97 protein-coding genes, 1 tRNA gene and 1 pseudogene are annotated in these 111,827 nt (G+C 42.6%); 71 read left to right on the top strand and 28 right to left on the bottom strand.

From position 1 onward, the window contains the following. The 4 genes from ACTWPM_RS11765 to ACTWPM_RS11750 form a co-directional block, all read left to right on the top strand. A partial coding sequence (locus ACTWPM_RS11765; protein WP_443133236.1) for a zinc ribbon domain-containing protein occupies positions 1 to 172 on the top strand: 172 nt, incomplete at its 5' end. 102 nt (positions 173 to 274) lie between these two features. Continuing rightward, positions 275 to 412, top strand: a complete 138-nt coding sequence (locus ACTWPM_RS11760) for a hypothetical protein (protein WP_443133230.1) — start codon at positions 275 to 277, stop codon at positions 410 to 412. Between the two features lie 123 nt (positions 413 to 535). Then, the gene (locus ACTWPM_RS11755; RefSeq protein WP_443133229.1) at positions 536 to 1,453 is read left to right on the top strand and encodes a DMT family transporter; all 918 of its coding nucleotides are present in this window, start codon (positions 536 to 538) and stop codon (positions 1,451 to 1,453) included. Positions 1,454 to 1,716: 263 nt separating this feature from the next. After that, a complete protein-coding gene (locus tag ACTWPM_RS11750) occupies positions 1,717 to 2,166 on the top strand; it encodes a hypothetical protein (protein ID WP_443133228.1) in 450 nt (149 codons plus the stop codon). Positions 2,167 to 3,147: 981 nt separating this feature from the next. On the opposite strand, the gene ACTWPM_RS11745 is transcribed toward ACTWPM_RS11750, so the two are convergent. Next, positions 3,148 to 3,336, bottom strand: a complete 189-nt coding sequence (locus ACTWPM_RS11745) for a hypothetical protein (protein WP_443133227.1) — start codon at positions 3,334 to 3,336, stop codon at positions 3,148 to 3,150. A gap of 270 nt (positions 3,337 to 3,606) precedes the next feature. On the opposite strand from ACTWPM_RS11745, the gene ACTWPM_RS11740 reads away from it, so the two are divergent. From ACTWPM_RS11740 to ACTWPM_RS11710, 7 genes are all read left to right on the top strand, one after another. Further along, positions 3,607 to 3,680 (top strand) — tRNA-Gly (locus ACTWPM_RS11740). Between the two features lie 153 nt (positions 3,681 to 3,833). Then, positions 3,834 to 5,543 carry an ABC-ATPase domain-containing protein gene (locus ACTWPM_RS11735; protein WP_443133226.1) on the top strand — a complete coding sequence of 570 codons (1,710 nt, stop codon included), beginning with the start codon at positions 3,834 to 3,836 and terminating at the stop codon, positions 5,541 to 5,543. A gap of 15 nt (positions 5,544 to 5,558) precedes the next feature. Then, entirely contained in the window at positions 5,559 to 6,692 is a 1,134-nt protein-coding gene (gene queG, locus ACTWPM_RS11730; RefSeq protein ID WP_443133225.1) for a tRNA epoxyqueuosine(34) reductase QueG, read from the top strand. Positions 6,693 to 6,762: 70 nt separating this feature from the next. After that, a complete protein-coding gene (locus tag ACTWPM_RS11725) occupies positions 6,763 to 7,311 on the top strand; it encodes a methylated-DNA--[protein]-cysteine S-methyltransferase (protein WP_443133224.1) in 549 nt (182 codons plus the stop codon). A gap of 76 nt (positions 7,312 to 7,387) precedes the next feature. Beyond that, a complete protein-coding gene (locus ACTWPM_RS11720) occupies positions 7,388 to 8,251 on the top strand; it encodes an amidase domain-containing protein (RefSeq protein WP_443133223.1) in 864 nt (287 codons plus the stop codon). A gap of 51 nt (positions 8,252 to 8,302) precedes the next feature. Continuing rightward, the gene (trmL, locus tag ACTWPM_RS11715; protein WP_443133222.1) at positions 8,303 to 8,779 is read left to right on the top strand and encodes a tRNA (uridine(34)/cytosine(34)/5-carboxymethylaminomethyluridine(34)-2'-O)-methyltransferase TrmL; all 477 of its coding nucleotides are present in this window, start codon (positions 8,303 to 8,305) and stop codon (positions 8,777 to 8,779) included. Between the two features lie 1,005 nt (positions 8,780 to 9,784). Further along, on the top strand, positions 9,785 to 10,042 hold the full coding sequence (locus ACTWPM_RS11710; protein ID WP_443133221.1) for a hypothetical protein: 258 nt from the start codon (positions 9,785 to 9,787) through the stop codon (positions 10,040 to 10,042). 63 nt (positions 10,043 to 10,105) lie between these two features. Here the strand turns inward: ACTWPM_RS11710 and lipA are convergent, their stop codons facing one another. Then, positions 10,106 to 11,050 carry a lipoyl synthase gene (gene lipA, locus ACTWPM_RS11705; RefSeq protein ID WP_443133220.1) on the bottom strand — a complete coding sequence of 315 codons (945 nt, stop codon included), beginning with the start codon at positions 11,048 to 11,050 and terminating at the stop codon, positions 10,106 to 10,108. Positions 11,051 to 11,068: 18 nt separating this feature from the next. Next, a complete protein-coding gene (locus ACTWPM_RS11700) occupies positions 11,069 to 11,884 on the bottom strand; it encodes a lipoate--protein ligase family protein (protein ID WP_443133219.1) in 816 nt (271 codons plus the stop codon). Between the two features lie 1,132 nt (positions 11,885 to 13,016). On the opposite strand from ACTWPM_RS11700, the gene ACTWPM_RS11695 reads away from it, so the two are divergent. From ACTWPM_RS11695 to ACTWPM_RS11590, 22 genes and pseudogenes are all read left to right on the top strand, one after another. Next, positions 13,017 to 13,196, top strand: coding sequence for a hypothetical protein (locus ACTWPM_RS11695; RefSeq protein ID WP_443133218.1), 180 nt, complete (start codon positions 13,017 to 13,019; stop codon positions 13,194 to 13,196). Positions 13,197 to 13,435: 239 nt separating this feature from the next. Then, a complete protein-coding gene (locus tag ACTWPM_RS11690; protein ID WP_443133217.1) occupies positions 13,436 to 15,331 on the top strand; it encodes a PrkA family serine protein kinase in 1,896 nt (631 codons plus the stop codon). An 88-nt stretch (positions 15,332 to 15,419) separates the two neighbouring features. Continuing rightward, positions 15,420 to 16,949, top strand: coding sequence for an exopolyphosphatase (gene ppx, locus ACTWPM_RS11685; RefSeq protein ID WP_443133216.1), 1,530 nt, complete (start codon positions 15,420 to 15,422; stop codon positions 16,947 to 16,949). 125 nt (positions 16,950 to 17,074) lie between these two features. Further along, positions 17,075 to 19,177 carry an RNA degradosome polyphosphate kinase gene (locus ACTWPM_RS11680; RefSeq protein WP_443133215.1) on the top strand — a complete coding sequence of 701 codons (2,103 nt, stop codon included), beginning with the start codon at positions 17,075 to 17,077 and terminating at the stop codon, positions 19,175 to 19,177. A gap of 258 nt (positions 19,178 to 19,435) precedes the next feature. After that, a complete protein-coding gene (locus tag ACTWPM_RS11675; RefSeq protein ID WP_443133235.1) occupies positions 19,436 to 22,255 on the top strand; it encodes a 2-oxoglutarate dehydrogenase E1 component in 2,820 nt (939 codons plus the stop codon). Beyond that, on the top strand, positions 22,242 to 23,588 hold the full coding sequence (gene odhB / locus ACTWPM_RS11670) for a 2-oxoglutarate dehydrogenase complex dihydrolipoyllysine-residue succinyltransferase (RefSeq protein WP_443133214.1): 1,347 nt from the start codon (positions 22,242 to 22,244) through the stop codon (positions 23,586 to 23,588). Before ACTWPM_RS11675 ends, odhB begins: the two co-directional genes overlap by 14 nt. A gap of 111 nt (positions 23,589 to 23,699) precedes the next feature. After that, on the top strand, positions 23,700 to 23,990 hold the full coding sequence (locus ACTWPM_RS11665) for a hypothetical protein (protein WP_443133213.1): 291 nt from the start codon (positions 23,700 to 23,702) through the stop codon (positions 23,988 to 23,990). Between the two features lie 27 nt (positions 23,991 to 24,017). Then, positions 24,018 to 24,761: a membrane protein insertase YidC gene (gene yidC, locus ACTWPM_RS11660; RefSeq protein WP_443133212.1), complete on the top strand. Its 744-nt coding sequence runs from the start codon at positions 24,018 to 24,020 to the stop codon at positions 24,759 to 24,761. Positions 24,762 to 24,924: 163 nt separating this feature from the next. Beyond that, the gene (gene yhbH, locus ACTWPM_RS11655; protein WP_443133211.1) at positions 24,925 to 26,088 is read left to right on the top strand and encodes a sporulation protein YhbH; all 1,164 of its coding nucleotides are present in this window, start codon (positions 24,925 to 24,927) and stop codon (positions 26,086 to 26,088) included. A gap of 877 nt (positions 26,089 to 26,965) precedes the next feature. Next, entirely contained in the window at positions 26,966 to 29,296 is a 2,331-nt protein-coding gene (helD, locus tag ACTWPM_RS11650; protein WP_443133210.1) for an RNA polymerase recycling motor HelD, read from the top strand. Between the two features lie 196 nt (positions 29,297 to 29,492). Next, a pseudogene (locus ACTWPM_RS11645) lies at positions 29,493 to 30,364 on the top strand (RNA-guided endonuclease TnpB family protein). A gap of 161 nt (positions 30,365 to 30,525) precedes the next feature. Continuing rightward, positions 30,526 to 32,037, top strand: a complete 1,512-nt coding sequence (locus ACTWPM_RS11640; RefSeq protein WP_443133209.1) for a potassium/proton antiporter — start codon at positions 30,526 to 30,528, stop codon at positions 32,035 to 32,037. A gap of 222 nt (positions 32,038 to 32,259) precedes the next feature. After that, the gene (gene proC / locus ACTWPM_RS11635; RefSeq protein ID WP_443133208.1) at positions 32,260 to 33,072 is read left to right on the top strand and encodes a pyrroline-5-carboxylate reductase; all 813 of its coding nucleotides are present in this window, start codon (positions 32,260 to 32,262) and stop codon (positions 33,070 to 33,072) included. A 113-nt stretch (positions 33,073 to 33,185) separates the two neighbouring features. Beyond that, positions 33,186 to 33,665, top strand: a complete 480-nt coding sequence (locus tag ACTWPM_RS11630) for a PH domain-containing protein (RefSeq protein ID WP_443133207.1) — start codon at positions 33,186 to 33,188, stop codon at positions 33,663 to 33,665. After that, positions 33,655 to 35,133 carry a PH domain-containing protein gene (locus ACTWPM_RS11625; protein ID WP_443133206.1) on the top strand — a complete coding sequence of 493 codons (1,479 nt, stop codon included), beginning with the start codon at positions 33,655 to 33,657 and terminating at the stop codon, positions 35,131 to 35,133. Before ACTWPM_RS11630 ends, ACTWPM_RS11625 begins: the two co-directional genes overlap by 11 nt. A gap of 130 nt (positions 35,134 to 35,263) precedes the next feature. Next, entirely contained in the window at positions 35,264 to 36,556 is a 1,293-nt protein-coding gene (locus tag ACTWPM_RS11620; protein ID WP_443133205.1) for an NCS2 family permease, read from the top strand. 711 nt (positions 36,557 to 37,267) lie between these two features. After that, entirely contained in the window at positions 37,268 to 38,803 is a 1,536-nt protein-coding gene (locus tag ACTWPM_RS11615; protein WP_443133204.1) for a spore germination protein, read from the top strand. Continuing rightward, positions 38,778 to 39,884, top strand: coding sequence for a GerAB/ArcD/ProY family transporter (locus ACTWPM_RS11610; protein WP_443133203.1), 1,107 nt, complete (start codon positions 38,778 to 38,780; stop codon positions 39,882 to 39,884). Before ACTWPM_RS11615 ends, ACTWPM_RS11610 begins: the two co-directional genes overlap by 26 nt. Further along, a complete protein-coding gene (locus ACTWPM_RS11605; protein ID WP_443133202.1) occupies positions 39,881 to 40,999 on the top strand; it encodes a Ger(x)C family spore germination protein in 1,119 nt (372 codons plus the stop codon). Before ACTWPM_RS11610 ends, ACTWPM_RS11605 begins: the two co-directional genes overlap by 4 nt. A gap of 172 nt (positions 41,000 to 41,171) precedes the next feature. Beyond that, the gene (gene safA, locus ACTWPM_RS11600) at positions 41,172 to 41,795 is read left to right on the top strand and encodes a SafA/ExsA family spore coat assembly protein (protein WP_443133201.1); all 624 of its coding nucleotides are present in this window, start codon (positions 41,172 to 41,174) and stop codon (positions 41,793 to 41,795) included. Positions 41,796 to 42,047: 252 nt separating this feature from the next. Beyond that, positions 42,048 to 43,235 (top strand): NupC/NupG family nucleoside CNT transporter, encoded by a 1,188-nt coding sequence (locus ACTWPM_RS11595; protein ID WP_443133234.1) that lies wholly within the window; start codon positions 42,048 to 42,050, stop codon positions 43,233 to 43,235. 268 nt (positions 43,236 to 43,503) lie between these two features. Then, entirely contained in the window at positions 43,504 to 44,934 is a 1,431-nt protein-coding gene (locus ACTWPM_RS11590; protein WP_443133200.1) for an aldehyde dehydrogenase family protein, read from the top strand. A 406-nt stretch (positions 44,935 to 45,340) separates the two neighbouring features. Here ACTWPM_RS11590 and ACTWPM_RS11585 read toward each other — a convergent pair whose 3' ends face one another. Beyond that, entirely contained in the window at positions 45,341 to 46,702 is a 1,362-nt protein-coding gene (locus tag ACTWPM_RS11585) for an MATE family efflux transporter (protein ID WP_443133199.1), read from the bottom strand. Positions 46,703 to 46,927: 225 nt separating this feature from the next. Here ACTWPM_RS11585 and ACTWPM_RS11580 point away from each other — a divergent pair, with 225 nt between their 5' ends. The 5 genes from ACTWPM_RS11580 (at position 46,928) to ACTWPM_RS11560 (ending at position 52,943) form a co-directional block, all read left to right on the top strand. Then, entirely contained in the window at positions 46,928 to 48,001 is a 1,074-nt protein-coding gene (locus tag ACTWPM_RS11580; RefSeq protein WP_443133198.1) for an undecaprenyldiphospho-muramoylpentapeptide beta-N-acetylglucosaminyltransferase, read from the top strand. 206 nt (positions 48,002 to 48,207) lie between these two features. After that, positions 48,208 to 48,630, top strand: a complete 423-nt coding sequence (locus ACTWPM_RS11575) for an ATP-binding protein (protein WP_443133197.1) — start codon at positions 48,208 to 48,210, stop codon at positions 48,628 to 48,630. Between the two features lie 4 nt (positions 48,631 to 48,634). Next, positions 48,635 to 48,988, top strand: coding sequence for a hypothetical protein (locus ACTWPM_RS11570; RefSeq protein ID WP_443133196.1), 354 nt, complete (start codon positions 48,635 to 48,637; stop codon positions 48,986 to 48,988). Between the two features lie 796 nt (positions 48,989 to 49,784). After that, positions 49,785 to 52,052 carry an RNA polymerase recycling motor HelD gene (gene helD / locus ACTWPM_RS11565; protein ID WP_443133195.1) on the top strand — a complete coding sequence of 756 codons (2,268 nt, stop codon included), beginning with the start codon at positions 49,785 to 49,787 and terminating at the stop codon, positions 52,050 to 52,052. A 60-nt stretch (positions 52,053 to 52,112) separates the two neighbouring features. Then, the gene (locus ACTWPM_RS11560) at positions 52,113 to 52,943 is read left to right on the top strand and encodes an aldo/keto reductase (RefSeq protein WP_443133194.1); all 831 of its coding nucleotides are present in this window, start codon (positions 52,113 to 52,115) and stop codon (positions 52,941 to 52,943) included. A gap of 26 nt (positions 52,944 to 52,969) precedes the next feature. On the opposite strand, the gene ACTWPM_RS11555 is transcribed toward ACTWPM_RS11560, so the two are convergent. The 3 genes from ACTWPM_RS11555 to ACTWPM_RS11545 are packed head-to-tail and all read right to left on the bottom strand — an operon-like array spanning position 52,970 to position 56,693. After that, entirely contained in the window at positions 52,970 to 54,109 is a 1,140-nt protein-coding gene (locus ACTWPM_RS11555) for a Ger(x)C family spore germination protein (RefSeq protein ID WP_443133193.1), read from the bottom strand. After that, on the bottom strand, positions 54,106 to 55,212 hold the full coding sequence (locus ACTWPM_RS11550; protein WP_443133192.1) for a GerAB/ArcD/ProY family transporter: 1,107 nt from the start codon (positions 55,210 to 55,212) through the stop codon (positions 54,106 to 54,108). Before ACTWPM_RS11550 ends, ACTWPM_RS11555 begins: the two co-directional genes overlap by 4 nt. Next, positions 55,209 to 56,693 carry a spore germination protein gene (locus ACTWPM_RS11545; protein WP_443133191.1) on the bottom strand — a complete coding sequence of 495 codons (1,485 nt, stop codon included), beginning with the start codon at positions 56,691 to 56,693 and terminating at the stop codon, positions 55,209 to 55,211. The genes ACTWPM_RS11550 and ACTWPM_RS11545 overlap by 4 nt, the downstream gene beginning before the upstream one ends. Before the next feature lie 99 nt (positions 56,694 to 56,792). Between ACTWPM_RS11545 and ACTWPM_RS11540 the strand changes: the two genes are divergently transcribed. From ACTWPM_RS11540 to ACTWPM_RS11525, 4 genes are all read left to right on the top strand, one after another. Then, a complete protein-coding gene (locus tag ACTWPM_RS11540) occupies positions 56,793 to 57,818 on the top strand; it encodes a TIGR00341 family protein (RefSeq protein WP_443133190.1) in 1,026 nt (341 codons plus the stop codon). Positions 57,819 to 58,252: 434 nt separating this feature from the next. Further along, positions 58,253 to 59,998 carry an ABC transporter ATP-binding protein gene (locus ACTWPM_RS11535; RefSeq protein ID WP_443133189.1) on the top strand — a complete coding sequence of 582 codons (1,746 nt, stop codon included), beginning with the start codon at positions 58,253 to 58,255 and terminating at the stop codon, positions 59,996 to 59,998. Next, complete coding sequence (locus ACTWPM_RS11530) at positions 59,995 to 62,031, top strand: ABC transporter ATP-binding protein (protein WP_443133188.1); 2,037 nt, start codon at positions 59,995 to 59,997, stop codon at positions 62,029 to 62,031. Before ACTWPM_RS11535 ends, ACTWPM_RS11530 begins: the two co-directional genes overlap by 4 nt. A 32-nt stretch (positions 62,032 to 62,063) precedes the next feature. Continuing rightward, positions 62,064 to 62,891 (top strand): S1C family serine protease, encoded by an 828-nt coding sequence (locus ACTWPM_RS11525; RefSeq protein ID WP_443133187.1) that lies wholly within the window; start codon positions 62,064 to 62,066, stop codon positions 62,889 to 62,891. On the opposite strand, the gene ACTWPM_RS11520 is transcribed toward ACTWPM_RS11525, so the two are convergent. Beyond that, the gene (locus ACTWPM_RS11520; protein WP_443133186.1) at positions 62,888 to 63,514 is read right to left on the bottom strand and encodes a flavodoxin family protein; all 627 of its coding nucleotides are present in this window, start codon (positions 63,512 to 63,514) and stop codon (positions 62,888 to 62,890) included. The genes ACTWPM_RS11525 and ACTWPM_RS11520 overlap by 4 nt on opposite strands. Positions 63,515 to 63,926: 412 nt before the next feature. Between ACTWPM_RS11520 and sigI the strand changes: the two genes are divergently transcribed. The 6 genes from sigI (at position 63,927) to ACTWPM_RS11490 (ending at position 70,803) form a co-directional block, all read left to right on the top strand. Next, positions 63,927 to 64,664: an RNA polymerase sigma-I factor gene (gene sigI, locus ACTWPM_RS11515; protein WP_443133185.1), complete on the top strand. Its 738-nt coding sequence runs from the start codon at positions 63,927 to 63,929 to the stop codon at positions 64,662 to 64,664. Continuing rightward, entirely contained in the window at positions 64,661 to 66,133 is a 1,473-nt protein-coding gene (locus ACTWPM_RS11510; RefSeq protein WP_443133184.1) for an anti-sigma factor domain-containing protein, read from the top strand. Before sigI ends, ACTWPM_RS11510 begins: the two co-directional genes overlap by 4 nt. 72 nt (positions 66,134 to 66,205) lie before the next feature. Beyond that, entirely contained in the window at positions 66,206 to 66,607 is a 402-nt protein-coding gene (locus tag ACTWPM_RS11505; RefSeq protein WP_443133183.1) for a DUF1499 domain-containing protein, read from the top strand. Beyond that, positions 66,604 to 68,025 (top strand): dihydrolipoyl dehydrogenase family protein, encoded by a 1,422-nt coding sequence (locus ACTWPM_RS11500; RefSeq protein ID WP_443133182.1) that lies wholly within the window; start codon positions 66,604 to 66,606, stop codon positions 68,023 to 68,025. The genes ACTWPM_RS11505 and ACTWPM_RS11500 overlap by 4 nt, the downstream gene beginning before the upstream one ends. A 474-nt stretch (positions 68,026 to 68,499) precedes the next feature. Next, the gene (locus ACTWPM_RS11495; RefSeq protein ID WP_443133181.1) at positions 68,500 to 70,062 is read left to right on the top strand and encodes a GNAT family N-acetyltransferase; all 1,563 of its coding nucleotides are present in this window, start codon (positions 68,500 to 68,502) and stop codon (positions 70,060 to 70,062) included. Between the two features lie 15 nt (positions 70,063 to 70,077). Then, the gene (locus tag ACTWPM_RS11490) at positions 70,078 to 70,803 is read left to right on the top strand and encodes an SDR family oxidoreductase (RefSeq protein WP_443133180.1); all 726 of its coding nucleotides are present in this window, start codon (positions 70,078 to 70,080) and stop codon (positions 70,801 to 70,803) included. A gap of 89 nt (positions 70,804 to 70,892) precedes the next feature. On the opposite strand, the gene ACTWPM_RS11485 is transcribed toward ACTWPM_RS11490, so the two are convergent. After that, positions 70,893 to 71,126 (bottom strand): YhdB family protein, encoded by a 234-nt coding sequence (locus ACTWPM_RS11485; RefSeq protein WP_089753888.1) that lies wholly within the window; start codon positions 71,124 to 71,126, stop codon positions 70,893 to 70,895. Between the two features lie 192 nt (positions 71,127 to 71,318). On the opposite strand from ACTWPM_RS11485, the gene ACTWPM_RS11480 reads away from it, so the two are divergent. The 8 genes from ACTWPM_RS11480 (at position 71,319) to ACTWPM_RS11445 (ending at position 78,128) form a co-directional block, all read left to right on the top strand. Beyond that, the gene (locus ACTWPM_RS11480; RefSeq protein ID WP_443133179.1) at positions 71,319 to 71,786 is read left to right on the top strand and encodes a hypothetical protein; all 468 of its coding nucleotides are present in this window, start codon (positions 71,319 to 71,321) and stop codon (positions 71,784 to 71,786) included. A 124-nt stretch (positions 71,787 to 71,910) separates the two neighbouring features. Then, positions 71,911 to 72,450, top strand: coding sequence for a YhcN/YlaJ family sporulation lipoprotein (locus ACTWPM_RS11475; RefSeq protein WP_443133178.1), 540 nt, complete (start codon positions 71,911 to 71,913; stop codon positions 72,448 to 72,450). Between the two features lie 519 nt (positions 72,451 to 72,969). Next, positions 72,970 to 73,467: a GNAT family N-acetyltransferase gene (locus ACTWPM_RS11470; RefSeq protein ID WP_443133177.1), complete on the top strand. Its 498-nt coding sequence runs from the start codon at positions 72,970 to 72,972 to the stop codon at positions 73,465 to 73,467. 113 nt (positions 73,468 to 73,580) lie between these two features. Continuing rightward, positions 73,581 to 74,969: a SpoVR family protein gene (locus ACTWPM_RS11465; protein ID WP_443133233.1), complete on the top strand. Its 1,389-nt coding sequence runs from the start codon at positions 73,581 to 73,583 to the stop codon at positions 74,967 to 74,969. Positions 74,970 to 75,113: 144 nt separating this feature from the next. After that, on the top strand, positions 75,114 to 75,647 hold the full coding sequence (locus ACTWPM_RS11460) for a hypothetical protein (protein ID WP_443133176.1): 534 nt from the start codon (positions 75,114 to 75,116) through the stop codon (positions 75,645 to 75,647). Positions 75,648 to 75,830: 183 nt separating this feature from the next. Next, positions 75,831 to 76,574, top strand: coding sequence for a UMP kinase (gene pyrH / locus ACTWPM_RS11455; protein WP_443133232.1), 744 nt, complete (start codon positions 75,831 to 75,833; stop codon positions 76,572 to 76,574). A gap of 94 nt (positions 76,575 to 76,668) precedes the next feature. Next, positions 76,669 to 77,571 (top strand): D-amino-acid transaminase, encoded by a 903-nt coding sequence (gene dat / locus ACTWPM_RS11450; RefSeq protein ID WP_443133175.1) that lies wholly within the window; start codon positions 76,669 to 76,671, stop codon positions 77,569 to 77,571. Positions 77,572 to 77,687: 116 nt separating this feature from the next. Further along, on the top strand, positions 77,688 to 78,128 hold the full coding sequence (locus tag ACTWPM_RS11445; RefSeq protein WP_443133174.1) for a hypothetical protein: 441 nt from the start codon (positions 77,688 to 77,690) through the stop codon (positions 78,126 to 78,128). A gap of 49 nt (positions 78,129 to 78,177) precedes the next feature. Here ACTWPM_RS11445 and ACTWPM_RS11440 read toward each other — a convergent pair whose 3' ends face one another. Continuing rightward, positions 78,178 to 78,813, bottom strand: coding sequence for a YczE/YyaS/YitT family protein (locus tag ACTWPM_RS11440; protein ID WP_443133173.1), 636 nt, complete (start codon positions 78,811 to 78,813; stop codon positions 78,178 to 78,180). A 150-nt stretch (positions 78,814 to 78,963) separates the two neighbouring features. Between ACTWPM_RS11440 and ACTWPM_RS11435 the strand changes: the two genes are divergently transcribed. Continuing rightward, a complete protein-coding gene (locus ACTWPM_RS11435) occupies positions 78,964 to 79,722 on the top strand; it encodes a (S)-benzoin forming benzil reductase (protein ID WP_443133172.1) in 759 nt (252 codons plus the stop codon). A 53-nt stretch (positions 79,723 to 79,775) separates the two neighbouring features. Here ACTWPM_RS11435 and ACTWPM_RS11430 read toward each other — a convergent pair whose 3' ends face one another. Further along, entirely contained in the window at positions 79,776 to 80,756 is a 981-nt protein-coding gene (locus ACTWPM_RS11430) for a S66 family peptidase (protein ID WP_443133171.1), read from the bottom strand. A gap of 683 nt (positions 80,757 to 81,439) precedes the next feature. Beyond that, positions 81,440 to 81,961: a dihydrofolate reductase family protein gene (locus ACTWPM_RS11425; protein WP_443133170.1), complete on the bottom strand. Its 522-nt coding sequence runs from the start codon at positions 81,959 to 81,961 to the stop codon at positions 81,440 to 81,442. A gap of 268 nt (positions 81,962 to 82,229) precedes the next feature. Between ACTWPM_RS11425 and abc-f the strand changes: the two genes are divergently transcribed. Continuing rightward, positions 82,230 to 83,813 (top strand): ribosomal protection-like ABC-F family protein, encoded by a 1,584-nt coding sequence (gene abc-f / locus ACTWPM_RS11420; protein ID WP_443133169.1) that lies wholly within the window; start codon positions 82,230 to 82,232, stop codon positions 83,811 to 83,813. A gap of 1,071 nt (positions 83,814 to 84,884) precedes the next feature. Here abc-f and ACTWPM_RS11415 read toward each other — a convergent pair. Beyond that, positions 84,885 to 86,072: a cation:proton antiporter gene (locus ACTWPM_RS11415; protein WP_443133168.1), complete on the bottom strand. Its 1,188-nt coding sequence runs from the start codon at positions 86,070 to 86,072 to the stop codon at positions 84,885 to 84,887. Positions 86,073 to 86,393: 321 nt separating this feature from the next. Then, positions 86,394 to 87,266 carry a DMT family transporter gene (locus tag ACTWPM_RS11410; protein ID WP_443133167.1) on the bottom strand — a complete coding sequence of 291 codons (873 nt, stop codon included), beginning with the start codon at positions 87,264 to 87,266 and terminating at the stop codon, positions 86,394 to 86,396. Positions 87,267 to 87,454: 188 nt separating this feature from the next. Between ACTWPM_RS11410 and ACTWPM_RS11405 the strand changes: the two genes are divergently transcribed. Then, positions 87,455 to 87,727 carry a hypothetical protein gene (locus ACTWPM_RS11405; RefSeq protein ID WP_443133166.1) on the top strand — a complete coding sequence of 91 codons (273 nt, stop codon included), beginning with the start codon at positions 87,455 to 87,457 and terminating at the stop codon, positions 87,725 to 87,727. A 31-nt stretch (positions 87,728 to 87,758) separates the two neighbouring features. Next, complete coding sequence (locus tag ACTWPM_RS11400; protein WP_443133165.1) at positions 87,759 to 88,316, top strand: GNAT family N-acetyltransferase; 558 nt, start codon at positions 87,759 to 87,761, stop codon at positions 88,314 to 88,316. A gap of 415 nt (positions 88,317 to 88,731) precedes the next feature. On the opposite strand, the gene ACTWPM_RS11395 is transcribed toward ACTWPM_RS11400, so the two are convergent. Continuing rightward, complete coding sequence (locus ACTWPM_RS11395) at positions 88,732 to 90,027, bottom strand: MFS transporter (protein WP_443133164.1); 1,296 nt, start codon at positions 90,025 to 90,027, stop codon at positions 88,732 to 88,734. Positions 90,028 to 90,129: 102 nt separating this feature from the next. Here ACTWPM_RS11395 and ACTWPM_RS11390 point away from each other — a divergent pair, with 102 nt between their 5' ends. Then, the gene (locus tag ACTWPM_RS11390; protein WP_443133163.1) at positions 90,130 to 90,750 is read left to right on the top strand and encodes an NAD(P)-dependent oxidoreductase; all 621 of its coding nucleotides are present in this window, start codon (positions 90,130 to 90,132) and stop codon (positions 90,748 to 90,750) included. Positions 90,751 to 90,792: 42 nt separating this feature from the next. On the opposite strand, the gene ACTWPM_RS11385 is transcribed toward ACTWPM_RS11390, so the two are convergent. From ACTWPM_RS11385 to wrbA, 4 genes are all read right to left on the bottom strand, one after another. Then, positions 90,793 to 91,614, bottom strand: coding sequence for a M15 family metallopeptidase (locus ACTWPM_RS11385; RefSeq protein ID WP_443133162.1), 822 nt, complete (start codon positions 91,612 to 91,614; stop codon positions 90,793 to 90,795). A gap of 78 nt (positions 91,615 to 91,692) precedes the next feature. After that, positions 91,693 to 91,893: a hypothetical protein gene (locus tag ACTWPM_RS11380; protein ID WP_443133161.1), complete on the bottom strand. Its 201-nt coding sequence runs from the start codon at positions 91,891 to 91,893 to the stop codon at positions 91,693 to 91,695. A 269-nt stretch (positions 91,894 to 92,162) separates the two neighbouring features. Continuing rightward, the gene (locus ACTWPM_RS11375; protein WP_014642435.1) at positions 92,163 to 92,405 is read right to left on the bottom strand and encodes an IDEAL domain-containing protein; all 243 of its coding nucleotides are present in this window, start codon (positions 92,403 to 92,405) and stop codon (positions 92,163 to 92,165) included. Positions 92,406 to 92,792: 387 nt separating this feature from the next. Beyond that, positions 92,793 to 93,398, bottom strand: a complete 606-nt coding sequence (gene wrbA / locus ACTWPM_RS11370) for an NAD(P)H:quinone oxidoreductase (RefSeq protein WP_443133160.1) — start codon at positions 93,396 to 93,398, stop codon at positions 92,793 to 92,795. 335 nt (positions 93,399 to 93,733) lie between these two features. On the opposite strand from wrbA, the gene ACTWPM_RS11365 reads away from it, so the two are divergent. Continuing rightward, entirely contained in the window at positions 93,734 to 94,606 is an 873-nt protein-coding gene (locus ACTWPM_RS11365) for a cation diffusion facilitator family transporter (protein WP_443133159.1), read from the top strand. 47 nt (positions 94,607 to 94,653) lie between these two features. Here the strand turns inward: ACTWPM_RS11365 and ACTWPM_RS11360 are convergent, their stop codons facing one another. The 4 genes from ACTWPM_RS11360 to ACTWPM_RS11345 all read right to left on the bottom strand — a co-directional run bounded on the left by ACTWPM_RS11360 (position 94,654) and on the right by ACTWPM_RS11345 (position 96,834). Beyond that, positions 94,654 to 95,190, bottom strand: coding sequence for a GNAT family N-acetyltransferase (locus ACTWPM_RS11360; RefSeq protein WP_443133158.1), 537 nt, complete (start codon positions 95,188 to 95,190; stop codon positions 94,654 to 94,656). Between the two features lie 99 nt (positions 95,191 to 95,289). After that, a complete protein-coding gene (locus ACTWPM_RS11355) occupies positions 95,290 to 95,745 on the bottom strand; it encodes a hypothetical protein (RefSeq protein WP_443133157.1) in 456 nt (151 codons plus the stop codon). Between the two features lie 61 nt (positions 95,746 to 95,806). Next, complete coding sequence (locus ACTWPM_RS11350; protein WP_443133156.1) at positions 95,807 to 96,100, bottom strand: AzlD domain-containing protein; 294 nt, start codon at positions 96,098 to 96,100, stop codon at positions 95,807 to 95,809. Beyond that, on the bottom strand, positions 96,097 to 96,834 hold the full coding sequence (locus tag ACTWPM_RS11345; protein WP_443133155.1) for an AzlC family ABC transporter permease: 738 nt from the start codon (positions 96,832 to 96,834) through the stop codon (positions 96,097 to 96,099). The genes ACTWPM_RS11350 and ACTWPM_RS11345 overlap by 4 nt, the downstream gene beginning before the upstream one ends. Positions 96,835 to 98,065: 1,231 nt before the next feature. Between ACTWPM_RS11345 and nhaC the strand changes: the two genes are divergently transcribed. Continuing rightward, positions 98,066 to 99,466: a Na+/H+ antiporter NhaC gene (gene nhaC, locus ACTWPM_RS11340; protein ID WP_443133154.1), complete on the top strand. Its 1,401-nt coding sequence runs from the start codon at positions 98,066 to 98,068 to the stop codon at positions 99,464 to 99,466. An 89-nt stretch (positions 99,467 to 99,555) separates the two neighbouring features. Further along, entirely contained in the window at positions 99,556 to 100,362 is an 807-nt protein-coding gene (locus ACTWPM_RS11335; RefSeq protein WP_443133231.1) for an MBL fold metallo-hydrolase, read from the top strand. Between the two features lie 29 nt (positions 100,363 to 100,391). Here the strand turns inward: ACTWPM_RS11335 and ACTWPM_RS11330 are convergent, their stop codons facing one another. Further along, positions 100,392 to 101,162, bottom strand: a complete 771-nt coding sequence (locus ACTWPM_RS11330) for a cobalamin-binding protein (protein ID WP_443133153.1) — start codon at positions 101,160 to 101,162, stop codon at positions 100,392 to 100,394. 96 nt (positions 101,163 to 101,258) lie between these two features. Between ACTWPM_RS11330 and ACTWPM_RS11325 the strand changes: the two genes are divergently transcribed. The 3 genes from ACTWPM_RS11325 (at position 101,259) to ACTWPM_RS11315 (ending at position 103,356) form a co-directional block, all read left to right on the top strand. Next, on the top strand, positions 101,259 to 102,086 hold the full coding sequence (locus tag ACTWPM_RS11325) for an alpha/beta fold hydrolase (RefSeq protein ID WP_443133152.1): 828 nt from the start codon (positions 101,259 to 101,261) through the stop codon (positions 102,084 to 102,086). A gap of 21 nt (positions 102,087 to 102,107) precedes the next feature. Next, positions 102,108 to 102,965, top strand: coding sequence for a hypothetical protein (locus tag ACTWPM_RS11320; protein WP_443133151.1), 858 nt, complete (start codon positions 102,108 to 102,110; stop codon positions 102,963 to 102,965). Positions 102,966 to 103,158: 193 nt separating this feature from the next. Beyond that, positions 103,159 to 103,356, top strand: coding sequence for a cold-shock protein (locus tag ACTWPM_RS11315; RefSeq protein ID WP_014642423.1), 198 nt, complete (start codon positions 103,159 to 103,161; stop codon positions 103,354 to 103,356). A gap of 988 nt (positions 103,357 to 104,344) precedes the next feature. Here the strand turns inward: ACTWPM_RS11315 and map are convergent. After that, positions 104,345 to 105,100 carry a type I methionyl aminopeptidase gene (gene map / locus ACTWPM_RS11310; protein ID WP_443133150.1) on the bottom strand — a complete coding sequence of 252 codons (756 nt, stop codon included), beginning with the start codon at positions 105,098 to 105,100 and terminating at the stop codon, positions 104,345 to 104,347. Between the two features lie 89 nt (positions 105,101 to 105,189). Beyond that, on the bottom strand, positions 105,190 to 105,744 hold the full coding sequence (locus ACTWPM_RS11305) for a sugar O-acetyltransferase (protein WP_443133149.1): 555 nt from the start codon (positions 105,742 to 105,744) through the stop codon (positions 105,190 to 105,192). Positions 105,745 to 105,835: 91 nt separating this feature from the next. Here ACTWPM_RS11305 and ACTWPM_RS11300 point away from each other — a divergent pair, with 91 nt between their 5' ends. The 3 genes from ACTWPM_RS11300 to ACTWPM_RS11290 are packed head-to-tail and all read left to right on the top strand — an operon-like array spanning position 105,836 to position 108,760. Further along, complete coding sequence (locus ACTWPM_RS11300) at positions 105,836 to 106,342, top strand: GNAT family N-acetyltransferase (RefSeq protein ID WP_443133148.1); 507 nt, start codon at positions 105,836 to 105,838, stop codon at positions 106,340 to 106,342. A 59-nt stretch (positions 106,343 to 106,401) separates the two neighbouring features. Further along, the gene (locus ACTWPM_RS11295) at positions 106,402 to 107,124 is read left to right on the top strand and encodes an ABC transporter ATP-binding protein (RefSeq protein WP_443133147.1); all 723 of its coding nucleotides are present in this window, start codon (positions 106,402 to 106,404) and stop codon (positions 107,122 to 107,124) included. Beyond that, the gene (locus tag ACTWPM_RS11290; protein WP_443133146.1) at positions 107,117 to 108,760 is read left to right on the top strand and encodes a putative ABC transporter permease subunit; all 1,644 of its coding nucleotides are present in this window, start codon (positions 107,117 to 107,119) and stop codon (positions 108,758 to 108,760) included. The genes ACTWPM_RS11295 and ACTWPM_RS11290 overlap by 8 nt, the downstream gene beginning before the upstream one ends. A gap of 62 nt (positions 108,761 to 108,822) precedes the next feature. Here ACTWPM_RS11290 and ACTWPM_RS11285 read toward each other — a convergent pair whose 3' ends face one another. After that, positions 108,823 to 109,029, bottom strand: a complete 207-nt coding sequence (locus ACTWPM_RS11285; RefSeq protein WP_443133145.1) for a zinc ribbon domain-containing protein — start codon at positions 109,027 to 109,029, stop codon at positions 108,823 to 108,825. Between the two features lie 74 nt (positions 109,030 to 109,103). Further along, positions 109,104 to 109,523: a universal stress protein gene (locus ACTWPM_RS11280; protein ID WP_443133144.1), complete on the bottom strand. Its 420-nt coding sequence runs from the start codon at positions 109,521 to 109,523 to the stop codon at positions 109,104 to 109,106. Positions 109,524 to 110,106: 583 nt separating this feature from the next. On the opposite strand from ACTWPM_RS11280, the gene ACTWPM_RS11275 reads away from it, so the two are divergent. Further along, positions 110,107 to 111,579, top strand: coding sequence for a SulP family inorganic anion transporter (locus tag ACTWPM_RS11275; RefSeq protein ID WP_443133143.1), 1,473 nt, complete (start codon positions 110,107 to 110,109; stop codon positions 111,577 to 111,579). Positions 111,580 to 111,827 lie beyond the last annotated feature (248 nt).

The raw sequence follows: 111,827 nt of genomic DNA, 5'->3' as shown, positions 1-111,827 counted from the left end.
GCTGTGTTCCAAGTGCGGATACCAAAACAGTGAGGTAAAGAATCTCGCTGTTCGAACGTGGGATTGCCCAGACTGCGGCTGCCACCACGACCGCGACCTAAATGCGAGCTCCAATATATTGAAGGAGATTCAAAGAATCCTTCCAACCGTCGGTGCGATGGGGCTAGCCTAATCATTTGAACGAACCGTTAGGTTCGTGCTCTTAGGAATCCCCCAACTTCAAGGAGCGTCAGCGAGTAAGCGGGGGTAGTTCAAGGGGAATCAGTATGCGAATGTGGACAACCAGGTTTTTGGAGACGGCAAAGATATCTATCGTGTGTCGATCTTTCAATTTAAGGTAAATCCAGTATCGATTGGAACGTTCATTTATTTTGCAGCTGCCGTGCTGATTTCAATTGTAGCTTATACTTAAACTTTATAGGAGTGCCTGGCGAAGTTTTCAAAAGGGGAAGCTTCGCTTTTTATTTACCGCTTTAATAATTTGGCCGGTGATTATAAGATGAAAGCAGGATCTATTGATGAAGGGAGGGGTTCCGTGCCTTACTTATTACTGATATTTGTTGTGCTGTTCTATGCAGGTAATATTCTCACGGGAAAAGCAATGAATGATCTGCCGCCGTTTACCATTGCTTTTTTCCGGCTGCTCGTTGCTTTTATCTTTTTACTTCCGATTGGAATTAAGAGTGCCTGGAAAGCGAGAAATACATTTCGCGAGTACAAGGGACCTTTTTTAATTATGACGCTTACAGGAGTCACTTTTTTTAATACGTTTATTTATGGTGCGCTTCAATTCACCACAGCTTCAAATGTGTCCGTACTAGAAACGGTTATTCCCGTCGTAACGGTAGTTTTAAGTGCTCTGATCGTAAAAGAAAAGCTGCCACTGATCAAGTGGACCGGAGTGGCTCTGTCCTTTCTTGGAGCGGTATGGGTAGTCATGGACGGCAGGCTGCTTGAATTGTTTTCGTCTTCTTGGAACGTCGGGGACGTTATTATGATAGGAGCCATTAGCTGCTGGGCGATTTATTCCATTGTTGTGAAGCAGTACATGCACTTGTTTCCCGCGTACGGGGTGCTGCTGGTCATGACTGGAATGTCTGTGCTGATTCTACTGCCGTTCGTGGCCGTTGAATGGACGATTGGCAGTGTGCCGTCCCTCGGTGAGGTTAAGTATTGGATAGGATTCTTATACTTAGGCGTGTTTCCCTCAGTTATTGCGCTGGTGTTTTATAACCGGGCTGTGGAAAGGCTGGGAGCGTCTCAAGCCTCGGTATTTTTAAATTTCTTACCGGTTGTCACGATGATCGGCGCCTATGTCTGGCTTGGGGAAACGATCAAACTTCCGGAAATAGCTGGGGCTTTTATAGTGATCGCGGGTGTAATTTTAACAACAAGGGCAGGAACGAGAAAGAAAAGAAAATCCTTGAATTATAAAAAAACTTCCTATAATTAGAAACAATTTTAGTTGTTTTATTGTTTAAGAGGAGTGATTATGTAGGCCGAACATCCTTAAATTATTTACTTTATATTAATATAATGAAAAAAATTTGACCGATTCTAGAGAAAGATCACACGATGTGTCGAGAAAATCCTTCTTTCGAAATCCATGATTTATTCACTTTAGTTACAATTGTTTATTTTTGGTAAAATTGGTTTTAAGCGCTCTATATCAGGCAATGAAGAGGAGTGAACCATAAAAAATAAGGAGGTAATTTTATGTCCACTGCTCTTAGGGAAAGGTTAACATCTTCCATGGAAAATCTGCGTACGGTTGCATCTCTTGAATTTACGGATGAAGTTTTTGAATCAGATAATTATCGCTCAGCGGAAGTGCTTACTGAAGATCTGCACAGTCTGTTTATTGTGAACCTTCGTGAACGTACAATGACCATTTTGACAATGAATGAAGAAATGGAAGTTACGAAAGAAACCTTATTTACGGACAAGATTATCTCAATGAAAGAACTGTTCAGTGATTATAGCTTAAATCAAAATACGCCACCTTGGAAACTTGAGCTTGTCCTCTTGGACGGGCGCATGATAGAGGTGGAACCTGGATTATCTAAGCTTCATGATGAGAGCTACAAAGATCCGGAAATTGCTGGAGAAGTGGCTGAGGATTTTGAGAATTTCATTGCTGGTTTGAAAAATACCTTGATTCTATAAAGTAAGAGGAGTCCTTAACGGGGCTCCTTTTTTGTTTAAAATGGCGGACTTATAATTTGTCTGTATAAAAATGAGATAATGGGAGATTTTAAGAAATAAGACAGCGTAAACTCCTACTTTCTCTCCTAATTATCTTATCCTTCATTAGAACAGGGTTAATTGCACACATGCTCACCGTCTGTCCAGGTAGGAGGTGAGGATGATTTGGATACAAATGTGCTATTTGAACTTCTTAGACTATCCGTGGACGTACTAAACTTTCTGGCCTTTCTTCTGTTTTCAACGATATTTGTATTTAAATCGAAACAGCCATAGAGATGAATTTTTCCTAATGGACCACTAGTTATGACTAGTGGTCATTTTATTTATTTTGGAGATCTGATAAATGTAGTTGAATTATCAACAGAGGCTTATAAACTAGCTGGCCGTTTACTGTAAGACTCAGTTTCGAGATATACTGGGTCAGTTGCCATAAAAAAATGAGAGTTGTAGGGGAAATAACTCGCTTTCCTGTGGGGGAACGGTGAGCCTCCTCGGTCGTTATCACTCCCTGTGGGGTCTCTCCTAGTTCCTTCTCCCACGGGAGTCTCGTCATTTCCCCTACAACTCAGCCATGTGAGAATAACAGACCCTTCCAGAAGAGAGAATGCTCTCCTTCTTAACTGGTCTCAAATGTTTCTACGATAGGTTATCCCACATCTTTAAAGCATGAAAATAGCCTAACATTCACATGCTCTTTATGCTCATCATGAAGATATCTTAAGTGGTTTCGAGTTTCTGATTCGCTAATCGTCCGCCTAAGTGCCTTCCTCATAACCAATCTTTTAATACGGAGTCTTACGTAATCGGGAGAGCTTATTTGTGAATTAATGAAGAATGCGCGTGGGTGATATTCTGAATAGCCTTGTATTTAGCAAAGCCGCGGAAGAGGACTAATTTCGAGACCACCCCTTTACATATCAATTGTTTTATATGAAATTCCTACAAGAAAGAGTGGTACACTCCTGTGGAGAGTAAATACAACGTAAGCAGGCTCAGAACGGTGAGGAGCAGGATGAACTGTTTCTTTGAGGCACTTACAACGAGAGCGTTGTTAGGATCGAACTTATAACTCCATAAGATCACGCCGATTAAAAAAAGCATTCCGATGCCGAGAAAGAGATTAATCATTGGAATTCCTCCTTATCTAAGTGTACGAATGAAAATAAAAATTGTTTCAATTATCGGAATTATGAAAATAGTTACGATGGACTAGTTTAATAATTAGGAAATCAGTATATAATGTTAAAAACCACCAGCAAGGACCACCTGCTTAACATTTCAATGTAAAGAGAACATGAATTCTTCGACAAAAATTCTTAAAAATCGTGTTGCATCGCTAGAATTCGATTGTTATAATGAAAAACGTACTCTTGATGAGGCGAAGGAATCTAATTAAATGCGGGTGTAGTTTAGTGGTAAAACCTCAGCCTTCCAAGCTGATGATGAGGGTTCGATTCCCTTCACCCGCTCCAATCACTTTTTTTGAAAGTGAACACGCTTTTATTTTATACTATGTGAACCAACGCAGTGTTTCGTTAATTCAGGTAACGAAGCATTGCGTTTTTTAGTGAGGAAAAAAGGATACACCCTATAATAGACATAAAAATAATAGGAGGATCCAGACAATGAAACAATTACAGCAGAAATTGAAACAAATCGACGGAAAAAGTTATAAAGGATATAAAGATATTCAAGGAAAGCACGCGTTCCAGAATTACGATGTATTTATGGATTATGTACAAGGTGATCCCTTTGCGGCACCTTCTAAAATAAGAATAAGAATTCCGGATAGCAAACGTCCGATTCGTACAGAATGGAAAGAAAGCAAGAGCCGCAAGATTTATGCGGAAGATCGAATTGCCCGCGCTGTTGCGAAATCAATCGCCAAGAATCAGACCGATGTCAAAGGAACAGGAAAAAGTGGAATGGTCGCCGTAGATCGCCCAGGCCAGGAAATTCTGGACCGGGCCGCGGTAAACCTGAATCAAGAAGATATGACGGTCTGCCTTACGATCGGTCTTCCGGCTAATGGACGCCGCATCAATGGCAAGGAAGCGGACAAGTTGTTCTTCAAAGTCATCCCTGAGATTATACAGCACTCTGTTTTTTCCATTAAAGATGAAGAAATTGAAGAGGCCTGTCAGCTGGCCGATCAGCATGAAGCGATTCAGGCAGAGATGAAAAAGAATGACTGGATTTCTTTTGTGGCGGATGGAGCTGTCCTTCCTCGTGAGAGCGGGATCAGCGAACGTCCGATGAAGAAAGCCGTGCCTTTTGAAAGTCCGGAAGCGAACCGGGTTTCCTTTTCCATTCCTCACCGAGAGGAACCGCTGACCGGTATGGCGGTTAAGAAAGGGATTGTATTGATCGTAGGCGGCGGTTATCATGGTAAAAGTACCCTGTTGAACGCAATGGAAAGAGGCGTGTATCCTCATATTAAAGGTGATGGCCGAGAATACGTTCTCACAGATCCAGCTGCCGTTAAAGTAAGAGCAGAAGACGGCCGGCAGGTGACAAGTGTAGATATCTCGCCGTTTATAAAAAATCTGCCGCATGGCACAGATACGACACAATTTTCAACGGAAAATGCCAGTGGAAGTACGTCTCAGGCAGCCAATGTTATTGAAGCACTGGAAGCCGGAGCTAAGACACTGTTAATTGATGAAGATACAAGTGCGACGAACTTCATGATCCGTGATGAGCGGATGCAGGAGCTGGTTGTACAAGAAAAAGAACCGATCACCCCGTTTATTGATAAAATTAAGCAGATGCGTGATGATCTGGATGTTTCCACGATTCTTGTCATGGGCGGATCTGGCGACTACTTCCAGGTAGCTGATGATGTCCTGATGATGGATCAATATGTACCTTATAACGTTACCGGAAAAGCAAAGGATATTGCCGACAAGTACCCAAGCAGCCGAACGACCTCCGAGGATGAGACATTCGGCGCAGTGCCGGCCCGTGCGTTTTCAGCTTCCAGTCTTCAGACGAGAAAAGGGAAGAAAGAAAAGGTACAAGCCAAAGGAAAAACAACCATTCTCATGGGGCAGACAGAAATAGATCTCGATGGAGTCGAGCAGCTGGTCGATACTTCCCAGACACGTATGATCGCTGATGTAATCCTGCATTTAGATAAAAAAGGGATGTTGAAAACAGAGCAATCGCTGAATGATCTGCTGGATCAGATAGAAAAGCAGTTTGATGAGAAGGGACTCGCTTCTTTCGCACCATTTAAAGATCAGCACCCGGGTGAAATTGCTCGTCCGCGCCGCTTTGAGATAGCGGCAACGCTGAACCGGATCCGGACAGCGAAAGTAAAAGATATCAGATAGAAAGGAGAAGCCGTTATGGATTATCATGAGCTCAAGGAACAGGTGATTGCCTATAGTAAGGAAATCGGAATTGATAAGATTGGGTTCGCTTCTGCCGATGTTTTTGGTGAATTAAAAGCCAGGTTAAAGCGACAGGAAGCCCTGGGCTATCAATCCGGTTTTGAAAAAGGAAATGTAGATGAACGAACAGAACCAGGCCGCCTGCTTCCTGGAGCGCAATCGATTATTTCCATTGCCATGGCTTATCCTTCCAAAATGCACGATGCTCCTAAAAGTAGAAAAGGAGAGCGTCGCGGTCTGTTTTGCAGAGCCTCCTGGGGTGAAGACTACCATACTGTTCTGCGTGACCGCCTTAATAAGTTAGGAGCCTATCTACAGGAACTGTTTCCGGATGTAGAACTTAAATCAATGGTGGATACCGGTGAACTGTCCGATCGCGCCGTAGCGGAACGGGCAGGCATCGGTTTCAGTGGTAAGAATTGCGCGATCATTACTCCTGAGTTTGGATCATATGTATATTTAGCGGAACTTGTAACTAATATTCCGTTTGCCCCTGATGAGCCCGTTCAGGACGGGTGCGGGGACTGCAATATATGTGTAGATGCATGCCCAACTGGCGCCCTTGTTCAGGGTGGTCAGTTAAATGCCCAGCGCTGTATCGCTTTTCTGACACAGACCAAAGATTTTCTTCCAGATGAGTTCCGTAGTAAAATCGGCAACCGTCTGTACGGCTGTGATACATGTCAGACGGTCTGTCCAATTAATAGAAAGAAAGATTTTCATCATCATGAAGAATTTGAACCAGATCCTGAGGTCGTCAAACCGAAATTAACGCCGCTGTTGTCCATTTCCAATCGTCAGTTTAAAGAGAAATTCGGATTTATTTCCGGATCTTGGCGAGGCAAGAAACCAATTCAGCGAAATGCCATATTGGCTCTTGCTCATTACCGGGATAAGACATCCATCAGCGAGTTAATTCGATTAATGAAAGAGGACCCGAGGCCCGTCATAAGAGGAACGGCGGCCTGGGGACTTGGGAAAATCGGAACTTCGGATTGTTTTACGGCCATTAAGGATGCTATGATAAATGAGAAAGATGAACAGGTCATTTACGAAATGGAAAAAGGACTTCAATTTGAAAAAATATAACCAAATCTACTTTTCTTATGAACAAGGTTTTTGTATAATAGAAAAAACTGTAAAAGAAGGGATTTAATCTATGAACCATAGGTCTTTTTTATATTATGATTCTTTTATAACTCCTCTCGGACCTATTACGGTTTTAGCGAATGATGAGGGAGTTTGTCGTATTGATTTCGGCGAATTTGAAGAACGTCATTCTGCCTATCAATCCTGGAAAAAAAGGCATTTACTCAAAGGTGAATTCGTTTATGATCCTGAGCAGAAGTATGTCAGTCAGGCGAAAGAAGAGCTAAATGAATACTTTGCTGGAAATAGAACCCAATTTTCGATTCCTTTAATTTGCTATGGAACGGATTTTCAGCGCGGCGTATGGAGGATTCTGGTCAACCAAATACCTTATGGCGAAACGCGCTCCTATAAAGAGATTGCTTCTTCGATGCTTTCTCCTAAGGCCATTCGAGCGGTCGGAGGGGCAGTGAACCAAAACCCATTTGCTATCGTTGTTCCCTGTCACCGGGTGATTGGAAGTAATGGGAAGCTCGTGGGTTACGCGGGCGGTCTTGAGAAGAAGCGTCATTTACTTGATTTTGAAAAACAACACACGGTCGTACCGTTTACTAATTAGTCGTCTCCCGCTGGGGGCGGCTTTTTTGTATGGACCTTCTTTTCTTTTCATAGGATGAAAGGAAGGGGGAAGGGTTATGAAAGAAACCAATCAAATACAGAATTACTGGGAGAAAATCATAAGCCGGCTATTGGATCAGGAAGATGAAATGTGGCTCCATAACAAGGTGAGGAATTTAGAGCGTCAGGGCTTGCAGATTGAGCGTGCGACTTTCAGGATAAAACCTTATCACAGGATTGCATATGAAAGGCACACGACTCTGTGTTACATGCTCAGCCTGTCCCTTCTTGTAAAAGACCAGCGGCAGTTTTATTTAGAAGAAGGAATTTATGAAGGAAGGGTATGGTTTGAGGGAGACAAGGTCAAAAACCATATGATTCAAACGGAAACGATTTCTTCCGAGGCGAACCCTGATGTACCTGAATTCAGTGATAAAGAAGCGAGAAAGCGCTCCCCTTTTACATATAACCGCAGGGATGCGGTTCGCTATGCTGAGAGGTGGTGGGACTCTTATAACCCTGCTTATCGTCATTTTGATGTAGATTGTACAAATTATGTATCGCAGTGCCTAAGAGCTGGAGGCGCTCCGGTGTGGGGAGCTCCGAATCGGAGCCGCGGGTGGTGGTACAGCGGCAGCAATTGGAGCTTCAGCTGGGCAGTCGCCCATGCTTTCAGGTGGTATTTAAGTGGAGCCAGGCAGGGCCTGACCGCTACAGAAGTGTCTTCCGCACAAGAACTGTCTCCTGGAGATGTGATCTGCTATGACTTTGAAGGTAACGGACGATTTGATCATAATACGATCGTCGTGAAAAAAAACACAGATGGTATGCCGCTTGTTAACGCCCACACCTCCAACAGCCGGCACCGCTATTGGGCTTATGAAGATTCCACCGCCTATACTCCAGATATCCAGTATAAATTTTTTCGGATTGGTGATTGATGGATATGGTATAATAGTCGAGTTGACTAAGATTATACTGAGGTGAATGGAATGCCGAACCATATTGTATTGTTTCAACCCGAAATCCCTGCGAATACGGGAAACATCGCTCGAACGTGCCTGGCTACGAATTCCGTGCTTCATTTGATCCGGCCGCTTGGGTTTTCTACCGAGGATCGAATGCTGAAGCGGGCGGGGCTGGATTACTGGCACGACGTAACGATCCAATATCATGATTCGATCGAAGATTTATATGAAGCTTATCCTGACGGTGACTACTATTATATAGAGAATTTCGGTACTAAATCGTACGTAGACTTTGATTTTACTTCTTCTGAGAAGGATTTATTCTTTGTTTTTGGTCGAGAAAGTGATGGAATTCCGAGTGAACTTTTACAAGGCCTGGAGGATCGCTGTCTTCGTGTTCCGATGACAGGGAAAGTACGCTCTCTTAACCTTGCCAACACGGTTTCCATTATTCTTTTTGAAACACTGAGGCAGCAGGGCTTTCCTAATTTGATTAAATAAAACGGCGGCGCTATGCGTCGTTTTTTTTTGTTAACTGCTGTTATATATCCTAATGTCAACTATTTCAGGTAAGCTCCCATTACTTGAAGATTCAGTTTCGAGATAAATGGGTCCGTTACTATATTTGGAAGAGGGCTGGTGGGGAAATGACTCGCTTTCCTATGGGGGAACGGTAAGCTTCCTCGCTCGTTTCACTCCCTGTGGGATCTCACCTAGTTCCTTCTCCCATGGGAGTCTCCCCATTTCCCCACCAGCCCAGCGATATCTAATGAACGGCCCCCCTATCCAGGAAGGCAAGGCCACAGCCTAAATCTTTCGCAAATGCTTATATACCAGCTTTTTCACCTGCATAGATTGAAGAAAGGGGGTCGTTGAAAAAGGCGATCCTTTGATCAAAAGCCAGGTTCTTTCCTGAATTTTCAGAAAACTATATATCGTAAGGTCCGGAGGGGGACGATGAAGACTCCTGTGGGATGAACATGATCGGTAAGATCCCGGAAGGCGAAGCCTGAGGAAGCTTACCACATGCCCACGGAAAGCGAATCGTCCCCCTCCGGACCTTCACTGTAACCCGATACCTCGGAACTGAGTCTTCCACAATCCGGCCCGATTGTGGAAGAACTATCTGCTTAAAAACATCCCCAACGTTTAACATAGGCAAAGAAAAAAGTGTATTTTAAAACAAAAAAATCGCATCCGTTGAGGGATGCGATCTTTAGTGCTTATTTTTTAGGTCTGCCTGCTTTAACATCGTATCCAGCTGCGAAGATGGACGTTAGGTATGTGATACAAACAAGAATAATCAAAGTTATTTTCATGTATAGTCCTCCTTTAATCTGTCGAGACAAGCTATTCTAACCTGTATTATACCTTATTTATTGGAGTATGTGAATTGTGGGAAGTAAATTTCTCCCTGATAGAAGGCTGGTGCCTATACATGCTATGGGTTAATTACATAGATTGAAGAGTAGGTGAATAACCAAGGATAGAAGTGGAGGAATAAACATGAATCAATATCCGTATCAGTATCCATACCCTGTCCAACAAGATTTTCGTGATGAGGATGAGAGATTTTTCTTTTTAGGCCCATTCGCAGGCGGACTGCTGGGTGGATTTTTAGGCGGAGCGATTGCTCCAGGATTATACGGAGGTTTCGGTGGTGGCGGTTATGGCTATGGTCCGGGGCCAGGTCCAGGTCCTTATCGCCCTCCTTATTACGGTGGAGGATATTACGGACGTCCGCCTTATGGTGGGTTCTGGTAAAATCAATTAATTAGAATTAAATAAAAGGAGGCCTCCTGATGAGGAAAGGCCTCCTTTTTCTGTTTAAAAGTTTGTTTTATCCAGTGTTTCTCCTTGAGATTCATAGCCTTGCATATACTTAATGCGGCGCTGTGCGGAAGTATTATTTACCTGCTCGTCAGCGTGGTAAGAAGAACGAACCATTGGACCGGCTTCGCAATGCTTAAATCCTTTCTCAAGCGCGATCTGTTTCAGCTCTTCAAACTCATCCGGATGGTAATAGCGCTCAACGTTCAAGTGCTTTTTCGTAGGCTGTAAATACTGGCCGATGGTCATAATGTCGACGTTATGCGCCAGAAGGTCGTCCATAGCTTCTACAATTTCTTCTTTAGTTTCTCCCAGGCCGACCATTAAGCTTGATTTTGTAGGTGTGTCTGGACGGATTTCCTTTACGCGCTGCAAAAGCTCTAGGGAGCGGTCATACATAGCGCGGGCACGAACTTTTTTCGTCAATCGGCGCACGGTTTCTATATTGTGATTAAAGATGTCAGGTTCTCCGCCCATCAAAGTATGTAAGCTGTCATAATCACCTTTCATATCGGATGGAAGAATTTCTACGGTACATCCAGGCACCCGTCGGCGAATTGCTTTAACCGTTTCGCCAAATACAGCAGCACCGCCATCATTGAGGTCATCGCGGGCTACAGCTGTTACGACGACGTGTTTCAGTCCCATAATTTCTACGGATTCTGCGACACGTTCTGGCTCGCCCCAATCCAGTTCATTTGGAAGACCGGTTTTAACAGCACAGAAGCGGCAGCCGCGTGTACATGTATCACCGAGGATCATGAAGGTCGCTGTTTTTCGTTCACTCCAGCATTCGTGGATGTTTGGACAGCGGGCTTCTTCACAAACGGTGTTTAATTTTTTATCACGCATCAGCTTCTTAAGTCCTGTGTAGGATTTGTTCGTGTTAATTTTGATTTTCAGCCAATCGGGCTTTCTTACGTGTTCCTGGTTTTTTGCCATAAGAATTCCACTCCTTTTTTATCTGGAAAAATTCCATTTTTCTGTGCGATAGCGCTCTTCGGCAATTCTTTCTACTTCTTTCCATTGCTCATCGGAAAGTTCAAAAGGTTCTAAATGGATACCAAGCCCTTTTTCGAAGCCTTCTTTAAAAGCCTCTTTCGTCTGATCGAATGTGACGTGGCTGTCCACAAGTTGATTGATCGCTGCGGCTTTATCTCCAAATGCTCGGCGGGCACGCTCTTTTATTCGTTCATTTTTATAAATAAACATATCAAATAGTTTCACATCGTCTACATCAATTGGAACAGATCCATGTTGAAGAATAACACCTTTTTTCCTAGTCTGGGCGCTTCCGGCAGCTTTCCTGCCTTCCACAATCAATTCATACCAGGATGGTTCTTCAAAACATACGGCTGAACCCGTGGTATCCAGTTTACCTTCTGGAACGGCGAATTCCGCTTCTATACCCAGATTATGAAAACCTTCCAACAGTCCTTTAGAAAGGACAAGATAAGCATCTTTCACGGAAGCTGGCATGTCCGGATGATCTTCAGACACAATAACACTGTAAGTTAGTTCCTTGTCATGAAGGACGGCGCGGCCACCAGTCTGACGACGAACGATTTCATAACCATGCCGTTCGACACCTTCCAGGTCAATTTTGCCTTTTACCTTTTGGAAATATCCGACTGAGAGGCCGGCTGGTGCCCATCCGTAAAAGCGAAGTACCGGAGGGATTTTTCCTTGGCGATGCCAATTCATCAATGCTTCATCCAAAGCCATATTAATGGCAGGAGTACAATGACCAGAATCGACAAAGTACCATGTTTCCATTTACAGTCCTTCTTTCTATATCGTAGTACTTTATCTAAGTAAAATGTTCATGAATCATTTTAACAAGGGTGGTGTGTAGTGTCAAAATTTGCTAAACTATTTTTCTATGAAACTTTTTTGAATATATAATATTTTCTATTAAATTACAATGTCGTTTTCTTCCTATAAGTTCCTGGTTGGGTAAGTATTAGTATCGATAAAATTGGGTTCGCTATGTTAATAGGAGAATGGGTGGTTAGGGCATAACTCCCATTCCACACCTTTTCCTAACCAGTAAGGTAACTAAAGCATTTCGAAACATAGTCTTCAACGCTCCTCCCAATATAGGAAGCTTTGTTGCTTATTACATAATAGGGCCGGATAGTTGAAGACTCAGTTTCGAGATATTGGTTATGAGGAAGGTCCTGCGGGGGACGATTTCGCTTTCCGCGGGCATGTGCTGAGCTTCCTCGTGCGGGATCTCACCGATCATGTTCATCCCGCAGGAGTCTCCATCGTCCCCCTCCGGACCTTGCCAAATCAGAAACTCGAAACCACTTGAGATATCTTCTTGATGCACAAAATGAGCATGGGAGCGTGAGGCTATTTCATGCTATAAAGATGAGGAATAGCCTGTTATAGAAGCATTTAAGACCAGTTAAGAAAAAGAGCACACTCTCTTCTGGCAGGGTCCGTTATTCTCCTGTGGCTGGGTTGGTGGGGAAATGGCGAGACTCCCATGGGAGAAGGGACTAGGTGAGATCCCGCAGGGAGTGAAACGAGCGAGGAAGCTCACCGTTCCCCCATAGGAAAGTGTTCAAATGTGGAATCACCCCGATAGACACGACCAGCATAAGCCGACCATCAAAAGGATGGTGCTTTTTCCATCCGTTGATGAGCGGCTTATGTCTCGAGTGTCTGGGTGATGGAACAAGACGAGTTATTTCCCCACCAGCCCTCTTCACAATATAGTAACGGCCCTCATTTATCTCGAAACTGAGTCTTCCAGTGACGGGAGCTTTACTTGAAGATAAAAAAGAGATTTAACAGTGCCTATAAAAAAGCAAAAAAAATGTGTAACCTTATGAAAAAATCAAAAATATCCACTGTATTGTACGGATATGCTTTACAATAGGATTAGGAGGGGTTCATCATGAGTCAATCTTTGCTATCTAGTGTACTCTTTTTAATAAGTGCTGCTATTTGGGCGGTGCTTGCCATTTTTTATGATGAATTCCGTTGGTTGAATATAGGTTTATTTATTTTATTTTTAGTAATAGGACTCTCGCACCGCCAAAGATACCTTAAAGAGAGAGATTATGAAGAGGACTGATCGCTTAGATCGGTTCTTTTTTTTGTAGAATCCTAATAAAGATAACCATACAGGTCCTTTCAGAAGTGGTGGCAGCAGGAGAAGAGAGTTCTTAAGGAATCCTGTGAAAAAGTCCTTTTTTATTAGTGAAAGCAGGAACTGTAAGCGTGATGCTGCTTGTCTTTAAGACACATGTTTTCTCTTATCTAAGCATAGGATGTATTAAATTTCGTCTAAGATGACGGAGGAGGTCTCGCTAAGTGGATATATTGAAGAAGATACAAGACCACAGGGAACAAGCTGAAGAGTTAAAGTGGGAAGGTACATTCGCAGAATACTTAGAGCTATTAAAAGAACAACCGTATTTAGCACAATCCGCCCATTCCCGCGTTTATAATATGGTGAAAGATGCGGGCGTTGTGGAAGAGCATGATCATAAGAAGTTCAAATTCTTTGATGATGACATTTACGGGTTGGACGAAGCTATGGAGAAGCTCGTGGAGGAGTACTTTCACCCGGCAGCCAGACGTCTTGATGTGAGAAAACGTATCCTTTTATTGATGGGTCCTGTCAGTGGCGGTAAATCCACATTGGTCAATTTGTTAAAACGTGGACTTGAAAAGTACTCTTACACCGATAGAGGAGCAGTATTTGCAATTAAAGGATGTCCAATGCATGAAGACCCGCTTCATCTGATTCCTAATCATATGAGAGAGGAATTTCTTGAGCACTACGGAATACGTATCGAAGGAAGCTTATCTCCATTAAATACGATGAGGGTAGAGAAGGAGTACAGCGGACGGATTGAAGATGTTCTGGTAGAAAGAATCTTTTTCTCAGAGGATAAGCGTACAGGCATTGGTACATTCAGTCCATCCGATCCAAAATCTCAGGATATTGCTGATTTGACTGGCTCTATCGACTTTTCCACCATTGCGAAGTATGGCTCTGAATCAGATCCGCGTGCCTACCGTTTTGACGGGGAACTAAACAAAGCAAACCGAGGTATTATGGAGTTCCAGGAAATGCTGAAATGTGATGAGAAATTCCTGTGGCACCTGCTCAGTTTAACGCAGGAAGGAAACTTTAAAGCCGGCCGTTTTGCATTAATATCTGCTGACGAATTAATTATTGCCCATACGAACGAAGCGGAGTATCGCTCCTTTATTGCTAATAAGAAGAATGAAGCCCTGCATTCCAGGATGATTGTTATGCCCGTTCCGTATAATCTGAAGGTCAGTCAGGAAGAGCGTATCTATGAAAAGATGATTCGCGAGAGTGATATACGGGATGTGCACATTGCTCCTCATACGCTGAGGGTAGCGGCCATGTTTACGATCTTAACGAGATTGAAAGATTCCAAGAAAGCTTCGGTTGATGTATTGAAGAAAATGAGACTGTATGACGGAGAGATTTTGGAAGGCTTCAGTGAGGTAGATGTAGAAGAGCTTAAAAAAGAGTTTTCTGATGAAGGGATGAGTGGAATTGACCCGCGTTATGTCATCAACCGTATTTCTTCCACGATTATTAAGAAAGAACTAACATCGATTAATGCACTGGATGTACTGAGATCTTTAAAAGATGGACTGAGCAGCCATGCATCCATTTCTAATGATGATAAGGATCGGTACCTTGAGTTCATATCATTAGCGAGGAAAGAGTACGATGAAATCGCGAAAAAAGAGGTTCAAAAAGCGTTTGTCTATTCCTATGAAGAGTCTGCGATCACCCTGATGGATAACTATCTTGATAATGTAGAAGCGTACTGTAATAAAGCGAAGCTCAGAGACCCGCTCACCGGCGAAGAATTAAACCCGGATGAACGCCTGATGCGCTCTATTGAAGAGCAGATCGGTGTGTCTGAAAATGCTAAGAAAGCGTTCCGTGAAGAAATTCTTATCCGGATTTCTGCTTATGCCCGAAAAGGTAAAAAGTTCGATTATCAGTCCCATGAGCGTTTAAGAGAAGCCATTCAGAAGAAATTGTTTGCTGATCTCAAAGATGTTGTCAAAATCACGACTTCAACCAAGACACCTGATGAGCGCCAGTTGAAAAAGGTCAACGAGGTTGTTGCCACCCTTGTCGATGAACATGGGTATAATTCCAGCTCTGCCAATGACCTGCTTAAGTACGTAGGAAGTCTATTAAACCGATAGAATAAATCATAATTCCACCCTCCTCGTTTTCATTCGGGAGGGTGGATTATTATGTTATAATGGCTTAAAAAGAAATGCAGGTGAGAGGATGTCAAAAAGTTATTACGCAATTATCGATGTAGGTTCCAATACGATGCGTCTCGTTATTTATTTAAGAGAAAAAGGCGGGCGGCTTCGTGAAATTGAAAACGTAAAGGCAGTGGCCCGGCTGCGTAATCATTTGAAAAAGGACAATCGTCTTTCTGATGAAGGAATCCGTACTCTCTTGACCACACTGACCAGCTTTAAAGAGGTTGCCCAAAGCTATAACCTGGAAGAAATGGTCTGTGTCGCCACGGCAACGATTCGTCAGTCATCCAATCAGGAAGAAATCATTAAGAAAGTATCTGATCATACAGGGTTCGATATGAGGATTCTGTCTGAGCATGAAGAAGCCTATTATGGATATTTAGCTGTCGTTAACTCAACCCCTCTGACCGAAGGGATTACAGTAGATATCGGTGGCGGAAGTACAGAGGTTACATATTTCAAAGACCGGGAACTCGTGGAGTCTCACAGTTTTCCGTTCGGAGCACTCACGTTGCAGCAAGACTTTTTCAAAAAAGAACTTCCGACCGAGGATGAGATGTCGAATCTTCGGCAATATTTAATGGAACAATTTAATACGCTGCCATGGCTTCAAAAAAGAAAAGTACCTTTAGTTGGAATCGGCGGAGGCGCACGTAACCTTGTGCAGATTGATCAGAACCTGAAGGAGTATCCGCTCGCTGGTCTGCACCAATACAAAATGAAAGACAGTGATTTATCGTTTGTTAAAAACTATCTGTTTACGCTCCCAATGAAAAAACTGCAGAAGGTGGAGGGGCTTTCCAAAGACCGAGCGGACATTATACTGCCGGCTACGGAAGTTTTCCATTCTTTATACGATGTGGTCCAATCAAGCGGATTCATTTTAAGCCGCAAAGGATTACGGGATGGCGTTTTTTATGAACAGCTTACCAGAGATATGGGTACTAGTCTGTTTCCGAACGTGCTGGAAGAGAGTATCCAGGAACTGGTCACCGATTATGATTTAAGTGTGAAACAAATTAATCATGTGCAGCATCTATCCAATGAATTATTCCATCAGCTTCATGAAAAAGGGATCGGGGGTTTGAGGAAGAAGGACTGGCAGGAAGTGAAGCGGGCGAGTTATGTTTTTAATCTCGGGGATTATATCGACAGCGAAGCCAGCTCCCAGCATACGTTTTACCTCTTAGCTAACCGTACGATTGACGGATTGATGCATATGGAACGCCTTCGCCTGGCTCTTCTTGCTTCTTTCAAGAATAAGACGCTCTTCAAACAATTTCTTCATCCATATAAAAAGTGGTTTCTTAAGGATGAGCGTAAAAAACTACGACTTCTTGGTGCTCTTCTTAAATTCTGTTACTGCCTGGACAGTACAAGGCGCCAGACGGTAGAAGACCTTGAATTATCGCTTGATGGTGAAGACCTGCATATCACTCTTTACTGTAATGGAGAATGGATGCCGGAAGAGTATCAAGCGGAAAAACAGAAAAAACATTTAGAAAAATCCATTAAGAAGAGTATTAATCTGTCTTTTGTGGAAAAATAACGTGTGTATGGAATATTTTGCTTTTTATTAATATCGTGTTTACTAAAACTTAACATGGCATTAATACGCTGTATAAAATGACATACTAGTGTGGACGTGAGACTACAATGTAAAGGGTGTGGAACATGTCGAAGAGTAACGAAATAATAGAACTAGACAATCCTCTTTTTTATAACAATCGAGAACTCAGCTGGCTTGCTTTTAACGAACGCGTGTTAGAAGAAGCCATCGATACCGACAACCCTTTGCTTGAGCGGCTGAAGTTTTTAGCTATATGCTCTTCCAATCTGGATGAGTTTTTTATGGTCAGGGTAGCCGGCTTGAAAGACCAGGTGAAAGCCGGATTCAACAAGCCTGAGAATAAAGCAGGTCTTACACCGAAACAACAGCTGGCTAAAATTGCAGATATTAACCACGATATTGTTGAAAAGCAGTATGCGACATTTCAAGCTATGAAACCGGAACTGGAGAAGGAAGATATATCAATTCTATCCATAGAGGATTTGACCAAGGATGAGATCAGTAATCTGGAAACATATTTCAATGAGGAGATCTTTCCTGTATTAACTCCTATGGCTGTAGACGCCTATCGTCCTTTTCCGATGCTTTTAAACAAGTCTATTAACTTGGCTGTGGTGATTCAGGATGCGCTTGATCCTCATGATAACGAAACCAAAACAGCAATCGTGCAGGTGCCGGCCGTATTGGATCGATTCGTGCAGGTGGAACATGATAAAAAGTATCAGTACATTCTGCTTGAAGAGATTATCAGCCATTTTATAAATAAACTGTTCAAAGGGTATCAGGTGAAATCAATTACGGAGTTTCGGATCACCAGGAATGCGGATATGACGATCCATGAAGAAGGGGCAAGGGACCTTCTTAAGGAAATAGAGAAAGAATTAAGAAAAAGAAAATGGGGAGCAGCGGTCAGGCTTGAAGTGAGAAGTGGGAAGTATGATGACAAGGTCGTCCGTTTCTTGTTAAAGGTTCTTGAAATTCATAAAGATGATTTGTATATTACAAATGGTCCACTTGACCTTACATTTTTATTTAAGTTCCATAAAACATTCTCGGATATTAAAGATCATTTAATGTATGAAACCCTAATGCCTCAGCCCCCGCGTGATTTAGAAGGGGAAGAAGATATATTTGAAGCGGCTTCACACCGTGATCTATTCCTGCATCATCCTTACGAATCGTTTGAGCCGGTGGTTGATTTTGTTGCCGAAGCAGCAGATGACCCCTATGTTCTTGCTATTAAACAGACGCTTTACCAGGTCAGTGGGGATTCTCCAATCATCGACGCTTTGAAACGGGCTGCAGAGCAAGGGAAGCAAGTCACTGTATTAGTAGAATTGAAAGCGCGCTTTGATGAGGAAAATAACGTGCAATGGGCTAAGGAACTGGAAAAGGCAGGATGTCACGTCATTTATGGAATGACCTATTTAAAGACGCACAGTAAGATCACGCTTGTGGTGAGAAAGAAGAAAGATAAAATAGAGCGTTTCGTTCATCTGGGAACAGGGAACTATAATGATCAAACAGCGTCCTTATACACGGACATGGGGATTATCACATCTAAACGAAAATTTGGAATTGATGCTACAGACTTCTTCAACTATTTAAGCGGCTTTACAGAAAAGCCGAAGTATCATCACATTTCCATGGCCCCGTTTGATATTCGTAATGACTTCATCCGGTACATTAATAATGAAATCCGTTTCCAGAAACAGCACGGTAACGGCCGGATTATTGCCAAGATGAATTCATTAACGGATAAGAATTTAATAATGAAGCTCTATGAAGCCTCGCAGGCTGGCGTTCAAATTGATTTAATTGTACGCGGAATCTGCTGCTTACGCCCTGGTATCAAAGGGATTAGTGAAAACATTCGCGTGATTAGTATTGTCGGACGTTTCTTAGAGCACAGCCGCATTTATTACTTCCACCATAATGGTGATGATCGAGTGTTTTTGTCCTCCGCCGATATGATGACGAGAAACATGGTAAAACGTGTGGAGCTTTTATTCCCAATTCACGAGCCTGGAGTGAAAAGCCGTTTACAAAGGATATTATCAGTCATGTTAAGTGACAATGTAAAGGCCAGGGAACAGCAGAACGATGGAACATACCGTTACGTTGAAGCTCCAAAAGGTGCCGAACGAATTAACAGTCAAATGAAACTTTATGACATGGCATACCGCGTTCTCGAAGACGAAGAGTGACAAATTCATATCACTTTACTGGTAAAAAGTGAAAAAGGCGTACCAAAGGGTGCGTCTTTCTTGTTATAATATAAATGTTGGTAATTGAAAAAATAACCGAAATTTGTTGAATACTTATGCGTTTCAATTCTATAATGGTATTTGGACTTGGAAACGTTTACGAAGAAATTAATTACATCCAACAACTACTTGGGGGTATTACACGTGTCTAATTTAGGCTCCAATGAAAGATTCTGGGAAAATTTCCATGGCCCCAATATGGGCTATGTCGAAGAACAGTATGAATTATACGAAGAAGACCCTGAAGCTGTCGACCCTTCTTTAAAAGAGGTATTCGATGAGCACGGGGCACCTCAATGGATGAAAGAGGGGGACACACAAAGCACCAGTGCTTCTCATACATCAGAAGTAGATATCACAAAGGTCACCTCAGCACTGAAACTTGTTGAGGCTATTCGTCGTCATGGGCATCTGCGGGCTAATATTTATGCCGTAGGAAGTGATGAGCGTCCTAGCACCAATCTACTGGATATTGAAACCTATGGTCTTACTGAAAAGGACTTAGAGAACATTCCGGCTAAGTGGGTGTGGCCCGACTCACCGCTGCGACTGGATAATGCCCTGCAGGTCGTCAAGACTTTAAAAGAAAAATATGCAGGTACCATTTCTTTTGAATTCGGGCATGTGAATAATGAAGAAGAGCGGAAATGGCTCCTCGACAAGGTCGATACTGGTTCCTTCCATGTCTCTTTTTCCAATGAAGAAAAGAAACAGCTTCTGCGGCGTTTAGCCCAAGTGGAAGGTTTCGAAAACTTCCTGGCTAAGACATTCGTTGCACAGAAACGTTTCTCTATCGAGGGTCTGGACGTTATGGTTCCGATGCTTGATCACATGATTCAGTCGGCTTCTAACGATAAGATCAAAAATATTATGATGGGTATGGCACACAGAGGGCGCTTAAATGTGCTCGCTCACACTCTAGGAAAGCCTTACGATCGAATTTTCTCTGAATTCCATCATTCTCCTGATAAGGAGCTGATCCCTTCTGAAGGCTCTACAGGGATCAACTATGGCTGGACCGGAGATGTGAAGTATCACTTCGGAGCACGGAGAGAAATCGGGAATGGCGAGCAGTCAGCAACCCGAGTGACATTGAGTCACAACCCTTCCCACCTTGAATACGTAAATCCTGTAGTGGAAGGCTTCACGAGAGCAGCTCAAGACGACCGCTCTAATCCTGGATATGCAGAGATGGATGAAGATGAAGCGTTTGGTTTGCTCATTCATGGAGATGCTGCGTTTATCGGAGAAGGAGTCGTAGCTGAAACCTTGAATATGAGCGATCTGCCCGGATACCGAACAGGCGGCACGCTTCATATTATTGCCAATAACCTGGTCGGCTTCACAACTAATCGGGAAAAAGGGCGCTCCACCCGTTACGCAAGTGACCTCGCTAAAGGATTTGAAATCCCTGTCGTACACGTAAATGCGGATGATCCTCTCGCGTGTATGTCAGCAATGGCCCTTGCTTATGAATATCGTCAGACCTTCCATAAAGACATCTTAATTGACTTGGTGGGTTATCGCCGTTTCGGCCATAATGAAATGGATGAACCGCGCGCTACTCAACCTCGTCTCTACAAAGAGATTGATGAGCATGCAACTGTGGCTTCGATTTATGAAGAGCAGCTTCGTAAAGAATCCGTCGTTGAAGAAGGCACGCTTGAGGATATGAAAAATGAGATTGAAAATGAATTACGTGATGTTTACAACAACATGAGCGAACATGAAACAACCACTCCTGACGTGAAAGATCGCCCAAGCGGTGTTGAACGAACACTGGACGAAATTGAGACTGCGGTTGATATAGATCGTCTGCGCTCATTGAATGAAGGAATGCTTAAACGTCCAGAAGGATTTAATGGATTTAAGAAACTGGAAAAAATTCTTCAGCGCCGAAGTAAAATGCTTGAAGATGGACAAAAAGTGGACTGGGCTACTGCAGAAGCCCTTGCTTTTGCATCAATACTGGAAGATGGAAGACCGATTCGTCTTACAGGTCAGGATACAGAGCGCGGAACGTTTGCACACCGCCATATGGTCCTTCATGATGTAGAAACGGGAGAAACCTACTGTCCGCTCCACGGCTTAGAGCAGGCAAATGCGTCGTTCGATATTCATAACAGTCCGCTTTCCGAGGCTGGGGTACTTGGTTTTGAATATGGTTACAGCGTTCAAGCTCCGGAAACTCTCGTCCTTTGGGAAGCTCAATTTGGAGACTTCGCCAATGCAGGACAGGTTATTTTTGATCAATTCATAGCGGCCGGCCGAGCGAAATGGGGCGAACAATCCAATATGGTATTCCTCCTTCCTCATGGGTATGAAGGACAAGGACCGGAACACTCCAGTGCCAGGCTGGAACGTTTTCTTCAATTAGCTGCAGAGAACAACTGGACGGTAGGCAACGTGACCTCTTCTTCTCAATATTTTCATTTATTGAGAAGACAAGCTGCCATCAGCACGGAAGAGGAAGAACGTCCGCTTGTATTAATGACACCAAAAAGTCTACTTCGTAATCAAAGAGTGGCGGTTGAAGGTCACTACTTTAGTGAAGGTAAGTTCCAACCAATCATGAGACAGCCGGGACTAACTAAAGAAGATGATAAAGCTAAAGAAAAAGTGAAAACCTTGCTTCTAGGAAGCGGGAAAATTATGGTTGATATAGAAGATACGGTGGAAAAAGCAGAAGATCATTCTTTTGAAACAATCGATGCCGTCCGTATTGAGCAAATCTATCCATTTCCAAAACAAAGTCTAAAAGAAATTCTTGAAACGTATCCGAATTTAGAGGAACTCGTTTGGGTTCAGGAAGAACCTCAGAACATGGGCAGCTGGTACTTTGTAGAAGGAATCTTGCACAAACTGCTTACAGGCAGTCAGATTCACCGTTACGTAGGAAGACCACCTCGTGCGTCGCCTTCTGTAGGTGAACCAAATATTCATAAGACCGAGCAAAATCGTATAATTCATGAAGCGCTACAGATGTCTAAAGGAGGAAAATCAAATGAAGGAAATTAAAGTTCCTGAATTAGCTGAATCCATTACAGAAGGTACGATTGCCGAATGGCTTGTTCAAAAAGGAGATCAGGTTGAGAAAGGTGATCCTATCCTTGAACTCGAGACAGATAAAGTAAACGTCGAAGTAAACGCTGACGCAAGCGGTGTTATTTCGGAACTTCTAAAAGAAGCTGGAGATGACGTAGAAGTAGGGGACGTTATCGCTAAAGTTGATGAAAACGGGGAAGCCGGCGGAAGTTCGGAAGAAGAATCTTCCAGTGAAGAAGAGGAACAAGAAGCTTCTGAGGAGAACAAACAAGCTCAGGAAGACCAAGACCAACAGCAAGAAACAAAAGAGTCCAAACAACAAGAAGAGTCTAAAGCCGACAAGGATCAAGGCTCAAGTGATGAGGATAAAAAAGAAGTCATCGCTACTCCAGCGGCTCGTAAACGAGCGCGTGAACTTGGAATTAACTTGAGTGAGATTTCTGCGAGAGATCCACTTGGCCGCATCCGTCCGGAAGATGTAGAAGAAGCAGCTCAAGGCGGAGGCAAGCAGGAACAAAAGCAGGAAGCTAAGAAAGAAGATAAAAAAGAAGCTCCTAAAAAAGAGAAAAAATCAGAGCAGAAAAGTGAAAAAACTGAGTTTGAAAAGCCGGTGGAACGAGTTAAAATGTCCCGCCGCCGTCAGACGATCGCGAAGCGTCTCGTAGAGGTACAGCAAACTTCCGCGATGCTTACCACGTTCAATGAAGTCGATATGACGAATGTGATGAACCTTAGAAGTCAGCGTAAAGAATCCTTCCAGAAGAAGCACGATATCAAACTAGGATTCATGTCTTTCTTTACGAAGGCTGTTGTAGGAGCACTAAAAGAGTTCCCTCTAATCAACGCAGAAATTCAGGGCAATGAAATTGTCATGAAGAAATTCTATGATATCGGCATGGCTGTATCTACGGATGAAGGTCTTGTTGTGCCCGTTGTCCGCGATGCGGATCGTCTGGATTTCGCAGGAATTGAAAAAGGAATTGCTGACGTAGCAACGAAAGCCCGTAATAAAGAATTGCAGCTGGAAGATCTGCAGGGTGGTTCCTTTACCATTACAAATGGAGGTATTTTCGGATCCATGCTTTCAACACCGATCTTGAATTCTCCGCAAGTCGGTATTCTAGGACTGCATAACATTGAAAAGCGTCCGAAGGTTATGCCGGATGATACAATCCAGGCTCGCCCTATGATGTATATAGCTCTTTCATACGATCACCGGATCGTGGATGGTAAAGAAGCTGTACAGTTCTTGAAGAGAATTAAAGAAATGATTGAAGATCCTTATGACCTATTGCTAGAAGGATAATCATTAAACCCGCCGGGAACGACTCCCGGCGGGTTTTTTATGATAAATTGAAACTTTCATGTTAGGATAGACGTATGTTTAACGTACTAAGTATTAAAAGGGATTGAAATTATGGCAATGATAATAGAATTATTTGATGGATCATTCGATTTATTGTTTTTGTCTTTATATATTACTTTGCTTGCCGGCATAGCTTTTGAAGCCATGTGGACTCATATGGTTTCGGGAAATTTTTTATGGCTGCATTCACGTGATGTTCTGTTTCAGGAGGATAGTAAGGCATGCTCTCTTCAAGAAACGTCTGTTTTTATCACTGATGATTTAGTTCATTGGATTCAACGGACGGTTGCCAGAAAAGATGACGATGGAGACGACGATCACTTCCTCTTTGTTCGTGCTTAAAGATACGAATAAAGAGGAGGACTAAACTTGAAAAAATGGATAAGCTTATTTTTGATCAGCAGTATATTTTTAACGGGTTGCGTACCGAAAGAATCAGGGAGCGGAGGCGGATTCTTTAGCCAATATTTCGTTCAGCCCTTCATCGAAGCCATTACCTTTATTGCTGAGCTATTCGGTGAAAATTATGGCATCGCGATCATAATAATTACCCTCGTGCTTAGAATAATTATTATGCCGTTCATGTTAAAGACGTTTAAAAATAGTCAGGACATGCGTGGGAAAATGGATGCTGTGAAACCTGAAATAAATGATCTTCAAAGTCGGTTAAAACAAGCATCCAGTCAGCAAGAGAAGAAAAATATCCAGACTAAAATGATGGAGCTATACAGGAAAAATGAAATTAACCCGCTAAATATGGGGTGCCTGCCTATCATCTTGCAGATCCCAATCTTTGCGGGAATCTATTATGCCATCCGAAGCTCGGAAGAAATCGCAACCCATTCCTTTTTGTGGTTCGATTTGGGGCAGACAGATCTAACCATGGCGATCATTGCCGGGATTCTTTATTTCATCCAGTATAGAGTGTCTCTTATTGGAATGCCAGAAGAGCAGCGGAAGCAGATGAAGTGGATGGGACTGTTATCTCCCGTTATGATTTTGTTCATATCGATTTCCTCTCCGTCAGCTCTTCCTCTCTATTGGGCGGCAGGAGGGGCCTTTCTCGTGATTCAAACACTCATTTCTAAAAAACTTTATACAACCCCTGCATGACGTAAAAAGCCTTGTACAGCTTCTGTGCATGGCTTTTTTGTTTTGGAGCATATCGTAAGGCCAGGCCAAATAATCAAAAAATTCACACATATTTTATTATGTTTCATCCATTTCGATGGACCTGCATACGATAGAGTAATACTCGGTTAGGAGGGAGAAAAACATGGATGAAGAGAAGAGTTTCGTAATCGCCGAAGACGACTGGTCCCTCCATCGGAAAGGCTACGACGATCAGAGGCGACACCAGGAAAAAGTTAAAGATGCAATGAATAAACAACTGCCGGATTTGATTACCGAAGAGAACATTGTAATGTCGAATGGGAGACGTGTCGTCAAGATACCAATACGTTCGCTTGATGAATATAAAATCCGTTACAATTATGAGAAGAATAAGCATGCAGGACAAGGCGATGGTGATAGTGAAATCGGTGATGTGGTAGCACAGGAGCCGCAATCCAAAGGAAAGCCTGGTCAAGGTGATGGTGCCGGCGATCAAGCTGGAGAAGATTTCTATGAAGCTGAAATTTCGCTGGCAGAGCTCGAGGAGGCATTTTTCAAAGAACTGACGCTGCCGAACCTGGATGAAAAAGAGAAGGATAACATTATTCAAACGGACATTGAGTTTAGTGATATACGTAAAACAGGTTTAACAGGCAATATTGATAAGAAGAGGACGATGCTGGAAGCTTACAAACGTAATGCCCTTGGAGGCGAAGCTTCGTTTAACCCTATCTTTCCAGAGGATATACGCTATAAAACCTGGAACGAAAAAACGAAGCCGGAATCAAAAGCAGTTGTAATTGCGATGATGGATACAAGTGGTTCCATGGGTCAGTGGGAAAAGTACATGGCCAGAAGTTTCTTTTTCTGGATGAACCGATTCTTAAACAAAAATTATGAGACTGTGGATGTAGAATTCGTAGCACATCATACGCAAGCAAAAGTGGTTAAGGAAGAAGATTTCTTTTCTAAGGGCGAAAGCGGAGGAACGATTTGTTCGTCGGCCTACCGGAAAGCTCTCGAATTAATTGAAACTAAATATTCACCGGATCGCTATAACATTTACCCGTTCCACTTTTCAGATGGGGATAATTTAACATCAGACAATAAGCGTTGCTTAGCTTTGATTGAAGAGCTGCTGGAAGTTTCTCAGATGTTTGGATATGGAGAAGTAAACCAGTACAATCGATCATCTAGTTTGATGCAGGCTTACAAAGGGATTGACCACCCTAAGTTCCGTCATTACATTTTAAGAAGAAAAGCAGATGTTTTTCACGCGATGAAACAGTTCTTCAGTGAAGCCACACCAGAAGAGATCGTGAATTAAAAAAGAGCCAGGTAAAGGCTAATCTTTACCTGGCTCTTTTGATTGTGCCTGTACTAAATTTCGATTGTACTAGAGGTAAGGGAGTAGTAGAATTATTTAATAAGCTGTCTGGAAAATAAATGAAATGAATATTTAATCATATATGACGCCGAGGATTAGCACAAACCTCTGTATTAATCCGCATATTACACAATAGGGCCGGATTGTGGAAAACTCAGATTCGAGATATTGAGTGGAGAAAGGGGCTCCAGTGCAGGGCTCGCTTTCCGCGGCCCTGCACGACGCAGGGTCGTTCGACGTTGCCACAGGACGTGGCAATTTTAGTCGAACATCCCTTGTGGTGAGCTTCCTCGGGCTTAACAGCCCTGCGGGATCTCACCGATCATGTTCAACCCGCAGGAGTCTTCGCCGTTCCCTTCCGCCCCTTTGCGATTATTGAGAGCTCGGAATCCTCTGCATAAACGCCTTCCAATGAACAAGTATAACCTAGGATCCTCACCGGGGTTTACGTGGGTATAACTGTAGGAATCCTATTATACAAGCATTTTGAGGCAGATTCAGAATGACTTCTACCTCCTATAGCAGGGTCCGTGATTCAAAATCATCTCGGGTTGGTGGGGAAATAGCGAGACTCCCGTGGGAGAAGAAGCTAGGCGAGACCCCACAAGGAGCGATAGCGACTAAGGAGGCTTGCCAGTTTCCCCACAGGAAAGCGAGTTATTTCCCCGCCAGCCCTTCTCAATTTAACGTAACGGGCCCCGATTATCTCGAAACTGGGTCTTACAGTAACGGAAGCTTTTCTAATACAGCAATCATAAGTAAGGGTTCTTTGGCTGCTGACAATAGTTTTTTTGTGCAAAGGATAGGAGTGGATAAGATGGATGAAAACCATTATGAATGGCAGCAGGAACAGAAAAGAATAGAGGATGTTAAACAGATTCTGGGTGAAAAAAAGCAGAAAATAATCGAAGACAATAAAGAATTGATGGGAGATATTATCGAACTGCGACAGGGGTTTTGGGATGATGTTACCGTCAATATGGATGAACCCGACGATGTAATTGAAACATACGCAAGTATTAAACAGCAGGCTGAACTATTGTCAGAGAGGGAGAGAAGCTACGGACAGTTTCATAAACTGGTAAAGCTGTATGGGCGTCAGGAGGACTCTCCTTATTTCGGAAGAATTGACTTCCAGGAAGAAAACGGTGAGATAGAGTCGATTTATATAGGTATTGGTTCATTGATGGATAAGAACAAGGAAAACTTTCTGATTTATGATTGGCGGGCGCCAGTGTCGAGTATGTATTACGATTATGCTCCCGGCCCTGTTCATTATGAAACCCCTGAGGGTGAAGTGACAGGGGAGATGGAACTGAAAAGGCAATTCATCATCCGCCGCGGCTCTCTTCAGGGAATGTTTGATACAGGACTCACGATTGGAGATGAGCTGCTGCAGCACGTTCTTGGCGGAAATGCCAGCTCCCAAATGAAAAGTATAGTAGCTACAATTCAAAAAGAACAAAATCAAATTATACGCTATGACAAGAATAAAATGCTGATTGTTCAGGGCGCAGCTGGAAGCGGAAAGACATCCGCAGCTATGCAGCGCATTGCTTATCTGCTCTATCGATACAGAACGTCTATAAGTGCAGATCAGATTCTGTTATTTTCACCAAACCATATGTTTATCAGTTATGTGGCTTCGGTTCTTCCTGAACTTGGTGAGGATAACATGCGGCAGACCACATTTCAGGAGTATGCGGCTGAACGGCTGGATCGGGATTTTAAGCTGGAAAGTCCATTTGAACAGCTGGAGTATCTGCTGTCTGATCAAGACAGCCAGGGGCTTGAAAGCAGGGTAACGGCAATTCGTTTCAAAGCAGCATTGGATTATAAAAACCTTCTGGATGGATATGTGAAGGGATTAACCGAGAAAGGGATGAAGTTTAGGAATATCACCTTTCGAGGTCAGACAATCGTAAGCGCAAAAGAGATTCACCAATACTTTTACAAATTAACAGGGCGTATTCCCAACCGGATAGAAAGCGTCAAAGTGTGGCTGCTGGATAAACTGGAAGCTCTTCAGTTAGCAGAACAAAAGAAAGATTGGCCAGTCGAAGAAGCTGCTTTTTTAGCCAAGCATGAATACGTGGAAACATTTAAGGAGCTTGAAGAGAATAAGGAATTCAACGAAGATACTTTCGATGATTTTGAACGGGAGCAGCAGCTGCTTGCAAAAAGAATCGTGGAAAGAAAAATGCGGCCTTTAAGAAAAAAAGTAGAACAGCTGAAGTTTATTCAGATGAGAAGGTTGTATGAGCAGTTTTTTGATGTGGCCCCCGTTCCTGACACGATGAGTGAAAAGGAATGGAAGGATATTGGCCGCGATACAAAAAAAGCGCTGAACAAGAAATACCTGTATGCAGAAGATATTACACCTTACCTATACTTACAGGATCAGATCGAGGGCAGGAGTGTAAACACCGTTATCCGTCATCTATTTATTGATGAAGCGCAGGATTATTCTCCGTTTCAAATTGAATTTATAAGGAATTTATTCCCTAATGCTCGCTTCAATTTGCTCGGCGATTATAACCAGGCGATTCATAACCTTTATACCAAAGCTCCGAGTTTATTAGAAGAAGGGGAAGAGAGAGAAGAAGACCTGAAGGTGGAACATTTGTATTTAATGCGGAGTTATCGTTCAACTAAGCCAATTGTGGAATTTACGAAGAGCATTCTGCCTGAAGGCGAGAAGATTGAAGCATTCAATCGAGAGGGACAGAAGCCGCGTGTCCATAAGAAAGCCAATTCGGAAGAGCTCATGAAAGCTATCCTGGAAACTATCCAAACACGGCAGGATGAAGGTCATGAAACCATTGCTCTTCTGACGCGGACGAAACAAGAGGCTATAGATTTGCATGCCCGCGTGGAGGATCATTTATCTACCCGCTTAATCTATAAAGAATCACAATCCTTCGAAAAAGGTATTCTTGTTCTTCCTGGATATTTAGCCAAAGGAATTGAATTTGATGCCGTGATATTACCCGAAGTATCTCGTAAGACCTATTATAAAGAGGAAGAACGGAAACTATTATATACAGCAGCAACTAGAGCGATGCACGAATTGGATTTATTTTATACGGGAGAAGAGATTAGTCCATTGCTGCAATCGGTACCTGAAGATTTGTATGAGAGAAAATAAGCGAACAGCTTCTGCATGGCAGAGGCTGTTTGTTTAGCATTTATCGGCAGAAGCCTCCCTCTTCAAGCACTGTGTCGAAGACCGGTGGTAAGAGGGAGATGAATGCCGTCGCCTTCAGGCGAAGGTTTTCGTTTTCTATTCTTAAGGCTATATGCTATACTAAAACGAGAACATATGTTCCTGTATAGAGGTGGAAATGGTGACGCACAAAGCTTATAAATTTCGCATTTATCCTAGTAAAGAACAAACAACGTTAATTGCTAAATCCATCGGATGTTCACGTTTTGTGTTTAATCATTTCCTCTCCGAGTGGAACAATGCTTACAAACGTTCTGGTAAAGGTTTGTCTTATGCAAAATGCAATAAACAACTGACACAAATCAAACAAGATTTCCAATGGTTAAAAGAAGTTGATAGTACAGCTCTGCAAAATTCCTTGTTGATACAAAAGTCGAGAGACTTCCTAAAACCAACTCCTCTGTGGGTATTGATCTCGGATTGAAAGACTTCGCTGTTTTCTCGAATGGCACCACCTATGAAAACCCACGATACCTACGTAAGACAGAAAAGAAACTAGCAAAAGCTCAACGTATCCTTTCCCGAAGGGAAAAGGGATCTTCGAATTGGCATAAGCAACGGATTAAAGTAGCCAGACTCCACGAAAAGATTACGAACTCCCGCAAAGATTATCTGCATAAGATTTCTACCGAAATCATCAAAAACCACGATGTGATCGGGGTAGAAAATCTCCAAATTTCCAATATGCTCAAAAACCGAAAACTATCCAAATCGATTAGTGATGCGAGCTGGTCGATGTTCACGTCTATGCTCGAATACAAAGCAGAATGGTACGGAAAACAATTGATACCCGTATCGAAAATTTTTGCGAGTTCGCAATTGTGTTCCTTTTGTGGATACCAGAACGGTGAGGTGAAGAATCTCGCTGTTCGAACGTGGGATTGCCCGAATTGCGGCAGCCACCACAACCGCGATCTAAATGCGAGCTTCAATATATTGAAGGAGATTCAAAGGATCCTTCCAACCGTCGGGGCGACGGGGCTAGCCTAATCATTTGAACGAACCGTTAGGTTTGTGCTCTTAGGAATCACCCTACTTCAAGGAGCTTCATCGAGTAAGTGGGGTAGTTCAAATAAGGTGAATTAGTAGGGAACGGAGGTAGTGTATTGCTATAATGAACGATAGATGTAATGGAATAAAGGAGATTAACAATGATACAGGAACTGCTTGAATCGGACAAGTTTATTATGCTAGTGGCTTTATTATTAATTACCAGTATTCTCGTAACCAAGTTCTCAACAAGACTAGGGGTACCTTCTCTTGTCTTGTTTATTGCCGTAGGAATGCTTGTGGGGAGCGATGGGCTCGGGTTAATTTATTTTGATAATGCAGAAGTGGCACAGCTGGTCGGTGTATTTGCCTTGATCATTATTTTATTTGAAGGCGGAATGCAGACGAAATGGAAAAATATACAGCCAGTAATTGGCCCGTCGGTGACGCTTGCAACTGTCGGTGTGCTACTTACCACAGGGCTGGTAGGGGTAGCAGCAAGGTACATATTGGGCTTAGGCTGGGTAGAAGCCATGCTGCTCGGTGCGATCATTGGATCCACGGATGCGGCGGCTGTGTTTGCGGTTTTAAAAGGAAAAAATGTAAGAGACAAACTGGAGGCTACACTCGAAGCCGAATCGGGAACCAATGATCCTATGGCTGTATTTTTAACCATTGCGTTCATTCAAGTTTTAACAACGGGAGAAGCGGAAATTCTTCAAATGATCGGTTCATTCTTCTGGCAGATGGGAGCTGGACTGCTCATTGGGGTTCTCGTAGGGTATGTCGGAAGTTTCAGTTTGAACCGTATTAATCTGGATTCGAGTGGGTTGTATCCTTTATTTGCACTCGGATTTGCTTTTTTAGCATATAGTGCGAGTTCACTTGTGCAGGCGAGCGGATTGTTAGCTGTATATGTAGCTGCCGTGTTGATAGGTAATGCAGAGTTAGCTTATCGGTACTCGATTCTGCGTTTCCATGAAGGGTTCGGCTGGATGGCTCAAATTGTGATGTTTATTATTCTAGGGCTGTTTGTTTTTCCAACCGACGTCTTTACTCTATCGGTCATGATCGATGGTCTGCTTATAGCTCTTTCTCTGATCTTAGTTGCCCGTCCGTTGGCTACATTTATCAGTCTCGCCTTTTTCTCTTTTAGTATAAAGGAGAAACTATTTCTTTCATGGGCCGGACTGAGAGGAGCAGTTCCCATCGTCCTGGCAATATTTCCGATGCTTGCCGGAGTAGAGAACAGTCAGTTGATCTTTAATGTGGTCTTTTTTACAGTTCTGACGTCCACGCTCTTCCAGGGATCGTCGATTACATGGGTAGCGGAGCGTTTTAAACTGGTTTCAGATAAGCTCACTAATCCAATTCATTCTCTAGAATTGATTTCAATCGGGAAAGCGAATGTGGAATTAATGGAATTTGATGTAATGGAACGTAACCAGGTGGTAGGGCAGACACTTGAGAATATCGAATTGCCTGACCGTGCCTTGATTAATGCCATCATTAGAGAAGGAGATGTGATCACTCCATATGGTCAAACGGAGATTAAAGCAGGAGATACTCTCTATATTATGGTTTCACGGAGCAGCAAGAAAGAAGTGAAGAAATTGTTGCAGGCTGTTAAAGCAGGAGAGAGTGCTGTGAACCACGAAAAAAGCCGAGCTTAAGGCAGCTCGGCTTTTCTCGTAGCAGCTATGATATTTTGGGTCGTTCGCTATGATATGAAGAATACAATTATAATTATAGGTAACTTGACCGCATTTGTAAACCTTTTCCCTGGAAAACATGAAATATTTACTAGTTCTTTACAGAAATTCAATCGAATTGGATCGACAATTGTTATGTAAGAAAATATCCTATACAATGGAGAGAATAAGGAGGAATGCCCGGTGGATAAAAAAATTGGATTTATTGGCTGCGGCCAGATGGGGCAGGCTATGATCCAGGGAATGATTGATGCTAAATTGATGAAAGCAGAAAACATAGCAGCAACAGCTCTCTCGGATGAAACCATCGACTTCGTCTCTGACGAATATGGAATTCACATATCAAACGACAACAAGCAGCTAGCGCGTGAAAGCGATTTATTATTTCTAGCAATTAAACCTTACATTTATCATGGAGTTATTCAGGAAATCAAGGATGAAGTTCCTCCGGACACCGTTATTGTTACGATTGCAGCGGGAATTACACTGGATGCAATCAAAGAAGCATTCGGCCGTAACGTGAAGGTAATCCGTTCGATGCCAAACACTCCTTCTCTTGTTGGAGCAGGAATGAGCGTGTTATGCCCTAATGATTTCATTACAGACGAAGAACTAGCGGATGTAATGGAAGTCTTTGAAAGCTTCGGGGAAGCAGAAATTATTGAAGAAAAACTAATGGATGCAGTTCCTGCGATCAGCGGTTCTTCTCCAGCCTTTGTTTACATGTTTATTGAAGCGATGGCTGACACAGCGGTCCAGCAGGGCTTTCCTAGAGATAAAGCTTATAAAATTGCCTCTCAGGCCGTTCAGGGGGCAGCGAAGATGGTTAAAGAAACAGGCAGACATCCAGGTGAGTTGAAAGATGCTGTATGCACTCCTGGCGGTGTAACGATTGCAGGAGTGACAGAACTTGAGCATTCCGGCATGCGCAGTTCAATTATTCAGGCAATGGAAGCTTGTACGAAGAAGTCAAGAGAATTGTCAAAAGGTGAATAGATTTCACAGAAGCCAGATATGACATGCTTGTCGTGTCTGGTTTTTTAAAAGGATACGAAACTTTTGGATTCAATATTTCGTATCTAGGATAGACGGATCGAGGAGGTATGTTTATGTGGAGAGAACCGGCTCAGCGCATTTCTGAGCGAGCTTTGTCTTTATGGCGGATTTACGGAGCCATTCAGGCTGGCATTACACTGCTTGTCAGTATAGCAGTCGGAGGAGCCGTATATTTTTGGAACTGGCCAGAGTGGCTGCTCGCAATTGCGGCTAGCATTATTTTAATTGAGTTGATTCTCTCGGTTTGGTTAATACCTGACCTGAGGTGGAAACGCTGGCGCTATGAAGTGACCGAACAGGATATCGAGCTCCAGCACGGAATTTTTATTATTCAAAGAACATTGGTGCCTATGGTTCGTGTTCAGCATGTGGATACGGAGCAGGGACCGTTACTTAGAAAGTATCGTCTATCAACGATTAGTATCTCCACAGCAGCTACGGTACATAAAATTCCTGCTCTTGATGAACAGGAGGCTGAGGAACTTAGGCGTTCGATATCCTCTTTAGCAAGGGTGGCTGAGGATGATGTATGAACCAAAACGTCTTCATCCAGTATCTGCGGTTATTAATTTTGTGAAAGGATTAAAGGATGCTGTCCTTCCGATTATCGCGCTTATCTTCCTGAACGGAAATATATTCAGCGGGGAAGTAGAATGGATCCCTTTTCTAATAACGATTGGTTTTCTGTTATTAGTCTTAGGCGGAGGGGTGATCCGCTGGCTACGCTTCACCTATCGGGTCGAGCAGGGAGAACTGCGGATTGAGCATGGATTAATCCTGCGAAAAAAGCGATATATTCCTTTTCATCGCATTCAAAGTTTAGACTTCTCAGAGGGAATTTTTCACCGGCCTTTTAACTTGGTGAAGGTATCTATTGAAACAGCCGGGTCAAGTGATCTTCAGAAGGCGGAAGCTGAGCTGACGGCGATCAAGCGCGAAGATGCAGATGAATTAGAAGCCATTATATCGAGGGAAAAGAACAAGCGTACGACAGATGAAGAAGATGTAGAAGAAGAACGTATGGTCTCCAGCAGGGAAAAAGTATATGAGATGCAAATGAGAGACCTTATTGTAATGGCCATTACTTCAGGAGGAGCTGGGGTCGTGCTATCGGGGGTAGGCGTGTTTGCCTCCCAGCTCACTGAGGTTCTTCCGCTAGGTACGATTTACAGTGAAGTCCTCGCCTGGCTTCGCATCGGGGTGCTCGTGGTCGCGTTTGCTGCATTCGTCATCTTGTTGATTGCCTATGGCATATCGATCCTTCTTACCATCTTCCGCTACGCCAACTTCAGCGTTTTTCTTGATGCGGATGACCTGGTGATTACACGGGGATGGCTTGAGAAAAAACAAATGACCATTCCATTAAACCGAATTCAAGGCCTTAGAATTGATGAAAATTTAATCCGTCAGCCGCTTGGCTATGCGTCGGTCACCCTGGTCAGCGCAGGTGGAGCCATGCAGCAAGGTGCCGAGCATCAGCTTCGGCTTCTTCCACTGATTAAAAAGAAAGAAATCGAAGAGGTATTGCATCGGATGATCAGCGATTATGATCTGGACGTAGAATGGAATCGGCCGCCAGCTAGATCAAAGCGGCGCTATATCCTCCGTCATTCCTGGTTCGCCTGGGCAGCTGTCATTCCGCTCAGTATATTCCTGTTTCCATATGGACTGCTCGCTATTGTCGCGGCTTTGGCTTTTACAGGTATTGGTTTATTAGCCTTTAAAGATGCAGGATGGAACCTGTCTGACCAGCAATTAGCATTGAAGAGCCGCTTCATTAATAAGCAGACGTTTGTTATGAAAAGGAAACGAATCCAGTCTGCCGAGGTTACTCAGACAATCCTTCAAAAGCGGGTGGATCTGGGAAGTATTCGTGTAACTTTGAAATCCGGTGTCGGTGGAGCTGTCGCGCGCTGTTTTTATTTAGAGCAGCAAGACACTCGACAGATGATGGACTGGTATCGTCCGAATAGCACAGTTGAAAAAAGGTCTGACCTCTAGGTTCAGACCTTTTTTATGTAAAAAAATCGTTAAAACACGAACGTTAAAGTAAAATCTATTGATTTTTGTTCGTTTTCATCTTATGATTAGAAACGTTGTGATTTTACAAGCGAGACAGGGGATTTATAGTATGAAGAAATTATTTAAATTAGAAGAAAACCATACGAATGTAAGAACTGAATTATTAGCCGGAATTACCACGTTTCTCACGATGGTGTATATCGTGGTGGTGAACCCGGGGATATTGGAAGCGGCTGGTGTTCCATTTGAACAAGTATTTATGGCGACGATCATAGCTGCTATTGTTGGAACATTAATCATGGCCTTTGCGGCCAACTACCCGATTGCCATCGCTCCTGGCATGGGGATGAACGCTTATTTTGTAACGGAGGTTATACAACAGGATGTCAGTTACTCCGTCATCCTTGGGACTGTATTCTTAGCAGGTATTCTATTTGTCATTCTTAGTCTGACAAAACTTCGGGAAACCTTAATTACCGCAATACCTGCTTCCTTAAAATATGGAATCACCTCAGGAATTGGTTTATTTATTGCCTTTTTGGGGCTGCGTATGTCAGGGATCATCGTAGCAAGTGAAGAAACACTGGTGACACTTGGAGATTTGACTGCTCCGGGTACATTGCTGACCATTGGTGGCTTGTTCATTACTTTGATCCTTATTGCCCGTAACGTTACAGGGGGCTTGTTTATCGGAATGGTGATTACCGCTGTGGTTGGATACTTTACCGGTCAACTTGAGATCGGTGGAGTCATGTCTGTACCGCCAACTCCTGTATTCTGGGATATGGATATTGCCGGAGTATTCACCAATAGTTTATATACGGTTATTTTTGCGTTCTTGCTCGTTACGATTTTTGATACAACAGGGACGATGGTTGGGGTTGCTGAGCAGGCCGGATTCATACGTAAAGATGGCAGTCTGCCCCGGGCAAGAGCAGCGCTAATGGCTGATGCTTCCGCCACTACGGTGGGGGCCATGTTCGGAACCAGTCCATCATCCGCTTACATTGAATCTTCCTCAGGAGTAGCTGCGGGGGGAAGGACTGGACTAACAACAGTAGTTGTTGCTGGTTTATTCCTGCTTTCTATGTTCTTTGCCCCGCTTGTTGGAGCTGTTTCAGGACTGCCAGCTATTACAGCGCCGGTACTGATTATCGTCGGGTGTTTTATGATGGAAGGACTGGCTAAAGTAAACTGGACATCCTTTGATGATGCCTTCCCTGCTTTTATTATTATTCTGACTATGCCACTTACATCCAGTATAGCTACTGGGATTGCGCTTGGTTTTATTACGTATCCCGTTTTAAAACTGGTGATGGGAAAAGGAAAACAAGTACACTGGATTCTCTATGTATTTGCGATAATCTTTATCTTGCAAATGGCCTTTTTTCCAGGTCATTAATTCAAGCTCTCTTTTAACAATCCATGTTGATATTAAAGTATAGCTCCCGTTTCTTTAAGACTCAGTTTCGAGATAACTCGGGTCCATTGCCAAAAAAAGAGTGGGGCGGCTACGGAAACAACTCGCTTTCCTGCGGGGGAACTGGCAAGCCTCCTCAGTCGTTACCACTCCTTGTGGGGTCTCGCCTCGCTCCTTCTCCCGCGGGAGTCTCGTCGTTTCCTCCGCCACCCCAATGATATCTAGTGAACGGACCCTGCTATAGAAGACAGGAGCCAAGCTGTATCTGCCTCAAATGCTTCTATAACAGGGTTCCTACACTTAAACCAACAGTAAAAATCGAGGTGGATTATAGATGATCCTCGTTCATTGGAAGGCGATTACGCAGAAAATTTTCGAGCTCTTAATGATCGCAAAGGGGCGGAGGGGAACGGCGAAGACTCCTGCGGGATGAACATGATCGGTGAGATCCCGGAAGGCGAAGCCTGAGGAAGCTCACCACAGGCCCGCGGAAAGCGAGCCGTTCCCTGGAGCCCTTTCTCCACTCAATATCTCGAATCTGAGTCTTCAACTATCCGGCCTTTTCCTTTAATAAGCATCTTATGAAAATCAAAAACCAGGTGGACGGTTATTCGTTCATCTGGTTTTTTTGTGTAATGGAAAATTTGTATAAAGAATGCCTATATGTGGAAGCCTAATTGCAGGTGATGCTAAATGGGATTTCTAAGAAAATTATTTGGAAATAGAGATAAAATTGAGGATACGAGCAATAAAGGTCAAGACCAACAACCAAAACAGCCGAGCTCAAAAAAACTGTCGGAAAACGTAGAATATCTCTTAAATGAATTTAAGAGAACCGATGATTTGAAAATACGAGCCATGAATAATGGACAGGCGGTTCTTATGTACTTTGAGCCGCTTGTGGATCAGGAGAAAATCCAACAGAATATTTTTACCCCTCTCGAAATGGGGCATGTCGAACATATATCAGAAATCCCGAACGCCAGAAGCTCTGAAAATCTGGAAGAGATGATCCCTACACTGCTGCGCGGTCATGCGGTTTATATGGAAGACGGTAGCTCCACCATCACACGTTTTAATGTGACTTCGGTGTTTAACCGAAACGTGGAAGAACCTCAAAATGAAAAAATTGTCCGCGGATCGCATGATGGATTTATTGAAAATTTAATGATTAATCTGAACCTTATCCGGAAGAAGATTGAACATCGGGATCTGGTGGTCAAATATTTTAAAGTTGGAAAGAAAACGAATACGAATATCGCCATCGTTTACATGGACGGCATTGCGGACCCGGAGATTGTTCAAAAGCTGGAAAAACGTATTAAATCGATTAGTGTAGACATGATTCAGAGCCCTGGTTATATAGAAGAATTCATTGAGGATAATCCGTACTCTCCTTTTCCGCAAATGCTGAATACAGAACGCCCTGATAGGGTTGTCGCGAATATTATGGAAGGCCGCATTGCCTTAATGGCTGAAGGAAGCCCGACGGCATTAATTGCTCCTTCGACGTTTTTTATGTTTTATCAGGCTTCGGATGATTATAATGCCAGATGGTACACGGGTACATTTGTACGATTAGTGAGATTAGCCAGTTTTATGATAGCCGTGGGAATGCCTGCTTTTTATATTGCTATTATCAGCTTTCACTACGAAGTGCTCCCCGATGAACTGCTGCTGCCTGTAAAAAGTTCTATCAATGAAATTGCTTATCCTCCGTTACTGGAAGCATTAATAATGGTCGTCATTATTGAATTAATACGAGAGTCGGGGATTCGGCTTCCGTCGCCTGTTGGACAGACGATCGGGATTGTGGGAGGTCTTGTGATTGGGGATGCGGTTGTACGGGCAGGACTTGTATCCAATTTAATGGTCATCGTAGTTGCCTTGACAGCGATCGCCTCTTTTGTGGTTCCTTCTAACGAATTAAGTACAACCTTAAGGTTAATGACCTTTCCATTGATATTCCTCGCCGGAACGTTTGGTTTTATAGGAATTGTTTTTGGTTTTCTTTTTTTAACCGTTCATTTAATCAGACTTGAGTCGTTTGGAGTTCCTTACTTTGCGCCAGTAGCGCCGCTGAATTTCAACGATTTGAAAGACACTTTTGTCAGGCTACCCCTGTTTATGATGAAGAAGCGGCCTAAAGATGCCCATCCATTACAAGAAAAAGCTATGGGGGAGTCAAGGGAGTGGGTGCAGAATGAGCAAGATGACAATAACCAATAAACTATCCCGCCGCCAATATTTCTTTATTATCGTTCAAACAGAAATTGGAGTGGGGATCCTGTCCCTGCCCTATGATCTCCATTCCCAGGCTAAACAGGACGGCTGGATTTCTCTTTTAATTGGCGGTGTGCTGCTGCAAATCGTATTGCTGGTTATCTGGCTCATTGCAAAGCGTTATCCTGATAAAGACTTTTTCCAGATTAATGAAGCTGTTTATTCTAAGTGGCTGGGAAAAGGAATCTCTTTATTGTATGTGGTGTATTTTTCCATGGTGGCTATGGTTATTCTTCTAATATTTGTACGTCTGATTAGTCTCTGGGTACTTCCGCAGACTCCGTTTTGGATTTTGGCTCTCTTGATGATTCTGATCTGTTTATACTTAGCGTCTGGAGGCCTTAACGCAATAGCCAGGTTTTATACGTTCGTCTCAGTTCTCCTGATCATTCTAATCGCTTGTGTCCTTTATGCTTTAAAAGACACACAGATGGTGTTCCTTTTTCCAATTCTGAATTCTGGCTGGATGCCTGTAATAAAAGGAGCGAATGAAGCTGTACTATCTTTTTTCGGGTTTATTATCAGCCTGGTTATTTACTCGAAGGTAGAAGGGAGCCCTGCGCAGAGACTGCGAACCATTTTTTATGCCCACTGGTTCGTTGTTTTGTTTTATCTATTCACAGTCATCGTAAGCTTTACATTCTTTAGTACCACCGAGATGAGTTTCGTCCAAGAACCCTTGCTATATATGCTGAAATCATTTGATCTTGTCATTGTCGCAAGACTTGATCTTTTCTTTTTATCCATATGGGTCGTTAATGTAGCTACTACCTTAACGACGTATGTATATATGACAGGTCTTGGACTGGCTGATGTATTCGGAACCAAAAAAACAACATTGGTTTACACCATTGCCGCCCTCTTAATTTTGATCCCGCCTATGTTTATTGGATATAACATGGAAAGAGTTGATCAATTTAATAATTTTGTTGTATGGCTCGGTTATACCTTTTCCGTAGCGTTAGTGTTTATCCTTTACTTTGTCAGCGTACTCAGGGGAAGTTTCAAGAAAGGTGGATCATCATGACTAGGAAGTGGATATGTATTTTATCTTCTCTCGTGTTATTAACCGGCTGCTGGGATACGAGACAATTTAAAGATATAAAACTGGTACTTTCCATTGGATTTGATCAGAATGAAGATGGCGGAGTAATAGAGACCGTTTCTATCCCAACTGTCAAAAGAAGTACTGAAGGTCCAACCAGTGAAACAGTGCAAATCCTTACTACGGAAGGGCACACTCCACGGGAGGCTCGCGATCATACTGACCAGATGATAGCTAATACGTTCGACCCTTCCAAGGCAAAAGTAATCCTAATGGGCGAAGAACTCGCTAAAAATTCCATCCAGCCGATCTTTGACCAGTTTTATCGCAACCCGAACAATAACTTAAATGCGTATATAGCTGTGGTTGAAGGAAAAGCTGAAGATGCAATTCGAATAACCCCTCCCAATGAACCTGGAGTAAGTAAATATGTCAGCGGGTTACTGGAAGGTCAGACCATGGCCACTCATTCTACGGGAGAGAATATTGAAGTCCTGCATGGCGAGATGCTCGAGCCGGGGATTGATTTTGCTGTTCCTCTGTTAAGTGTAAAAAAAGAAGAGAATCTGCTTAACTTTGAGGGCCTGGCTTTGTTTCATAAAGATGCCTATACAGGGAAGTTTATTCCTAACCACCAGACTACTTTACTGATGTTACTTGAGGGGATAAGAGGGAAGGTAGCCAGTTTCACATTAAAAGTAACTGATGAAGAAGAAAACCCGATAAGAAACTACCTTACCTTCCGTGTGATGAGGAACCGTCATGATATGAAAATAAAGGTTGAAAATAATCAAGTGACGGCTGATATTACTATGAAACTAAAAGTGAGAGTGGTTGAATACCCGAGAGACCACTTGACCTCTAAAAAAACCATTAAGGAACTGAATAAAAAATTATCGGAATTGCTGACAGAGCAATCTGAGGAGATTATAGCCACTGTTCAAGGAGCAAATAGTGATGTCTTTCAAATTGGCCGCAACGTTGAATCTTATCACCCTGAGTATTGGAAAAAAATTAAATGGGAAGAAGAGTTCCCTAATATCACCATTAACCCAATTGTAGAAGTGGATATTGTCCAATATGGAGTGATCAGTTAATAAAGAGGCTTGCAGACCGAGGCCTATTCTGAATTTGTTGGTTATTCTAAAGCAAAATAGATATCCAAATACCTGCTGACTTAATTGTGGGCAGGTGTTTCTGCATCCAGTACATATTTTCAGAGGTTTGAGCCAAACTACTCCTGACTAGAACATAAAGGAGCGAAAATACGTGAAAAAATGGTTATTGATAGGCGTCCTTATATTATCAGCCGTTATGTTTATGCAAAGCCCTCAGCCTACCCAGGCTGCTACAGACACTTACGTGGTTAAGAGCGGCGATACCTTATGGAAAATATCCAAGCGTTATCAAATTGGTCTCTCAGAGATTATAAACGCGAACCCTCAGTTTAATAATCCAGATTTAATCTACCCTGGAGACCGAGTGACGATTCCGTTAAAAAGACAAGTAAAGTCAACGGAGCAGCAGGTCATTGATTTAACGAATCAGGAGCGCGCTCAACAAGGATTGCCTGCCCTAAAGGAAAATTGGCAGCTTTCCCGTGTGGCTCGCTATAAGTCCAGAGATATGGCGAATAAGGGATATTTTTCTCATAATTCCCCAACATACGGCTCTCCCTTTGACATGATGAGAGACTTTAATGTATCGTACCGCAGAGCAGCGGAAAACATCGCCGCCGGCCAGAGTACTCCAGAGCAAGTTGTAAACGGCTGGATGAACAGCCCAGGGCACAGAAAGAATATTCTGGATCCGAATTTGAAGCAGATTGGGGTCGGCTATGCTAAAGGTGGAAGCTACGGTCATTACTGGACCCAAATGTTTATTACCCAATAGTTATAACAGTTTCAACCTCCGGTGGAAATAAGCACCGGAGGTTTTCTCTTTTTTAAGCATCATCTCTCACGTAAACTAGGGTGTGAGAAGATGATAAAGATGAATTAAGTGAAAATTGCGTATATGTATGATACCTTGCATGACGTCTGACAACCTGTTAAAATCCAAGATAGAATATGTTTATGAAAGCATTTTCATTTTTCGTTTTCATTTTTTATTATATTAGGGGAGGAACCAACAGTGAATAATGTTATAGGGGTTTTATTAGGAATTGCAGCTGTTGCAGTTATCTTAGGAATTGCGTTTCTTATGTCCAATGATCGTAAGAACATCAATTATAAGGGTGTAGGAATTATGCTGGCCGTTCAGCTTGTTCTTACAGCATTCATGTTCAATACTACAGTTGGACAGCAAATTATTAAAGGGATCTCATGGGTGTTCAACCGTTTAATTGAATACGGAACAGAAGGAGTTAACTTCGTTCTTGGTGGCGTACAAGTAGGAGATAACGGGGTGTTCTTCTTTAATGTACTACTGCTTATTATATTCTTCGCAACGATCCTTTCAGTATTAACGTATTTGAAGATTTTGCCTTTTATCATTAAATATTTGGGTTGGGGCTTATCAAAAATTACTGGCCTTCCAAAAGTAGAATCTTTCAACGCTGTAAATAGTATTTTCTTTGGTCAGTCAGAAGCACTTATTGCTATTAAATCACAGTTCCATAATCTAAATGATAACCGTCTTTATATTGTCAGTGCATCGGCTATGGGGTCAGTTTCTGCTTCTATTGTGGGAGCCTACTTAGGGATACTCCCCGATGAGTATATCCTGGTTGCTCTTCCGTTAAACATGTTTAGTGCACTAATTGTGGCTTCCATTATTGCTCCGGTTAATGTTCCTAAAGAAGAAGATGAAGTAGATATCCAGGACGTTTCTAACGCGAAAAGCTTTTTCGAAGCGATGGGAAATGGAGCGCTTGATGGCGGTAAAATTGCTTTAATTGTTGCTTCTATGCTTATTGCGTTCATTGCTTCTCTTGAGCTTGCTAATGCCGTCTTTGGTGCCATCTTTGGTGGCTTTACACTACAGCAGCTGCTTGGTTACATTATTGCGCCAATCGGCCTGCTTATGGGTATTCCAGCGGCAGAAGTAGTCGACGCTGGTGCCATTATGGGTACGAAAATTGTAACGAACGAATTTGTAGCGATGCTAGAATTCCAGGGAATGCTTGAAGGAGTTTCCGAGAAAACAGTCGGAATCGTAACTGTATTCCTGACCAGTTTCGCTAACTTCTCTAGTATTGGAATCATTGCAGGTACCGTTCAGGGAATTGACGCTGAAAAAGGTGGACGAGTGTCCGGTTTCGGTCTGAAGCTTCTAATCGGTGCTACTCTTGGTTCTATGCTTTCTGCAACAATTGCCGGTATCTTCTTATAAAAATGTAAAAACTGTGCGGGTTTCCCGCACAGTTTTTTTATATCTTTTTTCCATAAGCTCCGGCTTTTGTAAGGATCAGTTACGATACAAATTTAGAAAAGATGGTGGTCGGGATAGCAGAGCTTGCGACCTAATCCATCAAATTCAACGGAATGAATCACATCCCTGAGGAGGTTCGACTAAGACCGCCACGTCATGCAGGGTAACGTTTATGATTCACATATAAAGGAAATATAGTAATAGATTCCATATGAAGGAGAGATCATTAATGGTAAAAAGCTATAAACTTTATATTAATGGAGAATGGATCGATACGGATGACAAATTAGAAGTACTTAATAAATATACTCAGGAAACTTACGCAGAGGTTGCTAAAGCTTCTGAAAAAGAAGTGAATCAGGCAATTGAGGCAGCTCAGGAGGCGTATAAAAATCGCCAGATGACCCCTTATAAACGATATGAAATTTTAAAACGGGTTAGTGAACTGTTGGTTGAGAATAAAGAAGAACTAGCGAAGAATATGACTATGGAAGCCGGAAAGCCATTGAAACAGACGCGCACAGAAGTTGACCGTGCCTCTCAAACGATTGAGTTATCGGCAGAAGAAGCAAAACGAGTCCATGGGGAAGGTGTGCCGGTTGAAGCAGCACCGGGCTCGGAGAATCGAATGGCCTTTACGATCAAAGTGCCGGTGGGTGTGGTCGGAGCGATTAGTCCGTTCAATTTCCCAATTAATCTGGTGGCTCACAAAATTGCTCCTGCTATTGCCGGTGGAAATGCGGTGGTCTTAAAACCAACAAGTAAAACGCCGATTTCAGCTCTTAAACTGGCAGAGTTGTTTGAAGAAGCGGGTCTTCCGAAAGGATTCTTAAATGTAGTGGTCGGTTCTGGCTCTACTGTAGGGAACCAGATGATGGAAGATTCAAGAATCAATATGTACACGTTTACAGGAAGTGCGAAAATCGGTCTGAAGCTGAAGCAAAATACAGGCTTGAACAAACTGATCCTGGAACTTGGGAACAACTCTCCTGTCATCGTGGACAAGGAAGCGGATGTTGATGCAGCAGCAGCCAATATTGCTGCCAAAAGTTTCGCTTTCGCTGGTCAGGTTTGTATCTCCGTGCAGAGGATCTATGTTCATGAAGAAGTGAAGGAAGAATTCCAAAATAAGTTGGTAGAATCGATTAAGGACCTTAATGTAGGGGATCCGAATGACCCGGAAACAGATGTTGGCCCGATGATTAGTGAGGAAGAAGCCAAAAGGGCGGAAAGCTGGATTGAAGAAGCAAAAGATGCTGGAGCTCAAGTCTTTTATGGTGGTGAAAGAGAAGGTGCTTTATTAAAACCGACTGTGATGACCGACGTGAAAAACGATATGAAAGTCGTTTGCGAGGAGATATTTGCACCAGTCGTATCCATGATTCCTTTTTCCGATATCAAGGAATGTATTAATGAAGTGAATCAGTCTCAGTATGGACTGCAGGGCGGTATATTCACTCAGAATCTTGATACGGCTTTCTATGCGGCTAAAAATGTGGAAGTAGGCGGACTCATGATCAATGATTCTTCTCAATATCGTGTTGATCTAATGCCTTATGGCGGCGTGAAATCAAGCGGCTGGGGCAAAGAAGGACCGAAGTACAGCGTTGATGAGATGACCGAAGAACGATTAGTCGTAATGAACTTAGCTCAAAAGTAAGGCCTTTGATATCGTTGATTTTCATAAGCAGGTATTAAACTAAAGAGCGGTTTTCTGTAAGACTCAGTTTTAAGATGAATTGGGTCCGTTACAAGATGAGGATGGGGCTGGTGGGGAAATAACTCGCTTTCCTATGGGGGAACGGTGAGCTTCCTCGCTCGTTTCACTCCCTGCGGGATCTCACCTGATTCCTTCTCCCATGGGAGTCTCGCCATTTCCCCACCAGCCCAGCCAAGGGAGAATAACGGACCCTTCCAGAAGAGAGAATGCTCTCCTTCTAAATAGGTCCTAAATGCTTCTATGACAAGTCTTCCACAAACGGGAGCTTTACTGTAATTGAATAGGGAAGTTTATCAAAGCCAAGTAAAATTAAAGAGTCCTTCCAGATAGTGGAGGGACTCTTTTCTTATGCTGGTTGTTTTTTGGCGACATTTTTACGCTGCAAGGAGAGCATGCGGAACAAGAGAGCGATGGCTCCTACCGTCAGTCCGATGATCAAGCTCATCCAATAACCGTAAGGACCAAGACTCGTATAGTTCGCTAACAGATATCCACTTGGAAGCCCGATCACCCAATAGGATATGAACGCCATGACCAGGGTAATGTTCACATCTTTATACCCGCGGAGAACTCCTTGGATAGGGGCTCCAAACGCATCGGACAGCTGAAAGAAGATCGCAAAGAAAATGAAGTTTTTCGTTAATTCGATTACCGTTTCATTCGAACTGTAAAGTCTTGCTACTGAATCGTCCATAAGGTACAGGACGAGTCCAGCAATCACGGACATAGCGACAGCCGTCCCAATACCTAGATAGGAATAGGTTCTTGCATCCGTAAACCTCCCAGCTCCTGATTCAAAGCCGACAGCAATTGTAAGAGTAAACGCAATACTTAAAGGCATCATGTACAAAAAGGAGGCAAAATTAATCGCTGCCTGGTGAGCGGCAATAGTATTAGTATCATAAGCGGTCATGAAAAAAGTAACAGCTGCAAATATACTAGTTTCAAAAAAGATCGCAAAACCGATCGGGACCCCAATTTTTAACTGGGCCCACCACTCTCTTAATGAAGGCGCCATCCATCCTTTGAATATACGATAATGTCTTAATGGATAGAGCCGGTGGATGGTAATGATAACTAAAATAAATGATACAAAATAAGTGAGAGCAGACGCTACTCCTGCTCCTATTCCTCCAAGTTCAGGTGCACCCCATTTGCCAAAAATAAACATGTAATTAAATAAAATATTTGTTGGGAGTGTTAGCAGGATAATGGTCATCGAAATTCGCGTCAGCCCAAGTGCATCGACAAAGGAGCGCAGAATATTGAAGATGAATAATGGAATAATGCCGATTCCTAAGGTGATTAAGTAATATTTAGCTACATATCGGACAGAAGGTTCTATGTTCATGAGAGAAAGGATGGGATCCAATAGGAAGAATCCAATCGAACCAATCAAAATAGCTAGGAGAAACGCGAGATAAACCCCCTGTTTAACGGAAAAAGGGATTTCTTTTTCCTTGCGTGCTCCTTTTAATTGAGCCACAATCGGGGAAATAGCCATGAGTATGCCGTTTAGTCCCGTGAAAACGGGCATCCATATGCTCGCGCCAATCGCTACTCCAGCTAATTCATCTGGACCTGCCTGTCCGGCCATCACGGTATCAAAGAAATTCATCGCATACATGCCGATTTGAGTAATTAAAATTGGAAACAGGATTGTGGAGAATAATTTTATTTTTTCTTTTATGGTATAGGTTTGATACATAGAGACCGTCCTTTTCTGTTACAATTCCTTTAGAGGAATGGCTGTAAGTGAAGATGCTTATATTTAATCGTTGGTTAGAGCATACATTTTGCGGTTATGTATCGTAAAGATCCGCGGAAACAGGTTAGCACCAGATGTAATTCAGCTAAAAGGAATACGAGGATTATAGCATAGATAAGAGGGGCAAACCTAGCACGAATAGGATAGAAAGGACGTTGGAGGAGAATGAGTGAAAAACGAATATTATTTACAGGCGGAGGGACCGCTGGCCACGTAATCGTAAACTTAGCATTAATTCCTGAGTTTCAAAAGCGAGGGTATACGGTCGATTATATTGGTTCTTATGAAGGAATTGAACGACAGCTGATCGAATCAATCAATGGAGTAACGTATCATGGTATCTCCACCGGAAAACTCAGGCGTTATATTTCAAAGGAGAATCTTAAAGATCCGTTCAAAGTAATGAAAGGATTGCTCCAGGCGTTCTCCATTATTGGAAAGCGAAAACCTGCAGTTATTTTTTCTAAAGGTGGATTTGTTTCCGTACCAGTGGTTGCTGCAGCTAAATTGAAGAGGGTGCCGACCATTATCCACGAATCGGATTATACACCTGGCCTTGCGAATAAACTGTCGTTCCCCTTTGCTAAAAAGGTTCTGGCTACCTTTCCAGAAACAATGGACTATCTGCCGAAAGATAAAGCAGAGTTTATTGGTGCAGTAGTGAGAGAAGAATTATTTCAAGGTAAGCGCTCAAAAGGGTTGTCTTATTGTAATTTCCATAAACAGAAACCAGTGATTATGGTGATGGGTGGAAGTACGGGCTCGAAACGTCTGAATGATGCGATTCGAAACAATTTAGATGCTTTATTAAAAAATGTACAAATCATTCATATTTGCGGGAAAAATCATAAGGATTCATCGATTAACCGGGCTGGTTATGCTCAGTTTGAGTACGTAAATGAAGAATTGAAAGACCTGTTCGCGGCTTCTGATTACATTGTCTCTCGAGCAGGATCGAATGCCATATTCGAATTTCTAGCTCTTCATAAACCGATGCTTCTTATTCCATTATCAAGAAAAGTCAGCCGTGGGGACCAAATTTTAAATGCTGACTCATTTGTAAAGCAAGGGGTTGCACACAAGGTTGAAGAAGAAGAGTTAACAGATGATCGATTTTTAGAGGAAATCCACCGTTTAATGGAAAACAAGCAATCACTAATCGATAAAATGAAGCACTATCAAAGCGGGCAGACTAAAGAAAAAGTCATTGAAATTATCCAGGATTTTGAAAATAAATAGTTGCGACAAGGCAGTATGAAGGCTGCCTTGTCGTTTTTATTTAATTTTATAGGCTGAAGACCTTTTCAATTTCATATTTTTGGGGAATACGTTCCATAAGACACTAAGTTTTTTCCATTCAGCAAGGCACATATCCGTTATAGAGAGAAAGCAAGGTTTATGAAAAAGCTAAGCGGGGATCAACTTTGCAGAGGAGAGGTTGGAAGATGAAAACATCTTATGAAGTGAACATCAACCACCCCAAAGATTTGTGTGAAATAAGAGATGAAGTTTACCCACACTTAACATCTGTCTTTGGCAAGGATCAACTATTAGTGGATGCTTCTATTTCAGAAGCTGTCACCAATGCCTGGAAGCATGGGCACCATGAGAGTAGTGAAAAACCTATCAAACTTAAGATCTTATTTTTGAATAGGACGATGCTTGTCAGAGTCCAGGATCACGGGGATGGTTTTGATTGGAGACCTTACCAAGTTTCGAGCGATGTTAAACACTGGTTTCCAAAAGTAGAAGATTTGGATGAAAATGGACGTGGGATAACATTAATGCTTAGAGTTATGGATAAAATACGGTATAATGAAAAGGGAAATGAATGTGTGTTAATGAAAAAATACCTTTTTCAGGAGTAGATCAATGAACACGAACATTTGTCGTTACTGTTACAAAGAGATTAGGGACCGTGATGAACTTATAACGGCTTCAAACTGGTTCAGGGTACGGCCCTACCACTATCGCTGCTTTGAACTGCTCGAGCACGATACGAAAACCATTGCCGGCGCCTGGACCCCGGTCAATGGACTAACTGGAATGGTTACTACGGTTTTAATGCTTATCTTGACTGTCCTTATGTTTACTACCAATCTTCTTGGATTTATCGGAGATATTTTAGGGCTAGTTGCTTTATATCCTATATTCTTACGCGTCTTTTCCTTCGCCGTTTTTGAGAGTCGGCTTCCAAAGTATGTAGAAAACAAAAAGCGTCAATAAGCGTGAAGAGCTGCCTATAATACAATGGGCAGCTTTTTCTTTTTTTATGGAAATTAATGATTGCGCTTCCAAATGTTATATGGTAATGTAGTAATCCTCTGAAACAAAGGCTCTATTAAACAATGTAGTTGATTTTTCATCTAAAGCTTATTAAGCTAAAGGGCCGTATAGTTGAAGACTCAGTTTCGAGATATTGTGTAGAGAAAGGGGCTCCAGGGAACGACTCGCTTTCCGCGGGCATGTGGTGAGCTTCCTCAGGCTTCGCCTTCCGGGATCTCACCGAACATGTTCATCCCGCAGGAGTCTTCGCCGTTCCCTTCCGCCCCTTTGCAATCATTGAGAGCTCAAAAATTCTCTGCATAAACGCCTTCCAATGAACAAGGATCATCTATGATTCACACTGGTCTTTACGTGTATACAGATGTAGAAACCCTGTTATATGAGCATTGGAAGCAGATGCATCATGGCTTCTATCTCCTATAGCAGGGTCCGTTCACAAGAAATGGCTGGGTTGGTGGGGAAATGGCGAGACTCCCATGGGAGAAGGAACTAGGTGAGATCCCGCAGGGAGTGAAACGAGCGAGGAAGCTCACCGTTCCCCCATAGGAAAGCGAGTTATTTCCCCACCAGCCTCTTCCAAATATAGTAAAGGGCCCCGATTATCTCGAAACTGAGTATTACAGAAAAGGGAGCTTTACTTTAAGAATCAACGCGGAGATTTAACAGAACCTATTATAAAATGGAAATTTCCAAGACTTCTCTAAGCCAGTCCTATACAAGGGAAGGAGAATGACCAATGTCCGGTAAACACCCCGATTATCCTCAAGAATTAGAACGCTTATCTTTTACAAAAGCATATATGGACCAGATGATCGCTGCTCAGGAAACAGATCAGGAGACGTTAAAGAGACGTCAGGAGGATACATTAGCCAAACTTGACTTCAAAGACAGCAGTCTGCGCTATCAAGAGATGCTCTCTCACGCGAATTTTATGAAAATGTCTGCCGACCAGCTGGAAAGCCTGCACCGTCTCCGTAAGAAACCTTACTTTGCCCGCATCGATTTTCACCGAAAAGAAAAACCCGACAGAGAAATATTTTATATAGGGAAGATGTCATTGTTTGATCGTGAAACACAGCTTCCGATTATTTTGGACTGGCGTTCTCCTCTTGCGAACGTTTACTATGAAGGACGAATTGGGGAAGTCAGTTACGAAGCAGAAGGAGAACGTTATGAAGGAAGTGTTTCCCTTAAGCGACAATATCAGATCGAAGACGGCGAACTGGAGAATTTTCGAGATATTGATATCACCACAAAAGATGACCTTCTCCAGGACTCTCTTTCACAAAATGCAGAAAACCGGCTGACTGAGATCGTAGCAACCATTCAGGAAGAACAAAATGAGGTCATCCGTGCGGATCTGCGTAAACCGATTATTGTTCAGGGAGCAGCAGGAAGCGGCAAGACCACGATTGCATTGCACCGGATATCTTACTTTCTTTATTCGATGAGAGATATATTCAAACCAGAAGAAATGCTGATTCTAGCTCCTAACCAGCTGTTTATTCAGTACATATCAGAAGTACTTCCGGAGCTTGGAGTTCACAAAGCCAGACAGACTACCTTTATCGAATTTGTACAGGATGTTACGGATATAGCCTGGCCGGTCACCACTCAGCATGTGAACCTAATGAACACGGTGGAATCCGGGAACTCCGGACATTCAACCGAGCTTTGGTCGGCAGGCTATAAAGGTTCCGAGGCATTTAAAGACGTGATGGAACAGTTCAGTAGGTATATTCGTTCAGGCTATACGATTCGTGAAGATTTTCGATTGGCAGGCTTCAAATTAAAGAGTGCGAAAGCCATCAATCAACTATTCTTTAAGCACTATAATTATTTCCCTTACGAGGTAAGAGTGCAAAAAATTAAAGCCGTCCTTCGCAGTGAACTGAATCGGAAAAAGAAACAGATTCTCTCAGCTCTTGCAAAAAAATATGACGACCAGCTGGACCGTGCACTTTTCGGGATGAAAGATCCTGAAAAAAGGAAGAAGCGTGTCAGTTTCTTAATTACAAGGAAAGAAGAAGCACTGGAAGAGATTAAAAAGGAAGCTAAAACCGTTCTCCAGAAATTTATGAAAAACTATCCTAAGTGGGAGCTGTTGGATGCGTACGTTCATTTATATGAGGAACGGATTTTTCGTTCGTTCATTGAAGAGGATACGGAAGAGCTTAAACAAATGAGGGCCTGGACAAGACACTACTTACGGAAACAGAAGCTTCAGTCGGAAGATTTAGCAGCTCTTCTTTATTTAAAAGCGTATCTTACCGGCATCGCTAAAGAAGATCAGGCGAAGAAAGTCGTCATTGATGAAGCGCAGGATTACAGTTTTTTTGAGTTGTACAGTCTAAGGCATGCGTTTCACACAGACTTATTTACTATTGTAGGTGATCTGGCTCAAGGTATTTACCGCTATAGAGGTTTGAAGGAGTGGGAAAGCCTAATGGGCGGTGTGTTTCAAAACGCCAACTATCTCAAACTGCAAAAAACGTATCGAACAACGATTGAAATTATGAACCTGGCTAACGACCTATTGGATTTAATGCCTGAAAACCTTCCAAAAGCAGAGCCAGTGGTCCGCCATGGAGAAAAACCTCAGTTTATTAAGCGAAATCACGAGTGGCAGGAAATATTCGCAGAAAAGCTGCAGGAACTGAAAAAGGGTGGAATGAAGAGTTTTGCCGTTGTAACGAAAACGCATAAAGAAGCCGTGCTTGCCGCTGAGCAATTGGATCGTATCGGAGCAGGTTTTACAATGTTTGACGAGACCCAAAATCAAATGGCTGACTGCATGATTTTACCCGTTTATTTAGCGAAAGGCTTAGAGTTTGACGTCGTCTTCCTATTTAATGAAAGTCACTCCTATCAAGAGACATCGCTCGATGTGAAGCTTTTATATGTCGCCATGACCAGACCGCTGCACCGCTTATTCTTCATCGGTGAAAACCCAGAGGAATTCCTTCTTGATCACGCTGCTCCTGAGTCCTTTGGGTATGTTTGAAGGTCTTACAGCCAAGGGTAATCTACTAAGATGAAGTTATTTAAAGGAGTGAAGAATCCAGTGAGTTTAACAGAAACGGTAACATTGAACAATGGAATACACATGCCGAAGCTCGGCCTAGGCGTATATAAAATGGAAGAAGAGCAGGAAGTGGTCCGAGCGGTTAAATCAGCCGTGGATATTGGATACAGACATCTGGACACCGCTTCTTTTTATGGTAATGAATCGGGCTTGGGAAGAGGAATCCGCGAGTCCGGTGTGCCAAGAGAAGAATTATTCATCACCACAAAAGTATGGAACGATGAGCAAGGCTATAAGGAGACGCTTGAAGCATTTGAACGCAGTTTAGACCGGCTTGGTCTTGAATACTTAGATCTTTACTTGATTCATTGGCCGGTACCAGGAAAATTTACAGACACATGGAAAGCAATGGAGAAACTATATCGTGATGGCCGGGTTAAGGCAATAGGAGTTTGTAACTTCATGGAGCATCACTTAGATGAGCTTATGAAGGAAGCGCAAGTGAAGCCTGTTGTGGACCAGGTTGAGTTCCACCCTCGTCTCTATCAGGAAGATCTGTTGAGGTACTGCCAAGACCGGGATATCTTACTGGAAGCATGGTCTCCGCTGGCACGTGGAAACTATTTTGATGAACCTGTGCTTCAGGAACTTGCTGCGCATTATAAGAAAACGGCAGCTCAGATCATTCTGCGCTGGCACTGGCAGCATGGAGTAATTATTATCCCTAAGTCTTCTAATAAGAATCGGCAGGCACAAAATGCTGACTTGTTTGACTTTTCTTTAACAAATGAGGATATGGAAAACATTAATGCTCTTCACACGGGTGAACGAATCGGAAAACATCCCGATGAATTTGATTATTTCGGTTAGACCTGGACTTCTCGTCCAGGTTTTTTTTATTCAGCAATCCCATGGCGCAGAAGTTTCATATTTACATCAAAAGATATATTTAGATCGGAAATTTGCTGGCGCCAGTTTTCTTTTGTTACGCGATTTTCACGATTTTTGGCATTGTAGACTTTTCCGAAACCAATAGGATCCACTTGGTTTTCTTTTAATACGTCCAGGAATTGTTCAAGATCTGCTTTTACTTTCTTCTCTATTTCTTTTTCTAGCTTTTTGATCGCTTCTTTATTTTTTAAATCTATCTCCTTCGTAATTTCCAAAAGCCTTGCTTCCATGGTTACTTTTATCCTCTGTTGGGTCGGCTCCCCCTTTTTGGGATCGATGGTCAATTTACTGTCAATTTCATGAAGGGAAAGGTGAAGCGGACCATCTTCAGAAGATCCAGAAGTCGCCTTATGAAACTCTTTTAATGCTTCATCAGGAAGCTGAAGTTGAAATTGGCCATCCTTATATTCATTTTTTAATAACAACAAGTAGAAAATGTCCTGCGACGATAGTTTAGCTGTATATTTATCATCCTGGAAGAGAGCCAGACCGCTGATGATCGCTTTTCCATCTTTAGTGGACAGCATTGGGAGTGTAGGATCAATCCCCACATCGTTATAATCATGTATATACGTTCGGAGGGTTGCATCTGGCAGAAGATCATCTTCTATGTTTTTCTCAATCATTTTCTTAATATATTCCCCGGAATTTGAAGCTTCTTTGGTGTTGGCATTCAACTTCAATAAATCAGCCGTTGGCTCCTCACTCACTCCTAACAGGCCCATATCAGAAACTTTGGCATCTCTTTCCAAGGTATCCATATATCTGGTCATTCCCTTGGAGGCTAACTGATCTTGAAAGAGTTCTAATCTTACCTGACCGGAGACTAATCGATGACTCGTCATCTTGTTCGCTTCTAAGCGGAGGCCTTTTGAGGTAGCTGCCTCACTCGTTACCACTTGAGAAGCACTGGTAGTAGTTGGATCAAACTGATACATAACCATCGTCCCTCTTAAAGAACTCTCCCCTGCCTGGTCGTATCCTACAGCGGTAATGATGCCTAGTTTTTCAATATAACTTTTGGGGATGCAGCCGGTGCACAAGAAAGTGAGAGAGACCATTATGATCAATCTTTTGTAAGTCATGCGGAATTTTCCTTCCTGTATCTTTTTCTAATGAGTACAAGGGGATAGAGAATAACCGGATATACAAGCACAAGCCAGAAACCGAGCGTTGAGGTCCAGTCCGTTAACTGATTAATGTGCACGCGGTATTCGATTAGAATAGAAGCGAGAAACAGTAAAAGAGCAACGCCATATATACTTGGTTTCTCAGGCATTTGAAAGAGACGTTTTAGTGAGTGAACCAAGGCCCAGCAAAATAAAACGATATTGGGGATAATCACCATCATCCATAAAGCAATGGCGATAAAATCGAATCGTTCTACAATGGGATAGCTGATGATTTTAAATAAAGAAAGGGTGGCCCAGACGGTTTCTTTAAGCTGTTCAGGACTGAAGTAACCAATCGACACAACCGTTACGAGTAATATTAAGAAGGTTGTTAATGCTAAACCGGCATGGAGCGGCAGGGCGATGTTCTTCTTGTTCTTAATATAGGGATAAACAAAAAATAAAATCTCCAGCCCCAGTACAGAATAAGCCGTTTTATAAGCTCCTTTCAGCAAGTCAAGAGCACCGGTTTGAAGAATAGGAGTAAAATGAGCCCAATCCATATAGCTGATCGGTTTTGAGATTGTAATCACCATCCATATGGTTAACAGGAAAAAGATAAAGCTCGTTCCAACTACCACTCGGAATCCGCCAAGAACGGCATAGATCATAAGAGATAGTAAAAACGCACTCATAAGCCATACAGGAATCTCTGGAAAAATAAATACTTGAACGACCTCTATATAATTCTTTATAACGCTCAAAAGTATGAAAAAAAGGTAGATGACATACACAATTCCCAGCGTTTTCCCCAGCCACCTGCCAAATACATCGCACTGGATCCCGATAATATCCGCATTGTCATACTTTCTTAAAATTAAAATCATAATCCAGGCTACAAAATGCAGATAAACACCGGCTAATAAAATAGCAATCCAGGAATCAGCTCCTGATTCTGTGAAGATGACACGCGGGACTCCCATGAGTCCCGCCCCGATTTGTAACGTATGCACGATGAAAAAAAGATAGAAAGCTTCTACAGCTCTATCTGGCTTAATAATCAAATTGGTATTCATGAAGGATCCACATCTTTTTTCTCAGCCGCCTTACTCTGATCATAGCGTTCTGTATCTTTAGGCATGACATTCAAAGGCCGGGAATTATTTTTTTGAAAAGGAAGCCTTATAAGAGAGTCATTGATGTCCTTCCACTGGAATGGGTAGATAGGAGCAAGGTAAGGTCTTCCAAGCGATTTTTGTTTTAATAAGTGAATGATGATAAAGCTGAGTGCAAACATAATGCCTATTAACCCCCATGCTCCGGCAAGGATAATCATTGGAAAGCGGATGATACGAATCGCCGTCCCCATTAAATAGCTCGGAGCTGTAAAGGAAGCAAGTGCACTGAGCGCAATAATGATGATCAGAATGTTACTGGTGAAACCGGCTTTCACAGCTGCCTGTCCTAATACAATACCACCCACGATACCCATGGTTTGACCAACTTTTGTCGGTAGCCGGGCTCCGGCTTCACGTAACAATTCAATCAGCATCTCCAGGAGCAGCGCTTCGAGTACAGGTGGAAAAGGCACCATGGCGCGCGACTGCCCGAGTGACACGAGCAGAGAAGCAGGGATGATTTCATAATGGTAGGTAAGCGCAGCTACATACATAGGTGTGAGTATAATCGAAAGAGCCATGGCGACAAAGCGTAAAACCCTTATGAAGCTCCCCATATTCCAGCGCATATATAAATCTTCGGTAGATTCAAAAAAACTGAACAGTGTCATTGGACCAATAAGAGCGGTTGGACTTTTATCCACGAGTACCCCCACGCGCCCCTTGGAAATAGAGTTGCAGAAACGATCGGGAAGCTCGGTATTAATAAGCTGTGGAAAAATAGAACTGGAGGAATCCTCAATCAACTGCCCGAGTACACTGGTATCTTCAATTTCCGCCACTTTTAAATCTTTAATTCTTTGACGCATAGTATCTACATTTTCTTCATTAGCAAGTGATTTCAAATAAACGATTCTTATCTCACTTTTAATCCGCTCACCTACAATAAGCTTTTCAACGACTAAATCATCAATGTCCAGTCGCCAGCGGATGACATTCAAGTTGGTAACAAGAGACTCTGTAAACGCGATCTGCGGACCGAATACGAGAGATTCATTTTCCGCACGATCAAGCGCGCGCGTTTCCTGCTGAGGAAGAAGAAAAGCCACGGCTTCTTTTTCGCCAGGAAGGTAAACAACCACATTTCCGTGGATGATGTGCTCAGCAATTTTTTCAATCGAAGTAACGGACTGGGAAGAGGCAAGAGGGATTTTATTTTGAAGGTCGTGAACCGACCACGGCTTCTCAGATTTCGTGAGGGGCTCCAGCAGTTCTCTTTCCAAACGGTCTTTTTTAATTTGATAGGAAATAAAATGAAGCACTACTTCTTGTCCTTTTATTTGGAAGACTTTCTGAATAAGGTCAGGGCTTTCATTAAAATGTTGTTTTAAACGATCCAGATAGTTATCTAACTGTAACGGAAGCGTTGAATGGTCCATTCTATTCCCTCCTTTTGCAAGCGTGTAATTAGTATGCGGAAAAAAGGGCACATTATTAAAAAAATCCAGTTCGCACACAGGATTGAAAGGAGGGATCGTATGAATCTCCAATTGATAGAAGTTTATATTCCGGACCATCATTTTGAATCCATTAATGAGAAGCTCCAGGAGTATGACCATCAATCGCTTTGGATTTCCAGTGAGTCCGAGGAAAGGACACTTGTCCGGATTCTTGTCAAAACCAGCGGAGTTGAAGAAATTCTTGATTACCTGGAAGAAGTATCTAACGTTGTAGAAGGCTTTGAGACCATGCTAATCCCGGTTCAAACGTATTTATCAAAGGATACACTCCATAAAGAATCGAAAAAAGCAAAAGAAGAAGAGGAGTCTGAGAAGGAGAAAGCACTTCTATTAAGAGCCAGTCGTCATGAACTCTTGAATTACGTGGAAAAGAATAGTCAGATCAATTTGAACTACTCGCTCATGATCATATTGTCCGCTATTGTAGCGACGGTTGGATTTCTAAAAGACAGTGAGGCTGTAGTCATCGGGGCGATGGTCATCGCTCCCATGATCGGCCCTGTCATTGCTATCGCATTTTCATCGATACTAGGGGATTATAAGCTGCTCTGGAAATCGGTGGTTACTTCTATGTACGGGGTAGCGATTGTATTGATCGTCTCGGTGCTTTTTGGTTATTTCACAGATATGGGAATGGGCACGGATCAATACTTGGATCGCACGAAAGTAGCAATAGTGGATATCTTTCTTGGGGTAGCATCCGGTGCAGCGGGCGCGCTGGCTTTTTTAAACCGACTCTCAGGGAATCTTGTTGGCGTAATGGTAGCTGTTGCTTTACTGCCGCCAAGTGTAGCTCTTGGCATGTCTTTTGGAAACGGGTCTTATATGAATGCGTATGGAGCTTTTTTACTCGTTGTGGTCAACATCATGTCGATTTTACTTGCGGCAGTTACTATTTTTTCGATCAGCGGTATACGACCAGTCCGTTGGGAAGCTGTGAAAAGGGCAAATGTTTCACGCCCCTTGTCTATTGTGTTTGTCTTTGTCATTGTGGCAGCTCTTGCATTGGTTCTGCTATTAGGGAAGGATGTTAACATCCGGTAGGAATACGATTTAAAAGGTTTTACAGAAACTTTTCAAATAGACCATTGAATTAATTTTTTGAAAATTATATAATTAATAATCATTCATACCAAAGGAGGTCACGACGATGAAAAACGTAAATGAACAGCAAACCTCAAACTTCATAGATGTCGTGGCCAGCAGGGACGTTTGATGAACGTCGCCTTCTCCAAAGAATGAGCGATTTACTTGGGCCGCGTAAATACGTGCCCCTATTCAGTATGTATATGTTAAGCATACGTCGTAGCCGGCGTATGCTTTTTTGTTGTTGTACAGGTGAAATACGCCTGTTTAACATAAATAAAAGAATTCAAGGAGGCACTTATGAAATGAAGAACACAGTGATCAGGAAAGAATGGAAAGAAGATTGGAAAGAAAGCGGCTAGTAAAGGAAAGAATGAAAGGACGTGACAGGTATGTTTAGTGTACTCGTTAAACTAAGATGGTTTTTTAAAACCTATTGGAAACGATATTCGTTTGCTATTATAGCGCTGATCGTCGTTAGTGCAATTGATCTTATTCCTCCGAAACTGGTAGGAATGGCGATTGATGAAATTCAATTCAACACTCTTACCCCGGAAAAATTAGGAGAAATTCTCCTGTTTTATGGGGGGATCATTATTGCCAGTTACTCGTTGTCTTATTTATGGGACTACACGCTCTTCAGCGGAGCCATGATTATGGAGAGAACCATGCGCTCAAGGCTTATGAATCACTTTCTAAGAATGACTCCTACTTTCTTCGGTAAGAACCGGACCGGAGATTTGATGGCAAGAGCAACAAATGATTTAAAGGCGCTCACGATGACCGCCGGTTTCGGGATTTTAACTTTAATTGATTCTACCGTCTTTATGTTTATGATCATTGCTATGATGGGATTTACGATCAGCTGGAAGCTTACGATAGCTGCACTGCTTCCTCTGCCGATTATGGCCGTTGCAATGAACAAATATGGAAAAGTCATTCATGAGCGCTTTACAGAAGCTCAGACGGCTTTTGGAGAGATGAATAACAATGTACTGGAATCGGTACGCGGCGTCCGGGTGATTCGTGCTTTCGTTCAAGAAAGAAATGAAGACCACCGTTTTCAGCAGATGACGGAAGATGTATATGACAAAAACGTGGAAGTGGCAAAAATTGAGGCCCTCTTTGAGCCCACGATCCAGGTCCTTGTTGGTCTTTCTTATACGATTGGACTCGGATATGGAGCAGCGCTCGTATTTCAAAATGTTATGACGCTTGGAGAGCTGGTTTCCTTCAACGTCTATCTTGGAATGTTAATTTGGCCGATGTTTGCAGTCGGAGAATTAATTAATGTGCTGCAGAGAGGAAACGCTTCCCTGGACCGGGTCAATGAGACGCTTGATTATCGTCCGGATGTTATAAATCCCTTAGAGCCGAGGAACGTGCACAGCCCGGACCAAATTGTATTTAAAGATGTAAGCTTTCAGTATCCTCAATCAGAAGCCAAAGGACTACAAAAAATTAATATAGCGATCGAGCGCGGGCAGACAATCGGAATCGTAGGTAAAACAGGAGCGGGGAAAACCACATTTTTCCGTCAGCTGCTCAGGGAATACCCGGGGCTTGAAGGGGAGCTTTTGATTAACGGAATTGATATTCACCGACTTGATCTGGGTACTACTCGCTCATGGATTGGCTACGTGCCTCAGGACCAGGTCCTGTTTTCGAAAACCGTTCGTGAAAACATTCAGTTCGGTAAAGCAGGTGCAACTGATGACGAGATCTATAGAGTTTTAAAGCTGGCATACTTTCTTGAAGATATAAAGAACCTGCCGGCTGGGCTGGATACAAAGGTTGGAGAAAGCGGCGTAACTCTTTCCGGTGGTCAGAAGCAGAGAGTCTCGATCGCCCGTGCCTTTATCATGAATCCTGAGATCTTGATTCTTGATGATGCGATGTCTGCAGTAGATGGAAAAACCGAGGCCAATATAATTGATCATTTGCGAAAAGAAAGACGAGGTAAAACCACTCTGATTGCTGCTCACCGTCTGTCTGCGGTAACCCATGCAGACCATATTATTGTACTGGATGAAGGTCGCATAACAGAGGAAGGGACCCATGCTCAGCTGATTAGGCAGGGCGGCTGGTACCAAACCCAATATGAGCGCCAGCAGTTAGATGGGGAGGTGGAAGAATGAAAGGAAAACAAGCCACAACCGAACGTAAACTGTTCCAATATGCGTTGAATTTTAAGAAAAACATTTTCATTGGTCTAATATGCCTTGTTATAGCTGTAGCTTTGGAGCTCACAGGACCTTTTATAGCCAAGCGTTTGATCGACGAACATATCGTGGGAATAGAAGATCAATGGCATAAGGTCGAGTCGGCTGATGATTATACAGGTCGTTACGAAGGCAGTCTCTACAAGCGGGATGACCGCCTGGAAGAGGGAGAGGAAATCAGTGGAACAGCAACGATTTTACAAGTAGGACGCTCCTATTATTTCATCCCGGAGGAAGTGCCAGCGAACGGCAATCGTTCCATTGAAGATAACAGGATACGGATAGAGACTCCGGAGGAGACGTACACGGCTAAGGCACAGTCACTATCGCTGCAGCAGCTTTACCGCTTCTTCCAACCGGAAATTCCGTCCATTTACTGGCTTCTTGGCATTTATGTCGGACTATTGTTTATTGCAGCCTTTTTTCAGTTCACCCACACTTTTCTTCTGCAACGATCGTCCAATCGGATTATTCGTAAAATGAGGGAGGATTTATTTACACATATCCAAAAGCTGCCTGTGCGATACTTTATCAATCAGCCAGCTGGAAAAATTGTGGCTCGAGTGACGAATGATACGGAATCGATTCGTGAACTGTATGTAAAAGTACTGGCTACTTTCGTTACCAGCTTTTTCTATATGATAGGAATTTACGTAGCGCTGTTTTTATTAGATGTTAAGTTAGCTCTTATGTGTCTGCTGCTGATTCCGATTATTTATGGGTGGATGAAGATGTATAAGCATTTTGGCGGTAAATACAATACAGTGGTGCGATCTACAGTAAGTGATATGAATGGTAATATTAATGAAGCGATTCAAGGAATGTCCATTATTCAGGCATTCAGACAGGAGAAGCAGACTTCAGAAGAGTTCGAGAAGTTAAATGATCAGCACTTCAGCTACCAGAGGAAACTGGTTCGATTAAGTGCCCTCACCTCTTTTAATCTGGTAAATGTCCTTCGTAATATCGCTTTCGTAGGTTTTCTCTGGTATTTTGGTTCCCAGTCTTTTGGAGCGGAAGGGATCATCACTGTTGGAGTACTTTACGCTTTTGTCGACTATTTAAATCGGCTTTTCCAGCCTGTGACAGATCTGGTGAATCAGCTGCCTCAGCTAGAAGAAGCCCGTGTAGCAGCCGGTCGGGTATTTGAGTTGTTAGAAGAGGAAGGGGAAGAAAGAAACAGTAGTGAGACAGCGCGGTATCGCGGTCAAATCGCTTTTGATCACGTATCGTTTGCTTATGAAGATGATAATTTTGTATTAAAGGATATTAATTTTCAAGTGGAACCTGGGCAGACGGCTGCTTTCGTTGGCCATACAGGGTCTGGTAAAAGCTCGATTATGAACTTGCTGTTTCGTTTCTATGACCCTCAAATTGGTCAAGTGACAATCGATGGGTACCCAACGACAGAATGGTCACGTCAACAAGTCCGAAGCCATATGGGGATAGTGCTGCAGGATCCGTTTATTTTTACAGGGACGATTTTGTCGAATGTAACGATGAACGATGACCGTATTTCCCGGGAAATGGCTATAGAGTCGTTAAAGGCTGTGGGAGCGGATCGTTTTATTGAGAAACTTCCTGAACAATATGATTCTCAGGTAAAGGAAAAAGGTGGTTCATTGTCTATGGGAGAAAGGCAGCTGATTTCTTTTGCCAGAGCTCTGGCTTTTGATCCAGCGATTCTGATTTTGGATGAGGCTACAGCAAATATTGATACAGAAACTGAGCAGATGATCCAGAAAGCTTTAGAAGTTTTGAAGAAAGGGAGGACGACGCTCGTTATCGCGCATCGTCTATCGACCATTCAGCAGGCGGATCAAATTTTTGTATTAAATCATGGTACAATGGTGGAGCAGGGAACGCATGAGGAACTGATCGCTCATGGGGGCCAATATTTCCAAATGTACCGTATGCAGCAAGGATCAGCAAAACTCAGTGCCATGTAGTTTCAATTCTCCTGTCTTAAGGGGGGCCGCACGTGAATGATCGCGATAACGATAAGCGTGATATCATAGATGAAGATCTATATGAAGAAATAGACGATGAAGAGTTATATGAACTGGTTCAGGAAGAGAGGCAGAAGGCCTACGAGAAAGAACGTTTAAAAAAAGAAGAATTAGAGAGCCGGCGCCCTTTTCCAAAATGGATTTTTTGGTTGATTGCTATCATGATGGTCACTAACATTGTAGCTGTGCTGCCCAATACGTTTTCTATTCCGGCCGTAGATTTTCTAATGACTTCAGCAAAGCTCTCTTCTGATGAGCAGGTGAAGGAATATAAACAATCGGTTGTGGTAGTGGAGGCAGGACAGAGCCAGGGGACAGGGTTTGCTATAAACGCAGACGGGACCATTCTTACAAACCACCATGTAATTGAGGATGAAAAACGTATTTCCGTAGCTTTCCCTGACAAGGGCTTGTTTCAAGCAGAGGTTGTGGAGCAGTATCCTGAAGTAGATTTAGCTGTCCTGAAGGCAGATGGCGAAGATTTCCCTCACTTGGAGCTGGCTGCGCAAACGACTTTCGAAGAAAATGATCATGTTTATTTCATTGGTAATCCTCTCCGGTTTACTGGAATTGCAAACCAGGGCACAGTGCTTGGATACAAGAATCTCAGTGATTGGAATGATCCTGTTCTTATGCTCGATGCCCCGATTTACAAAGGGAATTCAGGAAGTCCGGTTATTAATGAATCAGGAGAAGTCATTGCGGTGGTTTTTGCTACATTACATGATGACATAGAAGGAAGAGTAGGTCTTGCTGTTCCGATTGATTATTATTATGAAAAAAGTGCTGCCAAAGATTAAACTTTTGGCGGCACTTTTTTGTCATCTAGCTTATTCCCGATGACGGGGATGGGATTAAAATGAAGCAGCTCAGCGAAGTGGATAACGTTATAAGTCATTCTTACGACTTCTTCTTCAATGCAATCCCAATCACTTTGAGCGGGGTCTTCCAGCTTTTCATTACAAATTGCGCTGGCATGAGGGGGTAAAGTGTAGCCGAGCATGGATAAGCGGTAGTGGATCGATTGAGCTGCTAATCGAGCGCCGCCGTCTCCGCCATCTGCGACGATAGCTCCTCCAACTTTATTATAGAAAATTCCTTGCCCTTTTCGATTTTTCAACCGATGGTATCCCTGAAGTCTTTCTAAGATTAATGAAGCTAGACTGCTCTTATCACCCATGGCGATCGGAGTAGCCAGAAGCAAAATGTCAGCGCCCAGTATCTTCTCGAAAACAAATGGCCAATCATCCTCATTGTCTAACTGGTCCGTAATCCCGAAGTTAATGTGGAAGTCCCTCAAGTGGATGCGTTCCACATCAATTTCTTCCCTTTGAAATATTTGAGCGGATTCATGGAGGAGCTTTTCGGTGTCGGTTTCTTTTGTGCCTTTTTCTAAACTGCAATTTAATAATACGGCCTTCATTCCTTGGATCCTCCTTTTTATTTGCGCTCTACATAACAGGTTTAACCTCCCGGAGCCATATGTAAACCTCACTATATGTGGTTTTTATCATAGGAATTTAGACATGTTGGTATACATATTAATTCTTTTTCTATGGAAAACAGTACTTTGTATAGTTCATAGGTTGTAATTTTTGAAATATAGATTTAATAAAATGTAACCCTGATGTGGTAGACCCGTGCCCCAATATTCAGTACAATAGTCATGGTTAATAACATATCTCAAAAATACATGTTTGGATGGCTAAAAAATAAACGGCTTTTGGCAGTATGGGTTGACCCCTTTTTGTAACACAATTGAAATATTTTTATTGAAAAACACCCAAAAACTCTGTTTTTAATTCGAAACTATTAATGGCTGGAGGTGGTGAAGGTTGATCAAACGTCTATTACGAAAAAGAGACACCTCCCTTGATATACAGATTGAATCCGTTAAACAGGGGGATGAGGAAACTAGAAATGAACTCCTCAAACAGTATCAACCTTTTATTGCCAAAAGTGTTTCTGAAGTATGTAAAAGATATATAGATCCCGGCAAAGACGATGAATTCAGTATCGGTTTATCAGCGTTTAATGAAGCCATCCAAGCGTATTCCTGCGATAAAGGCAGTTCCTTCCTTTCCTTTGCCCGTCTCGTTATCAAACGGAAAGTAATCGATCATATCCGTAATGAAAGAAAGAATCCCCAGGCTGTTTCTCTGGATGAACTCAACCATGAGGAAGAGCAGATGGAGAATCCTTCTGAGGTGGCAGCAGCCAGAGAGCGGCATCAAATGGAGAAAGAGGCGTGGTACAGACGTGAAGAAATCCATGAATTTAAAGAGCAGTTAAAGAAGTATGATTTGTCGCTCGATGATTTAGTGGATGCTTCTCCTAAGCATAAGGATGCACGAGATTCAGCCGTGCAAACGGCACGAATCGTTTATCACCATAAGGCACTTAGGGAGCAGGTCCTTCATAAAGGACGGCTTCCTATGAAAGAGCTGGTACGTGAGGTGGATGTAAGTAAAAAAACGCTTGAAAGAAACCGGAAATTTATCATTGCCTTAGTTCTCATCTTTGACGGAGATTATGTATATCTCAACGACTACCTGAAAGGGGTGGGGGTGTGAGAAAAGGCATTGTCATGGAGCAGAAAAAGGGATATACCATTGTGATGACCCATGATGGAAGCTTTCACCGGGCATTAAGGCTCCATGAAGCGGAAGTCGGTATGGAAGTCCATTTTCAGGCGGTCTCAAATAACGAACCCCTTCGCCCATGGTTATCCATAGTAACTCCATGGAAAGCAGGCATCATTGCCTTGATACTTGTGCTCGCTTGCCTGCCATTTTATACATGGTATGGAAGCAGTAAGGCTTATGCCTATGTAAATATAGATATTAATCCAAGTTTGGAATTAAAATTAAATAACCAGTTGCAAGTAGTGCAGATTACACCTCTTAATGAAGAAGCTGAAAAATTGATGAATCTACTTACTGATTGGAAAAAAAGAGATGTCTCCGACGTAGCTTTTGAAATGATTAACCTCAGTAAGGAAAATGGCTGGATGAATCAACAAAAACAAGTGCTGATCGGCATTAGTTATTTAAAAGCAGACCCAACAGCAAGCCTTGCCAAAACGTTGGAAAATAATCTCTCGGAGCGCGTAAAAGATTTGTCAGTGGCAGCTTATATTCTCCCGGCATCCATTCGGGAAGAAGCGCTCGAAACGAATCAATCAGTCAATGAGCTTATAGCTAAGAAATTGGGCGAAAAAGATTCAGCTACAAAAGAGAGTATAAACTCCTTGCAATTAATGAGCGAAGAAAAAGAAACGATTCGATCTTTTTATGAAAAATCACCGAAACGTGAAAATTTGAAGAATAATAACTCTTCAAGTTTAAGAAACCCCGAAGGTTCTAAAGAAGAACCTTCAACTACTACAAAGGAAGACCATAAACCGGCAACTTCCAAAGAGAATAAAGATAGTAATAATTCGTCTAATTCCCGGCAGAATTCCTCTGGAGACCAACACGGCTCAGCTGATGAAAAAGAGAGTGAAAGTAAGAGTCCTGATACTTCAAGCTTGAAAAAGGATAGGGAGAAAGTGGAACAAGAAGATAAATCAGACAAGCAGTCTGCGGAGGGTAGAGATAAGGACAAGGGTCAACCGAGCTCTCCTGGCCAATCGAAAGAGAAGGCAGAAAAGGAATCGTCCGAGGATAAGAAGCAGGACAAACCGAAGTCGAATCCTGGCCAATCGAAGGAGAAGCCAGAAAAGAAATCGTCTGAGGAAAAGAAGAAAGACAAACCGAAGTCGAATCCTGGCCAATCGAAGGAGAAGCCAGAAAAGAAATCGTCTGAGGAAAAGAAGAAAGACAAACCGAAGTCGAATCCTGGCCAATCGAAAGAGAAGCCGGAAAATAAATCCTCTGAGGACAAGAAAAAAGACAAACCGAAGTCGAATCCTGGCCAATCGAAGGAGAAGCCGGAAAAGAAATCCTCTGAGGACAAGAAAAAAGACAAACCGAAGTCGAATCCTGGTCAATCGAAGGAGAAGCCGCAAAAACATAAAAATAAAGGTGAAAAAGCATCCTAGAGAGTCTAGGGTGTTTTTTTATTGGATTAAACGTGAATATAAAGGTAGTGTAAAGAAAAGGAGTGATTTAGCATGGGAAAACAATATCTAGGAGTTAAAGACGGCAGCTTGGCTGAATGTCCTAATTCCCCGAACTGTGTGTCAACTCAAACTGAACAATCAGATAAATATATGGAACCTTTACCGTTCCATGGAGATTTGAATTCAACGAAAGAAATACTTAAGAAAGTTTTGAAAGAAATGGACAGGACTACGGTAGAAGGTGAGGAAGACCAATATATTCATGCTATCGTTGTGACGAAACTACTACGATTTAAGGATGATATAGAGTTTTATCTGGATGAAGCAGATCAGCAGGTTCATTTCCGTTCGGCTTCTCGAACGGGCTACTCCGATATGGGAGTAAACCGAAAACGAATGGAAGCTTTCACAGAAGCCTATTATGGATATGTGGAGAAGGAGGGCCGCTTATGAGTTATGATTACCAGATAGCCGTTATAGGCGGTGGATCAGGCGGTCTAACCGTTGCTGCAGGAGCGGCAAGCTTTGGAGCTTCTGTTGCTCTTATTGAACGAAAAAGTGAGCTTGGCGGGGACTGTCTGCATTATGGGTGTATGCCTTCAAAAGCTATGATTGAAGCAGCCAGGGAAGTCCACCAGGCCGGGCAGTACTCCGACTTCAGCGAATCTGACTATGACCGGCTGTTTACAGGTGCGATGGAACGAGTGGCAGAAGCCGTTCAAGATGTCCAGGGCCATGACTCCAAAGAACGTTTCATTAAGCTTGGAATTGATATTTATGAGGCAGAAGGGCGATTTGAAGACGAACATACCTTGCGGGTGGGGGAAAAAACAATTACAGCGAAACGTTTTGTCATAGCTACAGGTTCTTCTCCCGTTGTACCACCGATCCAGGGTATAGACAATGTCGATTATCTGACAAATGAATCCATTTTTTCTCTACGGGAAAGGCCGGCCTCACTCGGGGTTATTGGAGGAGGCATCATTGGTTCAGAGCTCGCACAGGCGATGTCCCGTCTGGGTGTAGAGGTGACTGTAATTGAAGGCGGCGAACAGATTTTAGTAAAAGAAGATGAGGAAATTGCTGGTCTTGCTGAAGGATTATTATCGCAGGAATTACAGGTAATAACCAGGGCAAATGTGGAGCGTCTGGAATCTACGAATGAAGGCGTGAAAATTCATTATAAGAAGGACGGTTCCGCGAATCTTCTTAATGTTGATAAGTTGTTAGTAGCCACTGGACGAAAAGCGAACATAGATAAGCTTGATCTCGAACAGGCTGGAGTAGAAACGTCCACTGGTACAATTGCCGTTGATGCAGCGATGCGAACGACACAACGCCATATTTATGCGGTTGGAGACTGTAATGGATCCATGCCGTTCACTCACGTTGCGGGTATGGAAGGGAAAATTGCTGTTTCCAACGCTGTATTTGGATTATCAAGAAAAGCATCTTATGAAAAGGTGCCGTGGGTGGTGTACACAGGCCCTGAAATTTACCACCTCGGGCTAACAGAGGAGGAAGCAAGAGAGCAGTACGGTGATAAGCTCTTGACCTTTAAGACGAATCTAGCCGATAATGATCGCTTTATAGCTGAGCGTCACACCGACGGGCTGGTTAAAGTATTAACCACAAACCGGGGTCGGATCGTCGGAGCTCATGCTATTGGAGAAGGAGCTGGCGAATGGATGCAGGAAATTGGGACAGTTCAGGCATTGAATAAGAAATTCCAGTCAGTTTCTAATATTATCCACCCATACCCTGCCAAAAATAATGTAGTGTCTCAGACCGCCGATTTATACTGGCGGGAGAAATTATTCGACAGCTCATTAAATGAAGCATTGAAATGGTACGTTCGTAAATTTAGATAAAATAAAGAGCTGTCCTGCTTCCGGGTCAGCTTTTTTCGTTATATAGAGATCGTTGAAAATAAACGAATTGTAAATGCTCTGTTTAGAATAATGAGGAATCTTTTTGCCAAAATAATCATAAAACGTGTCTTTACACAATAGGGGCGTTATCTGTAAGACTCTATTTCGGTGCATCATTCTGCAGGAGTCTCGCTGTTCCTCTCGGGATCTTGCCATATAAGGTGCTACGGAACTATCTAAGAAGCAGAAAAACTCCTATCATAGAACTTTTTCTGGATTGTTACTTCAAGGTCATGCAAAAAGAAGTTTAGTTCCTCCACCCACCTCCCTCATTTTTCTACACAAATAAACGAAGCCGATGGTACGCAATCGGGAGCTTTTTCTGAAAAAATAGGCAGGATGATTCTGGACTCGGATTTTATGGGTTAAGTACGATAGAATTGAGGGAAGAAAGATAATAAGGAGAGGGATTACGTGTCTAAAATTGACTTAACTCAATATGAAAAGAAAATGATCGTACGACATATGCAGGAAAAAGATATAGAGCAGATTTTTGAATTACAGCAAGTTTGCTTTCCAAACATGGAGCCATGGAAGAGAGACCATCTGGAAAGCCATTTGAAAATATTCCCTGAAGGGCAGTTTGTCGTGGAATTTGATGGACAAATTATTGGAAGCTGCTCCAGTCTGGTTGTTAATTTCGATGAATATGACGATCGGCATACGTGGGACGATATTACAGACAAAGGCTACATTACCAATCATGACCCCGATGGATACAATCTTTACGGAATTGAAGTCATGGTTCATCCTGGGTACCGTGGGATGAAGATTGGCCGGCGTTTGTATGAAGCACGTAAAGATCTGGCTAGAGAACTAAATTTGAAAAGCATTATCATCGGAGGCCGGATCCCGAATTACCACAAGTATGAGGGTGAGATGACCCCGCGGGAATATGTAGAAGAGGTCAGGAGTCAGAATATTTATGATCCAGTACTCACCTTTCAAATTATGAACGGCTTCACCGTCATGAGGATCAATCCGAATTACTTACCTGATGACAATCTTTCTTCCAAATATGCAACCCTGATGGAATGGAATAACATTGATTACCGTGCTCGTACAAAACGGCATTTTAAGACGAGTAATCCCGTTCGGATTATGGTCATTCAATATATGATGAAAAATATCGATTCTTTTGAAGAATTTAAAAAGCAGTGTGAGTATTACGTAGATGTGGCCGCCGATTATGGCAGTGATTTTGCGGTCTTTCCTGAAATTTTCACCACTCAGCTCATGTCATTTTTAGAAGAAAAAGTTCCGTCTAAAGCCGTACGGAGATTATCGGATTACACGGAAGATTATATTGAAATGTTCACCCATTTAGCCGTGAAGTATAATGTGAATATTATTGGTGGCTCTCACTTTGTCGAGGAAGATGATAAGATCTATAATATTTCCTACTTATTCAGAAGAGACGGCACAATTGAAAAACAATACAAAATTCACGTAACTCCCAACGAACGTACATGGTGGGGAATTCAGCCGGGCGACGCGGTAAAAGTATTTGATACCGACTGTGGAAAAATAGCCATTCAGATTTGTTACGACATCCAATTCCCTGAATTGGCGAGGTACGCTGTGGATCAGGGAGCAAATATTATCTTTGTTCCGTTCTGTACGGATGATCGCCAAGGTTACCTGAGGGTTCGATACTGCGCTCAAGCTCGTGCGGTAGAAAACCAGGTTTACACGGTTATCTCTGGTACTGTAGGGAACCTGACACAAGTAGAAAACATGGACATCCAATATGCTCAGTCCGGTATTTTCACTCCTTCCGATTTTGAATTTGCCCGTGATGGAATTGTCGGCGAATGCAATCCGAACATTGAAACCGTGGTGGTCGGAGATGTGGACTTAGAGATTTTAAGACGTCAGCGCAAATCAGGCACTGTTAGGCAGTTGCAGGATCGCCGGCACGATCTATTCCAACTGGATTATAAGGTAAAAACGGAATTTAAACCAGAAAGGACGTAAAGGAGGAAGAGTCCTGTGTTAAAAGACCAAGTGGCTATTGTAACGGGAGCCTCACGGGGAATAGGCCGTGAGGTGGCTTTCCAACTTGCGGCCAAAGGAGTTAAGCTTTCCATTCTCGGCAGCTCTGAAGATGTGCACAATACACGGGAAGATTTAAAATCTGAAGGGCATACAGATGTACTATCATTCACTGCGGATGTCAGCAATGAAAACGACGTAGATCATGTTGTCCAAGCGACGAGTAATGCCTACGGCAGAATCGACATCTTAATAAATAATGCAGGAATTGGGGAAAGCAAACCCGTAGAATCTGTAACAGTCGAAGAATGGAGAAAAACGTTTGATATTAATGTACAAGGCGTTTTTCTCTCCTCAAAATCTGTGCTCCCGTTTATGAGAAAACAAAAATCCGGTACGATATTGACGGTAGCTTCTGATGTTTCGAGGTACACGATTTCTGAGAATGGCTCACTCTATACAGCTACGAAATATGCGGTGCAAGGTTTTATGGGGTCTTTAGCTCAGGAAGTACGAAGTGACGGAATACGAGCGGGAACCATTAACCCAGGCAAAGTGGAGACGTACTTCGCAAACAGCACACAGGGAGATCCCCAAAAATCAAATTGGCTTAAGGTAGAAGAAGTAGCCCAGGCCATCGTTTATATGCTTGAAGCACCTAAACATATGTTAATTGATGAAATGCACATTCATTCGATTCATCAGGATTATCCAAGAATGTAAAAAAGCAGACGGAGATCTGCTTTTTTACCATTTATAACCACCTCAGGTCATCCAAATTATGGATGACCTGAGGTGGTATTTTTTTGCATCTATCTGAATGCCGGGTAGGCGAGGGTTGTTTGAGCGTGATCAATATAATTTAACAAAGCTTCGTGAGACTCAAGCATCTGGCTTTCGTGTCCAGGGTAATAGCTGGCATGCAGGAACGTTTCAATTTTTTTGGATAAAAACTGATCACGCGTGCGCACCATAAGGACAAGTAAATCATCCCACTGACCCCAGATCATAAAATGCAGTGCTTTGTCATAATCCTGATAATTCACTGGGTCACATCCTTCTTAAAAGGATTGTTTTTATTGTCTCCGATTCGGGTAATTATCAGTCAGAAAGTTCGTCACATTTTTGGAAAATACGAGGCGTTTTGTGCTTTTTTGCCACACGTTATGCCGTGGTTTGTTATGATGGTATAGTAACTTTTAATTTGTTCTTAAGGAATATGAAGGGAGATTACAGTGGTGACCAAGAAACAATGGGAATATGTAAATTTTGGCGGGGTCATCGCATTCGGAGTCTTTTTACTTTTAAGCTTCGTAACAGCTGAAGCAGGTACAGCTAATCGTGTGATGGTTTTGTTTTGTGAAATTATTGGTGCAGCCTTAATAGTAGGTGCCTATCTATCCATACACCATTTAAATGGGGAACGAAGATTTATTCCCTTTTCCATTATGGTATTTTTGAGTGCTTGGCTGGTTTATGCAATCGGATACGAAATAGGCGTGGATGCTTCCACGAACTATAAGTGGATTTGGTTCTTATTCTTATACATAGTACTAATTGCTGGTTTTTACTTCTTAAGGAAAATGTACACAGGGCTTACGGGTCCGTTTAAACTGCTGCCGATATTTTTATTATTTATTAATGCTATTTTATTCGTTATTATCCTATTTTTTAATATTTGGTGGAGTTTACCATTTACAGGATAAAGGGTCTTTCTCAGAAAGGCCTTTTTATTATGGAATTTGGAGGTTTATTCCGGCAGATGCTTCATCGCATATTTGCTTTTGAACTTCACATACTATGTGTAAGCTGCCTAAGGAGGAATAAACCATGAAAATAAGAGCATTTGCTATTGGTCTTTTAGCTGCATCCTCTCTGGTTGCGTGTCAAGCAGAACAGGAAACAGGTACAGGCCAGGATAACTATGAAGGCGTGCAAAATACGCGTTTTCAGCGGATGGCTGACAATATGTACGAAGAAGGTAATCGGACAAACCGTTATGATAACGACCGGGGTATGGTTCATAATACAAATTATCAAGTAGCTAAAGACGCGGCAATTAATATTGAGAAGAATGTTAAAGGTGTGGACGAAGCTTACGTGTTAAAGACACGTGATAATGCGTATGTGGCAGCAGTCATGGACAATAACAGCGGTGAAGAGAATATGACGGATAAGATGGAAAAGGATATTACGAAAGCTGTAAAAAATACAGATCAGGATATAAACAATGTTTATGTTTCCACTAATCCTGACTTTATCGATTTAACCAATAATTATGTGGATGATGTGCAAAATGGAGAGCCAGTACGTGGTTTCTTCCAGGAATTCGGCCAAATGGTTGACCGTGTATTTCCAGAAGCCAGATAGTTTGAAAAAACCAGGCACCTCGAAAGAGGACCTGGTTTTTTGCTTGCAGAGACGTCCTGCATTCCACTGAATTTGATACAATAGAGCCAATCATTTAAAAAGTAGTCTCTGGTAAACATTATGGTTGGTTTTATGAAAGGCATATTAAGCTATAGGGCCGTACACTGTAAGACTCAGTTTCGAGATCATTCAGGTCCGTCGTCGAAAAGTAGGTGAGGGAGGCTACGGAAACAACTCGTCTTGTTCCATCACCCAGACACTCGAGACATAAGCCGCTCATCAACGGATGGAAAAACCGCAATCCTTTTTGACGGTCGGCTTATGCTGGTCGTATCTTTCGGGGCGATTCCACATTTGAACACTTTCCTGCGTCATGCAGGGCCGGAAAGCGAAGTCGTCCCTCTTTGGACCTTCCTCATCACCAATATCTCGAAATCGATTCTTAAAGAAACGGAAGCTTAACTGTAAATTCAACACGGAGGTTTATCAGAGCCAAAAGAGATAAAGGAGGTGCTTGTCATGAAAATTATTAAAGTAACGCCAACTATGGCTGAAGCTTACGTTAAGTTAGGAGCACAACTGGAAGCAGAAACTGATTTTCTTTTATATGGAGCTGGGGAACGTCAGATGGGTATAGAACAAGCAGAAACCATGCTCAAAAGCATTCAGGAGCAGGAGAATGCGGTTATACTGGCTGCTGAGAACGATGGGGAGCTGGTGGGGCATATTATGTGTGTGGGCGGACGTGCGGAGCGAAATCGGTATACTGCGCAGATTGTTACGGGTGTTATGAAAATGTTTCAGGGACAGGGAATAGCTGCTCAATTATTCAGGAAAATGGAAAAATGGGCGCGCGAGCATCATATCCACCGTATGGAGTTAACTGTAATGGTACATAATGAGCCAGCCATCCAGCTGTACAAGAAAGCTGGATTTATAAAAGAAGGGATAAAACGTGATTCTTTATGTGTAAATAATCAATGGGTAGATGAGTATGCTATGGCTAAAATTCTCTAGTCCCTAATGAAAGATTAGAGGCATCAATCTTTCATGTTCTCTCACTCCTTCTCATATAGTAAGATAAGTGAAATCAAAGGAGGAGGGGCCCTTTGAAACCAGAGGACCAGAAAATGCTGCACAATGCGATCAAGGAAATTACGGAGATTGCCAAGGGATTTGGTCTTGACTTTTACCCGATGCGTTATGAAGTTTGTCCTGATGATATTATTTATACTTTTGGAGCATACGGAATGCCGACGCGTTTTTCTCATTGGAGCTTTGGAAAACAGTATTACAAAATGAAGGTCCAGTATGATCTCGGTTTGAGTAAAATTTATGAGCTGGTGATTAATTCAAATCCTTGTTACGCTTTTTTATTAAACTCCAATAGCTTGATACAAAATAAGCTGATTGTCGCACACGTACTTGCTCACTGTGACTTTTTCAAGAATAATGCGCGCTTCCAAAATACAAAGCGTGACATGGTGGAAAGCATGGCAGCGACGGCTGAACGAATTGCTTCTTATGATAAGTTGTATGGAAAAGAGCAGGTGGAGTCTTTCTTAGACGCTGTACTTGCGATCCAGGAGCATATCGATCCATCAATTGTGCGTCCGAAACTGGCCTGGACCATGGATGAGGAAGAGAGTGAAGAGAAAACCTTATCAACTCCATATGATGATATCTGGAAGATCGATGAATCATCTTCAGAAGATCAGCCAATGTACCGTAAGAAAAAGAAATTTCCGCCACGACCTGAAAAGGACTTGCTTTTATTTATTGAACAATACAGCCGGGAGCTCGAGGACTGGCAGCTCGATATTCTAACAATGATGAGGGAAGAGATGCTTTATTTCTGGCCGCAGCTGGAAACGAAAATCATGAATGAAGGCTGGGCTTCTTATTGGCATGCCAGGATTTTAAGAGAGATGGATCTGACCAGTGATGAAGTGATCGACTTTGCCAAGTTAAACGCAAGCGTCGTACAGCCCTCGAAAACTCAGCTTAACCCTTATTACCTAGGGTTAAAAATATTTGAGGATATTGAATACAGATATGATAACCCGACCGAGGAAATGAAGAAGCACGGTATTCAAGAAAATTCCGGTAGAGAAAAAATGTTCGAAGTGCGTGAAATAGAATCTGACCAAAGTTTCATTCGAAACTATTTGACCAAGGAGCTTGTGCGTCAGGAAGATTTATATTTATTCCAAAAGCAAGGCCAAAAATATAAGATCACGGATAAGGATCATGAAGCTGTAAGGGATCAGCTGGTAACGATGAGAGTCAATGGGGGCTTCCCTTACATTACGGTTCAGGACGGAGATTATATAAAGAGTGGAGAGCTATATTTAAAGCATCACTATGAAGATGTGGAACTGGATACCAGTTATTTGGAGAAAACTATCCCTTATGTATATCAACTGTGGGGCCGTCCCGTACATTTAGAAACAAGAATAGAACACAGAGATGTGGTATTCAGCTACAGTGGTAAAAAAATACAGAAGAAATACTTATAATAGCGAAGACTGTCGAGCGTGGACCTTACTAACCCCCGCGGAGACAGTCTTTTTTACTATCTTCGGTTAGTTATGCGGAAGGCTGTAAAATATCTGGTATAATATTCTAAAGATTTATTATATCGGATGCGCGAGGTGGAAGCGATGAAAGCACTCCGTTGGGCACTCTATGGTTTTCTGGCTGTTCTGCTGATCGTTATTATATTTTTTCAGATCAACAAAGACTTTAACCAGCTTGCACAGGGGCAGGATTATCCCATGACAGCTTCCCCTGAAAGGCGTCCTGTTTCTCTTACTTCGTCGCCTATAGAGGTTGAAGGTACAGATGTCCAGATCACTCCTTTATATCATGGCATGGATACAGGAACACTCTATCTGGGAATTTCTTACGGGAAAGTAGATCTGGCGCAAAAGAAGGAACATAAGTGGAAAAAAGAGGACGGCGCTGTTCAGTTTTTGGTCAAAGTTGTAGATACCAATGGGACAAACTTTAGTGGGCAAACTACAGGAACGGTAAAGGGCACGTTTTCTACTTTTCAGTACGTAGAGGTGGAAGATTTTGATGTACACGAAAAGACCGATAATCTCAACCTGCTTTTCTACCCGCTCATTGATAAGAAGGGAAAAGATATTCCAAGTGAACAACCAAGCTTTCAAGTAAACGTACCTATCCAGTGAAGAAACGTTACTTCCCTGACAGCATATGATAAAATGATGAGTAGCTAATAACAGGAGAGGAGCGGAGACAATGGGGGCTTTTTACGTATCGTTTAGTAAATCAATGGCCTGTTTGTTATTTCCGCTCCCAATTCAGAGCATAGACTTTTGTCTATGCTCTTTTTTTAAACCGGGGAGGACATGTTGATGAGGTATAAGCGAGTACTTTTGAAAATAAGTGGAGGAGCGCTTAGTGGAGACAGTCAGGAAAATTTTGATCATAATAGCCTTGAACATATAGCGAATGAAATTTTGAATCTGACGGAAGCTGGTGTGGAGGTTGCCTTAGTGGTAGGCGGAGGTAACATCTTCAGAGGGAAAACGGCAGAAGTGTGGGGAATCGACCGAGTCGAGGCAGATAATATAGGAACCATTGGCACGGTGATTAACAGTCTGATGCTTCGCGGCGTTCTGAAAAATAAAACAGAAAAAGAGGTTCGGGTGATGACTTCGATCCCGATTACTTCTGTAGCCGAACCCTATATACGCTTAAAAGCCATGTACCATCTCGATAAAGGATATATCATCATACTGGCGGGTGGAAATGGTCAGCCATTTGTAACGACCGATTATCCTGCCGTTCAGCGTGCGATTGAATTGGAGTGCGATTCCATTCTCGTAGCCAAGCAGGGAGTTAATGGAGTATATACAGCGGATCCTGTAACGAATCAGGATGCTAAATTATATGGAAATCTAAATTATAATGATGTTTTGCTGCAGGATATTCAGGTAATGGATCAATCGGCCTTATTGTTAGCTCGGGACCATCAAATACCTGTGCACATCTTTAATTTTAATCAGTCGGGAGTCATGATGGACTTGTGCAAAGGTAAAAACTTCGGTACCCTTATTTCCAACCTTCCTTCCACATTTCAAGAAGAACTTTAGGGAAAATGAAGGATCATGAGTAAAAACGTGTTTGAAGACAGCGTTTTTTGATAAACTAGGCGTTAATGAATGAATTTGTAAGGAGGACGATCCCATGACCATTTATGATCGCATATTAACAGAAGATGATTTTATTCATCAGGATGAACTCCGCTATCCATTTGAGGAACGAGGATTGCAGTTCGGCGATGGCATTTATGAAGTTATCCGCGTCTATAACGGCGAATATTATCTGCTAAAAGAACATGTTGAGCGTTTATACAGATCAGCAGCCGCTGTAAAAATCAATGTTCCTTATACACAGGAAGAAATGTATGAGCAATTAGGACGTTTATTAGAACTTAACCAGGTAGAAAGCGATGCGAAAGTGTACTTACAAATCACCCGTGGCTCTGCGCCGAGGAACCATGCCTTTCCTAGGGACACAGCAGCTAATCTATACGCTTACGTTAAAGATTTGCCACGTCCTACTGAGTTAATAGCTGGCGGAGTCCATACCATTACCCATGAAGATGTGCGCTGGGACTGGTGTTATATTAAAAGCTTGAATCTTCTTCCGAACGTTATGGCCAAACAGGCAGCTGAAGAACAGAATTGTTACGAAGCGGTGCTTCATAAAGACGGCGAAGTAACGGAATGCAGTTCTTCCAACGTATATATGGTAAAGAACGGAAAGGTTTATACACACCCAGCTAAGAAAAACATTTTACACGGATGTGTAAGAATGCGTGTAGAAGCGTTCTGTCACTCGGAAAACGTAGGATTTGTAGAAGAACCATTTCAAATTGAAGACCTTCAATATGCTGATGAAATGTTTTTATCGAGTAGTACCTCTGAGATTGTGCCTATCCTAAAAGTTGATCATCTGCAGATTGGAGACGGGACGCCGGGAGCTGTTACGCGTCTTCTGCAGAAGCGGTATGAAAAGGAAGCCGGTATTTCGCCGGATTCATCGATTTTCAGCAGCAATTTAAAAGTGCAAGTAAAAGAAAACTAGCAGGAATAGCGGTATGCCAGGCCCTTGGCCGGCATGCCGCTATTTTGTTCTTTGGAGATATGGAAAGGAATTATGATATAATTCCAACGAACCATTGATGAAATGGAGGAATAAGAATGGGAAAAGTTAATCTTGAACTATCTCAAAAACAGTATGAAAAATTAGTGGAGACCGTGTATCTGGGCACATGGATGATTAATTCCACCCGTATGGAACTGGATGACGACTTTGAGGAAGTGCGAGAAGTTGTGCTTGCCAAGTATAAAGAAGCGGGTCTTGAGGATCGAGTTGTCCATCAGGAAGAAGTGGACATTTATGATTTGGATGTAGATTATGAATCTAAGCTGCTCGATACGTACGTTGAGGAGTATGATGAGTTCAGCTTCTGGGATAAGCTGGTCGAAAAACTCGCTGATAAGGAAATGGCAGAACGTTATGGAACGTCCCGGGAGAAGATGACTGAAGAAATGATGGAAGCACGTGTGCAAATAGAAGAGAAAATTGAACAGAAATTAGAGGAAACTGGGGTTACGAAACTGAATTTTACAGACGAATAACATGTTTGAAAAAGCGTGAAACAATGAAGTTTCACGCTTTTTCGTTTGCTCAGTCCGCTGCACTTGAGGAACGGGCGGAATCTGACCACAGTCTGGCGATCGGCCGGGCCCAAAAGTAAGACCATTGTATAAAGGGGCCTAATAATAAAGCTACAATTAGTGTCCCTATGCCTACGGGAGCGCCTAAGAGATACCCGACGAGCGCCATCGCTGATTCTGCTATAATTCGAATAAAGCCTTTGGACTGTTTTGTTTTTTCATTCATTATCATCATAAAGTGATCGAGCGGGATACGCGGAAAGGGAGTGCGCAAATAAACAGCAACGCCCAAAGCCGTAGCAAGTAATCCAAGGGAAAACGTTCCCCACTGCGTCCACCATACTTCATAATTCGCGTTTTCAAGCATCCCATATAAAAACAAATCTACGGTCCGCCCCCGTAATATAATCGGGATGAGAGATTCATACTGCGGGCGCTTTTTTTCAAGCCATGCATTGACCAGCAGTAAAATAACAAAAGCTGCAATCATAACGGATCCTACCGTAACCGGAAAGCGCATAGATAAACCTACAGCTATACTATCAGCCGGGCCTACGCCTAAACCAGATTTAATAATCAGGGCAAGCCCCAGGCTTGAGATTACGAGCCCGCCTACATAAATAATAAATAAGTAGAGATACTTCATGTCAGACTCCTTCTTCTATCAGTGAAACTCGTGCTTCATTTATCATATACGCTGCTATTTGAGATGTAAAGCAGTCCGCGGGCGCGGTTAGGTTTTCTATCCAAGAAGTCGGGAATAATAACAAATAGCAGATATAAGGAGGATTAATTTATGCAGTATGCTATTGTTACCGGAACATCACGTGGACTTGGGGAGTCCATTGCAAAACAGTTTATTGAAAAAAATGTTCACTTAATCTCTGTATCAAGAAACGAAAACAAGTCTTTACAGAAGCTGGCTGATGAAAGAAAGGTGAGCTATACCCACGTCTCCTGTGACTTGAGTGATCCCATTCAATTGGAAGAGGGGCTCGAACAGATTGTTAACGAAGTATTTCACGAAGACACCCATTATGTATATGTAGTGAATAATGCAGGAATGATTGAGCCGATTAAACCTGTGGGCCAACTAGAGCCTTCTTCCGTTCACAAGCATTTTCAAGTGAACGTGACAGCTCCTATTCTCTTGGCTAATCGATGTCTCGCAGAAGCGGACAAAAAAGACATCGGTACCTCTATCATTAATATAACTTCCGGAGCAGCTGAGCGTTCGGTTCATGGGTGGAGTACATATAGCAGTGCAAAAGCAGCTATTAATCGATTTACTTCCACTCTGGCTTTTGAACAGGAAGGGAACAATCATGTAATATTGGCTTTCAGCCCTGGAGTCATGGACACGGATATGCAAGAAGAAATACGTGCGTCTTCTAAAGAGGAGTTTAAGGACGTGGATAAATTTAAGCAGATGAAAGAAGAAGGTCAGCTGAGATCCCCTCACGAAGTAGCTTCAATTCTTATGGATCTGATTAATGATCCAAAAGATATCGAGAACGGCAAAGTGTACAAGGTGTATGATTTGGTTAACGAATAAGCCAGCAGAAAGGACGGGTGAGCCCGTCCTTTTGTATGCTGGGGTAGGTACTGTTAATACTGAATCATCTCAATGGAAGCTTTTTGTCCGGAGGCCCGAATGGCAGCCTTACCTCCAATAGGAAAGGTAAACTGCGGAGTGGTATGGCCGAAGCTAGCTTGAGCAATGACGGGGATGCCTGAGAGTTCCTGCTTGGATTTAATGATCTGATGGATATGTTTCAGGCTTACGTTTGATTCTTTTTGAAAACGACCGATCACAAGTCCCTTCACCTTTTCAAATCCAGGCTGATGAATCAGAGACTGTAAGTCCCTGTCAAAGGTTTGCGGAATGGTCAATTCATCATCCTCTAAAAAAAGGATGGTGTCCTCAAGTGCAGGCATAAATTCTGTTCCTTGAAGGAGGTTCAGTGTACATAAATTTCCTCCAAGCGTTTTACCTGTGGCAGTGCCTTCGTTAATAACAGCGTATCCTTCATTCTTATAAAAATGGCGGTTCTCCTGATCCAGGAACCAGCGGTCGTCACTCCAGTGATCCGCGTGCTCTATATAGTAAGGATTTGTTTGAGTAAACACCTGGCGAAAATGTTCCCACGTGTATTCAATTCCTTTTTTCATTCCAAATGTAGAAAAATGAGGGCCGTTATAGGTCACGAGTCCAGTCTTTTGATAAATGGCATTCGAAAGAACCGTGATGTCCGAAAAGCCGCAGAGGATTTTTGGGTTTTGACGGATAAGATCATAATCCAAATATCGGAGCAGCTGGTTGCTGTCAAAACCTCCAATAGTAGTAAGGATCATTGTAACGCGATCATCATTAAAAGCTTCATGAAGATCAGCTACCCTTTTTTCAATGGATTGGGAAAGAGCGGATTCATCGTGTGTCTCTGCATATGTACTATAAGTAACACGGACACCAAGCTGCTCTAAGCGCTGAATCGCGAGTTTTCGCTGATCATCAGCAATAATAGCTAGGCTTTCAGCAGGGGAGATCACCCGTAGTTCATCCCCTTGTTTTAATTTATCTGGAAACATAAGATTCCTCCTTTTCCTGCATGCGCTTTATATCTGTTGATTTTTTATAAGAAGCTTATTACACAATAGGGCCGGTTACTGTAAGACTCAGTTTCGAGATATCTTGGGTCCGTTGCCAAATAGATAAGGGTGGCTACGGAAACAACTCGCTTTCCTGCGGGGGAACTGGCAAGCCTCCTCGGTCGTTGACACTCCCTGTGGGGTCTCGCCTAGCTCCTTCTCCCGCGGGAGTCTCGTCATTTCCTTCGCCACCCAGCCAATATTGGATAAAACGGCCCTTCTTATAAGAGAAGTAAGCGTCCTGCATCAGCCTTAAATGCTTATATAGCGGGGTTTTACACTTAAATACATTGGAATGCTCCTGGATTACCTATCTATATTTAAAGGGTAACTTCGTAGAGTATCGAGCTCCCTATTTGGCCAGGTCCGGAGGGGGACGATGTAGACTCCTGCGGGATGAACATGATCGGTGAGATCCCGCAGGGCTGTTAAGCCCGAGGAAGCTCAGCACATGACCGCGGAAAGCGAAATCGTCCCCCGCAGGACCTTCCTCATAACCAATATCTCGAAATCAAGTCTTACAGAAAAGGGAGCTTAACTTTAAAATCAACAAGGAAGTTTAACGAGCTATTAATAAAAGTGCGAAGGGGGATTAGCTAATAGTAGGTCTTAGAGTACTCTTCCTATTTAAGCTGATAGGTAAGTACAATCATCCCATCATCGAACTTTTCGGTATTCAATAAATCGAGCTGCTGCTCTTTTTGATGCGGCTTGAACAGAGGAATTCCACTGCCGATCAAGGTGGGCTGGATCGCCAAATGGTATTCATCAATGAGTCCCATACTAATAAAATGATCGATAAGTTGAGCACCGCCCACAAGCCAGATATTCTTATCTGTTTTTAACAAATTCAACAATGGAAGGATTTGTTCAGGCTGAATAAAGCTGGCATAGGAATCGTGACCTTCTTTAGTGCGGCTTACTACATAAACATCTTTTGTTTGATAAGGAAACTCGTCAGCTAATTGAAAGATTTGTTCGTAGGTTTTTCTCCCCAGGATTACGATGTCCATTTGCTTAAAAAACGCTTCAAATCCATAATCGGTTCCACTCTCCTGTCCATCCCACAGCCAGTCAATAGAACCGTCCTCTCTGGAAATGTAACCATCCAGACTTTGGGCAATGTATAATACGACCTTCCCCATGCTGAACCATCCTTTCTGAATTTTCTTGCAACACTGCTCCCGTTCATCATATAATAAACGAAGATGAAATAGAAGGGACTGACGTTTAAAGCGATGAAGTACTAATCCTGTCACTATACGAGTATGTAAATAAGAAATTTTACTCGTTCCAGATACAGGATTAGTCTGTCTTTCTTTAAACGTTGGCTTTTGGGCACCTTTATGTTTTCTTAGAGGTGTTCGAAGCAGCAGACTAAGACTTCTCTGGAGCGTACAGGGAGGTCTATTTATGTTGTTAATGAAAGCAAAGAATATTAATTATTCGATTGGCGAGCGAACATTGCTGGATATAAAAGAATTAGCTATTCACGAGGGAGAAAAAATCGGTTTAGTGGGGAGGAACGGTCAGGGGAAGACCATGCTCCTTCGCTATTTAGCTGGAGAACTGGATGTGAGTCCTCAGGTTAAATGGCACACAGCTTATGACCGATTAGATCAAATTCATGAGGAGACAAAGGAAGAGCGTCAAAGCGGGGGTGAACGTACGCTTGCCAAGCTTGACGCTATCTTTCAGGATGCGGCCCGGCTATTGTTTCTAGATGAACCGACGAATGATTTAGACTGGTCGCGGGTGGAAGCGTTAGAGGAGCGGCTGCAGAAGCATCCCGGTGCCTGCGTTATCGTCTCTCATGATCGAACACTTCTGGACCGCACGTGCCATAAAATCTGGGAGTTGGAGAAAGGAAAGCTCAAGGTGTTTAATGGAAACTATTCCTTTTATCTGCAACAAAAGGAACAGGAACGAGAGCAGCAGATGGAGAAGCATACACAGTATCTTCAGGAAAAGAAACGAATTGAAAATCGGAGAGAGCAGAAACGTATCCAATCTAAAGGGATGAGGAAACCACCCAGGCGTATGGGAAATTCTGAGTGGCAGCTCGGAAAAAATAAAGCGGCTGCTCGACAAAAAAAGGTGGAGCGTTCAGGGAAAACACTCGAACGCCGCCTGGAACGTTTAGAGCGTACTGATAAACCATTTGAATGGGATCAGGTTAAGCTGGAAATGGAACACCTGGATAAAATACACAACAAGTATATCTGTCAGGTAAGAGAGGTAAGTATCAAAGTTGGGAATAAATTTCTTTTTCATATAGACGATGTTTTGTTGAAAACGGGTTCAAAGACCGCATTTATCGGAGCAAACGGAGCAGGTAAATCTACTTTCCTGCAGTACTTGCTTGCTCATCAGAAGGATTTGTTTGCAAAAGGAGTTAAGACAGAATATTTTCATCAGAATATGGGAGCACTTCCGGATGAAGAAACGGTTTTAAACTATGTTTCGAAAACGAGTCGTTTAGAAGAATCCGTGATTCGAATTATCCTGGCCCGACTTAGATTTTATGAGCAGGATATCCATAAAAAAATCCAGGTATTAAGCGGCGGAGAACGAGTAAAGCTTGTTTTGGCCAGGATGCTGGTCAGCGAAGCACAGCTGCTTATTTTAGATGAACCGACCAATCATTTGGATGTAGAAGCTATAGAAGCTTTGGAAAAATTGGTACAGGATTATCCGGGAACGATTTTGTACGTGACCCATGACCGAACATTTGTGGAAAAAACAGCGGATCAACTATGGATCATCGAACAGGAAAAACTTAACCATTTTGATGGAACGTGGCAAGAATGGCAGGAAGCCTTGCACAAATCCCAGAAAGCAGAGGAAGAAGTGTACAATCTGATGACTTTGGAAACTAAGTTGTCCGAACTCATCAGTCGATTAAGTATGCCGGGTGTGAATGAAGATCGAATACTCTTGGAAAAGGAATATGAAAACACTTTGGAACTTCTAAAGAAATTAAAACAAGACACTTGAAATAATTTTTTCATACTTAATAAGCCCAACTGTTAATTATCAGTTGGGCTTATTATATCTGACGCTCATGTTCATTTCTTATTGTTACTCCTTTTTAGAAGAACAAGTATGAACACGAGAAACAGTGCTGCTACACTTATAGCCATAATAATGATTGAAATAAATAAAGAATTCATTCTTCTACCTCCTTATTATTCTTCTTTTAACTTTTTCCATTGGAGATTTGTGCACTCTATCTATGGAAGTACAGAAGAGCTGAATATCCCCTGTCCAGCTTCCAATTAAAATGCAATTTTTCCCTTCTTAAATCTGCCATATTGATTTTAAAGTAAAGCTACCGATACTGTAAGACTCAGTTTCGAGACTTTTGTGAGAATTAGGCCCTCCGGGGGACGATTTCGCTTTCCGGCCCTGCACGACGCAGGGTCGTTCGACGTTGCCACAGGACGTGGCGATCTTAGTCGAACATCCCTTGTGGTAAGCTTCCTCGGGCTTAACAGCCCTGCGGGATCTTACCGAATCATGTTCATCCCGTTCTTACACTTTTATTAATTCTAAGCTTACATCAGGGCATAAACGACAAGGAGTGCTATCCAGCTCCAGCACCTAGCGTCTAGTGAGACTTCCCTCGCTTCTGTACGATAAGGCAACATCGAATCGCTCCGCTCTTCGTGTTTTCTTTATCTCCGTTAGCTCAGTCCAGTCCATACGCCGCTGCCCAAGGTGCTTCCGCTTTTAACCGAGGAGTCTGCATCTTCCCCCTCCGGACCTGTCCGAATCAGAAACTCGAAACCACTTCATACACGGTTTGCTTGGTGAGAAAAAAGCATGGGATGAGGCGTGTATTTTCATGCTAGCGCGATGTGGAAAAGCTTGTCATAGAAGCATTTAGGGCCTATTTAGAAGGAGAGCATTCACTTTTTTGGAAGGGTCCGTTATTTCCCCACCAACCCTATACCTTTTTAAGTAACGGACCCAGATTTATCTCGAATTCGAGTCTTACACTAAACGGCCCTATTGTTTAAAAAGTCTTTTATGAAAACTATCTTTCCCATTAACTAGAGAGGCTTTTTATTTTAGCAACCGCTTCGATAGTGGATAGATTCCAATACTTTGAATAACCAGGGAGAGCAGGACAGCTGCGAATGTTAATGAAAGCAGAACATCCGTTTTGTCTCCACCCTGGGTCGAAAGGCTTAAAATAAGAAATACAGACATGGTTCCTTTTAAACCGGACCAGCTGAGAAGAAAGGACTTACGCCAGCCGATTTTACGCCGCCACTTCGGAAAGATCTGGATTGTTCCAGCTATGATTATAAAGCGGACGATAATGGATGCAAGGAAGATTAATACAGCCAGCCACCAATAGTTAAAGGACAGATGATCAGCGGAAACAATACCAATGAGTAAAAACAATAGTGAAAGAATAGAAATCTCTACAATGCCCCAGAAATTATCGAGCGACTCACGGAAATGATCCTCTTTAATTGTCCGTCCAAACTCAAAAGAAAGCATAATTCCAGCAAATACAGTAGCTAATACACCGGAAAGATGCAGAAATTCAGCAAGGTTAAAAATGCCATAAGCCACTACAATACTGAGCATCACCTGGTATTCTTTATGATGGGTAAAGTGGATAGCTTTACTGAACAGCCAGCCAAACAATAATCCAACGAAAATGCCACCGAGAGAGACAAGCAAGAACTCTCCTAAAAAGGAACTGAAAGAAAAGGGTTCATCATTAAGGAAAATCCCTGAAACGACTGAGAATATAACAATGCTTGTTCCATCATTTATTAAGGACTCTCCCTCCACCACGTCAGCCATCGTTTCATCTCCAGAAGACTGCTTTAAAATGGAGGACACGGACACTGGGTCTGTGGGCGTTAGCATGGCGGCAATTAAGATCGCCCCTGCAAACGACAGAGATACAAATGGTGTGCTCATAACGAATATAATGGACCCGAGTAGAATAACCGTAAGCATAAGACCAATCGTTGCGAAGCAACCGATAATACCTCCATTCTCCTTAAGTGCAGAAGGAGGGAAGCGATAAGCAGAAGTAAACAGTAGTCCCGGCAAGAATATATGATAGATTAAATTCTCGGTAACCTCTATGGACGAAAAGTAGGGAATGAAGAAGAGACCAATTCCTATAACTGTAAGGACAGGCGGCACGGGCAAATCTTCTTTTTTCTTATCCATTGTAAAAATAAGATAGCCAATGAACAATAGTAAAATAAATGGTGTGGTATGCATACAGGACACTCCTTCCAAACAGTAGTTGACTAATCAGACTTCCTTTAAATAACTAGCGGATTCTTATCCGAAGCTGGTGGTGTGGCAAAGTCGTATAATCCTGCACCGTGCAGAGCCAAAGAAGCGGGTTATTTCTCCTTAAAAAAATGGTGCAGCTTATAGGAAAGACAAATAAAAAAAGTTTTATAAAGTCATTAGTAAAAAATACCACGATTATGGGTTCACTAATCTATAATTACTAAAGTGTTAAATGCTGTTGTCAAGGGAAATAGAATACTATACAAAAAACCTTCCTTTCTGCACGAAAGGAAGGTCTTCCACTTAAGCTTTAGAATGCTGAACTTTAGCGTTTTGATTATTCTTAAGGAACATGTAAAAGGATGCTCCAAAGATCGTTATATAGCCTAAAATGCTGAGCCAATCAGGCACCTGTCCAAACAGGAAGATACTGATCAGGGCGGAATAAACCACTGTGGAATAGAAAAAGATTGAAATTTCTCTGGCAGGAGCAAATTTATAGGCTATGGTTAACCCAAACTGCCCGAGCGTAGCAAATCCGCCGGCGGATAGTAGGTAAATCCATTGCTCTAACGACATGGGCTCATAAAAAGCTATCGTAAATGGGAGAAGAGAAACCGTTGTGAAAAACGAGAAATAAAAAACGATCGTATAAAATTTCTCTTTATCCCCCAAAACACGAAGCAACGTGTAGGCACCTGCTGCAAAAACGGCTGAAAATACTCCGGCAAGATAAGGAATGAACTCTACAGAAAAGGCCGGTTTGATGATAAAAAGAGTACCGATAAAAGCAATTATAATAGATACGATTTGATACAGACGTGCCCTTTCCTTCAGAAAGATAGCAGAAAAGATAATCAGCAGAAACGGGCTCAATTTATTCAGCATATCCGCGTCGGACAGGACTAGATTATCAATCGCGTAAAAAAATAGGACCATTCCAATGGTACCTAGGGCGGAGCGGGATAGAAGAAGTTTTTGGTTTTCTTTTTTTCCGAATAAACGCTCCTTATTATATAGAACGAATCCAAAAGCTATGATGGCAGAGACGAGATTCCGAAACAATGTTTTTTGTACGGTTGGTACATCCCCCGATAGTTTTACTAACGCGGCCATCATTGAAAACCCGAAGGCAGATATAAGCAGTAATAGAATTCCTTTATTGCGATCACTCATAATGGTTCCTCCAATTAGGATTAGGTTGTGCAAAATCACCTTTACCATCCTAATATAAAAGAACATATAAGGAAAGCCATTCACATTTATTATTCTTAATCAATTGACAAAATTAGACAAATTGATACAGAGGCCTTGAATTGGGGTATACTATATAAAGGCAATTAATTTAAGAAAGGGAGATTCGCTTGTTTTATTCTCAGCCAATTGTTTGGCAGACACGAGTCATTAAAGATAATCAGCAACTTTATCAAGAGGAACATTCGACTTTGGATCTTTATGATACTAAAGTGATAACTCCAACGGAGACCTATCAGCTGAAAGATATTTTTGATGTCTCTTACAAACCCTTTTCCGACAGCTATGGGCTGTTGTATCTGCACACATACCGTGGTGTGAAAACGTATATGGTCAAAGAATCTCCTGATGTTTGGATGGAAGCTTACCATACTTGGAAGTGAAATCAGACCTTAATCGTGGAGTGAGAGCAGTATGAATATCCTTGAAGAAGGAGAGCATTTGTATTTACGAGAGATTGTGCCAGATGACTGGGAGTCTCTGCATACTTACGCTTCTAATGAAGAGGCCTGTAAATTCCAGCCATGGGGACCAAATAATGAACAGGATTCGATATTTTTCGTCCAGCAGGCCATACGTGATCGGGAGGTTAGGCATCGCAGCCGCTTTGTATTTGCGATAATCAACAAAGAGTCCGGGAGAGTTGTCGGAAACATTGAGATGAATATAATTGATTGGGATGGTGTTGGAGAGATCGGCTTTATTATTCATCCTGACCACTGGGGGAAAGGCTACGCGACCGAAGCCGCTCACCTAATATTAAAGCACAGTTTTGAGAGATGTGAACTGCACCGGGTAGAGGCCAATTGTAGTCCGGACAATATTGCTTCACTTAATGTTCTGGAAAAAATCGGGATGATACTGGAAGGAAAGTTGCGCCAGAATATTCTTGTTAAAGGAAGCTGGCGCGATTCATGTGTGTACAGCATGCTGAAAGATGAATGGTCCGCAAAATATGGACCTCCCCTATAAAAAAACTCCTATTAAATCTACAAGTTAATATTAAAGATAAGCCCCCTTTTCGCCTATAGAAGGGTCCGTTCACTCTTCAATCATAGGGTGGCGAAGGAAACAAGGAGACTCCCGCGGGAGAAGGAGCTAGGCGAGACCCCACAGGGAGTGAAACGAACGAGGAGGCTTATGGTAAAAGGAGGATCGACTAAGATCGCCACCTCCTGTGGCAACGTCGATAGACCCTACTTCGTGTAGGGCCGCAGGAAAACGAGTAGTTTCTGTAGTCACCCTTATCTATTTTGGCAACGGAGCCAAGATATCTCGAAACTAAGTCTTCCACAATCCGGCCCGATTGTTTAATAAGTTTTTTTGGAGAATCAATTAAAACCTTCAAAAGCTTAAAAACAAAAAAAGAGAGGAACATGTTCCCCTCTTACGTATGGATGACCGGCTCTTTTTCGGGATCGGTATATGCTTCAGCTTCTTTCATACCTTTTTCGATGTCCACCTTATTCAATAAAAGGATTCCGACAACGAAAAATATGATAAGCGATAAAATCCCTAACCGGCTGGAACCTGTCAGCTGGCCGACAAGGGCAAACACGAAAGGTCCAAATATAGCCGCGAATTTTGATGATATGCCGTAAAATCCAAAGAATTCCGCATGCCGATCTCCTGGAACCATCCTGCCAAAGATCGAACGGCTTAAAGACTGAGCCCCTCCCTGCACAAATCCCACACATACGGCGAGTATATAAAAATGAAGGGCAGTCGTCATGAAGTACCCAAGACCCACAATCGCAAGATAGATGAACAAAGCAAGCATCAAAGCACGCTTCGCGGTAATTTTTTTAGCAAGCCACCCAAAGAAAAAGGCAAAAGGAATCCCGACAAATTGAGTAATTAGAAGAGCTGTAATGAGAGCTGTGCTGTCAATTCCTATATCTCTTCCATAAATAGTCGCCATCTTAATAATTGTGGAGATACCGTCGTTGTATAACCAGAAAGCAAAAAGGAATAATAGCAGCTGTTTGAAATGCTTTAACTCTTTAAACGTTTTCCCTACCCGATTAAAACCGATGGAAATATAAGATGATGTGCGCTTATCATAGATCTTTTTTTCTTCTACAATGTTCTTAAATAAAGGAATGGAAAAGAACAGCCACCACACACCCACAGAAACAAAAGCGAGCTGTGTACCAGCCAAACTGTCTGGCAGTCCAAACCACTCATATTTCATAATCATCAGAAGATTAATTGCTAGCAGCACCCCGCCACCTATATAACCAAAGGCAAAACCGTACGCCGATACCTTATCAATTGTCTCCTCATCTGACACTTCCGGCAGAAATGCGTCATAAAAAACGTTACCGCCTGAAAAACCGATGGTTCCTATGATCAGAAGCAGAGAAGCTAATAAATAATCTCCTTCACCTACAAAGGCAAGTAGAACACTCGCAATCATTCCCATAAAAGCAAAAAACATTAAAAATCGCTTCTTCGCCGCTGAATAATCACTAATGGCCCCGAGAATGGGAGCGAGAATTGCTACGATTAGAACAGCAATGGATTGGGAATACCCCCAGTAACTCGTGGCAAGCGATTGATCAATCCCTTTAGCTGCTACATCATAATAAAAAACAGGTAGAACAGCAGCCATAACCGTTGTCGCAAAAGCAGAGTTTCCAAAATCATAAAGCATCCAGCTCATTACAGGTTTCTTTTTCAACGAGGTACCCCCTGCCATTTGGTATTTAATTAAGCTTAGCAGAATATTCCATCAAACAAATGGATTTCATATAACTTTTACAAAATTTTTTGAGGTGAGATTATGAGAATTGCTATATTTGGCGCAACCGGCCGAGTCGGCCAGGAAGTCTTTAGGTTGGCTATAGCAGAAGGATACAACGTTAGTGCTCTGGTCAGAGATGAAGCCAAGGCAGCCGAATTAATCCCGGGCGCTGATTTCATTCTGGGAGATGCCATGAATCCTGAAGATATTAAGAAAACCTTGAAAGGTGCCGATTTAGTGTTCAGCGGCTTAAGTACTGATAGAACAGATACACTGACGAAAGCAGTCCCGGAAATCATCAAGGGAATGTATGAAGCACAGATCGACCGTATCGTAACGATTGGTACCGCTGGAATCTTAGACAGCCGATATGAATCCGGTAAGTATCGCTTCCAGACATCCGAATCCAAACGGAAGAAAACGTTCGCAGCAGAAGAACATGCCAAAGTATATGAGCATTTACTAAAAAGTAGTCTTAATTGGACCATTGTTTGTCCTACTTATTTGCCGGATGGAGATGCCGTCGGTGAAATAAGGGCTGAGGCTGATCTTCTTCCACAAGAAGGAAAAAAAGTGACCGTTGGCGATACGGCACTATTTGCTTTTCATGAATTACTACACAAGCAGTATGTTCACCACCGCGTAGGAATTTGCTACTAATCCTTAAAAAAATCCCCTTCCATTTAACATGGAAGGGGATTTTTATGACTCAGAAGGATAATGACCAAAGAACTCTTCAAGCGTTTCTTCTGATTTATGAATATCCGACGATATATCTTTTCCTACATATCTTAAATGCCATGGTTCATAGGTATAGCCTGTAATGTCTTGTTTACCTTCTGGATAACGGATAATAAATCCATATTCATGAGCATGCTCAGCAAGCCAGGCACCTTCTTCGGTTTCACGGAATGATTCGTCCAGCTTAAAAGACATTTTTGCGGACGTAACGTCCATGGCGAGACCTGTCTGGTGTTCACTCGTGCCGGGACGGGCAGAAAATGTTTTAGCTTTCTCTTCACCATACTCTTCTATATATCCCTCAAAAAGAGTTTTCTGACGCTCATAGGAACGGTAACCAGAAGCAGCCACTAAGTCCTGTCCTGCCTTCTCGGCAGCCTGGAATAACTTTTCCAGCGCGTCTGCAGCTTCTTTACGCATGTGTTTCTTTGGAAGTTCTTCGTCAAAATAAAAAGGAACGTCCGGGATCGTCAAATCCTGTGGGGTATATCCTTCCGGGAGCTTTCGGTTTTTATTAACAACTACCTGTATGCTGTCCGGGTCATTCACAACTGTTAAACTTTCCTCACTGAGTTCAGTTTCGCCGCTTTCTTTTTCCTGGGAACCTGTTTTGGCTTCCCCTGTTTCAGATTTAAAAGCAGGCTCTTCTTTAAGATCAATTTCTCTATCACTTGGGGGAGCAGGTTCTGCTTGCGCATTCTCTTCTTTCGATGTTTCAGAAAGCGAACATGCACTTAACAGAAGGCTCATAAACAGTATAGAAATGAATAATAATTGTTTCATCGGCATTACCCACCTAAATCTTGATGATATTTTCACTATAACACTTTTGAAGTTTACCGTGTACATTCTTTCCAATCACTAAGCTGTCTCTTCTTCTCCTAACAGATTGACAGTTGTGTTGGTCTTAGTGATCGTAGAAGTCAGCAGTGCTTGACCATTTGTATAATTTTCTACAGATGCTTGCAATTTTTGAATAGCTGCCGATGTCTGTTCACTCAGTGAAGCGAATTCATTGACCGATTCATCAATGACCCTGGTAGTGGATCTCACTATGCACACAACGAAGAGTGCCCCCTACTGCCAGCTGAGCACCCAGACCAATTAAAAGGGATAACACCATAATTTTAAATAAACTCCATTTTGTTTAACAAGAATAGAGTTTCTATATTGTGACTATCCATAAACTCTCCCCTTCTCTCACCAATGAATATCGACTTTATCACTTATCTACTATTAACATCGGTATAACACCTTATTTATTAACAGTAAATGTAAAAGGACGGCACAAAAAAAACCACTGCATGAGCAGTGGCCTGGTACTATTTATATTATTCCCACGTATAAGGTGTATATTGTAAGCTCAAACGTTCGAATTCTGCACGGTCGCCATTGTCAATCGCCTGATTAATTTCTTCGTCCAAACGATCCTTATTAAACTCGAAACTCATTTGATCAAGGAACAACCGTGAAGCTAGTTGAATACCAAAGGACAATTCTCTTTTAGCCGTAATCTCTTTCCCTTTGTAATCGGGGTCGCGACGAATAACATAGACCATCTTTTGCTTTCTCATGAGAATACCCCCTTCATGCTTTTTTTCATTATGCAGGATTTGAACTTATAACGCAATAAGTTTTCTGAATATTTAGTTATATCTTTCCCTTTTTAAACTACGATTAAACCTATTGAGCCTTGTCATGACAGGATTTTGAATCTATTAAAATTTTTTAGATTTTTCAGAATCAGTAAGAGAAGATAGAGGAAAGTGTATGGATTTCGGCCATATTTTGGCACCGTTAACGGCCATTATATTTTAACCCCTGTGAATAACAAGTTGGCTTCCTATGTAAATGAAAAATAGTACAGCTAACGACGTTTTCACTATCGCAGGTTTTCCCCATGAAGCTTGGAAATCCCTGCCTATTAAAAAAACCCTCCTTAGAAGAGGGCTTTCGTGAATTTAATTAACAAATTTGCTGGCTACGTCAATGGTACGACGAGTCTGATGACGCACTGCTTCTTCAATATCATCTTTCATGTTTCCTTCGCCATCCACACTTACACTTGTTCCATAAGGATTTCCACCTGCTCCGAAGATGGCATTGTCGCTATAGCCTGGAGCGGCAATAATCGCACCCCAGTGGAACATCGTAGTATAAAGGTTCAGAAGCGTGGCTTCCTGACCGCCATGAGGGTTTTGTGCGGAGGTCATGGCACTAACGACTTTATTTACAAGTTTACCCTGGAACCATAGACCGCCCGCCTGATCCATATATTGTTTCAATTGCGCAGGTACATTTCCAAACCGTGTTGGAGCACTGAAAATGATAGCATCTGCCCAGTCTAGATCATCAATCTTTGCTTCCGTTACAACATCTTTAGTTGCTAAATAATGTTCTTTCCAGGAAGGATTCTGTTCGATAGCTTCCATAGGTGCCGTTTCAGGAACACGCACAAGCTTCACTTCCGCTCCTGCCTGTTTCGCTGCATCTTCAGCCCATTGAGCCATTTGGTAGTTGGTACCTGTAGAACTGTAGTAAATCACCGCTAATTTTACATTTGCCATGTGTATCTCTCCTTTGATTAGTTGCTCTTTACCTATTCTCTTATGGTTTCCAATTGAACCGCTTGGATTCATTAAAATTATATACCCTGGCTAAATAAAACTCAAACTAAAGATTCTTCATTTCGAGATAATTTATATAGATTTTACACTTGGTTAACATAAACATAAGATTAATTGTACATAGCCTATTTACATTAATTATTTTTGAATGAAGGCAAACATTCTAGTCTCGACCAAGCTATCTGCGTACGGAAAGCTTTTTTTCTCTGGACTCACCAAGAATGTATTTGGTAAGCTAAGTCAAGCTTTCAAAGAAGACACGGGGGTTACAAGAGATGAGCGAATATCAAAATATAAAAAAGGGAGAAAAGGGAGCCTGGATCAGTATTATCGTCTATTTAGTTCTGGCTGCGGCTAAGCTTACGATTGCCTCCATAGGCAGCTCGGAAGCATTGAGGGCCGATGGACTAAATAATACGACAGACGTCATCGCTTCCGTCGCAGTGCTGATTGGTCTTAAAATTTCCCGAAAACCTCCGGACCAGGATCATCACTACGGACATTTCAGAGCCGAGACAATTGCTTCCCTTGTTGCGGCCTTTATTATGATGACTGTTGGCATTGAGGTTATTATCGGGACTATACAGGACATTATCAATCAAGAAGTCAGTGAGCCACAATTACTTACAGCCTGGACGGCGCTTGCAGCAGCTGTAGTTATGTATTTCGTTTATCGATACAACCTGAACCTGTCTAAAAAAATAGATAGTAATGCGCTTTATGCAGCGGCTCAGGATAACCGTTCCGATGCTTTAGTAAGTATAGGTGCTGCCATTGGTATATTTGGATCTCAATTTGGAGCTTATTGGCTGGATCCTTTAGCTGGACTGATTGTGGGCTTGATCATCTGTAAGACGGCCTGGGAGATATTCAGAGACTCCACACACAGTTTGACAGACGGATTTGATGAAGAAAAAATTGAAAGCATTCGGAATACGATTTCGAAACATCCAGATGTGTGGGCTGTTAAAGATGTAAAAGCCCGGTTGCAAGGCAACCAGACACTTGTAGAAGCCACCATTCATGTAAATCCTCATATTACGATCGAACAAGGTCATACCATCACCGATGATGTGGAAGACACTCTAGAAAAAGAACATCATATTCTTTATGCTCACATTCATATTGAGCCTTTCGAGAAAGAATAATTTTTTAAACGAATAAAGCGGTCACGAAATTTTCGTGACCGCTTTATTTAATTAGCTGGATTTTCCGCTAAATCGTCTATAGACTTCCACCCATAAGCTGTTTCTTCGTAGGTACCCTGCCCAATCGTTACTTGTTCAGCTTCTACCGGATGAGCACCCAATTTTATATAAAATTGACTGGAAGGATTATGGGTTAACACCCATACGAGCAGTGATTTGTATCCTGCTTCCTTCATTGCTTTTGCAAATGTACGGATCAATAGCGTTCCATATCCCCGCCCCTGATACTCATCCAGCAGATAAATGGCATAAATCTCTCCATCATAGCCATAGTTTCTGGTACGTTCTTTTCCACCGGAAACAAACCCTACAACTTCCTGATCATCATTCTCAATGACATAGGCAATTTGACCATTAACAGGTTTCCTTAATATGGTCTGCCAAAGAGCAATTCGATTTTCAACCGTTATATTACTTACGTCCCTTTCATCAAGGAGATCTTTGTATGTAGATTTCCAGCTGGCTACGTGAATATTTGCTACCGTTTCTGCGTCTTCTAAACGTGCCAATCTAAGCTCCGGCATAGACTCGTCTTCCCTTCTTCTTAATCTCTATTCATAATAGTAACATAATTCAGTATATTCTATGAAAGAAATGGCGCCAGAGGCTGGCACCATTTCTTATTAACATTGAAAACTGGAAATTAAACTGGTATCGAAGCCGGTGTAAACCCATTGACGTCTTCTCCGCTGCCAGCGGAAACCAGCAACCGAGGTTCTTCCAATGAATGTAGGGTAAAACCAGAAGGAACGGCCGTTTTCAAGTCTGATCCAAGTATAACGATATAAACATCCATAAAGCGATCCAGGATCTACCGCATATACCGAAGCCCCTTGTTGGGATGGAGGAGAAGAAGGAGGAGGCGGTAGTTGTGGACTTCCTCCGAACGGTGAACCTTGTGGAGGTTGACCTGGTCCTCCTCCAAACGGAGGTCCTTGTGGTTGCTGAACTGGTCCTCCCCCGAACGGAGGTCCTTGTGGTGCTCCGCCAAATGGGCTACCTGGTCCAAACTGTCCCCCCTGGCCCTGGCCGGGGAGTCCAAAGTTCTGTCCAAACGGGAATCCTTGCTGTCTATACATCACGATCAATTCCTTTCCCGGGAGTATCCCTATACGATATGCAGCGTATGGGCGGGCGTGATTATAATGTTAAAAGAAACACAGATGCGATAGCTCCAAGAACAACCAGGATAATATGGAGATCGAGCCACGCTAACAGTACTGCTGTTAAACCGGCAATTACCCCAATTTGCGGAGCTTCTGGTTTTACGCTTAGAATCCCGGGAAAAATTAAAGCTCCGAGAGCTGCATAAGGTATAGCATTTAACCAGCGATCTACCCATTTAGGGAAAGAAATCATATCTACTATAAAGGCGGGCAATACTCTGGGGATGGCAGTTACTACAGCCATTCCAATAATCATCCAAATGATCACATCTCTTCCTCCTCATCTGCCAGAATCCAGATGCCACTGAAGCCCCCGGCAACTGTACCAAGGACAATGGCCCACCCTTGACTAAATCCGATCTGCTGGGCAAAATAATTTATCATCATAGCTAAACTAGCAACTATAGCAATACGATAATGTTTTTTGACAGAGGGCACTAAAAGACCTATAAACATGGCATACAGCGCTACCCCCATGCTTTCACTTAACCGCTCAGGCATTACGTCTCCGAGCACACCTCCCAGAAAAGAACCTCCGACCCAGGATACATACGCCGTGATGATAAGAGCAGAGAAAAAATAAGCACTATTTTCTTCCTTGGCTTCTTTACGATAGAGAGCAGAGACGGTGAACGTCTCATCTGTTAAACCTAGTGTCATTGGGAGCTTTGCTCTGAGCGCGATCTTTTTTAACCGGTTCACAAAGGAAAGGCTCATCACAAAGTGTCTAAAGTTCAATACAAATGTTGCTACTACAATTTCAAAAATCCCAGTACCGGAAGCCAGCATTCCGACGGCTAAAAATTGTGCAGCACCGGCAAAGACGAGAAGACTCATAAGCGTCAGTTCCGAGAGGCTCATACCCGATTGACTGGCAAGTACACCGTAGGTAAGAGCAATAGGTAAATAGCCAAGCATAATTGGTGAACCAGCTAGCATTCCCCTTCGAAGCATATGTAAGCGGCTCGATGGCCCGGCGTGTTTAACTGCATGGGACTGCATTTACTTCCCTTCCTCTCTACTAAATTTCCACTATTATACACAAAGAATCCAATTGATTGAAAGACTTAAATCCTGGGTGTTGATTCTTATAAAATGAGTTATTCCAGTACACGGCCCGATAGTTGAAGACTCAATTTCGAGATAAAATTGGGTCCGTTACGATATGAGGAGGGGGGCTGGTGGGGAAATAACTCGCTTTCCTATGGCCCTACACGACGTAGGGTCGATCGACGTTGCCACATGACGTGGCGACCTTAGTCGATCCTCCTTTTACCATCAGCTTCCTCGCTCGTTGTCACTCCCTGCGGGATCTCACCTAGTTCCTTCTCCCATGGGAGTCTCGCCATTTCCCCACCAACCCAGCCAAGGGAGAATAACGGACCCTTCCAGAAGAGAGAATGCTCTCCTTCGAAATAGGTCCTAAATGCTTTTATGCCAAGCTTTTTCACATCGTTCTAGCATGAAAATACAATCCTCATCCCATGCTTTTTTCTCACCAAGCACACCGTGTATGAAGTAGTTTCGAGTTTATGATTCGGTGAGGTCCGTAGGGGGACGGTGTAGACTCTGCGGGATGAACATGATCGGGGAGATCCCGCAGGGCTGTTAAGCCCGAGGAAGCTCACCACAAATGAGATTCGACTAAGAACGCCACGTCGTGTGGCAACGTCGAACGACCCTGCTTCGTGCAGGGCCGCGGAAAGCGGAATCGTCCCCCGCAGGACCTAATTCGCACAAAAGTCTCGAGACTGAGTCTTAAAGAAAGGGGAGCTTTTCTTTAGTAATCAATCCTTAGTCAGTGAAAGTTTAAGGGCAAGGAATGGCACGTTTAAGGGGGATTCAAATTTCTGAAAACAGATTGACATTTTTCTTCACTTCTTTTACGATAATAGAACTAACATACTTCATCACTTAAAAGCGTTCAAGTGAAAAATAATCGTATCATGAATTCCGGAGTAAAAGATTGAAGGACAGCACTCAGAGACTGAATGGCAGGTGAAAATTCAGGTCTTCCTTTCTTTGAATTACAGGATTCTTTACAAGTGATACACCAGACGAGTGGGTAAGCATGACTTACCAACTAGGGTGGTACCGCGGAGTCAAGGCTTCGTCCCTGCGATTTTTCGGGGATGAAGTCTTTTTATTTTGCAGTGTAATTAACGTTTTTTAATTCTTAATAAGAGAGTTATATGAATTTTTACAGATCCTATTTTTTCAAGGAGGAATTACTATGCTTCACCTTCAGCCTAAAAAACTGCCAGGAGTGGTAGAATCAAGTTTAATGCTATTATTAGTCATTGGAATTATCAGTTATTTTATCATTGAAATTCAGACGGTTCCGCATATCCCCATCCTCATTGGCGTTCTTATTATGGTCACCTACGGACTTATGAAAAAAAACAGCTTTCAGGACTTACAGTATGGAATGATCCAAGGGGCGCAAACCGGCATGGGGGCTGTTCTATTATTTTTCTTAATTGGGATATTAATTGCAAGTTGGATGGCCAGCGGCACGATCCCGGTATTAATGGATACAGCCTTTTATTTGGCTGGCGGACCGTGGTTTTTAGCTATTGCTTTCGTTGTTACAGCCATTGTAGGAGTTGCTCTTGGCAGTTCGTTTACAACAGCGGCTACCGTTGGGGTCGCTTTTATCGGAGCAGCTCAGACAATGGAGCTTCCTCTGGCCATGACCGCTGGTGCGGTTGTTTCAGGTGCCTTTTTCGGTGATAAAATGTCGCCCCTGTCTGATACGACTAACCTAGCCTCGACCGTAGTAAAAGTGGATTTATTTGATCATATAAAAAATATGAGCTGGACCACGATACCAGCCTTTATCCTAACCGCTCTTGCTTTTATAATCCTTTCTCCCGGCCAGCAGGTCTCACCGGAACAATTAGACGGTTTTCAAAATGGTTTAATAGAGGCGGGCGTGATGCACTGGAGTTCTTGGATTCCCTTGTTAATCCTTGTAATTATGGCTGTTTCTAAGCGTCCAGCATTTATCTCCCTTGCGGTAAGCAGTTTAGTCGCTATCATAATAGCAGGTCTTAGAGGTGTTATGGAATGGACCGCTCTTTGGGGAACATGGTTTAATGGCTATACTGCAGAAACCAGCAACGATGCTGTGAATAATTTACTAACACGCGGAGGCATGAATGCCATGCTGTTTACGATCGCACTTGTCATTCTGGCTCTTGCTTTAGGAGGATTATTTTTCAAAACCGGGGTTATCCCTTCGATTTTAGCTCGTGTCCAGTCCGGGTTAAAATCAGCTCGTTCTGCTACCCTGTCTACTGCTTTAACGGCAATCGGCATTAATATAGCGATAGGTGAACAGTACCTTTCCATTCTGCTTACAGGAGAAGCCTATCAGGATATTTATGAAAAAGCCGGCTTAGCACGCAAAAATTTATCAAGGACTCTGGAAGATGCCGGAACAGTTATTAATCCGTTAGTACCCTGGAGCGTTTGTGGAGTATTTTTATCCGACGTACTTGGTGTACCCGTCCTTGATTACCTGCCATTCGCATTCTTCTGTCTGCTCTGTCCAGTGCTGACCATTATTTTTGGTTTTACCGGCAAAACGCTGACGATGCAAACGGCAGAAAAGCAAAAAGCGACGAGCTAATCATACAACTTGGTGTATAGAACCTTTCTCTCCAACCAAACTATAAAAAAAGAGGTGGAGACGTGGATAAATACGGACATCAAGATGAAATGGATAATGGATGGCACATGGATCAGGCAGTGGCTGAACAAGCGCTTCCAGACGTGGCTTTTTATAGAACCTTAATTGTAAACGTTATTTTTATTGGAGAAAAAGGTGCAAGGGAATGGGTTCTTGTTGATTGCGGCATTGGTCACTACGCTAAACGTATTATAGAAGCCGCCCAAAAACGGTACGGCTCCAGACCCCCGCAGGCCATTATTTTAACGCATGGCCACTTTGACCATGTGGGCTCAGCCAAAAAACTGGCAGACCACTGGAATGTTCCGATTTACATTCATCCGATGGAAATGGAATATGTAACGGGGAAACGCGACTATCCTGTTGGAGATGCCACGGTTGGCGGAGGCTTATTTTCGATTATGTCTCCCTTTTTCCCGACTAATCCAGTAGACTTAAGCCAATATATTTATCCTCTTCCGGAGGACGGTTCTATCCCCTTCTTAAAAGGCTGGCGAACCATTCATACACCGGGGCATACGCCGGGCCATATTGCTTTATTTCGTGAAGAGGATCGCACGCTTCTTTCCGGTGACGCTTTTATTACGGTTAAACAGGAATCAAGCATGGCTGTTTTCATTCAGCATCAGCACGTGCACGGACCTCCTGCCTATTTCACTCATAATTGGGAAGAAGCTGAAAAATCGGTTAAGAAGTTAGCCGCTCTGCAGCCGCGAGTAGCTATTACCGGACACGGACTGCCTATGGATGGTGAACCACTCGCAGAGCAGCTGGATCACCTTGCTGAAAACTTTAAAGAACTTGCCGTTCCGAAGCATAAAAATAAACTGCACTAACGAATAAGGCAGCCCTGCCCTGGGCTGCCTTACTTTTCACTTAAAACAGAGGTTAACTTTTTCAATCCTTCAAGCAATCTTGGACTCGGTCTGCAAAATAACGACTCCTCAAGCACATGGATACGGTTCTCTTGAACAGCCTTCATTTCAGACCACCCCGGCCGCTTTCGAATCAGATCAGGATTCATTTTCTCTTCCTTGACCCCGACCCAGACCATACAAATGTGGTCTGGGTTCTTTTGTTTCACTATTTCCCAGTCCGTCTGAACGCTCGCTTCAGGCTCTGTATCAAAAATATTCCGTGCTCCGGCCAGTTCACTGATCTCGGTGAGCCAGTTAGCTTTCCCTGGAGTAAAAATTGGCTTGGGCCACCATTCCCAGTACAGAGCAGGCTGACCGGCCCTGGAATTCGCTTCTTGCCTGCAAGCCTCAATCTCTTGTAAGAACAGGGCTGCTTTTTCTTCTCCGAGCTCCTTCATCCCAAGCTCATTTCCAACTAGCTTTAGATCTTCTGCAATCTCTTTCAAACTGTTCGGGTCTAAAATAATATAGGGGAGGGCTCTCTCTTTCAACCCTTCTATATTTTTCTCCATACCTGGAACGGACAGTGAAGCAAGCACGAGATCAGGCTTCAGCTGCTCGACGGCTTCCATATCTATTGATAGGTCAGGACCAAGTTTTGGAAGATCAAGGACCTCCTCAGGATAATCAGAATAATTGTCGACACCAACCAACAGAGACGTTTGACCGAGATAGGCTACAAGTTCAGTGTTACTGGGACATATCGACACAATCCTCACAATTCCACCTCTTTTTTCAGAATCCTCTAATGTTTCATTTTCTTCTATTATAGCTTATATTTAAATTAATGAAAAAAGAAGAAAGGGATGATCCCAATGACTGCTACATTACTTGATACTTCCAAAGGAATTGTTGAATATACATATAAAGGAACCGGTCCTGCCGTGCTTCTCTTAAAAGGAGGCCATTCCACCAGAGAGACTGATTTGTCTCACAGCAGCCTGATTTATGAGGGCTTCTCTCTTCTGACTGTTTCTCGTCCCGGCTACGATTACACTGAGGTTTCGACTGGGAAAAGCCCTGAAATTTTCGCTGAAACAATCATCGAAATCCTTGATCACTTAAATATTCAATCAGTGAAGGTTATTGCCATTTCAGCAGCTGGTCCTACAGGAATTGCTTTAGCTGCCAATCATCCGGAGAGGGTTTCTAAATTAATAATGGAAGCTGCTCTTACTTCTCCATGGGAAGAGGCCGTTAAACAAAAAGCCAGAATTCTCTTTGGCCCTGCTGAACGGATGGTGTGGGGAAGCCTGAAAACGATGCTTAAATTTTTTCCTGATCTTATTATGAAACAGCTAATCTCAGAAATGACTACGGAAGATCCGGAAGAATACTTAGAGCGCCTTTCTCCCAACGACCGCAGGTTTATTTATGATATGCTCGCTACGTCTCAGTCAGGAAAGGGGTTCAGCCTCGATATTGATCATTCCGTTACAACGGATCTGGCCAGGATTCAGGTTCCAGTACTAGGGATGTATTCCCAAAAAGATAAAAGCGTCCCATATACCCATGCTCTTCTTTTAAAATCCAGGGCCCCGGATTGTGAAATCTTTGAAGTAGATTCCGACAGCCACTTGATCTGGATTGGTAAAAATGCCCAGCAGGTTTGGAACAAACGTCTAGAGTTTTTGTCACGATAAACTATACTGAGGAGGATCATCGTGGATGATTTAAAAATTAAACAAATGCTGGATCGTTTCCTGTTCTTTTATGATAAAGCCTCCCTTGAAAATGCTGACCCTGAGCGCCGTTATGAATTATGGAAGGAACATTACGGATTTACTTATGTCCCTCCCGGCTATGAAAAGGATCAATTTGAAAAAGAAATGCTGAACTATGCTTGGGATAAATATTCTCTCGTCTATGACCGGATCAAATACTTTGGAATGGATGAAGTGAATTTGCAGGAATTAGTCACTCCCGTTAAACAAGCTCTTCAATATGACGAACCTATTTCGCTGACGCTGCTGTTTTTCGTAGGTACCTTTGAGACGGAACCATTCATTCTTGAAGAAGATCAAGAATACACACTCTGTTTTCCTATCGAAACGGAATGGAATGAGTTTAAGCTGATCCAGGAAATTGCCCGCGTGATCCATTGCTGCAAATCCGGTCTTGCCCCGAGTCAAACTCGCACCCTGGCTCAATTAATTTTCCAAGAAGGTATTGGTCTGCATACAGCCCGCCAACTGATGAGCAAACAGGCAAATACAAAAGCAGAATTACTTTGGAGCCGCGAGAAATGCAGCAGAGAGCCGAATCGGATTATGATTAATATCATTCCTCATTTAAACCGGACAGACTATGAAGCCCTTTTTTCCTTTACAAAAGGAACAGGAGCTTCTGGTTACGAAAAAGAAGCGAACTTTACGGGCTGGATTGTTGTAAAGCACCTATTGGATAATGGACGTACAGTTGGAGATTTAGCCTCAATTCCTAAAGAGGATGTGGATACCTTTGTTGAGCGATCCCTCTTTTCCTTACTGAACCATGCCTATATTACTCAGCCTCAGGAGTAAACGAATGTTCAAGAGAAAGTTTTTTCCTGAAGGGCTTTCTTTCTTATTGTGTATCTGCTATACTAGGATTAATTATTGTTGTTCGATCAGATTCATGCAAGAGAAGATGTTTCAAAGATGTCGTCTTGATTGAACTTGAAGGGCAAGAATAGTAATACAATGTGGAGCTTTTCCACACAGGAGGTTTTTGTACATGGTTGAAGGTACAGTAAAATGGTTTAATGCAGAAAAAGGTTTTGGATTTATCGAAGTAGAAGGCCAAGACGACGTCTTCGTTCACTTCTCTGCTATTCAAGAAGAAGGTTTCAAATCTCTAGAAGAAGGTCAAGTTGTAACTTTCGAAATCGAAGAAGGACAACGCGGACCACAAGCTTCTAACGTTCGTAAATAAATACCTAAAAAAGACTCCCCTAACAGGGAGTCTTTTTATTATCTTTAAATTCCATTCCATCTCATTATTGATTTTACAGATAAGCTCCCTTTTCGGGAAGACTTGATTTCGAGATAGTTATGTCCGTTACGTAAGATGGATAAGGGTTGGTGGGGAAATAACTCGTCTTGTTCCATCACCCAGACACTCGAGACATAAGCCGCTCATCAACGGATGGAAAAAGCACAATCCTTTTGATGGTCGGCTTATGCTGGTCGTGTCTATCGGGGTGATTCCACATTTGAACACTTTCCTATGGGGGAACGGTGAGCTTCCTCGCTCGTTTCACTCCCTGCGGGATCTCACCTAGTTCCTTCTCCCATGGGAGTCTCGCTATTTCCCCACCAACCCAGCCACAGGAGAATAACGGACCCTTCCAGAAGAGAGAATCCTCGCCTTCTTAACTGTAAAGGCTTCTATGACAGGCTATTCCAGAGCTTTATAGCATGAAAATAGCCTCATATTCACATGCTCATTTTGTAGATCAAGAAGACATCTTAAGTGGTTTCGAGTTGCTGATTTAGCAAGGTCCGGAGGGGTACGATGTAGACTCCTGCGGGATGAACATGATCGGTGAGATCCCGCAGGGCTGTTAAGCCCGAGGAAGCTCAGCACATGCCCGCGGAAAGTGTTCAAGAGCGGAATCGCCCCGATAGACACGACACGCATAAGCAGGAAATTCAAAAGGGATGCGTTCTTTCGTCCCGTTGAAATTCCTGCTTATGACGCGAGTGTCTGGGCGATGCAGCTGGCCGAATCGTCCCCCGAAGGACCTTCACTCTAACCCCATATCTCGAAACTGAGTCTTCAACTATCCGGCCCTTTAGCGTAATAAGCCTTTTTATGTTTATTAATAAGACTTCTTCATCTTGCTTCACTATACAAACAGCATATAGATCTCTAATTAAAAATGGCAGGAGCTGATTACCCAGCCCCTGCCTGCAATTATTTATTCTTCTTCCTGCTGAGTTAGAATCACGGGGCCGTCTTTTGTAATGGCTACCGTATGTTCATACTGGGCAGATAATGTTCCATCTACTGTACGAGCGGTCCAGTTATTCTCATCCATCTTAGTGGCCCAGCCGCCGATGTTAATCATCGGCTCAATTGTAATGACCATTCCCTCTTTCAAACGAGCACCTTTTCCTGCATTACCGAAGTGCGGAATGTAAGGATCTTCGTGAATGCCCTCGCCAATCCCATGACCTGTAAAGTCGCGGACGACGGAGTACCCTTCTCCCTCCGCATAGGTTTGAATCGCATGGCCGATATCACCGATCCGGTTCCCTGGTATAGCCTGCTCAATTCCTTTGTAAAGAGACGTTTTTGTCACATCCATCAGCTTACTGGCTTCTTCACTCACGTTCCCTACCGCATGCGTCCAGGCAGAGTCAGCCAGTGCACCGTTCAGATTCACGACCATATCAACGGTAACGATATCTCCTTCCACTAATTTCTCATGGCGAGGGAATCCGTGACATACTTCATCATTAATAGAGGCACACGTATTAAACTCGTAGCCCTGATAGCCTTTTTGCTCACCAGTAGCTCCATGTTTGGTAAGATAACGTTCCACAAAATTTTCAATTTCCATTGTGGTCACGCCCGGCTTGATAAATGTTCTTAATTCCTTATGAACAGAAGCAAGCAGCTTGCCAGCTTCCTGCATTAATTCAATTTCTCGTTTACTTTTACGTTTAATCATACACCCATTCCTTCCTTATCTCTCTAACGTATAACTAAGCATCCTATAGTATAATATCGAAAAAATTCCCGTTCGACCACCCTTGAGCCTTACTCGATTGATTTAATCGTTTTTGCAGGGTTTCCACCTATAAAAACGTTACTAGGTACATCCTTGGTCACAACAGCTCCAGCCCCAATAATAACGTTATCCCCGATGGTTACACCAGGGTTGATCACCGCATTTCCACCGATCCAGACATCATCCCCAATCGTAATCGGTTTTCCGGCTTCTAATCCACTCGCTCTAGTTTCACGGTCCATCGGATGAGTAGCTGTATAAAGCTGCACACACGGACCAATTAGCACTCTTTTTCCAATCCGAATGGGACAGACATCCAAAAAAACGCAATTGAAATTGGCGAAAAAACCTTCTCCTACGTGAATGTTATATCCGTAATCGCAGAAGAATGGAGGCTCGAGCCCATACTCCCCTTCCAAGGTCCCAAATAAATCTTCAATCAATTGTTTTCGATAGTGCATTTCTGCATCCTTCGTTTGGTTTAGAGAGTAAACAATCTGCCGGGCTCTTGCCCTTTCGTGAACCAGTTCCTCATCCCAGGATTTATAAAGTTCGCCGGCCAGCATTTTTTCTTTTTCTGTCATAGACTCACCTTCTTCATTATATGTTGAATATCTTCCTTTACTTTACCACAATTTTTAACTAGACTTGGGACAACCGAAGGAGGGATCTGCCATGCAAGTGAGAGAACTAAATGGAACAGATGCAGAAGACTATTATGAACTGCGGTTAGAAGCATTATTAACTAACCCGGATGCTTTTATTACTACTTATGAACAAGAAAAACAAAGACCCAATCCTCTTGTTAAAACAGCGGAGAGACTGGACAGCCCATCCTCCCGTACCTTTGGTTTGTTTGAAAACGGAACCCTTTGCGGAACAGCTACATTAGTGAAAGAAACCCATCCTAAGTTTTCTCACAAAGGGAGTATTGTAGCCATGTATGTAAGTCCAGGCTGCCGACGGAAAGGCGGAGCTGCCCTTCTCTTACAGGAGATTATCAATTTTTCCCGGGCAATTGAGTTAGAAGTGCTCCATTTGAATGTGGTTACAGACAATACTCCTGCTAAGAAACTTTATGAGAAAGTTGGATTTCAGTCCTACGGGGTAGAACAAAAAGCGATTAAAATCGCTGATCGCTACCTGGACGAGGTGCTCATGGAACTATTCTTAACGGAATGAAACTTTTCATCCATTCAGATCGTACTTAAAAGCAGATTATTTAGCAAAGGGTGGACTGTATGATTGAATTAAAGAGCATTTCGAAGAGCTTCTCTGGAAAGCAGGCTGTTAAAGATTTAAACCTGACTATACCTGACGGAAAAATTTTTGGCTTTCTGGGACCAAACGGTGCAGGAAAATCAACTACTATTAAGATGATCACAGGGATCCTGCCGATTGACGAGGGATCCATTACAATAAATGGTGTTGATATTACTGATTATCCAATGGAGGCCAAGCATCTTTTTGGATACGTACCCGACCGCTCAGATATATTCCTCCGCCTTAAAGGGATTGAATACTTAAACTTCATCGCAGACGTTTTTCAAGTTTCCAAAGAAGACAGAGAAAAAAAAATCGATCACCTTACAAAGAGCTTTGGTATTTACGAGGCGCTTGATGATCATATCCAGACGTATTCTCATGGAATGCGGCAAAAAATTGTTGTAAGCGGCGTGCTTCTGCATGATCCAGATGTATGGATTTTAGATGAGCCTTTGTCCGGCCTGGATCCTAAATCTTCTCATACCTTAAAAGAAATGATGAGGGAACACGCTGAAAGAGGTAAAATCGTCTTTTTCTCCACGCACGTTTTGGAAGTAGTCGAACAATTATGTGATGAAGTAGCGATTATTAACCATGGACACGTCCAGTTTCAAGGGAATATGACTGAAATGAAACAGCAGTTTAAAGACGATGATAATCTGGAACGACTATTCCTGGAGTTAACAGAAAATGAGTAACGCATGGAAGTTAATGAAAATCATGGTGAAAATGCAGCTCTCCTGGGCGGGGAAAAGCAGTTCGGAAAAAGCTGGCTACGTTATTATGGCCCTTGCTCTTATTCCCTTTGGCGCCTTAATCTTATTTTCATTGAACAATTTAATCGGAAGTCTTTACGATGCCTTAGCACCAACTGGAAACGAAAACGTGATTCTGGCCTTATTTTTTATTCTTATGTTTGTTATTTTCCTTGTGACGAGCATTGGAACAGTTTTAAGCTCTTTTTACTTTGCAGAGGACGTAGAATCGTTTGTTGCCCTCCCCTTTCATCCATACCAGATCGTACTAGGTAAATCAGCCGTGCCTTTTTTGTCTCTGTATGGTCTGAATGCATTAATATTACTGCCGGTTCTATTATTTTACGGATTACACAGCAGCGCTGGGGGCCTCTATTATTTGTTCGCGATGTTGCTATGGGTGATCACACCGGTGATTCCATTTGTACTGCTTTCGATTGTGCTTATGTTTCTCATGCGTTTTGCCAACATTTCTAAAAATAAAGACAGGACGAAAATAATTGTCGGCATGTTCGGGTTCATATTTGCCATTGGAATTAATGTCGTTATCCGTTTAGACAGTGGAGGAGACGGAAGTGGAGCCGCCGATTTAATCAGAGAGCAGAATGGACTGCTGGAGCTAATTACTGGTTTCTTTCCAACCGCTTATTTTAGTTCTATTGCCCTGACCCAGCCAGCTTCAATAACCGGAGTTCTTTATCTGCTGTTGATGCTAGGCTTATCCATAGGCTTTGCCATATTATTTCTAACCGTCGGTCAAAAGATTTATTTCAAAGGCGTGCTTGGACTATCGGGTGGAACAAGGGGCAGCTTTGATGAGAAAAAGATACATAAGACGATTAAGCAAAAGCCGATTATTTACAGTCTATGGCTGAAAGAGATGAGAGTCATTTTCCGTACACCTGCATTCTTCACACAAATTGTGGTACAGAGTCTCTTTTTACCCGTTTTCCTGCTAGTCATCTTATTTATGGAGTCAAACGGCTCTGTAGCAAGCCTTGGTTCTCTGCTCACTCAACTTGAAGGAAAGAAACTAGTGCTCGGCCTGTTTGGTTTTACTTTGTTGGCGGTCGGCATGACTCCCGCCTCTTTTTCCTCAATTTCAAGAGACGGAAAAAGCTGGTTCAATCACCTTCACCTGCCGATAGCACCACAGACCGTTCTTAGAAGTAAAATTATAACCGCTTTTACGTTGAACCTGCTTACTATTGCCATTCTCAGCTTCGCTGCCTTAATGCTAGTTCAGGTTTCCTTTAAGATCTGGGTAATCTGGCTTGTGCTTGCTCTTATAACCAATTGGATTACCAGTATAGGAGGACTCATCATTGACCTTTACAGTCCTAAGCTTGATTGGACGGATGAGCGCGAAGTATTTAAAGGACGCTTTATCGGGCTTGTCATGCTTGCCATTGAAGTAACGGTCTTCGGTACACTGATATTAATCCTTTGGAATGTGAGCGCGATCAGCGGAATTTGGGTAACCACTGGTGTTCTGCTTACCTTTCTAATGCTCCTGACTGTCGCCTGTCATGCTGTATTAAAACGGTTAAGCAGTAAGCGATATTATTCTATTCATTGAATAATCCAAAAAAAAGACTTCGCTCTGCGAATCAGAGCGAAGTCTTTTTAATGCACTAGATGCTAGCCGCTAAAGAAATAATCAAATAGGTTGCCTTCTTCAGCAGCTTGTTTACTATAGAACTCAGAGTAACCACAATTTTCACAAAAAACAACTGTAAATTGATGGTTTTGTACATCTAAAATATTGGACAGACCTGAGCCTGTCATTGATACATGATTTTTGTCAGCCTCTGTACTGCCACATTTAATACATCCTTGATCACTCATAAACATCCTCCTGTTTTAACTATTTATACGGATAGACTGATTTGAGAGTTCACTTAATAGAGAACCTCTTTGTTTTATTTTACAATCATAACCGGACATTTTGCACGCTTTGCTACTTTGTGACTGACACTCCCGAGCACCATTTCTTGGAGTGTGTTTAATCCACGACTTCCAATCACGACAATGTCAAAAGCTTCATCATTGGCAAATTTAACAATCTCAGGACCTGGTTCCCCATGTTTTAAAGCTACTTGATAGGACAGCCCTTTACTTTCCAGCATCTGCTCAATTGGATTTAATCGCTCATGACGGCGACGTTCGATCATTCCTTTGTCGCCTTCTGAAAGTACATCGGATTTTGATTGTTCACCGTCTACCACATAGATAATAGTGATTTCACCATCTCCTTGTAGACGAGCTAGTTCGGCTGCACGTTCAGCTGTTCGGACGGAATGGCCCGAGCCATCTGCAGCTAATAGAATTTTCTTATACATAGAATCCCCCTGTAAATGACCTCTGCGATTATTTTAACACGTAAGGCTAATTTCATGTAAACCAGGGACAAAAGCTCCATATTATTAAGCAATTTTATAAGTGTGTTATTCAATAAAAGGGCTGTATCCTGTAAGACTGGATTTAGAAATATTGGTTTGCCATTTAGATACTCCGGGTGACGATTCCGCTTTTGAACACTTTCCGTGGCCCGCACGACGCAGGATCGTTCGACATTGCCACACGAAGTGGCGTTCTTACTCGAATTTTCCCTTCGCAGATCCTCCTCAGTCTTCTCTGTGGAAAGGGAGCCATATACCACCCCCGTTTTTTTCCAATCTTACGCAATTGGGAGCTTTTATAAAGGAACGTTGGTGTAGTTTGATTTCAAAACAAATTACCGTTTTATGATTTTGGGGTCTATATAAAAGTAAATAAAAGCATGTGTAAGCATATGTCGAATTTATGCGCTTACATGGAGTTATGAAATTCATTTAATAGATGATATACTCTTTTCGTTCTTGCCGGATATTAGCACTGTTACGGACAGTGCGCTTCTAAAAATAAACAGAAAGAGGTGCGCAATTGAACACACAAACAATTAAAGAACAATGGTTTGGAAACGTAAAAAACGATACGCTTTCAGGCATGGTTGTTGCAATGGCACTCATCCCTGAAGCGATCGCTTTCTCTATCATCGCTGGAGTCGACCCCATGGTAGGATTGTACGCTTCCTTCTGTATCGCCGTCGTTATTGCCTTTATGGGCGGCCGTCCTGGAATGATTTCAGCGGCCACAGGTGCCATGGCTTTGCTCATGGTTACACTCGTTAGAGACCATGGTCTTGAGTACCTGCTTGCAGCTACGATTCTGACCGGAATTTTGCAGTTCGTTTTAGGAGCCTTACGAGTTGGACAATTCATGAAGTTCATACCACGCTCTGTTATGATTGGTTTCGTTAATGCCCTTGCGATTTTGATCTTCACCTCTCAGCTGACCCACTTTGAAGGGGCCAACTGGGCTATGTATGCGATGGTCGCTGGTTCGTTAGCCATCATTTATATTCTTCCGAAGTTTACGAAGGCTGTACCATCACCACTCGTGGCGATTGTCGTCATGACAGTAATTGCTATTAGTACAGGAACCGGATTGAAGACAGTCGGAGACATGGGCGAGTTATCCAGTACGCTGCCAATCTTTCTGCTGCCTGACATCCCGCTGACTTTTGAAACATTGGAAATTATCTTTCCAATTTCCCTTGCTTTAGCTTTTGTCGGTTTGCTTGAGTCACTATTAACCGCACAAATCGTAGATGATATGACAGATACTGTTAGTGACAAGAACAAAGAAGCACGTGGTCAAGGTACAGCTAATGTGGTTGCCGGATTGTTTGGAGGCATGGCAGGCTGTGCGATGATTGGTCAATCGGTCATAAACGTATCTTCTGGAGGACGCGGACGTTTGTCCACACTTGTCGCAGGAGTTTTCATGATGCTTCTAATTATTGTCTTCAATGATTTGCTCGTGCAAATCCCGATGGCGGTACTGGTCGGCGTTATGATTATGGTCTCCATTGGTACCTTTGACTGGAGTTCACTTACTCGATTCCACAAAGTGCCCATCACTGATACAGTGGTTATGGTGATCACCGTAGGAACCGTTGTTAAAACTCATGACTTATCTAAAGGTGTATTGGCTGGGGTTATTTTAAGTGCGATCTTCTTTGTAGCTAAAATTTCTAAAATACATGTAGAAGAAGCATATGAAGAGAGCACAAAAAAACTCGTCTATCAAGTAAGCGGACAAGTATTCTTTGCTTCCATTGACAACTTGATGAAACACTTTGATTTCAATGCTGATGCTAAAGAAGTCGTCATTGACTTTTCAGACTCTCATATCTGGGATGACTCAGCCGTAGCTGCGATTGATAAGCTGGTCCTGAAGTTCAGGGAACACGGCAAGAAAGTCCAGATTGTCGGGTTGAACAAAGATAGTTCACAATTAGTTAAACGGCTCGCTGTTCACAATAAACCTAATGCTTCTGTATCCAACCATTAATAAAAAAAGTGATTCCCGCTTATGGGAATCACTTTTTTTTATAGCTTCCTTAAACGTTGGTGCTAACTTCTACCGTCTTATTCAACTAAAGGGCCGGATTGTGGAAGACACAGTTTCGAGCTATCTTGGGTCCGTTGCCAAAAATAGATAAGGGTGGCTACAGAAACAACTCGCTTTCCTGCGGCCCTACACGAAGTGGGGTCGATCGACGTTGCCACAGGACGTGGCGATCTTAGTCGATCCTCCTT

The sequence above is a fragment of the Halobacillus sp. K22 genome, assembly GCF_052246795.1.
Taxonomy (GTDB): Bacteria; Bacillota; Bacilli; order Bacillales; family Halobacillaceae; genus Halobacillus.
The sequence above is the reverse complement of the archived record's forward strand: the minus strand, read 5'-3'. Positions and strand labels throughout refer to the sequence as shown.

What these genes read in the sequence shown, in the direction of transcription:
- ACTWPM_RS11300 (WP_443133148.1), top strand. Translation starts at nt 105,836, where the DNA reads ATGCAAGTGAGAGAACTAAATGGAACAGATGCAGAAGACTATTATGAA.
- ACTWPM_RS11550 (WP_443133192.1), bottom strand. Translation starts at nt 55,212, where the DNA reads ATGAATACCAATTTGATTATTAAGCCAGATAGAGCTGTAGAAGCTTTC.
- ACTWPM_RS11725 (WP_443133224.1), top strand. Translation starts at nt 6,763, where the DNA reads ATGAACCATAGGTCTTTTTTATATTATGATTCTTTTATAACTCCTCTC.
- ACTWPM_RS11335 (WP_443133231.1), top strand. Translation starts at nt 99,556, where the DNA reads ATGGATAATGGATGGCACATGGATCAGGCAGTGGCTGAACAAGCGCTT.
- nhaC (WP_443133154.1), top strand. Translation starts at nt 98,066, where the DNA reads ATGCTTCACCTTCAGCCTAAAAAACTGCCAGGAGTGGTAGAATCAAGT.
- ACTWPM_RS11500 (WP_443133182.1), top strand. Translation starts at nt 66,604, where the DNA reads ATGAGTTATGATTACCAGATAGCCGTTATAGGCGGTGGATCAGGCGGT.
- ACTWPM_RS11355 (WP_443133157.1), bottom strand. Translation starts at nt 95,745, where the DNA reads ATGTATAGACAGCAAGGATTCCCGTTTGGACAGAACTTTGGACTCCCC.
- ACTWPM_RS11400 (WP_443133165.1), top strand. Translation starts at nt 87,759, where the DNA reads ATGAATATCCTTGAAGAAGGAGAGCATTTGTATTTACGAGAGATTGTG.
- ACTWPM_RS11720 (WP_443133223.1), top strand. Translation starts at nt 7,388, where the DNA reads ATGAAAGAAACCAATCAAATACAGAATTACTGGGAGAAAATCATAAGC.
- ACTWPM_RS11345 (WP_443133155.1), bottom strand. Translation starts at nt 96,834, where the DNA reads ATGCAGTCCCATGCAGTTAAACACGCCGGGCCATCGAGCCGCTTACAT.
- trmL (WP_443133222.1), top strand. Translation starts at nt 8,303, where the DNA reads ATGCCGAACCATATTGTATTGTTTCAACCCGAAATCCCTGCGAATACG.
- ACTWPM_RS11325 (WP_443133152.1), top strand. Translation starts at nt 101,259, where the DNA reads ATGACTGCTACATTACTTGATACTTCCAAAGGAATTGTTGAATATACA.
- ACTWPM_RS11315 (WP_014642423.1), top strand. Translation starts at nt 103,159, where the DNA reads ATGGTTGAAGGTACAGTAAAATGGTTTAATGCAGAAAAAGGTTTTGGA.
- map (WP_443133150.1), bottom strand. Translation starts at nt 105,100, where the DNA reads ATGATTAAACGTAAAAGTAAACGAGAAATTGAATTAATGCAGGAAGCT.
- ACTWPM_RS11460 (WP_443133176.1), top strand. Translation starts at nt 75,114, where the DNA reads ATGAAAGCACTCCGTTGGGCACTCTATGGTTTTCTGGCTGTTCTGCTG.
- ACTWPM_RS11375 (WP_014642435.1), bottom strand. Translation starts at nt 92,405, where the DNA reads ATGAGAAAGCAAAAGATGGTCTATGTTATTCGTCGCGACCCCGATTAC.
- yhbH (WP_443133211.1), top strand. Translation starts at nt 24,925, where the DNA reads ATGGATGAAGAGAAGAGTTTCGTAATCGCCGAAGACGACTGGTCCCTC.
- dat (WP_443133175.1), top strand. Translation starts at nt 76,669, where the DNA reads ATGACCATTTATGATCGCATATTAACAGAAGATGATTTTATTCATCAG.
- ACTWPM_RS11610 (WP_443133203.1), top strand. Translation starts at nt 38,778, where the DNA reads ATGAGCAAGATGACAATAACCAATAAACTATCCCGCCGCCAATATTTC.
- ACTWPM_RS11445 (WP_443133174.1), top strand. Translation starts at nt 77,688, where the DNA reads ATGGGAAAAGTTAATCTTGAACTATCTCAAAAACAGTATGAAAAATTA.
- ACTWPM_RS11360 (WP_443133158.1), bottom strand. Translation starts at nt 95,190, where the DNA reads ATGCCGGAGCTTAGATTGGCACGTTTAGAAGACGCAGAAACGGTAGCA.
- ACTWPM_RS11470 (WP_443133177.1), top strand. Translation starts at nt 72,970, where the DNA reads ATGAAAATTATTAAAGTAACGCCAACTATGGCTGAAGCTTACGTTAAG.
- ACTWPM_RS11640 (WP_443133209.1), top strand. Translation starts at nt 30,526, where the DNA reads ATGATACAGGAACTGCTTGAATCGGACAAGTTTATTATGCTAGTGGCT.
- ACTWPM_RS11555 (WP_443133193.1), bottom strand. Translation starts at nt 54,109, where the DNA reads ATGACTTACAAAAGATTGATCATAATGGTCTCTCTCACTTTCTTGTGC.
- ACTWPM_RS11465 (WP_443133233.1), top strand. Translation starts at nt 73,581, where the DNA reads ATGCTGCACAATGCGATCAAGGAAATTACGGAGATTGCCAAGGGATTT.
- ACTWPM_RS11285 (WP_443133145.1), bottom strand. Translation starts at nt 109,029, where the DNA reads ATGAGTGATCAAGGATGTATTAAATGTGGCAGTACAGAGGCTGACAAA.
- ACTWPM_RS11385 (WP_443133162.1), bottom strand. Translation starts at nt 91,614, where the DNA reads ATGAAACAATTATTATTCATTTCTATACTGTTTATGAGCCTTCTGTTA.
- ACTWPM_RS11680 (WP_443133215.1), top strand. Translation starts at nt 17,075, where the DNA reads ATGTCGAAGAGTAACGAAATAATAGAACTAGACAATCCTCTTTTTTAT.
- ACTWPM_RS11295 (WP_443133147.1), top strand. Translation starts at nt 106,402, where the DNA reads ATGATTGAATTAAAGAGCATTTCGAAGAGCTTCTCTGGAAAGCAGGCT.
- queG (WP_443133225.1), top strand. Translation starts at nt 5,559, where the DNA reads ATGGATTATCATGAGCTCAAGGAACAGGTGATTGCCTATAGTAAGGAA.
- ACTWPM_RS11625 (WP_443133206.1), top strand. Translation starts at nt 33,655, where the DNA reads ATGATGTATGAACCAAAACGTCTTCATCCAGTATCTGCGGTTATTAAT.
- ACTWPM_RS11710 (WP_443133221.1), top strand. Translation starts at nt 9,785, where the DNA reads ATGAATCAATATCCGTATCAGTATCCATACCCTGTCCAACAAGATTTT.
- ACTWPM_RS11530 (WP_443133188.1), top strand. Translation starts at nt 59,995, where the DNA reads ATGAAAGGAAAACAAGCCACAACCGAACGTAAACTGTTCCAATATGCG.
- ACTWPM_RS11540 (WP_443133190.1), top strand. Translation starts at nt 56,793, where the DNA reads ATGAATCTCCAATTGATAGAAGTTTATATTCCGGACCATCATTTTGAA.
- ACTWPM_RS11675 (WP_443133235.1), top strand. Translation starts at nt 19,436, where the DNA reads ATGGGCTATGTCGAAGAACAGTATGAATTATACGAAGAAGACCCTGAA.
- lipA (WP_443133220.1), bottom strand. Translation starts at nt 11,050, where the DNA reads ATGGCAAAAAACCAGGAACACGTAAGAAAGCCCGATTGGCTGAAAATC.
- ACTWPM_RS11425 (WP_443133170.1), bottom strand. Translation starts at nt 81,961, where the DNA reads ATGGGGAAGGTCGTATTATACATTGCCCAAAGTCTGGATGGTTACATT.
- ACTWPM_RS11475 (WP_443133178.1), top strand. Translation starts at nt 71,911, where the DNA reads ATGAAAATAAGAGCATTTGCTATTGGTCTTTTAGCTGCATCCTCTCTG.
- ACTWPM_RS11630 (WP_443133207.1), top strand. Translation starts at nt 33,186, where the DNA reads ATGTGGAGAGAACCGGCTCAGCGCATTTCTGAGCGAGCTTTGTCTTTA.
- ACTWPM_RS11365 (WP_443133159.1), top strand. Translation starts at nt 93,734, where the DNA reads ATGAGCGAATATCAAAATATAAAAAAGGGAGAAAAGGGAGCCTGGATC.
- ACTWPM_RS11665 (WP_443133213.1), top strand. Translation starts at nt 23,700, where the DNA reads ATGGCAATGATAATAGAATTATTTGATGGATCATTCGATTTATTGTTT.
- ACTWPM_RS11505 (WP_443133183.1), top strand. Translation starts at nt 66,206, where the DNA reads ATGGGAAAACAATATCTAGGAGTTAAAGACGGCAGCTTGGCTGAATGT.
- wrbA (WP_443133160.1), bottom strand. Translation starts at nt 93,398, where the DNA reads ATGGCAAATGTAAAATTAGCGGTGATTTACTACAGTTCTACAGGTACC.
- helD (WP_443133210.1), top strand. Translation starts at nt 26,966, where the DNA reads ATGGATGAAAACCATTATGAATGGCAGCAGGAACAGAAAAGAATAGAG.
- abc-f (WP_443133169.1), top strand. Translation starts at nt 82,230, where the DNA reads ATGTTGTTAATGAAAGCAAAGAATATTAATTATTCGATTGGCGAGCGA.
- ACTWPM_RS11750 (WP_443133228.1), top strand. Translation starts at nt 1,717, where the DNA reads ATGTCCACTGCTCTTAGGGAAAGGTTAACATCTTCCATGGAAAATCTG.
- ACTWPM_RS11535 (WP_443133189.1), top strand. Translation starts at nt 58,253, where the DNA reads ATGTTTAGTGTACTCGTTAAACTAAGATGGTTTTTTAAAACCTATTGG.
- ACTWPM_RS11570 (WP_443133196.1), top strand. Translation starts at nt 48,635, where the DNA reads ATGAACACGAACATTTGTCGTTACTGTTACAAAGAGATTAGGGACCGT.
- ACTWPM_RS11735 (WP_443133226.1), top strand. Translation starts at nt 3,834, where the DNA reads ATGAAACAATTACAGCAGAAATTGAAACAAATCGACGGAAAAAGTTAT.
- ACTWPM_RS11615 (WP_443133204.1), top strand. Translation starts at nt 37,268, where the DNA reads ATGGGATTTCTAAGAAAATTATTTGGAAATAGAGATAAAATTGAGGAT.
- ACTWPM_RS11430 (WP_443133171.1), bottom strand. Translation starts at nt 80,756, where the DNA reads ATGTTTCCAGATAAATTAAAACAAGGGGATGAACTACGGGTGATCTCC.
- ACTWPM_RS11575 (WP_443133197.1), top strand. Translation starts at nt 48,208, where the DNA reads ATGAAAACATCTTATGAAGTGAACATCAACCACCCCAAAGATTTGTGT.
- ACTWPM_RS11590 (WP_443133200.1), top strand. Translation starts at nt 43,504, where the DNA reads ATGGTAAAAAGCTATAAACTTTATATTAATGGAGAATGGATCGATACG.
- ACTWPM_RS11415 (WP_443133168.1), bottom strand. Translation starts at nt 86,072, where the DNA reads ATGCATACCACACCATTTATTTTACTATTGTTCATTGGCTATCTTATT.
- ACTWPM_RS11305 (WP_443133149.1), bottom strand. Translation starts at nt 105,744, where the DNA reads ATGACAGAAAAAGAAAAAATGCTGGCCGGCGAACTTTATAAATCCTGG.
- ACTWPM_RS11745 (WP_443133227.1), bottom strand. Translation starts at nt 3,336, where the DNA reads ATGATTAATCTCTTTCTCGGCATCGGAATGCTTTTTTTAATCGGCGTG.
- ACTWPM_RS11700 (WP_443133219.1), bottom strand. Translation starts at nt 11,884, where the DNA reads ATGGAAACATGGTACTTTGTCGATTCTGGTCATTGTACTCCTGCCATT.
- ACTWPM_RS11290 (WP_443133146.1), top strand. Translation starts at nt 107,117, where the DNA reads ATGAGTAACGCATGGAAGTTAATGAAAATCATGGTGAAAATGCAGCTC.
- ACTWPM_RS11580 (WP_443133198.1), top strand. Translation starts at nt 46,928, where the DNA reads ATGAGTGAAAAACGAATATTATTTACAGGCGGAGGGACCGCTGGCCAC.
- ACTWPM_RS11410 (WP_443133167.1), bottom strand. Translation starts at nt 87,266, where the DNA reads ATGAGTGATCGCAATAAAGGAATTCTATTACTGCTTATATCTGCCTTC.
- ACTWPM_RS11605 (WP_443133202.1), top strand. Translation starts at nt 39,881, where the DNA reads ATGACTAGGAAGTGGATATGTATTTTATCTTCTCTCGTGTTATTAACC.
- ACTWPM_RS11440 (WP_443133173.1), bottom strand. Translation starts at nt 78,813, where the DNA reads ATGAAGTATCTCTACTTATTTATTATTTATGTAGGCGGGCTCGTAATC.
- ACTWPM_RS11435 (WP_443133172.1), top strand. Translation starts at nt 78,964, where the DNA reads ATGCAGTATGCTATTGTTACCGGAACATCACGTGGACTTGGGGAGTCC.
- ACTWPM_RS11695 (WP_443133218.1), top strand. Translation starts at nt 13,017, where the DNA reads ATGAGTCAATCTTTGCTATCTAGTGTACTCTTTTTAATAAGTGCTGCT.
- ACTWPM_RS11585 (WP_443133199.1), bottom strand. Translation starts at nt 46,702, where the DNA reads ATGTATCAAACCTATACCATAAAAGAAAAAATAAAATTATTCTCCACA.
- ACTWPM_RS11390 (WP_443133163.1), top strand. Translation starts at nt 90,130, where the DNA reads ATGAGAATTGCTATATTTGGCGCAACCGGCCGAGTCGGCCAGGAAGTC.
- ACTWPM_RS11620 (WP_443133205.1), top strand. Translation starts at nt 35,264, where the DNA reads ATGAAGAAATTATTTAAATTAGAAGAAAACCATACGAATGTAAGAACT.
- ppx (WP_443133216.1), top strand. Translation starts at nt 15,420, where the DNA reads ATGTCAAAAAGTTATTACGCAATTATCGATGTAGGTTCCAATACGATG.
- helD (WP_443133195.1), top strand. Translation starts at nt 49,785, where the DNA reads ATGTCCGGTAAACACCCCGATTATCCTCAAGAATTAGAACGCTTATCT.
- ACTWPM_RS11545 (WP_443133191.1), bottom strand. Translation starts at nt 56,693, where the DNA reads ATGGACCATTCAACGCTTCCGTTACAGTTAGATAACTATCTGGATCGT.
- ACTWPM_RS11520 (WP_443133186.1), bottom strand. Translation starts at nt 63,514, where the DNA reads ATGAAGGCCGTATTATTAAATTGCAGTTTAGAAAAAGGCACAAAAGAA.
- odhB (WP_443133214.1), top strand. Translation starts at nt 22,242, where the DNA reads ATGAAGGAAATTAAAGTTCCTGAATTAGCTGAATCCATTACAGAAGGT.
- ACTWPM_RS11280 (WP_443133144.1), bottom strand. Translation starts at nt 109,523, where the DNA reads ATGTATAAGAAAATTCTATTAGCTGCAGATGGCTCGGGCCATTCCGTC.